We start from the raw sequence: 112,785 nt of genomic DNA, 5'->3' as shown, positions 1-112,785 counted from the left end.
GCAGTCGGAGGAGGCCGGGGTGCTGCGGTTGCTGGTGACCGAGGAACGGCTGCCGAAGAACCCGGTGTACGGCGGCCCGAAGTCGGCCGTGATCCGGGACTGACGTCACGGGCGTCGAACGGCTGAAGCACTCGTGAGCACCGTCCGTCTGACGCGGCGGTGCTCACTGGCCTGTCCGGTGGTGCTCACCGGCCTGTCCGGCGGTGCTCACCGGCCGATACGGCGGTGCTCACCGGGTGGGCGGGGGTGTTCACCGGGCGGGCCGGGGTTTCATCGGGCGGCCCGGACGAAGAGCCGGTGGCGAGCGCGTGAGTCGTGCGAGCTCAAGAACGGGCGCGCGGCCAGCCAGGCCGCCGCCCCGGCCGTGTCACCCGCCGTCGCGACCACCATCCCGCCGCCCGCCATCCCGCCGCCCACCATCCCGCCGCCCGCTGTCGAGGGTGCCGTCACTGTGTCGCCTGCTGTCGGTGCCGCCTTGTTCGACAGCAGCTCGGTGACGGCCTGCCGCACCGGCCCCTCGCTGGTGAGCACGCTCCCGGCCAGCACCACGGGCCCGGCGTCGTGCACGCCACGCAAGGTCGCCACCAGCCGGGCCGCCGCCTCGCGCACGATCCCCACCGCCACCGGATCACCCTCCGCAGCCGCCCGGCTGACCAGCGGCGCCAGCTCGGCGAGCGCGAGTGGCGGGCGCGCGTACACCGCCGCCGCCAGCTCCGCCACCGGATCCCCGCCCAGCCCTTCGGGCGCGAGGCACCGCACCACGAGCCTCGCCAGCTCACCGCCCGCCATCCCGCCGCCCGCCAGCTCACCGCCCGCCAGGCCATCGCCCGCCAGGCCGCCACCCGGTGCCACACCGCCGCCTGCCACGAGGGCGGGAGGCGTCCCACCGCCGGAAGCGGCGGCGGCCAAGACGGAAGGCGTCCCACCGCCCGAAGCCCCGGCGGCCAGGGCGCGGATGGTGGCGCGGGCGGCGGCGCGGCCGAGCCAGAACGCCGACCCCTCGTCCCCGAGCTGCCACCCGAACCCATCGGCGACGGCAACGGCCCGATGCCCGATAATTTTTGCCGCGATGGCCCCCGTCCCCGAGATCAGCACACTCCCCGAAGCCGCCGCCGTACCGGCAGCGAAGGCAGTCACCAGATCACCCACGGACGCGACAGGAACTCCCGGCAGCACCTCGCGGAAGACCTGATCCGCGAGCGCCGCACACGCCTCGGGATTCCCCGCCATACCCACCACCACCTGCACCGGAGGAGCCTCGACCAGGGCGTCCCGCACGGCGGCCGTCAGGTTGGCGGCGGCGAGGTCCCGTCCGAGCGCCCCCGGGTTCGCCCCGCCCGCACTCCCCCGCCGCACGAGAGCGCCCTCCACGGTGAACAGCGCCGCCCGCGACGACGTCCCTCCCGCATCAACCCCAAGAACCATGCGCATGTCAAAAATTATTGCCCAACAGCCTTGACGGCACCACTCCCTGAGCATAATTATCGCCGCGTGGAACTCCTCAACCGCATCAGAGCCGACCAGCACGACATGCCCGACGCTCTGCGCAAGGTGGCCGACGCCATTCTCGAAGGCCCCGCTGAGGCCGCCCGGCTGACCATCGTCGACCTGGCCGAGCGGAGCGGGACGTCCACCGCCACCATCACCCGCTTCTGCCGCGCCCTGGGCTTCGCCGGCTACGCCGAGCTGCGGGTGGCCATCGCCACCGAGACCGGCCGGGTCGCGCAGCAGACCTGGGAGACCGACATCGGCCAGGAGATCCTGCCCGACGACAGCCTCGAACGGGTGCTGGGCGTCGTCTCCGGCAACGACATCCGCCTGATCCAGGAGACCCGCGACCAGCTCGACCTGGCCGTGGTGGAGAAGGTCGCCCAGGCGGTGGCCAGGGCCGGGCGGGTGCTGCTGTTCGGGGTGTCGAGCAGCGCCGCCGTCGCCAGCGAGATGGAGTACCGGCTGCAGCGCATGCGCGTGCCGACGTGGAGCAGGTCCGACGCCCACAGCGCGCTGACCGACGCGGCGCTGCTCGGGCAGGGCGACGTGGCCATCGGGATCTCCCACAGCGGCAGGACCCGCGAGGTCATCGAGGTGCTGGCGGAGTCGGGCAGCCACGGCGCGATCACCGTGGCCGTCACCTCGCAGCCGAAGTCGCCGCTGGCCGAGGTGGCCGAGCTGGTGCTCACCACGGCGAGCCGGGCCACGAGCTTCCGCTCCGAGGGGTTCGCCGCGATCCATTCGCAGTTGCTGGTGCTCGACGTCGTGTACGTGTCGGTCGCCCAACGCACCTACGAACGCACGAAGCAGGCGTTCGACGTCACCGTGAGAGCGGTTGCCGGGCACCGCTTGCCGGAAGGGGATGCATGACCATCAACCCGCAGGACTTCGCCGACCACATCGCCCACCTCGTCCGGACGATCCCGGAAGATCCGGAGATCACCCGCGCCGCCGACCTCTTCACCAAGGCGCTGACCGCCGGCGGCGTCATCCAGGCGTTCGGCTCCGGCCACTCCGAGGCCGTCGCGATGGAGATCGCCGGCCGGGCCGGCGGCCTCGTCCCCACCAACCGTCTCGCGCTCAGGGACATCGTCCTGTACGGCGACGCCCCCCGCTCCGAGCTGGACCGTTACGACCTCGAACGCGACCCCGCGATCGCCCGCACCATCCTCGACCTGGCGCCCGTCCAGCGGCACGACCTGTTCGTCATCATCTCCAACTCCGGCGTGAACGGCGTCGTCGTCGAGCTCGCCACCCTCGTCAAGGAGCGCGGTCACGACCTGATCGCGATCACCTCCCGCACCCACGGCGAAGCCGCCGCGTCCCGCCACCCCTCGGGCCGCAAGCTCGTCGATCTGGCCGACGTCGTGCTGGACAACCACGCCCCGTACGGCGACTCCATCCTGTCCCTGCCCGACGGAGGCGCCACCGGGGCCGTCTCCACGATCTCCTCAGCGCTGCTGGCCCAGCTCGTGGTCACGCAGACCGTACGCAACCTGCTCGAAGCCGGCGAAGTGCCGCCCGTCTACCTCTCGGCGAACGTCCCCGAGGGCGACGCGCACAACCTGCGCCTGGAGGCCCTGTACGCGGGCCGCATCCGCCGCGGCGCCTGACCCCCGCCGGCTCCACCCGCGACCCGCTCCACTAGGCGACCTGCTCCATCCGCCGTCCGTCCCATCCGCCACTCGCTCTCTTCGGCATGCACACATTTCGGGGGCCGCACAACCCGCAAGGAGAACCCCACCCATGTCCCGAAATTTCGGAAAAATACTCGTCTCCTTAGCCCTCCCCGCCATCCTCATCGCGGTGACCCTGATCGCCGCCCCGGCCAGCGCCGCCCAGGCCGTCCGCCTCCAGTACCGCACCAGCGCCCCAGGCGCCACCACCGCCCAGGCCGAGCCCTGGCTGCGCCTGTTCAACGACGGCACCACCACGATCCCGCTCAACCAGGTCAAGATCCGCTACTACCTCACCGGTACGGAGACCTACCGCTTCGCCTGCTCCTGGGCCGTGGTCGGCTGCTCCACGATCACCGGCAGGTTCGCCCCGCAGGAGGGCGGCAAGCAGTACCTGGAGGTGGGCTTCACCTCGGGCAGCCTGAGCCCGGGCCAGAACACCAATGACATGCAGCTGCGCTTCTACCGCGCCGACTGGCAGACCTTCACCCAGGGCGACGACTACTCCTACGGCGCGAACACCGCGTACACCAACTGGGACAAGACCGCCGTCTACGTGAACGGCCAGCTCGCCTGGGGCAACCCCACGGGCACGGACCCCGACCCCGACCCCGATCCGACCGACCCTCCGGGCGGCGGCACCGGCGAGCTCTTCGACGACTTCACCTACTCCGGCCCGAACGACCCGCTGCTCGCCCAGCGCGGCTGGACCGTCCGCTCCAGCTCGGGCGGCCCCGGCGTGCCCGGCGCCACCTGGTCGCCGAACGCCGTCTCGTTCCCGGGCGGCCTGCTGACGCTCGACTCGTCCACGAACGGCACCGCCGCCGGCACCGTACAGACGGAGCTGTCCACCGCGAGCCGCAAGTTCCGCGAGGGCACGTACGCGGCCCGCGTCCGCTTCAGCGACGCCCCCACCAGCGGCCCGGACGGCGAGCACGTCGTGCAGACGTTCTTCACCATCACCCCGCTGCGCTACAACCTGGACCCCGACTACGGCGAGCTGGACTTCGAGTACCTGCCGAACGGCGGCTGGGGCGAGCCGTCGAACATCCTGTACGCGACGAGCTGGGAGACCTACCAGGGCGACCCGTGGCAGGCCGTCAACACCCACACCGAGGAGCGCACGAGCTTCGCCGGCTGGCACGACCTCGTCATCCAGGTCTCGGGTGGCCGGATCAAGTACTACGTGGACGGCCGCCTGTTCGCCGACCACGGTGACATCTACTATCCCGAGACCCCGATGTGGATCATGTTCAACCAGTGGTTCATCGATCTCCAGGCGGCCACGGGCACCCGTACGTACCGGCAGCAGGTCGATTACCTCTACCACAGCAAGAACGAGGCCGTCGCGCCCGCCACCGTCCTCAGCCGTGTCGCCGCGCTGCGCGCCGCCGGCACCGCGTTCAAGGACACCGTCCCCAACCAGTGACAAACACCCCGCGCCCGCCTCGTGCGGGCGCGGGCACCCCCCGTGAAGAGGAACGTCATGAAACACCGCATCCTGGCCCTGGCGGCCGTGCTGGCGCTGAGCGCGTGCGGCACCCCGGCCGAGGAGCCCAAGGCGAGCGGCGGCCCGGCGAAGCTGACCGTCTGGATCATGGACGGCAGCGTCACTGAGGAGCTGCTGAAGAAGTTCGAGACCGAGTACGAGGCGGCGCACCAGGGCATCGACCTCGACATCCAGATCCAGGCCTGGGACGGCATCGGCGAGCGCGTCACCGCCGCCCTGGCCAGCACCGACGCCCCCGACGTGATCGAGGTGGGCAACACCCAGGTCGCCCAGTACTCGGCCAGCGGCGGCGTGACCGACCTGACCGCCAAGGTGGGCGAGCTGCAGGGCGCGGACTGGCTGCCGGGACTGGCCCAGCCGGGCAACATCGACGGCAAGCAGTACGGCATCCCCTGGTACGCCGCCAACCGCGTGGTCGTCTACAACAAGGACCTGTTCGCCGGCGCGGGCATCACGCAGCCCCCGGCCACGCGCGACGAATGGCTAGAAGTCACGAAAAAGCTTAATAAGGGTGGCAATCAGGGCATCTATCTGACCGGCCAGACCTGGTACGCCCTGGCCGGCTTCATCTGGGACGAAGGCGGCGACCTGGCGGTCCAGGAGGGCGGCAAGTGGAAGGGCGCCCTCGACACCCCGCAGGCCCTGGCCGGCATGGAGTACTACAAGCAGCTCCAGGCCCTCGGCAAGGGCCCCAAGGACGCCGACGAGGCGAACCCGCCCCAGCACGAGGTCTTCGCGCAGGGCAAGGTCGCCCAGATCATCGCCGTTCCCGGCATCGCCGCCCGCGTCCTGGAGGTGGACGCCACGCTCAAGGACAAGATGGGCTTCTTCCCCATCCCGGGCAAGACGGCCGACAAGCCGGGCACCGTCTTCACCGGCGGCTCCGACCTGATCATCCCGGCCGCCTCGCAGCGGCAGGAGGAGGCGTACGAGCTGGTCAAGGCCCTCGCCGGGGAGCAGTTCCAGACCGAGCTGGCCAAGGCCATGAGCTTCGTGCCGAACCGCACCTCGCTGGCCGGCGTGCTCGCCGGCGAGGAGGGCACCGCCGCCATGGCCAAGGGCGCCGCCAACGGCCGCGCCACCCCCAACACCCCGAACTGGGCCGCCGTAGAGGCCACGTCCGTCATCAAGCAGTACATGACGGCCGTCCTCACCGGCGCCGACCCGGCGGCGGAGGCGCAGAAGGTCTCGGAGTCGATCACCACGACCCTGAACAGCGGATCCTGATGCGAGGTCGTTCCCCCTGGCCCTACCTGCTCATCGCGCCCACGGTGGCGGGCGGGGCCTTCCTCCTGCTCTACCCGGTGTTCAAGGCGGCGGTGATCTCGTTCCAGCACTTCCGCATGGGCGAGCTGATCAGAGGCGGGGCGGCGTTCGTCGGCCTGGAGAACTACGCCGAGCTGCTGTCCGGCGAGGAGTTCTGGCAGGTGCTGCTGCGCACCCTGGTCTGGACCGCGATCAACGTGGTGCTCATCGTCGGCCTCGCCACCGGGATCGCACTGATGCTGCCCCGCCTGCGCCGCGGCCTGCGGCTCGCCCTGATGAGCGCACTCGCGCTGGCCTGGGCCACCCCGATCATCGCCGCCACCACCGTCTTCCAGTGGCTGTTCCAGTCGGAGCTGGGGGTGGTCAACTGGCTGCTGGTGACGCTCGGCCTCGACTCCTTCCGCGGCTACACCTGGTTCGCGGACGGCACGGCGACGTTCGCCGTCCTCGTCATCCTCGTCGTCTGGCAGTCGGTCCCGTTCGCCGCCCTCACCCTCTACGCCGGCCTCACCACCATCCCGGTGGAGCTGTTCGAGTCGGCCAGGATCGACGGCGGCACCGGCTGGCAGGTGTTCTGGAAGGTCACCTTTCCCATGCTCCGCCAGCTCTTCGCCCTCATCACCTCTCTGGAGGTGATCTGGGTGGCCAAGTGCTTCCCCCAGATCTGGGTGCTCAGCCAGGGCGGCCCGGACGACGCCACGACCACCCTCCCGGTGTACGCGTTCAAGGTCGCCCGCGTCCTGCACCGCTACGACCTCGGCTCCGCGGTCGCCATGCTCACGGTCGTCCTGCTCGCCATCGCCCTGATCAGCAACCTGCGCCGGATGGTCCGCTCATGAAGAGACTCCTCCTGAACGCCTCGGCCATCGTCGTGCTCCTGGTAACGATCTTCCCGGTCTACTGGATGTTCCTGACCGCCTTCAAACCCACCCGCGACATCCAGTCCGACACCCCCACCTTCTGGCCCGCCCACCCCACCTTCGACCACTTCGTCACCGCCGTGAACGCTCCGGGCTTCTGGACCTACTGGCGCAACAGCCTCCTCGTCACCGCGGCCGCCGTCCTCGCCGCCCTGCTGGTGGCCCTCATGGCGTCGTTCGCGGTCGCCCGCATGCGGTGGCGTGGGCGCGGCGCGTTCGTCGTGGCCGTCTTCGCCGCCCAGATGGCGCCCTGGGAGGCGCTGCTGGTGCCGGTCTTCATCATCGCCCGCGACACGGACCTTCTCGACTCGCTCGCCATGCTCAGCGGCGTCTACTTCATGATCACGCTGCCCTTCACCATCGTCACCCTGCGCGGCTTCCTGGCCGCCATCCCGCCCGAACTCGAAGAAGCGGCCCAGGTGGACGGCTGCAGCCGCCTCACCGCCTTCCGCCGCGTCATCTTCCCGCTGCTCGCGCCGGGGCTGATGGCCACCTCGCTGTTCGGGTTCATCACGGCCTGGAACGAGTTCGCGTTCGTCAACGTGCTGATCATCAAGGATCAGGAGCAGCGGACGCTGCCGGTGTGGTTGTCGTCGTTCCGGGACGTGTTCGGGACGGACTGGGGCGCCACAATGGCGGCGGCCAGCCTGTTCGCCTTGCCGGTTCTGCTGTTGTTCCTCTTCTTGCAGCGGCACGTCGGGACGGGGATGACGGCGGGGGCGGTCAAGGGGTGAGCATGCCCTAAGGTGCTCCGCATGGGCGAGTTCCTGGCGGTCTCCGCCTTCATGACCGAGGACGCCGACGCCGTACGGGCCGCCGTCGGCCGCTTCTTCGCGGCCCACGCCTGCCCGGCCGCCACACCCGCCGCCTCACCGGTGACCGACGACGACGTGCTCCTCTTCCCGCCCGCGAACCGATGGACCGTGGTGATGTGGCCGCCCTACTTCGCGGACCTCGCCGCCGTGGAGCCCATCTCGCGCGATCTCGGGCTGGTGGCGAGCACCGTACGCGTCCACGACGGTGACTACTGGAGCCACGCGCTGGTGCGCGACGGCATCACGGTGGATCGGTTCGCCTCCATGCCGGACTACTTCACCGACGACGCTGCGGAGATCGCTCGCCTCGCTGACAAGTACGCCGGGCGGGCCGCGGTGGTCGCCGAAGCGGTCGGCTGTCCCGTTGAGACGATCGCACCCTACTTCGCGGGGGACGGCGGGGCCTTCGCCGAGGATGAGTTCGAGATGGACGACCCATGGGTGTTCGTCGATTTCTGGCGGAGGATCGGCGTCCGCTATCCGGAGGATGTGTCGGCGTATGCGGGGCTGCTTCGGCTGGCGCCTGGATGGCTGGACAAGCTTCCCAGCGGAGATGCCGAGCTCTAGGAGGCTGGTGTCAAGTGGGTCATCCTGGCTGAAGTTCCCCTGGTGAGCTGCTCGGACGGGGCCGTGCGGGGGCGTCGGCTGGGCGCCGGCGTGACCCTCCGTGTGGTGGTGAAGCCGGCAACTCCACTACGCCCGGAGGTCTTCTTCGTGATCCTCAATTGAGCATGTCGTCAGTGGGCTGGCTGGGCTCCGACACGTACGTCCCGCGGTGCGGCACCGTGAAAACCCAGCCGCCGTCTCTGAGGAGTGAGACGACCCTTCGCGCCGTGGTCTTGGCCACCCCGTAGTGGCGCATCAGCGCGTTCTCGCTGAGGATCGCGCGGTTCGGCCGCAGCTCGCCGCGCCTGATCCCCTCGATGATGTCCTCGGCGATGAGGAGGTACTTGGCCTTCGTCGCTTCCGCCCGAGGCGCACCGAGGGGCCCGACGAACGTGCCCTGGCCGTGGACGGTGTGGACGAGCTCGCGTCGGCGCAGCTCTCTGGCCACGTGACGTGCGGTGCTGCGCCCGACGTCGAACTCCGCTGCCAGAGTCGCCTCGCTCGGCACCGCCTCACCGGCCCGGAGCTCTCCCCGGATGATCCGTTCCTGGATCATCTCGGCGATCTGTACGTAAAGGGGGATGGGGCCTTGTCGGTTGAGCATGCTCATAGGTTAGACGTTCAGGTACAACCAGATAAGTAGCTTCACCGACTCGATCGTATTGCCTTCACTCTTGCGGCCACGACTCCTTCTGGCTGACGTAACTGCCGCGCTGGGCGACGGTGTAGATCCAGCCTTGCTCGCGCAGCAGCGCCATGGCACGCCGCACCGTCTCACGCGCCACGCCGTACTGCTTCACCAGTGCCGTCTCGCCGGGGATGGGGCGTCGAGGGGCGTATTTCCCCGCCTTGATCTGCTCGGTGAGGTCCGTGGCGATCTGCTGGTAGAACGGCACCTTGCGCTTCTTGCGTGGCGCTTCGGAGGATGGGCCGACAAATGCGCCTTCACCCTGCACGGTGTAGACGAGCCCTTCCTCCCGCAGTACGTGGACCGCCCGCCTTGCGGTGGTTCTGGCTACCCCGAACTCCTGCTGGATCTCGGCCTCGCTCGGTATGGGGTGGCCGGCGGAAAGCGCGGAGACCCGGTCCCGGAGGATGGCGGCGATCTGGAGGTAGATGTGGGTGTCGCCTTCGTAGTCGAGCACGTAAGAAACATAGGCCAAGGCGGGGCAAGAGCGCTCAAATCGGTTCGTCTGAACAGACCAAGTCATAACTACATGCAGACAAGAAGAGACGACCGGATGTAGGTTGACGCCATGGTTGAGCCCCCTCCTTTGCCGGAGTACGACCGATTCCACTCAGCCCATGTGCCGGAGCTCCGCCCCGACCACATACCGCTTCGTTGGGAACCGTTGCGATACGGCAACCGCGCACGCGTCCGCGACTACACGTGCGACTGCCGGCCGACCTTCTACGAGCTGTGCCACAGCGGCGGTGAGTGCTTCATCCGCAGAACCCGCCGCCTGAACGGGCAGGTGCTGGTGGACGAATGCATGCGCGGCCGGACCGCCAGGACGCTGGAGGCCTGGACCCGGCTCTTGGCGGGCGAGGCGGGATGAGGCCGCGCCGGCCGCCCTTGCGAGGGTTACGCTGCTCGGCATGAGCAGCGCCGAGGACGTGCGCCAAGTAGTCGGCCTGGCCGTCACCACCATGCGCCAGGGCACCGACCCCGAGGCATGGCAGGCCAAGGCGGGCAGCCTCGACTGGACGTGCTGGGAGACGGCCGAGCACGTGGCCAACGTGCTGTTCAGCTACGCCCTGAGGTTCGGGCCGGCGAAGCCGTCGGCGGCCGGCCGGGTGCCGTTCCGGCTGCGTGGTGACAGGGATGATGGGCCGCCGACCATCTTTTCCGCCGATCCGGAAGCGGGGCCCGAAAATCTGCTGACCATTCTGGAGGGATGCGGCGGGCTGCTCGCGTCCGTCCGGCGGACGGCCGATCCGACGGCCGTGGCCTTCCACGGTTACGGCGCGTCGGATCCGGAGGGCTTCGCCGCGATGGGTGTCGTCGAGACTCTCGTGCACACCCACGACGTCGCCCAAGGGCTCGGGCTGGAGTGGTCGCCGCCGAGAGGGCCGTGCGAGAAGGTGCTCGGCAGGCTCTTTCCGCACGTGAACGCGGATGGTGACGCCTGGGAGGTGTGCTGTGGGCGACGGGACGCGCCGCCCTCCAGGATCGTCCGCGGCTCACCGAATGGCGCTGGTACGGCTGATCACGCGAGGGTCGCCAGCTCGCTCTCGAAGCGCCGGCGCAGCGCGTCCTTCTGATCCTGCGGCAACCAGCACGCCTCCACCCCCGCCAGCGCCATCGCACGCAACCGCTCGTCCGGCACGCCGACCTGCTCGGACAAGATCCGATACTCGTCGGCCAGCGACGTCGGAAACATCCCCGGATCGTCAGAAGCCGGAATGACGTTCAGCCCCGCCTCCAGCATGGCCGCGATCGACGCCCGCCGCCACGGCCGCCACGACCGCCGCGAGGTGGTGGAGATCACGGTGAACGGCACCTGCTCGTCCCTGACCCGGGCGACGACCTCGTCGTCCTCCAGCACGAAGTAGCCGTGGTCGATCCGGTCGCAGCCGAGCAGGTCGAGGCAGGTGATGGTGTTGGCGGCGACGGGCGCGTGCTCGGAGGAGTGCGCGGTGCGGCGCAGCCCGGCCTCGCCGGCCAGCCGGAAGGCGGCTTCGAAACGTTCGGGCGGCCCGGAGGTCTCCAAATTGTCCAGGCCGATGCCTGCCACGTAGTCGTGGGGGTGGTCCACGACGGTGCGTACCCAGGAGAGCGCCTGCTCGCCGGTCCCGCTGCGGTCGATGGCCGCGATGAGCCTGCCGGACATGCCGAAGTCGCGTTCCGCCATCCTGATGCCCTCGGCGTAGGCCTCGACGACCGTGGCGTAGCCGAGCTTGTCCTGGTGCGGGGTCAGCGCGTCGAAGGAGACTTCGAGGTGCCTGGTGGCGCTGGTGCGGTGGGCGTCCTCGAACGCCTCGTACGTGATGCGGGTGAGGTCGTCGGCGTCGCGCAGCACCTGGAGCACCCAGGAGGAGACCTGGAACAGCGAGTAGGAGACCTCGGGCTCGTCCGCGCTCCTGCCCTGCGGCACGGGGACGCGGGTGTTCAGGTAGAGCGCCGGGTCGGGCGGCAGCGAGTTGACGTCCGCGTAGATGCGTTCAGGGGTGTCGGGCAGATCGAGCTGCTCGCGTCTGGCCAGCTCGGCGAAGGTGGCGGCGCGCACGGTGCCGATGAGGTGGCAGTGCAGGTCGACCTTGGGCATCAGATCGAGGTTCACTTGCCGGCCACCTCCCGGGTGAAGCGCTCGACCCAGGTGTTGCGGGTGTCCACGAGCTGGGCGGGGTCGAGGGTCTTGTAGCCGGCGGCCACCGGGTCCTTGGCCGCCTCGCCCGTCACCTTGGCGACGTCCGCCGGGATCGTGGCCTTCGGGTTGGTGGGCAGGTCGCCGGCGGCCTCGGCCATGGCGCTCTGCGCCTCGGCCGACAGCATGTAGTCGATGAACTTGGCCGCGCCCTGCTGGTTGCGCGCGCCCTTGGTGATCATCGCCCGGTTGGTGGCCATGTAGCGGCCCTTGGCGGGAGCCGTCCAGGCGATCGGCTCGCCGGAGGTGACGAGGTTGGTAGCGAAGCCGCTCAGCGCGTCGGCGGCGACGATCTCGCCCTGCGTCAGCAGGTTCGTGACCTCGGTGGAGGAGGTGTAGAACTGCAGGACGTTCGGCGCCCAGCCGGCCAGTGTCTTCAGCGAGGCGTCGATGTCGTAGGGGCCGCTGCCGTACGTCTCGCCCACCCCGGAGATCATGAGCTGCCCGGCGGTCACCGAGATGTCGGGCAGCGCGACCTTGCCCTTGTTGGCCGCGTCCGCGAACAGCTTCCAGTCGGCGGCCTGCTCCTGGGTGAGCTCCTTGGTGTTGTAGATGATCCCGTTGAGCTGGTGGGTGTAGGCGGGCCCCTCGTAGGAGCCCTCGGTCGCGAACGGCGCGAGCTCCTTCATGTTGGGCACGTCGACCTTCTGGAAGAGGCCGTCCTTCTGGCCGAGCGCGGCGAAGTAGTCGGAGATCAGCACCACGTCCGCCTCGGGCTCGCCCTTGGCGAGCTTCAGCTTCGACAGGCGGTCGGAGTTGGAGCCGGTGTCCAGCTCGACCTTGATCCCGGTCTGCTTGGTGAACGGGGTGACGACCGCCTGCTCGAACTCCTTGACCCCGAAGGGGAAGGTGCTGACGACGATGGTCTGCTGGTCGGCCTGCTCCTGACCGGAGCCGGAGCACCCTGCTGCGGCGAGCACTGTCAGGGCAGCGGCCAGTACGGCACGGCGCGTGAGCATGGGGATGTTCCTTCTTTCAGCGGGGGAGAGGGATCAGGTGGTCGTCGGGCGCGATCACCGTGACGCGTGATCCGGGCTGCGGGGCCGGTCCGCCGCGTACGTCGGCGAGCAGCCTCACGGTGGCGCCCGACGGGTCGGTCACGTCGAGCGAGACCAGCAGGTCGACGCCGCGGAAGGCGACGTCGGCCACCGTCCCCTCCAGGCCGTCGCCCTGCCCGGCGATGGGGCCGGTGATGCGCAGGTGCTCGGGCCGGATGGTCAGCGGGGTGCCGTCGGCGGCGGTGAGGAAGTTCTCGTAGCCGAGGAACTCGGCGACGAAGCGGTCGGCGGGCCGGGGGAAGACCTGCGCGGGGGAGCCCTGCTGGACGATCCTGCCCTCGTTCATGATGACCATCTCGTCGGACATCTCCAGCGCCTCGTCCTGGTCGTGCGTGACGAGGATGACCGTCAGCTCGGTCTCCGCCTGGATGCGCCTGATCTCGGCCCGCATCTGCACGCGCAGCCGCGCGTCGAGGTTGGACAGCGGCTCGTCGAGCAGGAGTAGCCTGGGCTTGATCGCGATCGCCCGCGCCAGGGCGACGCGCTGCTGCTGCCCGCCGGAGAGCTTCTTCGGCTTGCGGTCGGCCAGATGCGCGAGCCCGACCAGTTCGAGCGTCTCCATGACCCGCGCGCGTCTCTCCGCCGCCGGCACCTTGCGCAGCTTGAGCCCGTACCCGACGTTGTCGGCCACCGACATGTGCGGGAACAGCGCGTACGACTGGAAGACCATCCCCAGGTTCCGCTTCTCCGGCGGCGTGCGCGTGCTGTCGGCCCCGTCGATGCGGATCGTCCCCGACGTCGGGGCGGAGTAACCCGCGATCATCCGCAGCGTGGTGGTCTTGCCGCAGCCGCTCGGCCCCAGCAGCGTCGTCAGCTTCCCGGACGGCACGGCGAGGTCGATCCCGTCCACGGCGGTGAAGGAGCCGAACCTCTGGGTGACGTCGATCAGCTCGGCGGCGGCGGTCATTGGTTGATCCCTCCGAAGATCTTGGCGAATCCGACCGTGCGCTCGGCGATCACGGCGATGACCACGGTGGCGGCCAGAATGAGGGTGGAGGCGGCGGCGACCATCGGGTCGTACGACTGCTGCACGTAGTCGAGCATCGTCACCGGCAGCGTCCGGAAGTCGCGGCCCTGCAGCAGGAGCGACAGCGGCACGTTGTTGAACGACGTGACGAGGCTGAGCAGCCCGGCGGAGAAGATCCCCGGACGCAGGACGGGCAGCGTCACGTTGAAGAACGCGCGCAGCGGCGAGGCGCCGAGCCCCCGGGCGGCCTCCTCCAGCCCTGGGTCGGCCAGCGCGAGCGAGGCGCCGGTCACGCGCACCGCGTACGGCAGCATCAGCGCGGTGTGCCCCACCAGCAGGGTGCTGAAGTTGTCCAGGTCCAGGCCGATCATGAGCTGCTGGAACAGCGCGAGGCCGACGACCAGCTCGGGCACGATGAGCGGCGACAGGAACAGCCCCTCGACCAGGCCCTTGCCGGGCAGCTTGCCCCGGTGGACGGCGAGCGTGGCGGGCACGCCGATCAGCAGCGCCAGCACGGTGGCGAGCAGGGCGAGCTCCAGGCTGGAGAGCGCGGCCTCCATGAACGGCTCGTAGCCGAGCGCCTCGCCGAACCAGCGCACGGAGATCCCGTCGGGCGGGAAGCGCAGCGTGCTGCCCGCGGTGAAGGCGGTGGCGACGACGAAGATGATCGGCACGATCATGATGACGTAGCCGATGACCGCGAGCGCCGCCGTGATCGGCCGCTTCATGAGGTGGCCCCTCTCCGCCCGATCAGCGAGGACAGCCCGGAGACCAGGAAGACCAGGACCGTCATGATGAGCGCCGTCGCCGAGGCGGAGGCCCAGTCGATCGTGGTGCTGGCGTAGTTGAAGAGCTGCGTGGACAACATCCGCTGGCTGGACCCGCCGAGCAGGTAGGGCGTCGTGTACGCGGTGACGGACCCGGCGAAGACCAGGGTGGCGGCCACGACGATGCCCGGCATGGTCAGCGGGATGACGACGTTCCACATCGTCCGGATCCGGCCGGCGCCGAGCCCGCGCGAGGCGTCGTCCAGGCCGGGATCGACCTGGGCGACGGCGGAGTAGCAGGAGATGATGGCCAGCGGCAGGAAGAGCTGGGTGAGACCGAGGACGATCGCCAGCTTGGTGTAGAGCAGTTGTGGCGCCACGTCGACGATCCCGAGCTCGACGAGCAACCGGCCGAGTGCTCCCTTGGAGCCGAGGATGACGAGCCAGCCGAACGTGCGTACGACGTTGCTCAGCATCAGTGGGAAGATCGCCACTGCCAGGAAGACCCCGCTCCAGCGGGACGAGGAGCGGGCGAGCCAGTAGGCGATGGGAAAGCCGAGGACCACACAGATGACCGTGACAGCCAGGGCGAGCCCGACCGTGCGTCCGATCACCTCGAGGTCGTAGGGATCCGTGAGCATCTCGCCCAGCCGCGCGAAGATCTCGCCGGTCCGCACGTCCGGCGGCGCGAAGATCATCGCGGCGGAGGGGATGAGGAAGCCGGCGAGGAGAAGGACGAGACCGGGCACCAGCAGGAGGGCCGATTTGCGGGAGATGTCGGCGTCCTTTCTCGGTGGCGTACGCTGAGTGGAACCGGTTGCGGAACCGGTTGCATCGCCCTGACCATAGATTATGAGAGGCCTGCCGCACAAACCTCTGTGTTAACCGCATGTAACGACTCAAGGAGCACAAGTGCCGACACTGGCGGACGTCGCCGCGCTGGCCGGGGTTTCCAAGGCGACGGCCTCCCGCGCACTCAGCCGGCCGGATCTGGCCGCGCCGGAGACGGTGGCCCGCGTCCGCGCAGCCGCCGAGCAGCTCGGGTTCGTGCCCAACAGGGCCGCCACGCAGCTCGCCGGAGGCAAGACCGGCGTGGTCGCCGTCGTGGTGCCCACGCTCGACAACACCTTCTTCACCCCCATCATCGGCGGCGCCCAGGCGCGCGCGGCCGAGTCGGGCACGCAGCTCACCATCGCGGTGCACTCGCTGGAGCACGCGGCCCAGCTCGCCGCCGTCGAGCAGCTCTCGCGCCAGGTAGACGGGTTCCTGCTCACCGCGCCCCGGGGCTCGGACGAGATCGTGCGGGCCGCGGCGTCGTACAAGCCGACCGTGCTCATCGACCGCGAGATCGACGGCATGACCTCGGTGGTCGCCGACACGGCCACCGCCTTCGGCGCGCTCGTCACCTGGCTCACAGGCAAGGGCCACGAGCGCATCGTCTACCTCGGCGGCCCGGCGGGCTCTTGGCAGGACCGCCAGCGCCAGGCCGCCATCCTGGCCGCGGCCGAGCCGGGCGGGGCGCAGCTCACCATGCTCGGCCCCTTCCCCTCGACGTTCGCCGCCGGGGTCGAGTCGGCGCAGGCCGTGGTGGCGGCCCGCGCGACCGCCGTGGTGCCCTACTCCACCTCGATCGGCCTCGGCCTCATGTTCGCCCTGCTCCACCGGGGGATCCGAGACGTGGTGGTCAGCTCGGAGCGCATGGTGGTCGAGAGCCTCGGGCTGACCGGCGTCCCCTCGATCGACGTGGACGGTGACAAGCTCGGTGCGGTCGCCATGGGGCGGCTGATGACGCTGCTCGGTGAGCGTGGGGAGGCGCCGCCGTCCCCGACGACGAGCCGCCTCGCCGTCCCGATCTCCTAGGCGCCGGTGAAGGTGGCGTGCAGCGCCTTGGCCTCGGCTTCCGTGAGCAGGGCGCGGGCCGACAGCCAGGCTGCGGCGCCCGCCGCGTCCAGCGCGGTCGTGACCGTCTCGCCGGACAGCAGCTCCAGCACGGCCTCCTGTACGGGGCCAGGGGTCGTCAGTACGCTGCCCGCCAGCACCACCGGGCCCGACACGTGCACGCGGCGCAGGCTCGCCACGAGATGCCCGGCGGCTTCGTGGGCGATCTTCATCGCCAGCGGGTCGCCTGCCATGGCGGCCTGGCTGACCAGGGAGGACAGCGCGGCCAGCCGCATGTGGTCGGCCTGGGCGAGGCGGACGATGCGGGAGGCGGCGGCGCGCGGGGTGGCGGGCCGTTCGGCGCCCAGGAAGTGCTGGGCGACCAGGGCGAAAAGCAGTCCGTCCTCGAACAAGGCTGCCACCGGCAGCTCGCGGTCCAGCGCCGCGATCACCGCCTTGGCCGCCCGCCGCCCGATCCAGAACCCGGACCCCACGTCACCGAGCAGCCACCCCAGCGCGTCCCCGACCCGCTCCAGCTCGTACCCCACGACCCGGGCCGCCCCGGCCCCCGTCCCGGACAGCAGCAGTGTGCCGTCGGGTTCCGCGGAGCCGGCGGCGTAGGCGATCGTCAGGTCGCCCTCGTACCGGGGCGGCGCGGCGATCCCGTGCTCGGCCCAGACCCTGGCCAGCTCGGGCACCATCTCGGCGACGTCCCCTGCCATGCCGACCCTGGAGGCGAGCACCCGCGGCCCGCCGCCCGGCGGAAGGGCCACGGACAGGGCCTCGCCGACGGCCGCGGCCGCCTTGCGGAGCCCGTGGGCGGTCGGGTTGCCCGCCCCGGCCCGCGCGTACCCGACCCGGGTGCCGTCCAGCGCGTGCACGGCGACGCGCGTGGAGGTGGCGCCGGCGTCGATGCCGATCACCAGCCCCGGCTCACTCATGACCGGCCGCCCGCGCGCGCCTGGAGAACTGGCGACCGGCCTGGGCTGTGGCGGGCGGGACTAGCGATTGCGTCACGGTCCGAGTCTGGGGGTTGACGCGACCAGGAAGCAAGAATAATTTTCGCCAGAAGACCGAGTATTCGGAAGGAATATTCGTGACTTCAGGAGCGCTCGCGCGCGTCGAAACGGAACTGCCCGGCCTGCCGGAGGCTCTGCGCAGGGTCGGCGAGGTCATCCTCGGAGATCCCGCCGAGGCCGCCCGGTCGACCATCATCGCCCTGGCCGAGCGGGCGGGCAGCTCGCCCGCCACCGTGACCAGGTTCTGCCGGGCCTTCGGGTTCTCCGGGTACGCCGAGCTGCGCGTCGCGCTGGCCACCGAGACGGGCAGGGCGGCGCAGGCCGGGTGGGGCGCCGGCGTCGGGCACGAGATCGGCCCCGACGACCCGCTCGACGCGGCGATCGAGGTCATGGCCGCCGCCGACACCCGGCTCATTCAGGACACCGCCGCCGGGCTCGACCTCGCCGTGCTGACCCAGGTGGCCGACGCCATCGTGGCCGCACCGCGCGTCCTCCTGGTAGGCGTCTCCACCAGCGGGATCGTCGCGAACATGCTGGAGGGCTGGCTGCGCCGCATCGGCATCCCCGGCTGGAGCGCGGGCGACGCGCACGTCGCGCTGTCGGAGGCGGCGCTGATGAAGGCCGGCGACGTGGCCATCGGCATCAGCCACCGGGGACGTACCCGCGAGGTCATGGAGACGCTGGCCGAGGCGAGCAGCCACGGCGCGCTCACCGTCGCCGTCACCTCCTTCGCCCGCTCGCCGCTGGCCGAGCTCGCCGACCTGGTGCTGACCACCGCGAGCAGGGAGACCACGTTCAGGCTCGGCGGGCTGGCCGCCGTGCACTCGCAGCTGTTCGTGCTGGACGCGGTGTACGTGGCGGTCGCCCAGCTCACCTACGAACGTACGAACGAGGCGTTCGAACGCACGATCAGCGCAGTCGAGAGCCATCGGGTGGAGAGGAGCCCATGACGTACGCAACCAAGGTCCTGGATCTGGCGCGCCAGGTCGCGGAGAGCCAGGCCGAGCCGGTGAGCCGGGCGGCGGCGCTGCTCGTCACGTCCATCAGGGCAGGCGGCGTCGTAAACGCTTTCGGTTCGGGGCATTCCGAGGCCATCGCCATGGAGATCGCCGGCCGGGCGGGCGGCCTCGTCCCGAGCAACCGCCTGAGCCCCAGGGACCTCGTGCTGTACGGCGGGCAGCCGCCGGGCGTGCTCACCCCGGAGCTGGAGCGGGACCCGGCGGTCGCCCGGCAGATCTACGACCTGGCGCCGGTCGAGCCGGACGACGTGTTCGTGCTCGTGTCGAGCTCCGGCGTGAACGGCACCGTCGTCGAGCTGGCCAAGATCGTCAAGGACGGCGGCCACCCGCTGATCGCGATCACCTCGGTCGAGCACAGCACCCGCATGACCTCCCGCCACCCGTCGGGCGGCAAGCTGCTCGACCTGGCGGACGTCGTGCTCGACAACGGCGCGCCGTACGGCGACGCCATCCTCGACCTGCCCGGCGGCGGCAGTTACGGTGCGGTATCCACCATCACCTCAGCGTTGCTGGCGCAACTGGTGGTCACCGAGGCGGTGGACGCCCTCGTCGCGCTCGGCGAGACGCCGCCCATCTACCTGTCGGTCAACGTGACCGGCGGAGACGAGCACAACAAGGCCCTGGAAGCCCGCTACGCAGGGCGCATCAGACGCGGAAAATGAAAGGTCAGGAGTAGTCACCATGCCTAACACCCCCCATATCAGCCGGCGCGAACTCCTGCGCGGCGCCGCCCTCGTGCCCGTCGCGGGCGCGCTCGCCGCGTGCGCCACGCCGGCGGCCCCGCCGGCCGCCACGAGCTCGGCGGCCCCGGCCGCGACCAGCGCGGCCAACCCGTTCGGCGTGGACGCCAAGAAGCCGCTGGAGGTCTGGATCTTCGACGGCGGCTTCGGCCAGCAGTACGCCACCGACATTCACCAGCCGCTGTTCAAGAGCAAGTACGCCGGCATCGAGGTCAAGCACAACTCGACCAAGGAGATCACGAAGGTTCTCCAGCCGCGCTTCGCCGGCGGCAACCCGCCCGAGGTCATCGACAACTCCGGCGCCAACAAGATGGACTTCGGCGCCCTCGCCCAGGACGGCCAGCTCGCCGACCTGGGCCCGCTGCTCGACGCCCCCTCCTGGGACGACCCCGGCGTCAAGGTGCGCGACACCATCGACCCGTCCGTCATCGAGATCGGCACCTACGACGGCAAGTTCAGCGTCGTCGGCTACGTCAACTACATCCACGGCATCTGGTACTCGCAGAAGGTCTTCAAGGACAACGGCTGGGAGATCCCCAAGACCTGGGACGAGTTCCTGGCCCTGTGCGAGACCATCAAGAAGTCCGGCAAGATGGCGCCTTTCACCTACGCCGGCAAGCACCCGCAGTACGCCTACGAGCCGCTGCTCACCATGGCCGCGAAGATCGGCGGCAAGGAGGTGCTGGTCAACCTCGACAACCTGGAGGACGGCGCCTGGAAGCAGGAGGCCATCAAGACCGCGGCCGAGAACATGGCCGAGATCGGCTCCAAGTACCTCCTCCAGGGCACCGCCGGCCTCGACCACGTACAGACGCAGACCGCGCAGAACAAGTACCAGGTCGCGATGCTCCCGTGCGGGTCCTGGCTGGAGAACGAGCAGAAGTCGACCACGCCCGAGGGCTTCGACTACGCGATGTTCCCCATCCCGGACATCACCGGCTCCGACGCGATGCCGTACGGCACGCTGCACACCCAGCCGGGCGAGGAGTTCATGGTCTCCGCCAAGAGCGCCCACCCGCAGGCGGGCATGGAGTACCTGCGGGCCATGCTTTCCAAGAAGGCGGCCGGCGAGTTCAGCACCCTGGTCAAGACCGTCACCGTGGTCAAGGGCGCCAGCGACGGCCTGACCATCTCGTCCGGCGTGACCAGCGCCTCCGCGGCGGTCGCGGCGGCGGGCGCCAACACCGTCTACTACCGCGCCTTCGCCTGGTACGGCCCCCTCAACGACGAGGCCAAGGCCGCCACCGGCGAGCTGATGACCGGCGGCCTCACCCCTGACGCCTACCTCGAGCGCATGCAGAAGAAGGCCGACGAGATCAAGAGCGACTCCTCGATCAAGAAATACAAGCGCTGATGCTCTTCAACAGATATCGCCGTGGGCTGTTCATCGCCTCGTTCCTGGCAGCCCCGGTGATTCTCTACGTCATCTACGTGATCTCGCCGAACATCCAGGCGTTCTACATGGCGATGACCGACTGGCGCGGCGTGTCCGCCACGCCCAACTTCATCGGCCTGGACAACTTCCAGCGGGTGCTCGGCGACAGCGTCTTCTGGAAGGCCGTCACCCACAACCTCGGCCTGCTGGTGCTGCTGCCGGCGATCACCATCATCATCGCCCTGTTCTTCGCCTACCTGCTCAATCTGGGCGGCGACAGGGGAGTGTCGGGGATCCGCGGGTCCACCTTCTACCGGGTGGTCTTCTTCTTCCCGCAGGTCCTCGCGGTCACCATCGTGGCCGTCCTGTTCCAGCAGGTGTTCAGGCCCGACGGCAGCGGCATGCTGAACGGGCCGCTGATGGCGCTGGGCCTCGAACCGGTCGGATTCCTGTCCAACTCCGGCATCGCGTTCTGGTCGGTGCTCGGCGTCCTCGTCTGGCAGGCCGTCGGCTTCTACGTCGTGCTCTTCTCGGCCGGACTGGCGGGCATCCCGAGGGACGTGTTCGAGGCCGCGCAGATCGACGGGGCCAGCCGGTTCACCCTGTTCTTCCGCATCACGCTCCCGCTGCTGTGGGACACCGTCCAGGTCGCCTGGGTCTATCTGGGCATCCTGGCCATGGACGCCTTTGCGATCGTCTGGGTGATGACCCTCCAGCAGGGCGGCCCCGACTGGTCGACCACGGTCATGGCGGCCGAGATCTACCGGAACGCCTTCGGGTACTTCCGCTTCGGATACGCCTCCGCCCTCGGCGTGGTGATGTTCCTCTTCACGGTGGGCTTCGCGATCCTTTCGCTGCGCCTGTCGCGGCGCGAACGAATCGAGTACTGAAAGATGGCAACGACAACCCCAGTGGCGCCCGCGGGGACGCCGTCGAGGAGCGCCGCCCGCGCGGAGCGCAAACGGCGGCTCGGTCCGCTGGGTGTGCTGACGCACGCCACGCTGGCGATCTGGACCCTCCTCGTGATGGTGCCGATCATCTGGACGTTCCTGGCCTCGGTCAAGAGCGAGGACGAGATCTTCGGCGCCGCCTGGTCGCTGCCGTCCACGCTGCACTGGGACAACTTCGCCAGGGCCTGGGAGCAGGCGCGCATCGGCCAGTACATGCTCAACAGCGTGATCATCGTCTCGTTCAGCACGTTCGGCACGATGCTGATCGGGTCGATGGCGGCGTACGTGCTGGCGAGGTATCCCTTCCGCGGCAACCGTGTGATCTACATGGTGTTCGTCGCGGGCATGGCCTTCCCGTTCTTCCTGGCGCTGAGCCCGCTGTTCTTCGTGGTGCAGAACATGGGGTCGGTGCCGGTGATCGGGCCGTTCATCGGGCTGAACACGTACGCGGGGACGATTCTGGTCTACATCGCGTACTCGATGCCGTTCACGATCTTCTTCTTGTCGGCCTTCTTCCGTACCTTGCCCACCGGTGTCGCGGAGGCGGCGATGGTGGACGGGGCCTCGCACACCCGGGTGTTCTTCCAGATCATGCTGCCGATGGCGAAGCCGGGCATCATCAGCATCACGATCTTCAACATCCTGGGGCAGTGGAACCAGTACCAGAAACCGCTCATCCTGCTGCAGGACCGCGAGAAATGGGTGCTCACGCAGGGCATCGCCGACATCTCCACCGCGGCCGGGTACGACGCCGACTGGGCGGCCCTGTTCGCCGCCCTGACCCTGGCCATCCTGCCGATGCTGGTCGTCTACACCGTCTTCCAGCGCCAGATCCAGTCCGGGCTCACGGCCGGGGCCCTGAAGTGACTCGTGCGCCGGGGCCGGTCCGGCCTCGCTTCCCTTCGCCCTGCCTCGCCCTGCCTCGCCCCGCCCTGCCTCGCCCCGCCCTGCCTCGCCCCGCCCTGCCTCGCCCCGCCCTGCCTCGCCCCGCCCCGCCCTGCCTCGCCCTGCCTCGCCCTGCCTCGCCCTGCCCCGCCTCGCCTCGCCCCGCCCCGCCTCGCCCCGCCTCGCCCGCGAGAGTGCTGTAGTGGCTTGTGCGCCGGGGCGGGTCTGGCCTCACCTCGCGAGAGAGCCGAAGTGACTCGTGCGCCTGAGCGGGCCCGGCTTCACCCCGCAAGCGCGCCGAAATGGCTCGCATGCCGGACTTCACCGGCTTAGGGTGCGGAGTGTGACTGGCGACATCCGCGCGTTGCTGGCCCGCCACCTACCCGACTACCGGGTCCGTTCCGTCAGCCGGCTCGGCCACGGCCTCGACAACTTCGTGTACGAGGTCAACGACGAGCTGCTCGTACGACGGAGCAGAGTGGCGGACCCCCAGGCCAACCGGCAGGAGGTCGCCCGCCTGGCGGCCGTCAGAGAACTCTCCCCACTCCCGGTCCCCGAAGTCGTCTTCGCCGACGACGAGACCGGCACCATCGCCTACCGCAAACTCCCCGGCACCCCCCTCAACCAGCACCGCAACGGCAACCTCACCCCCGCCGCCCTGGCGGAACCACTGGGCGCCTTCCTCAGCGCCATCCACGGCGCCATCCCCGGCACCATGCGCGACCTGGCCCCCCTCGACGTCTACCCCGCCCCCACGCTCCTCCAGGACGCCGAACTCGACTACCGCGACGTGGAACAACACGTCCCCGAAGCCCAGCGCCCACTGGTGGAGCGCTTCCTGCACGACGACCCACCCGACGAACCCCCCTCCCTGCGCTTCTGCCACAACGACCTCGGCGCCGAACACGTCCTGGTGGACCCCGCCACCAGCACCATCACCGGCATCATCGACTGGACGGACGCCGCCATCACGGACCCAGCCCACGACTTCGCGCTGCTCTACCGCGACCTCGGCCCGCAGGTCTTCGAGCTGACCCTGGAGCACTACGAGTTCACGGTGACGGGGGAGGACCGGGAGCGGATCCTGTTCTACGCACGGTGCGCGCTGATCGAGGACCTGGCGTACGGCCTGAGCACCGGCCCCCGCCACTACGCCGACGCCGCCCTCGCCCACCTGCCCTGGACCTTCGCCCCTTGATTCGCGTAGGTGGCCGGCCGTTGGGATCCGCCCCAAAGGTCCTCGTCCCCTGGGACGCGCCTGCGGCGCGCAAGGTCATCACAAGCCGGCGCTTCGCGCCTCGGGGCTCAGCCGTTTCTCCCAGTCGGGGCCAGCCCCGACCCCTGTAGGTCTTCGCTTCGCTCAGGCGCCCCATACAAACCCGCGCTCGCGCCCGCGCGGATCCATCGACTGGCACGTGGAGATGCCGTTCAGCCTTGGCCGCAAGCCTTGGCCGCAGAAGCCGCTCATGGTTTCCCTGCCTCGAATCCCGCAACCGCCGGTCGTTCCAGCCCGATGCGCTCCGCCAGCTCCGTTTGGCTCAGCCTCGACTGCTCCCGCCGCAGCCTGACGGCCACACCCAGCTCGAACCGGATCCTGGCCGCTTCATACGCCGCTCCGGCCCCCGGACGGCTCATGACCTCGGATCTCTTCTCAGCCCAAGTCCTACGCTCTCCCACTTCGCTCACTCCTCACCAGCAGAGTGTCCCGCTGCACACGCACGATTCGGCCGAGTCGCGCATCCACCGCCTACGGAGGTCAGGGCGCGATGGTTGCGGACCGTCACCAGCTAACGGCCCACAACGCAAGGTAGTCCTACTCGCCGATGCCCGCCGTCCAGTTCCCCCGCCGCAGGCTGATCACCCCCGCCGGGCTGACGGCCACCTTCGCACCGCGAATCGGCAGCTCACCCTCCCTGAGCCACTGCTCCCGCACCCGATCCAGCAGGTCATGAAGCCGGCGCGGCCCACCCTGATGGACGACCACCTTCCCGTCACGCTCCTCGGCCCGAACCCACGACCCGTCCTCATGAGCCATGAGCGCGACCCGATCGGCCTTGTCGTCGTAGGTGATGAACCGATGCTCGATCCCCGGCGCGAGCAGCTCCATCATCGTGTCCACGTCCCAAGCCTCGACCACGTCCATCACCGGGTACGGGCTGGCCTCCACCTGCTCCCCGTCCTCCACGCGAGCCCGGGCGAGGACGGCGAGCAGCTCGCCGCGAGCCGGATAGTCGGCGCCGGACCGGGTGCGCATGAACCCGGCACGATCCCACTCGACCCGGCCGACCGCCCCGCCGTCCTCCTGCTTGTCGGCGGTGATGATCAGGCTCGTGCCGGCGATCGTCGTCACCAGCCGCCCGCCCGTCCGCAGCCCGTGCAGCCAGGACGCGGGGATCGGCTTCACCCCCACGGTGGCGACGATCCGGTCCCCTTCCCAGTCGATCGGGCCGGTGGCGTCCGCCGTCAGAAAGGCCGGGTGGTAGCCCAACTCGTCCAGCCGCCGGTCGGCAGCCTCTGTGAGGTACGGCTCCACGTCGATCGCCGTGACCCGCGCATGCCCGAGGCGGGCGCACAGGAGGGCCGTGCCGTAGCCGGTGCCGGTGCCCACGTCCAGGACGACGGACCGGTCGTCGAGCGAAGCATGCCGGTACATGCTCACGAGCAGGCCGGGCAGTGTGCTCGACGACGTAGGCGATCCATGGAGGAGGGCGCCGGGGCCGGCGTGGTCGGCGTGGACGCCGGAGACCCGGGTGACGAGGGTCCAGTCGCGGTAGGCGGCGGCCAGCCATCGTTCGTGGTCGTCGCTGCCGACGCGTAGCTTCCACCCGTCCGGCGTGCTCGCCCACCAGCGGGGGACGAACGGGTGGCGTGGGGTGCGGGCGACCGGTTCGCGCCATCGCGAGCCGGGCGGGGTCATCGTGCCGGCGAGGTGGCGCGCTCGGTCTCTCCAGGAGTGCATGGGCGAATCTTCGCTCGCCGCGTCCGTGCTGGTCACCGGTTTCCCTCCGAGGGGAGGCGAGGGGCGGGAACGGGCAGCACGAGGGCGTTGCCTTCGCAGGTGGTTTCGGCCGGTTTGCAGTCGTTGCTGTCTGACGACGGTTTGCAGCCGCTGTCTCGTCGGCGAGGCACTCGCGCGAGCAACTCGTGCCAAGCCGGACCGTCGAGGAGGTCGCCCAGCGGGGTGGTGTGGACGTTCCCGGCGGAGGGCAGGAAGCGGGACAGGACGCACATGCGTACGTCGCCGTCCCAGGAGACGGCGGCGCGGCCGTCGCCGCACTGGCCGCACAGCTCACCGACGTCCGGCTCCTTACTTAGGTGACCGGTGGCGCGGCCGACCGCGCGGACCCGGTCCACGGGGCCGACGCGGGGCAGGCCGAGTGCGATCATCTCGGCGCGTGCCTCGTGGGCGCGCTGACCCTTCTCGCCGAGATCGACGACGGCGACCTTGAGCGGGATGGAGCGCTCCAGCGCGGCCACGATGTTGGCGCGAGTCTGGGCGTGGCTGCCCTCGCGGCCAGTGACCTTGTCGTGTTCTGCGGACATGTCGCTGTAGTACGACGTCGCCAGCGTCACGTTCGGGTGCGAGTACAGCTCCCATAGAGGGGTGGTGACGCGGATCAGGTTGGAGTACACCTGCACGCGTAGCCCCACGCCGAGAGCGTGCTCGGCCAGGCGAACGAAGTCCGGGTGCAGGGTCGCCTCGCCGCCGATGAACTGGACCGTCGTGATGCCTGCGGCGGGGGCGGTGTCGATGAGGTGCTCCCAGTCAGCGCGGGTCATCGTGCCGTGGCCCTTGGTGGGGCCGGCGTCGGCGTAGCAGAGGCTGGGGCATCGCATCTGGCATCGCTGGGTGAGTTCCAGTTCGAGGAACCATACGGGGGCCAGGCCGAACCTGGTCGGAATGGCGGGGGCAGCCGTCATGATGGTGATCTTCCGTGAGGGCGGTGTCATTGGCGCGGGCCGGTGCGGTTCCGCAGGGGTAGCGTTGCCTGTACGGTCGGTAACCACCAGGTGTGAAGTGTCCGCTGAGTGTCCGCTGGCGCCGCCGCACACGAGAGGGAGTGCCGCATGGGCAGGGAAGGGTTCGGCGAGGCGCTGCGACGTCTGCGCCTGCGCGCCGGCCTGTCCGTGCGTGAGGTCGCTCGCCGGGCGACCTGCGGCAAGAGCTACGTTTCCGACCTTGAACACGGCCGACGGTGCGCTCCCAGCATGCCTGTGGTCCAGGCACTCGACCAGGCGGTGCACGCGCATGGGGAACTCGTCCTTCGCGCCGGCGGCTCGGTTGCTAACCTCGCGAATGATGCGTGTACCGCCGGTTCCGATGCATTGGGGAAGGACGCGGACGAGGTGCGACGCCGCGGGTTCGTCGGGCTCACCGGGGCTGCGTTGTTCGACGCGGTCCTGGGCGCCTGCGATGACCCGGCCCGAGCCGGTGGCGCGATCGACGCCCTCGCCGGCGTTCTCGTCGATCATTCTCCGTCGTCTGACAGCCCCGTAGACCTTCCGTCCCTGGACCATGCGGTGGGGGCGGCCAAGCGGAACTACCAGGCCTGCCGCTACTTCCAGGTGATCAACGGGCTGCCGGTGCTCTTACGCGATCTACGCGTCGCCTGCACCGTCCTGGAAGGTGACGCCCGGCTGCGCGCGTACGCTCTCTCGGCGGAGGCGTATCACGCCGCCGCCTCGGTCCTGCTCAAGCAGGAGGACAAGGGGCTGGCGTGGCTGGCCGCGGACCGGAGCGTGCGGATGGCGCGAGCCAGTCAGAACCCGCTCGTGATCGGGTCGAGCGCTCGCATCATCACCCACGCCCTCATGGACGGCGGACATCACCGCACCGCCGCCGACGTGGCGCGCAAGGCCGCCCTGCGTATGGACGCCGCACTGGCCGACCCATCCCCGGACGACCTCTCCGTCTACGGGACGCTCCTCCTGCGCGGCGCCATCGCCGCCGCGCACAGCGGCGAACGGCACGTGACCGCCGAACTCCTGGACGAGGCCGCGGACGCCGGCGCCCGGCTCGGGCACGACGGGAACCACATGTGGACGGCGTTCGGGCCCAACAACGTCCTGTGCCATCGCGTGCACATCGCCGTCCGTCTGGGCGACGCCGGTACGGCCATCGAGTACGCCCGCCGAGTCGAGATCGGCAACTTGCCGGCCGACGAGCGCAGGGCCAGTCTCCTGCTCGACACCTCACGGGCGTTCCTCATGAGGGGACAGCACGAGAGTGCTCTCCACAGCCTGCGTGCCGCCGGTGAGCTGGCACCGCAAGAGGTCGTGGGCCGTGGCGCGCCGCTTCGGCTGGCCGGTGACATCCTGGCCGGCGCGCCACCCGGCCTGCGCCGTGAAGCCCGCGAGTACGCCGCGTCCCTCGGAGCCCGCGCGTGAGCGAGCCTGGCAAGATCCTCACCATCGTGGTGTGCGCGGCCGGCCCGGCCGGAGACGTAGGCCGGCTCGTCGCGCTGGCGCAGGGCGAGGGGTGGACCGTCCAGGTCATCGCCACTCCACCGGCGTTGGGCTTCATCGACGTGCCCCGCCTCGAACAGCAGACGGGCCGCCCCGTCCGTAGCCGGTACCGCAACCCTGGTGAGCCGAGATCACCTCGCGCGGACGCGATCATCGTGGCTCCGGCCACCTACAACACGATCAACAAGTTCGCTCAGGGAACCGCGGACACGTACGCCTTGGGCGTCCTCTCCGAGGCTCCAGGGCTCGGCATCCCTGTCGTCGTCCTGCCCTTCGTCAACAGCGCCCTCGCTTCTCGTGCCCCCTTCCTTCGCAGCGTTGAGTCCCTCCGCTCCGAAGGGGTGCGCGTCCTGCTCGGGCCTGGCATGTTCGAGCCGCACCCGCCGAGCACCGGCGGTGATCGCTTTTCTTCCTACCCCTGGGCACTCGCGCTGAGGGAAATCGCTCGAACCGTCTGACGGCATGCCGCCGCAGCTGATCACAATCTTGACCTGGCGGGCTTCGCCGGGTGCAGGTGCCGCATGATGATCGTCATGGATGACGAGGTAGAGCAGATCAAGATCTGGTTCCGGTTCGTTCCTCGGGAGGGATGGTTCCCGCAAGACACCGAGGGCTTGTGGGCTGACAGGCTCAGTGCGGACGCCGCCCAGGTGAAGAACGTTCCCTTCCTCCTGGACGGCGTGGCCGAGGGGGACGTGGTGCGGTTCCAGACCGACTCGGACGGACTGCACTGGGCCGTTGAGCGGGTCAGCGCCTCGGGAAACTGCACGATCCGCGTCGTCCCCATTCCGAGCGGCCCGCTGGGACGCAGTGCCCACGCGGTGCATCAGCGTTTCGCGCAGTTCGAGCTCGGGGGTGAGACGTTCAGCGAGGACTTCCCCATGGTGGCGCTCAATGCACCCGCCGGCGCCGACTTCACCGGCATCAAGGCGCTTCTGACCTGTGGGCAGGAGAACGGATGGTGGCATTACGAACTTGGTTGTGTCACTGACGAGTGGCGAAACGCCTGATGCGGACGGCCGCCTGGAGGCCGGTGCAAGACGCGACGGATTTGAGAAGACAGGCAATTGCGGCCTGTTGGCATTCTGCGATCTTGTAACGAGGATTCGCGGCGTGCAACACGTGACTTGGAGGGGCATCGCCGCGCTGACGCTCGCTCTCGCGGCAGTGTCCTGCGGCTACGGCAATCCGGTGCCAGGCGGTTTGACGGGGCTGATGGTGAACGCCGATGGGCAGCTCACCATGGTGGCGGCCTGGTGCGGGCGGGCGCCGGATGGAGTGGTGGTCTACCGGCGTGCCGCCGACGAACTTCTCGAGCAGGCCGATGTCAGGGCGCCAGTACTGACCGGCGGCATCGCGTCCATGAACCTGGAGGAGAAGCCTTCCGATTGGTCCCTCCAGGAGGGAAGCCTGAGTTTCGACGAAGGGCAGGTGTACAAGGTCCACGCCTATTCTTCTGAAACTCACGTGAAACTGCTCGGAGCTGAATTCACTACCGAGTCGAAGAAGAAGATCTCACGTGGGCAGGTACTGATTCAGAACCATGCGGGTGCCACCAAGGATGTTCTGCTGACAGAGGATGAGTTCAAGGCGCAGGCAAAATATCTCTGCTGAACGGTGTGGTGCTGCTGCGGGCACAGCGTCAGGGCAAGGGACCACGAAAAGCGTTCGCGATGCCTTCGGCTGGTCTGCTTAGCTCCCTGCCATGACATCGTCCGCCTGGGTAGGAGACCGCGTCCGGCTGCGCGCCAGGGAACCCGAGGACTGGGAGGCGTTCCACGCCTTCGACGAGCACTCCGACGCCGTCAGGAACGGCTGGCGCCTGTCGCCGCCGAAGTCGGCCGCCCGGGCGAGGAAGGAGATGGCCGAACGTGCGGAGCAGGAGCTGGATCTCGACGAGTTCTCCCTCGTGATAGCCGCGAAGCAGGACAACGAGCCGGTGGGGTCGATCAACACGCACGAGGTGGACCGGGTGCACGGCACCTTCTGCTACGGGATCGCCGTCGGGACGCCGCACCACCGCAAGGGGTTCGCGAGCGAGGCCGTCGTCCTGCTTCTGCGGTACATGTTCTTCGAGCGGCGGTTCCAGAAGGCCGAGGCGCGGGTGTACAGCTCCAACGAGGCGTCGCTGGCGCTGCATCGGCGGATCGGGTTCGTGGAGGAGGGCCGCCGGCGCAGGTGTCGCTACGCCAACGGCCGCTACGACGACGAGGTCCTCTTCGGGATGACGGTCGAGGAGTACACGGAGCGTTACGCCTGATGGGTCAGCCCGCCTGGGGGCGGGTGCCGACGGTCCAGACGGGGGTGCCGTCGACGTGGGAGACGCGCCAGCCTCCGGGGGTGCGGACCGTCTCGTAGTGGAAGCGTTCGCTCAGCGTGTACTGGGGTGCCGGGGCGCGTTGTCCCTCCGGGGTGAAGGTGACGATGACGTCGGCTCGGACGGTGGCGTGGTCGCCGTCCACCCGCACGATGGGGTTGTGGACGAAGTGCTGGACGCGGTGGCCGGTGGAGTGGCCGCGGGTGGCCTGGGCGACGACGGCGTCGCGGCCTGAGGCGAGGCCGCCCGGGGTGCGGACGCTGATGTCGTCCGTGAAGACGGAGTGCAGGTCGGCGAAGCGGCTCTCGTCCATGCAGGCGTAGAGGCGGTAGATGAGCTCGGTGACGTCCGTGCGCTGGTCTGTGGTCATGATGTCTCCATAATGTTGGCAGAGCCAATGTTCGTCCGGCTAACGATACTCCGGGATTGTTGGATGCGCCAATGGAGTTGGTAGCCTTGATCGGGTGGAGAGAGCTCAGGACCCGATCCCGCATCGGCTGCGTGGCCTGCCGAGCCGGCTCATCAACGGGGTCGCGATGTCCGCCAACCGGCTCGTCGACCAGGCGCTCGGCGGGGCCGGGCTACGCCGGTACCACTACTCGCTGCTGGCCGCGCTGGAGGAGTTCGGGCCCGCCAGCCAGGCCGCGCTGGGACGGCGTACCGGCATCGACCGCAGCGACATCGTCGCGACCGTGAACGAGCTGGCCGGGCGGGGGCTGGTCGAGCGCAGCCCCGATCCCGACGACCGGCGGCGGAACGTCATCACCGTCACGGCGGCGGGGGTGCGGCAGCTTGAGGAGCTTGACGGGTTGCTGGCCGGGGCGCAGGACGCGTTGCTCGCGTCCCTGACGGCGGGCGAGCGCGAGCAGCTCGTCGGGCTGCTCACGCGGGTGATCGACCACCACACCGCCCCGCATTAGCCCGGGGAGACGGGCTTCCACTCGTGGACGAGGAGCCCGAGCAGCACCTCGTCCAGGAACTCGCCCATCACCCAGGCCGAGGAACGCAGCACACCCTCCCGGACGAAGCCGTTGCGCTCGGCGGCGCGCAGCATGGCGAAGTTGTCGGCCAGCGTCTCGATCTGCAGCCGCCGCAGGCCGCGCACCACGAACCCGTACTGGCACATCACCGCGACGATGTCCGTGCCGTAGCCCTTGCCGCGGGCGGACGGCCGCAGCCCCAGCCCGATGTGCGCGGACCGGTTGTGGGTGTCGATGCCCCACAGCACCGCCGTGCCCACCAGCGTGCCGCCCGCCAGCTCCACCACGGAGAACGGCACGTGCCCCTGATCCTTGTCGTCCACCAGGAGCGGCGAGTCCTTGGAGCCGGGCGTGATCGGACGCCACGGTGTGGCCTGGGCCCGGGAGTGGGTGACCGGGTCGTCGTAGAGCTCGGCTTGCAGGATCGGGATGTCGTCCTCGTGCCGGGCCCTGAGCCCGACCTTGTCGCCCCTCAGCATGCAGGCTTCCTATCCGACCGGACCGGCCGGCGGCAACCGCATAAGACGACCATCCTCAGGGCGTCAGGGGCGGGCAAGGCGGGCGGAGGTGGGCAAGGTGGGCAGGGGCGGCAGACCGGCAGACCGGCAGACCGGCAGACCGGCAGACCGGCAGACCGGCAGACCGGCAGACCGGCAGACCGGCAGACCAGCAGGGCGTCAGGGCGTCAGGGCGTCAGGTTGCGAGGGTGGCGCGCAGGCGGCGCGTCGCCGTCACGACGTTGGCGAGCGACGCCTCGACCTCCTCGTACGTGCGCGTCTTCAGCCCGCAGTCCGGGTTGACCCAGACCCGCTCCACCGGCAACGCCCGCAGCGCCCGCCCCAGCAGCGACTCCACCTCATCGGCCGACGGCACCCGGGGCGAGTGGATGTCGTACACGCCGGGCCCGAGCCCGCGCCCGAACGCCGACACCGCCCCCAGGATGCGCGCCCCCGACCTGGCCGACTCGATGGTGGTGACGTCGGCGTCGAGGCCGTCGATGGCGGCGAGGATCTGGTCGGCGTCCGAGTAGCACAGGTGCGTGTGGATCTGGGTGCGGTCGCCCGCCCCGGAGGTGGCTCGCCGGTAGGCCGCCACCGCCCACTCCAGGTAGTCGGCCTGGGCGGCCCGCCGCAGGGGCAGCAGCTCGCGCAGGGCGGGCTCGTCCACCTGGATGATCGACGTCCCGGCCGCCTCCAGGTCGCGCACCTCGTCCCGGATGGCGTCGGCGACCTGGAACACGACGTCCCGCAGCGGCAGGTCGTCGCGTACGAACGACCAGGCGACGATCGTGACGGGGCCGGTGAGCATGCCCTTGACCGGCTGGGTGGCGAGCGACTGCGCGTACGTGGCCCACCGCACGGTGATCGGCGCGGGACGGCTGACGTCGCCGTGCAGGATCGGCGGCCTGGTGCAGCGGGATCCGTACGACTGCACCCAGCCGTTCCTGGTGACCGCGAAGCCGTCGAGGTGCTCGGCGAAGTACTGCACCATGTCGTTGCGCTCCGGCTCCCCGTGGACGAGCACGTCGAGCCCGAGCCGCTCCTGGACCCGGATCACCCGCTCGATCTCCGCCTCGACGCGCCGCTCGTAGTCGGCCTGCGACAGGGTGCCCGAGGCCACGGCGGCGCGGGCCGCGCGCAGCTCGCCGGTCTGCGGGAACGAGCCGATCGTGGTGGTGGGGAGGGGCGGCAGGCGCAGGTGGCCGGCTTGGGCGGCGGCACGGACGGGGTAGGGGGAGCGCTCCTCCACCGGGAGCAGCGCGATGGACGGCCGGTCGTCCGCGAGCAGCGCCACGGACGGATCGTCGCCCGCGAGCGACGCGTCGGCCGCCCAATCGCCCGGATGGGCATCGGCCGCCGCCCCACGCGCGTGAGCATCGGCCAGCGCGACGACCTCGGCCACCTTCTCCTCCGCGAACGCCAGCCGCCCCCGCAGCCCCGCCTCCAGATCGGTCTCATCGGCAAGGGAGTAAGGCACGTGCAGCAGCGAACAGGACGTGCTCACCACCACCCGCGACGCACGCAAGGCACCCAGCGCGGCCAGCGCCCGCCCGGGGGAGGTGCGCCACACGTCCCGCCCTGACACCACACCGGCGACCACGATCTTGCCGCCGAGGCCGGCGACGGGGACGGAGCCCCGTACGAGGTCGAGCCCGATGGCCTCCACCGGCGTCCCCGCCAGCACCGGCAGAGACTCCCCGAGATCGCCGAAGGAGGACGACACGAACAGCCCTGGCCGCTCGGCGACGGCCCCCAGCCGTTCGTAGGCGGCCCGCACGGCAGCCAGCTCCTCCGCCGTCCGGTCGCCCACCAGGGCGGGTTCGTCGAGTTGCACCCACGCGACCCCTTCTGCGGCCAGCGCGCCGAGCAGCTCCTCGTAGCAGCCGAGCACCTCGTCCAGCCGATCGAGGGCCGATCCCAGCAGCAGGAACGTCACGGGCCCGACGACCACGGGCCGCGTCTCGAAGCCGAGGGCCCGCGCCTCCCGCACCTCGCCCAGCGGCTTGCTCGCGTCCAGCTTGAACACGGTGTCGGCGTCGATCTCGGGCACGAGGTAGTGGTAGTTCGTGTCGAACCATTTGGTCATCCGCAGCGGCGCCAGCCCGTCGGTGCCCCTGGCCATCGCGAAGTAGGGGTCGGGGGCGTCGCGGTAGCGGGAGGGCACCGCCCCCAGGAGCACCGCGGTGTCCAGCACGTGGTCGTACAGCGAGAACGTGTTCGACGGCAGCCCGGCGAGCCCCAGCTCGGCCAGCCGGCGCCAGGTCTGCTCCCGCAGCCGCGCGCCCGCCTGGTCGAGGTCCGCGCGGGTCGAGCGCCCGCTCCAGTACGACTCCAGCGCCCGCTTCAACTCCCGCCGCGGCCCGATCCGCGGGTATCCGAGCACGGTGGAGGCGGGAAAGGCAGGCCTGGGGGAGGCGGGCAAGGCAGTAGGAAAGGGCGGCATCTCTTCAGCTCCCTGGATGTGGTTCAAGGTCGCTGGCATCCTGCCGACCGCCCCGGCGATGGTGCACGATGTATTGGTGCTGCTTATGCTCAGGGAGATCCACTGCTTCACCCGGGTCGCGGAACGGCTCAGCTTCTCGACGGCCGCCACCGACCTGGGGATGTCCCAGCCGGCCATGAGTCAGGCCATCACCCGCCTCGAACGCGCCACGGGCGCCAGGTTATTCGAGCGCTCCGCCCGCGAGGTGCGGCTCACGGCCGAGGGCAAGGCGCTGCTCCCGCACGCGGAGCAGGTGATCGAGTCGGTGCGGGCGTTCGAGGCGGAGGCGGCCCGGCTGGCCAGGCCGACCATTCATCTGGCTTATCCACCGCTGGTGGGCACGCTGGCGGCGCGGATCGTCAGGCGGCTGGCCGGCCGCACGCCGGCGATCGGGGTGGAGTTGCGCGCGGCGGGCCGGAGCGCGGCGGCGCGGGCGCTGTCGGACGGCGAGGTGTCGGCGGCGATCCTGGCCACGCCCGCGCCCGCGCGGTTCGTGACGGCGGCCAGGTTCCACGTCACGGTCGATCGGCTGGCCGTGCCGGCCGGGCACCGGATGGAGTCGCGCCCGCGGGTGACGGCGGACGAGCTGGGCGGCCACGTGCTGCTCACCCCGGGCACCCGCCCCTGGCCGGGGCTGCCCGGTCGCTCCCGGCTGGTGGCCGACGACGACTTCGGCGCCGCGCTCGACCTGGTGGCGGCGGGCGCGGGGCTGCTGCCTATCCCGCAGCTCCTGGCCAGGACCGTCAGGCGGGAGGACGTGCGGTTCGTGCCGCTGGAGGCGGGGGATCTGCGCATCACGTACGCGCTGGCGTGGTCGAGGGAGCGCGTCACCCCGGAGCTGATGGCCCTGGTGCAGGCCGTGCAAGAAGCCCTGTGGACTAGATGAGGGGCAGGTTCTTCAGCGCCTCGCGGCGGCTGAGGCCGGAGATGCCCTTCGCCTTGACATAGCGCACCACCTCGCCCGGGTTGGTCTTCGCGTATTCGCGTAAGGCCCACCCGATGGCCTTGCGGGCGAAGAAGTCGTTGTCGGACAGGCTCGGTTCGATGCACGCGTACAGCAGCGCGGTGTCCGTGCGTGACTTGAACCGGTTCTGGCACAGGATGGAGGTGCGCCGCTTCCACAGGTCGCCGTCGTGCGCCCACTCCAGCATGAGCGGCCGCATGGAGTCGGGGAAGGTGGCCAGCAGGCCGCCGACCCGGTGGGTGGCGAGCTCGTCCACCAGGTCCCACCAGGCGCCCGAGACGATCATCTCCTCGTACATCGGCACCGTGTAGAGGGTCTGGAAGTCGCGGTAGAGGTGGTAGCCGGACAGCTCGATGGCGGCGTAGCGCTCCTCGCGGTACTCGGCGTCCCGCCACAGGGTCAGCACCGCGCGCCGCCATTCGGGCGCGCTGTCGAGCCGGTGCTCGGCGAAGACCCGGCGCAGGGCCGTCCGCCTGGGCACGGCCTGCACGCCGAGGAACGGCATCGCCGACTTCATGTAGGCCCGCATGGCCTCGGCCTTGCCCGGCTCGGCCGCCTCCTGCAGTGCCAGCCGCACCGCCTTGCCGAGGCTCATCCCTGCTGGGTGGTGCGCTCGCCCGTCGCGAGCCCGTCGAAGAGCACCGTGATGTAGTGCTCGGCCAGGCCCGTCGTGTTGAGCCTGCCGCCGGGACGGAACCAGCGCACGGCGACCCAGATGGTGTCGCGGATCATCCGGTAGGTGAGCTTCGGGTCGACGTCGGACCTGAACAGCCCGGCGGCCTGCCCGGCCTTGATCTGGGAGACCCAGATCTGCTCGACCTCGTCCTCGGCCTTGACCAGGTAGTTGAAGCGCTCGAACTGGCGCAGGTAGTTCCAGTCGTTCTGCATCACGGTGATGGCGGCGCGGTGCGGCTCCAGCGTGCCGAAGCCGATGCGGACCATCTCCGACAGCACCGTGCGGGCGTCCGCACTGGTGTCGAGGGCGGCGCGGTAGCGGGCGATCAGGTCGTCGAGGAAGGTGGAGAGCACCTCGTCGACGATCGTCTCCTTGGAGTCGAAGTGGTGGTAGAGACTTCCTGAGAGGATGCCCGCCTCGTCGGCGATCTCGCGTACCGTCGTGGCTTGGAAGCCCTTGCGCGCGAAGAGCTCCGCGGCGAGCTTGACGAGGTGGTCACGGCGCTCGGACGCCGACCCCGACGAGGTGGTGCGCTGGCGTTTCGCCGAGGTGGTGGTCGTGCCGGAGTTCTTTCGCGTGGTCACGTTCCCATTATGGGCCCTCAGACAATCGCTTGTTCGCCTAACTGGCCCAGCTCATGCGGCATTCCCGTATAGACCAAGCGCTTGCTACGATGCGTGGATGAGTGAGGCGTACATCGTCGGCGCCGTCCGCACCCCCATCGGGCGCAGGAACGGCGGCCTGGCCGGAGCCCACCCCGCCGACCTCGGGGCGCACGTGCTCAAGGAGCTGATGTTCCGCGCCGACGCCGACCCCTCCGCCGTCGAGGACGTGATCTTCGGCTGCGTGGACACGATCGGCCCGCAGGCGGGGGACGTCGCACGCACCTGCTGGCTGGCCGCCGGGCTGCCGGAGGAGGTGCCGGGTGTGACGATCGACCGCCAGTGCGGCTCCTCCCAGCAGGCGCTGCACTTCGCCGCCCAGGCCGTGCTCTCCGGCACGAACGACCTGGTGGTGGCCGGGGGAGTGCAGAACATGAGCATGATCCCCATCTCCTCGGCGATGCTCGCGGGCCGGCCGCTCGGCCACGACAGCCCCTTCTCGGGCTCCAAGGGCTGGACGGAGCGGTACGGCACGCAAGAGGTCTCCCAGTTCGCCGGCGCCGAGATGATCGCCGCCCGATGGGACATCTCCCGCGAGGAGATGGAGGCGTTCGCGTACGAGTCGCACCGCAGGGCGCTGCACGCCATCGACGCCGGCCACTTCCGCCGCGAGATCGCCCCCTACGAGGGCGCCACCACCGACGAGGGCCCGCGCAGGGACACCACCCGCGAGAAGATGGCCGCGCTCAAGCCGCTCACCGAGGGTGGCACCCTGACCGCCGCCCTGGCCTCCCAGATCTCCGACGGCGCCGCCGCCCTGCTCATCGCCTCGCCCAGGGCCGTACGCGAGCACGGCCTGACCCCGCGCGCCCGCGTGCACCACCTGTCGGTGCGCGGCGACGACCCGATCATGATGCTGTCCGCCCCGATCCCGGCGACCGTGCACGCGCTCGGCATGACCGGCATGTCCATCGACGACTTCGACGCCGTCGAGATCAACGAGGCGTTCGCCCCTGTGGTGCTGGCCTGGCTCAAGGAGACCGGCGCGAACCCGGCCAGGGTCAACCCGAACGGCGGCGCCATCGCGCTCGGCCACCCGCTCGGCGCGACCGGCGCCGTGCTGGCGGTCAAGCTGCTGCACGAACTGGAGCGCACGGGCGGCAGGTACGGCCTGCAGACCATGTGCGAGGGCGGAGGACAGGCGAACGTCACCGTCATCGAGTGCCTGACTCCCGCGCCATGACGACACCATGAAGACATGGCGAACCCGTTCACACTCGGCGTCGCCTCCGGGGAGCCGCTGCCCGACGGCGTGGTGCTCTGGACGCGATTAGCCGTCGACCCGCTCGGCACCGACCCCCGGCGCCCTGGCGGCATGGCCCCCAAGGCGGTCGAGGTGAGCTGGCAGCTCGCCGAGGACGAGCGCTTCACCCAGGGCCTGCGCCGGGGGATCGCGCAGGCGCTGCCGGTGTGGGCGCACAGCGTGCATGCCAGGGTCGCCGGGCTCAAGCCGGGCACGGACTACTTCTACCGGTTCAAGGCCGGCAGCCAGCAGAGCCCGGTGGGCCGCACCAGGACGGCGGACGACCCGGCCTCGACGCGGCCGGTGCGGTTCGCGGTGGCCAACTGCCAGCGCTACGAGCACGGCTTCTACACCGCCTACCGGCATCTCGCGGCTGAGCGGCCCGACGTCGTCTTCCACGTCGGCGACTACATCTACGAGTCGCGGCAGTCTGCCCGCGTGGTGCGCGCGCTGGGGCCGCTGCCGGGCGAGACGAGCCGGCTGCACGAGTACCGCCAGCGGTACGCCCGCTACCGGACCGACCCCGATCTGCAGGCCGCGCACGCCGCCGCGCCCTGGGTGCCGACCTGGGACGACCACGAGGTGCTGGACAACTACCGGGGCCGGGGGGACGGGTCGGCGGCGTTCCTGCGCCGCAGGGGCGCGGCGTACCAGGCGTACTACGAGAACCAGCCGATCAGGGTGCGGCCCGAGGACGGGAACCTGCAGATGTACCGCAGGCGGACGTTCGGGACGGTCGCCGACTTCATGGTGCTCGACGTGCGCCAGTACCGCGACGCCACCACCATGCTGGGGGCGGCGCAGGAGCAGTGGCTGCTGTCGCGGCTGGTCACCAGCCCGGTCAGGTGGCGGGTGCTGGTGCAGCCGCTGTTCTTCGCCCGCCGCTTCGTGCCGGGGCCCGCGCCGAACCTGCGCCCCGACTCCTGGGACGGCCATCCGGTGCAGCGCGCCCGCATCCTGGGGGTGAACGTGCCGGGGCTGGTCGTGTTCAGCGGTGACGTGCACAACGCGTGGGCGGGGGAGCTGAAGGCGGACTTCCTGGATCCGGGGTCGGCCACGGTCGGGGTGGAGTTCGTGGGCAGCTCGATCACCAGCCAGCCGCCGGAGACCGACGGGCCTGCCGTGCTGGCGGCGAATCCGCATCTGAAGTTCTTCGACGACCGGCGCGGTTACCTGTCGTGCACGGCCGGCCCCGAGGAGCTGCGGGTGGCGTTCCGCGCGATGGACTTCGTGGACCGCCAAGGGGCTCCGGTGCGTACCGTGGCGGAGTTCGTCACGAAGGGGAACGGGCTGACATCAGAAAATGCCTCTAGCAAATAGGAAACTTTCCTATTAGATTTCGGGTCATGCCCCTGAGCGGTGACCTGCTTCGCCTTGCCGACGCCGTCCTTTTCCCCGGCTTCCCCGGCCACACGCCGCCCGACTGGCTGCGCCGCCGGCTCGGCGACGGGCTGGCCGGCGTCGCGCTGTTCTCGCGCAACATCGCAGGCCCCGGCCAGGTGGCCGAGCTCACCGCCGCCCTGCGGGCCGAGAACCCGGCGGTCCTGGTCGGCACCGACGAGGAGTCAGGCGAGGTCACCAGGCTGGAAGTGGCGACCGGCAGCAGCCGGCCCGGCGCGTACGCGCTCGGCGTCGTGGACGACGTGGCGCTCACCGAGTCGCTGGCCAGGGACCTCGGGGGCGAGCTGGCCAGGGCCGGCATCACGATCGACTTCGCGCCCTCCGCCGACGTGAACTCCAACCCGGACAACCCGGTCATCGGCCTGCGCGCGTTCGGCTCCGACTCGTCACTGGTCGCCCGGCACACCAGGGCGTTCGTCCGCGGGCTCCAGTCGGCCGGGGTGGCCGCCTGCGCCAAGCACTTCCCCGGGCACGGCGACACCGCGGTGGACTCCCACCACGGCGTGCCCGTCGTCGCCGAGAGCGGGATCGAGGACGCGCTGCTCCCTTTCCGCGAGGCGATCGCGGAGGGCGTCAAGGTCATCATGACGGGGCACCTCCTCGTGCCGTCGTACGACGCGGAGCGGCCCGCCACGCTCAGCCCCAAGGTGCTCACCGGGCTGCTGCGCGAGGAGCTGGGGTTCGGCGGGCTGATCATCACTGACGGCATCGAGATGGCCGCGGTGTCGGGGGCGTACGGGATCGGGGGCGCCTCCGCCCGCGCCATCGCCGCGGGCGCGGACGCGATCTGCGTCGGCGGCGAGCGCGCCGACGAGGCCACCGCCGCCGGGATCCGCGACGCGATCGCGACGGCGGTGACCACCGGACTGCTGCCCGAGGAGCGCCTGGCCGACGCCGCTCGAAGGGTCCGCGAGCTGGCCGCATGGGCCGCCTCCTCGGGCAGCCAGACAGCCGGCGGCGGCCGGATCGGCCTGGACGCGGCCCGCCGGGCGATCCGGGTGACCCGCCGCTCCACCGCGCCCGTCCTGCCCATCGCGGGGGAGCCGTACGTGGTGGAGCTGGTCCCGGTGATGAACCTGGCCATCGACAAGAACACCCCCTGGGGCGTCGGCGAGCCGCTCGCCCGCCTGCTGCCCGGCACGGAGGTCACCCGCCTGGCGGCGGGCGAGGCCACGGGGCCGGAGCTGGAGCGCCTGATCGGCCTGGCGAACGGGCGTCCCCTCGTCGTGGTCGTCAGGGACGTGCACCGCTACGCCTGGCAGTCCGAGGCCCTGCGGAACCTGCTCAGCGCCCGCCCCGACGCCGTGGTGGTGGAGATGGGCCTGCCCGTCCGCTCCGACCTGGGCGCCGTGCACGTCGCCACCCACGGCTCCGCCGTCGTCTGCGGGCAGGCCGCCGCGGAGGTGCTGACCGGTAGGCTCTAGCCCGTGAATTTCGACGGCGAGGATCTGTCCCGCAAGGCCCTGGGCGACCGGCTGCCGCCGGGGGAGATCCACGTGTTCCGCGAGTGCGACCTGACCGAGACCGACCTGTGGGGCGCCTCGCTGGCCGGGGCGCGCTTCGAGTCGTGCGTGCTGGAGCAGACCGACTTCCGCAAGGCCGACCTCGACGGCGCGGTGTTCACCGGCGGGGGCGGGATGCGCACCAGGTTCAACGACGCCGACCTCATCGACGCCGCCTTCACCGACGTGGACCTGTCGTCGGCGCAGTTCGCCGGGGCGCTGCTGACGGACGTCTCGTTCGCGGGCTGCCGCATGATCGGGGCCGCGCTGACCGCGTCGCGCGGCACGGGGTTCAAGCTGAGCCGCTCCAACCTGACGCTGGCCAACCTCGGCGGCTGCTCGCTGCGCAAGGAGCACATCGAGGGCGTGCGCTTCGACGACGCCGACCTGTCGGGCTGCGACTTCACCGAGGCCGTGCTGGACGACTGCCGCCTGCGCGGCACCCGGCTGCTGAACACCAAGTTCACCAAGGCCGACCTGCGCGGGGCCGACCTGGGGGAGCCCGGCGACGACAAGCTTCGCGCGTTCGCGGGGGCGATCATCAACCAGACGCAGGCCAACGCCATCCTCGCGGCGCGCGGCATCACCGTCCTGTGACGCCCAGGCTGGACAGGGCCGCCTCCGCCTCCGCCATCACCCGCTCGATCAGCTCCTGGCAGGACGGCAGGTCGTCCAGCACCGTCACCACCTGACCCGAGGCCATCACGCCCAGATCCACCCGCCCCTCCACCATGGCCGCCCGCAGCAGCACCGGAGTGTTCGCCGCCTGCAGCACCTGCGCCCAGCTCAGCTCCCTGCCCCGCCGCATCCGGCGCCCCTCGCGCAACATCGAGCGCCACGACAGGCCCGACAGGCGCTTGAAGCGGGCCCCGTTCACCACCGCCCTGACCAGCCGCGCACGTTCGAGCGAGGCCACGAACGGCGTGCTCAGCACCCGGTGCGGCACCCCGTCCACGTTCCTGGTCACGACCGTCTCCCGCGCCGCCAGGTAGAACTTCTTCACCTCGTCAGGCACCGGCGAGTCGCTGGTCAGCAGGAAACGGGTGCCCATCGCGATCCCGCACGCCCCGTACGCCAGCGCCGCCACCAGCCCCCGCCCGTCGAAGAACCCGCCCGCCGCGACCACCGGGATGTCCACCGCGTCCACCACCTGCGGCAGCAGCAGCGTGGTCGCCACGGGCCCGGTGTGCCCGCCGCCCTCGCCGCCCTGCACGATGACCGCGTCCGCGCCCCACCCTGCCACCTTCTCCGCGTGCCGCCGCGCCCCCACCGACGGGACGACCAGCACGCCCGCGTCCTTGAGCCGGGCGATCAGCTCACGGCGCGGCGCCATCGCGAACGACGCCACCCGCACACCCTCGGCGACCAGCACCTCCACCCGCTCGGCCGCGTCGTCGGCGTCGGCCCGCAGGTTCACGCCGAACGGGTTGCCCGTCCGCTCCTTGACCCGCCGGATCGCCGCCCGCATCTCGGTCACCGACATGGTGGCCGCGCCGATCACGCCCAGCCCGCCCGCCTGCGAGGTGGCCGCCGCCAGCCGGGCGCCCGCGACGTACCCCATGCCGGTCTGCACGATCGGGTACCGGCAGCCGACGAGCGCGGTCAGCGCGGTCCTCACGCCGCCACCTCCCGGTCGCGCAGCCGGTCGGGGTCGAGGCCGTCCAGGACGCGCAGCTCCTCGCCCGTCGGCTCCCGGGTCTGGGCGACATTTCCCGAAATGTCGTGCAGCTCGAAGCCCGTGGCCGCCACCACGTCGTCCACGCTCACCCCGGGGTGCACCGACACCAGGCGCATCGACCCGTCAGCCGTCCCGAAGTCCAGCACGGCCAGGTCCGTCACCACCCGCCGCAGCTCGAACGCACCCCGATCCGTGCCGAGCCCGCTGACCATGTCCACCTGGGGAACGAACACGCGTTTCGAGTGCCGGGGGATCCAGTAGCTCGTCGGATCGCACCGGGTGTTCCCCGGCGCGCCGCGCACCCCGAGCAGTTGCGCCTTGGGCCGCGCCCAGTCGCCGATGCAGGAGATGTTCGTGTTCCCGTACCGGTCGATCTGGCTGGCCCCGAGCATGACGTGCCGCCGCCCGTTCAGCACCAGCCACAGGTGATCGCGGAACGGCAGCCACCCCTCCACCACCTCAGGCGGCTGCCCGAGCGCCGGCACGTCGCCGGTGAGCAGGCACACGCCGTCGTGGGTGAGCAGGCCGGGCTCGAACGTCAGCCGCGCCAGCCGCGCCGCCAGCACCGTGATCGCCCCGCCGATGCCGGCCGCCAGGATCTCCCCGTCGCCTCTGAACGCCTCCGCGCACGCCACCACACAGATGTCAGCCCTGCTCACGGAAGCCCTCCACGTACCGCCGCTGCGCCGCCTCGTCACGCCCGTAGTCCGGCTCGCACGAGGTGAACCCGGCCCCGCCCGGCGCCTCCACCACGCCCGTCACCATCGACCGGCTGATCAGCAACGACTGCACAGGACCCTCCTTGAGCAGATCCGCCGTGTCCACCAGCCGCTCGCACGAGACGTAACACCGCCCGGCCGCCTTGGCGTACAGGTCGTCGAAGTACGGATCGGGCCCCAGGTACTGGGCGTTGCCACTGGCGTCGGCCCTGTTGAGGTGCACCAGCGCCACGTCCATGGTCAGCGCGGGCACCGCCACCAGTTCCTCCCCGTCCCCGTACGGCGAGCGCACGGTCCGCAGCTCCGGGTTGACCCGCAGCACGTCCGAGCCCAGCCCCGCCCGCGTCGGCAGGAACGGCAGCCGGTGGGCCGCCGCCAGCAGCCCGAACATGAACATGCCCTCGTCGTACTCGGTGAACTCGATCTCCCCCGCCTGCCTGGCCCGCCTGAAGCCGGGCTCCAGGGGGATGGAGTCGAGCGTGACGAACGGGGCCACCACCCTGCGCACCTTTCCCGCCGCGCAGAGCACGCCGACGTCGGGCCCGCCGTACGAGACGATCGTCAGGTCGCTCGCCGGGGACTCGGCCAGGGCCTGGACGAGGGCCATCGGCTTGCGGCGCGAGCCCCAGCCGCCTATCCCGACCGTCATCCCGCTCTCCACCGAGGCGGCCACCTGCGCGGCCGTCATCACCTTCCCCGTCACCTGAAGCGCTCCCTGTGCTCGTCACCGATGCCCATGAGGTTCAGCTCGAAGGTGAAGCCCTGCTCGAAGCGGTAGCTGCGGTGGACGTCGACCGGGTCGATGCCGTTGAGCGACTCCTTGGCCCGGCGGATCACGTACGGGTCCTTGGCCGCGATCTGCCCGGCCACCTGGAGCGCCGCCTCGCGCAGCTTGTCGCGCGGCACCACCTCCAGCACCGAGCCGAACGCGTGCAGCTCGGCGGCGGTGACGTTTCTGCACGTGTAGACCATGGCCCTGACAAGGTGCTGCGGCACCAGCCTGGCCAGGTGGGTGGCCGCGCCCAGCGCGCCCCTGTCCACCTCGGGCAGCCCGAAGTAGGCCTCCTCGGCGGCCACCACGATGTCGGCGTTGCCTGCCAGCCCGATGCCGCCGCCCAGGCAGTAGCCGTGCACGGCCGCGATGACGGGGACCGCGCACTCGTAGACGGCGGCGAAGGCCGCGTGACACGCCCGGTTGGCCCCGACGAGGGCGGTGAACCCCTCGCTCTGCCGCATCTCCTTGATGTCCACCCCGGCGTTGAAGCCGCGCCCCTCGGCCCTCAGCACGACCACCCTGGTCGCGGGGTCGTCGCCGGCCTGACGCACCGCCTGGGCCAGCTCCTCCCAGGCCCGCACCGGCAGGGCGTTCACCGGCGGCACATCCATGATCACTTCGGTGATCGGCCCCGCCCGCAGTGAGATCCCCAATGTACCTCCCTAACGCTTGCTTGGTACGGTAGCAAACGTGACCGTGACTTACGACTACACGGGCAGGTCCGTCCTGGTGACGGGTGGCACCAGAGGGATCGGCGCGGGCATCGCCGCGGCGTTCCAGGCTGCGGGCGCCGAGGTGACCGTCTGCGCCCGCACCGAGCCCGAGCACGCCGCGGCCCGTACCGGGCCCGAACACGCCGCGGCCCGTACCGGGCCCGAGCATGTCGCGGCCCGTACCGGCGGGCCCGGGCGTGCCGCGTACCGGTTCGTGCGGGCCGACGTGCGCGACCCTGACCAGGTCGATCGGCTGATCGGCGGGCTCGGCCGGCTCGACGTGGTGGTCAACAACGCCGGCGGGTCGCCGCCCGCCCCGGTGGACGGCACCTCGCCGCGGCTGCACGCGCGCGTCATCGAGCTCAACCTGACGGCGCCGCTGCTGGTGGCGCAGCGCGCGTACCCGCTGCTCGCCGACTCCGGCGGGGCGGTGGTGATGATCGGCAGCTCCAGTGGCGCGCGGCCGTCGCCCGGCACGTCCGCGTACGGCGCCGCCAAGGCGGGGCTGCACCACCTGGCCCGCTGCCTGGCGGCGGAGTGGGCGCCGCTGGTCCGGGTCAACACGGTCGTCGTCGGCCTGGCCGCCACTCCCGACGCCGCCGCGCACTACAACGGGCGCTCCGAGCTGGACGGCAGGGCGATCCCGGCGGGGCGCATGGCCACGCCTGACGACGTGGCCCAGGCCTGTCTGTGGCTGGCCGCGCCCGGTTATGTGACGGGCGCCGAGGTGCGCGTGGACGGCGGCGGCGAGATCCCCGCCTGGCGGCACTTGATCTCCTGAACGGCCGTCACCGAAACGCCGCGCGGCCCGTCACCGCGGTTCCGTGCGGCCGTCACCGAAACGCCGCGCGGCCCGTCACCGCGGTTCCGTGCGGCCGTCACCGAAACGCCGCGCGGCCCGTCACCGCAGTTCCGTGCGGCCGTCACCGCAGGGCTGAGCGGGCCGTCGGTTGCAGGCGCAGTCGTTCGGTGGGCGCGGTGAAGCGGTGCTCCAGCATCGGCAGGTCCACCTCCCGTTCCTCCTCCGCCGTCTCGAACCGGGCGAACCACACGAAAACCTGCACCCCGGTCCTCACGGGCAGTCGCGGAAAGGTGTTCTCCGCGTCCTCGGTCTCCAGGCAGGCGACCGGCGCGACGCTCGCCTCGGCGAGCGCGGGCCTGGCCTTCCGGTGGAAGAGTTCGGCGAAGTCGTCCCCCTCAACGTGGTAGATGGTCGCTACGTAGAGTGACGACGGCGGGGTGGCCCCGACCGGCGGACGCTCCTGCGAGGGGAAGTCCGGCCCCGCCGGGCGCAGCAGCAGCACGTCATCGGAGTCGATCATGGTGGCGTTGGCCGCGTCGCGGTTGGCCTGCCACACGGGCCCGCCGTAGAAGGCCTCCAGTGCCGCCTTCCTGCTCGCCATGTCGGGGAAGGCGCGCAGCCAGGGGAAGGTGTCCGGCTCGCCGACCTCGCGAAAGCTTCCGGTGACGCGCATCCCGGCGGCTTCCTGCGTCTCGATGAACTCCCGCTCGAACAGCGAGATCAGCGTGTCCCGGCGGCCCGGCAGCAAGGTGTAGCGCCGTAGTTCGTGGATCATGCGGCGACGGTAGGGGCGGGTCACTGACACCTCCTGTCAGCGTAAGCTCCGAACTATGTTCTGACTACTCACTGCTACCAATTGACCACGAGAGGTTATATGCTCGCACTGACCTTGATCCGCTGAGGTCAAAGAAGCCCCAGGGAGCGGTGGTGCGTCAGGGCCCGGCCGCCGCCATCCCGGGGAGCTTCCCCGAAGGCGAAGGAGCAGAAGTGATCAGAAAGGCGTGCGCCGTCGCGGCCGTGCTGGCGGCGGTGGCCGGTGGCGCACTACTTGCGGTTCCCGCTCACGCTGATGACGACTGGGCCGGTCCCCTGACCGGTGACACCTGGTCCGCCAACCAGAGTGGCAACAGCGACTCGTCCCAGTCGGGCAACAACTTCGGTGACGTCCTCGGCCGCAACCACGGCGAGGGTTACTCGACCAACGTCAACAACGTCAACGGCTTCACCACGACCGCCACCAACGGCGGCATCGCGGTGACGTACGTCTTCGACTGACCGGCTGACGTCCGAGCACAGCATTCGGAAAGGACATCGACATGATGAAGAAGCTCTGCATGACCGGTATCGTCGTCGCCGCCGCGGCGGGCGTGACCTTGCTGTCGGCCCCCGCCCACGCCGACACGAACGCCGGCAACTCCAGCTCCAACAGGGACTCCTCGCAGTCGGGCAACAACTTCGGCAACGTGCTAAACGCCAACGTCAACGGCCACGGCGCGACCGGGGTCAACAACGTCAACGGCAACTCCGTGACCGGCACCAACGGCAGTGACGTGGTCGTCGACGACGTGCACGACTAAACGCGTCCCGGTTGACCGGGCGGGCGTGCGGCGCCGCTGAACGCCGGAGTGCGGTGCGCTGCGGCGCCGAATGCCGGAGTGCGGCGGGTTGCGGCACTGCTGAACGCCGGAGTGCGGTGCGCTGCGGCGCCGCTAAACGCCGGCGCGCGGTGCGCTGCGGCACCACTGAACGCCGGCGCGCGGCGCGCCCGTGATCGCGTGCGAGCCGGGTCCGAAACGGCCCGGCTCGCGCCCCATTAACATCTCTATGTGACTTTTTGTGCCTATGTGACCAGTGCTGATGCCGACACCGACGACGAGCGCGAGCCGATGCTCGCCGCCTGGCGGGAGGCCGGCATCGAGGGGTGCGTCGAGCGCTGGGACGACGCGGCCGTCGACTGGAGCTCCTACGACGTCGTGGTCGTCCGCTCCGTCTGGGACTACGTCCTGCGGCGCGCGGAGTTCCTCGCCTGGGCGCGCCGCGTGCAGTCCGTCACGAGGCTGCTGAACCCGTACGCCGTGCTCGAATCCAACACCGACAAGACGTACCTGCGTGACCTGGGCGTGCCGATCGTGCCCACCCACTGGTCCGCGCGGGAGCTGCCCGACTGGCCCGAGTACGTCGTCAAGCCGTCCGTCTCCGGCGGCGCCCGCGACACCACCCGCACCGCCGACCGCGCCGAGGCCGCACGACTGGCGGCGGAGTTGGAGGCCGCGGGTCGCACGCCGATGGTGCAGCCGTACCTCGACATGGTCGAGTCGGAGGGCGAGACCTCGCTGCTGTACTTCGGCGGCCGTCTCAGCCACGCCGTCCGCCGCAGCGCCATGCTCGCCGCGGGGGCGACGGACGCCGACAACGCGCGGGCGCAGCTCCGCACCCCAGCCCCGGACCAGGTCGAACTAGCCGAGAAGGTGCTCACCGCCATACCCCATGTCCTTCTCTACGCCAGGATCGACCTGGTCCGGCTTCCCGGCGGCGAGCCCGCCGTCATCGAGGCGGAGCTGACCGAGCCGTACCTCTTCCTGAACTACGACCCGGCGGCGCCGGCGCGGTTCGCCGCCGCGCTGCGCGAGCTGATCTGATCCGGGCTGATCTGACCCGGGCTGATCTGATCAGCAGGAGATCCCGCCGTCCACCGGGATGACCGTGCCGGTGAGGTACGCCCCCGCCCGCGACGACAGGAAGATCGCGGCGCCCGCCATGTCGTCGGGCCTGCCGATGCGGCCCAGCGGCACGTTGCCCGCGATGACCTCCCGCGTGCCGGGGTCGTCGAGCGCGAAGGCCATCATCTTCGAGTCGAACGGCCCGGGGGCGATGGCGTTGACCGTGATGTGCTCCTTGGCCAGACGCTTGGCCAGGTGCCGGGTGAGCATGTGCACGGCGGACTTCGTCGAGGAGTAGGCGAAGCTCTCCAGTGCGGGCACCTTGATGCCGTCGATCGACCCCACGTTGATCACGCGGGCCGGGTCGTCCGCGCCGGCCGCCTCCCTCAGCCGCGGCAGGAACCGCTGGGTCAGGTAGAAGACGCCCTTGACGTTGATGTTCCACAGCTTGTCGAAGGCGTGCTCCGGATATTCCTCCAGCGGGGCGCCCCAGGTCGCGCCCGCGTTGTTCACCAGCACGTGCACGGGGCCGTCCACCGCCGACACCAGCCGCTCCAGCCCCTCGGGCGTGGACAGGTCGGCGGGAACGGCGAAGCAGCCCAGCTCGGCGGCCGTCTTCTCGACCTCGGCCGTCTTGCGGGCGGAGATGTAGACGGTCGCCCCCGCCTCCACGAACCCGGCGGCGATCATGCGCCCGATGCCGCGCGACCCACCCGTGACGACGACGGTCTTGCCTTCCACTGAGAACAGAGTCATGTTCTGGAAGCATGCCATACCGACTGGTCGGTCGCCATCTCTCAGACGCCCGGCAGCCGCCCGTTGCGGAACAGGTCCACGAAGCGCTGGTGATCGTCCCTGGCCTGCGCCCCGTACCGGTGGGCGAAGTCCACCAGCGTCCCGACGAAGCCCGCCCTGTCCCCGCCGATCACCCCCACGATCGCCTCCTCCGTCGAGAAGTCCACGAGATCGTGGCTGGACTCGTCGTCGGCCACCGAGTGCATCCGCGCCACCGCCCGCCCCAGATCCTGGATGATCGAGCGCAGCTCGTCCGGCTCGTTGACGTCGTCCCAGTCCAGGTCGGCCGAGTACGGCGACACCTCCGCCACGAGCTGCCCCACCCCGTGCAGCGTCGTGTAGCCCAGCCAAGGGTCGGCGTAGGCCTGCAGCGCCCGCTGCGACTCGGCCGTGCGATGCCCCTGGTGCCGGAAGTAGGACGCCACCTTCTCGTCGGTGACGTGCCGCGCCACCGCCGGCACCGCCGCCTGCTTCATGTACAGGACGACGTCGTTCTCCAGCGCCTGCGAACGCCCTTCGAGCAGCAGGTTGTACGACGGCAGCCCCGCCGACCCGATCCCCACGCCCTTGCGCAGCGCCACGTCCTTGATCACGTGCTCGACGGGGCTGACCGTCACGGGCAGCGTGGTCAGGTAGTCGGCGAACGCGTCCAGCACCGACTGCCGCGTCGCCGCGTCCACCGGCTCGCGCCCCTCCATGAGCGCGAAACGCCGGTCGTAGTCGTCGATCACGGTCTCGGCGTCGAGCAGGGCCACCCGGGTGCTCAGCCGGGCGCGCTGGAGCACCCGGTGCAGCGTCCCGCTGGTGGTGGCCAGCGTCAGCGCGCCGATCGCGTCGTCCCCGCCCGCCGCGATCGCGGCCAGCTCCACCAGGTACGCGCCGGCGAAGTCGGTCACGAGCACGCTGATCGAGTCGTCGGACAGCGCCTTGGCGTACCCGATCAGGGCCACGCTGGCCGCGAACCGCTTGAGGTCCCAGACGTACGGCCCCACGTACGCCTCGTCGAAGTCGTTGACGTTGAAGACCAGCTCGCCGGAGGCGTTCATGTACGTGCCGAAGTTCTCCGCGTGCAGGTCGCCGTGGATCCAGACCCTGCTGGTCGGGCCGTCCAGGTAGGACTCGTCGGCGTACGCGCCGACCATGTCCGCGTAGAACAGGCAGGCGCTGCCCCGGTAGAAGGCGAACGGCGAGGCCGCCATCTTCCGGAACTTGCGCCTGAACGCCGCGGGGTCGCGCTTGATCGACTCGCCGAACTCCGTCATCAGGACATCGAGCAGGAATGAGGAGCGTGTGCCCATGTTTCGGACACTAGATCCGGAATCCCCTGTCGCATACCCCGATCTTTCCCTGACAGGTGCGAGTCAGGGTTGGGCCGCGGGGCGGGCGTTCCGCGACAAAGCCCAGGCCCCGGCGCCGGCCAGAGCCACCGAGAGCGTGCCGAGCAGCGCGCACTGGACGACCGCTGTCGCCCACATCACGTCGGGCAGGCTCGTCAGCGTGGGCAACCGGATCGCCAGCAGGACCAGGCCGGCGGCCGACAACGCCAGCGACCAGGCCGGGGAGCCGCCACGCGCCAGGACGACCGCCGAGGCCGCGGCCCACGCGGGGATCGCCGCGCCGTGGTCCAGCCACAGGTAGTAGCCCATCGGCTCGGGCGCGTCCGCCGCGATGAGCAGCATCGTCAGGCCCATCAGCGCCGCGCCCGCCGCCAGCGGCGACAGCGTGAGCGGCCACGAGTGGCGGTGCGGGGTGACGTCGCTGTGGAAGCCGATCAGCAGGGCGAGCGGCGGGGCCAGGAGGAACACCAGGTTGCCCAGGTCGTGCAGTGGCGTGATGGCGGCGGATCCGTTCAGCGCGAGCGAGAGGGCGAAGCTCGTCAGCGAGGGCACGAGGCTGATCAGCGCCGCCACCTTCGCGGTGCGGACGTGGCCGCGCATGATGGTCACGAACGCGACGATCGAGCAGCCGGCCGCCGCCAGCGTGCCGATGAAGGCCAGCCGGGCGGCCGACTCCGGCGCGCCGATGAGCGCGGGCTCGGAACCGAGCAGGGCGGCGCGGACCAGGTCGGCCATGGAGAAGGCGGCCGTCGTGCCCATGCCCAGCAGCGCGAACAGCCGGACCGCTTCGCCGCGTGCCACCTGGCCGGGGGTCGCGCCGGCGGCGCCGAGGCGTACGCGGGCCGACAGGGACAGGATGCTGGCGATCTCACCCCACCTGGGGCGCGGGTCGTCCTCGTCGGGGGCGTCGCCGGACGCCTCCATGAACGCGGCCACCATCTCCTCCTCGCGGCCCGCGCGGTAGGAGGCGGGCAGCAGGCGCAGGGCCGAGCGGTAACGCCGCTCCAGCAGACCCATGCGCTCCGCCTCACCGCCGTCACGCCCGCTCGCGCGCCCGATCTCGCCACCGTCGCGCCCGCTCACGCGTCCCGCCTCGTCGGCGGCGGACCCGCGCCTGCGCTCCGGTTCGCCGCCATGGGACGCGCTCGCGTGGTCAGGCGCGTCTTCGCGGGACGCGCTCGCGTGGTCCGGCGCGTCTTCGCGGGGCGTGTTCGCGTGGCCTGGCTCGCCGTCACGAGGCCCGCTCATGCCGTCTCGCTCGTCCGATTGCTCGCTCATGCGGCGCCTCCCGCCGTCCTGGCCCGCAGGCGGGTGGTGGCCGCGGCGGCGGTGGCGGCCATCCTGGAGGCCTCCTCCTGCAACGCCGCGGCACCCTCGTCCGTCAGCCGGTAGTAGCGCCGCAACCGCCCCTGCTGCGCCTCCTCACGATCCAGCACCACCAGCCCGCCGGCCGACAGCCGGTCGAGCACCCCGTACAGCGTGCCGATCTTGAGCTGGACGCGCCCCTCGGACAGCCGATCGACCTCCTGGACGATCCCGTATCCGTGCCGGGGCTCGTCCACCAGCGCGGTGAGCGCCAGGAACATGGGCTCCGTCATATTCATGAACCCACCATATCTTGCAAGACAAGATATCGTCACGGGTGTTGCGAGGAAACGGAGACGACCTCACCGGTCATGTACGACGCGTACTCGCTCGCCAGAAAGACGATCACGTTCGCCACCTCCCAAGGCTCAGCCGACCGCCCGAACGCCTCCTTGGCCGCCAGCTCCGCCAGTAGCTCCTCACTCGTCACCTTGGCCAGGAACGGATGCACGGCCAGCGAAGGCGCCACCGCGTTCACCCGGATCCCGTGCCCGGCGGCCTCCAGGGCCACGCACCTGGTCAGCGCCATCACCCCCGCCTTGGCCGCCGCGTAGTGCGCCTGCCCGTGCTGGGCTCGCCAGCCGATCACGGAGGCGTTGTTGACGACGGCGCCGGCGCCCCTGGGGATCATCAGCCGCAGCGCCTGCCTGGTGCAGCGCATGGTGCCGTTCAGGGTGACGTCGATGACGGCGTGCCACTGCTCGTCCGTCATCTCGGCGAGCGGCGCCGTACCGCCGAGGCCCGCGTTGTTGACCAGGACGTCCAGCCGCCCGTGCGCCTGCTCCACCGCCTCGAACAGCGACTCCACCTGGGCCTGCGAGGTGACGTCGCACGGGACGGCGAGCGGTTTGACGCCCGTCAGCTCGGCGAGCGACTCGGCGGCGGCGGCCAGGCGGCGCTCGTGCTTGTCCGAGACGACGATCGTGGCGCCCTCCTCGGCGCAGCGCCTGGCCGTGGCGTAGCCGATGCCCGCCCCCGCCGCGGCCGTGACCAGCGTGACCTTGCCGTCGAGGAGGCCGTGGGCCTTGGGGTAGGGCGGTGACATGGGCGACTCCCATCAGCGGGTTCAGGCGGGGGCCGATCGGTGAGGGGCCGGTCAGCGGGGCAGGCCGAGTGTCCGTTCGGCGATGACATTGCGCTGGATCTCGCTGGACCCGGCGTAGATGGTGTCCGCCCGGCTGAACAGGTAGAGCCGCTGCAGGTCGCCGAGCTCCCCGCCGGCGTCCGCGACCAGCCCGGCCTTGCCCTGGACGGCCTGCGCCAGCTCGCCCAGCCTGCGGTGCCACTCCGACCAGTACAGCTTGGCGATCGACACCTCGGCCCCGGCGCCGGGCCGGAGCATCCGCAGCGCGTTGAGCCGCATGACACGCAGCTCCAGCCACGACCGGACGAGCCGGTCGCGCAGCACGGGATCGTCGATGGCGCCGGTTCGCTTCGCCGTGGCGACGACCGCGTCCAGCTCCCGCGCGAACCCGATCTGCTGCCCGAGCGTGGAGACGCCGCGCTCGTACCCGAGCGTGGCCATGGCGACCCGCCACCCGTCGCCGGGGGCGCCGAGGATGTTGCCCGCCGCCGTGCGCGCGCCGTCGAAGAACACCTCGTTGAACTCGGAGGTGCCGGTGAGCTGCACGATCGGCCGGACCTCGACCCCGGGCCCGCGCATGGGGACCAGCAGGTACGACAGCCCGTGATGCCGCCGCGAGCCCTCCTCCGTACGGCACAGCACGAAGCACCAGTCGGCCCACTGCGCGAACGACGTCCACACCTTCTGGCCGGTGATCACCCAGTCGCCGCCGTCGAGGCGAGCCCTGGTCTGGACGTTCGCCAGGTCGGAGCCGGCCTCCGGCTCGGAGTAGCCCTGGCACCACAGCTCCTCGCCACGCCGGATCGGCGGCAGGAAGCGGTCCTTCTGCTCGTCGGTGCCGAAGTCGAGCACGGTGGGGCCGATGAGTCCCTCGCCGATGAGGCCGAGCCGGGCGGGGGCGCCCGCTCTGGCGTACTCCTCGTGGAAGGCGACCTGGTCGTCGAGGGAGGCGGCGCGCCCGCCGTAGCGGCGCGGCCAGCCCAGGCAGGTCCAGCCGTGCGCGCCGAGGTGGCGTTCCCAGGCCCGCCGCAGCTCGTACGCCTCGTGCTCGCGCCCGGGGCCGCCCAGCCCTCTGGCGCCGGCGAACTCGCCGCTCAGGCTCTCCTCCAGCCAGGCCCGCGCCTCCTCACGAAGGCTCAACGAACCCCCCGTAGCCGCCCTGGAAGAACACCAGCGGCCCGCCTTCGGCGTGCGTGTCGAGCTGCAGCACCCGGGCCACCACGATCACGTGGTCGCCCGCCGGGTGCTCGGCCTCGATGGCGCAGTCGAGCCAGGCCAGCGCGCCTTCGAGGACCGGGTTGCCGCCGGGGGAGACCGTCCAGGAGAGGCCGGCGAACTTGTCGCCGCCCTTGGTCGCCATCTGCGCGCACACGGCCTGCTGGCTCTCGGCCAGCACGTTCACGGTGAGCGCCTTGGCACCGCGCAGCCTGGGCCAGCTCGTGCTGGTGTAGGCGACGCAGAACGCCACGAGGGGCGGCTCCAGGGAGACGGAGGTGAAGGAGTTGGCGGCCAGGCCGCACGGTTGCCCGTCCATGGGGTCGACGGCGGTGATCGCCACCACGCCGGTGGCGAACCTGCCGAGCACCTGCCGGAAACGGCGGCTGTCGAGGTGGCCGTTCTGGCTTGGGTGCGGCTGCCCCGTCGGCATGGCGGCTCCGTTGCGAATCCTGCTGCGCTGGTGGGGCGCCGGAAGGCTGCGGCAGCCGTCCGGCGCGATGAGCCGGGCAGCGTGTGTGCTCATGGTCCGCCTCCTCGGTGCGCCGACGAAGTCATCATACCAAGCGCTTGCTTGGACGGTAGGGGGAAGCGGGAAAAGGTGTCAAGTCGTACCACCGGACCTGCGTTGACAGGCCGGAAAGAGCCTGCCTACCGTGACGTATGTGCCCAAGCGCTTGCTTGAATTTCCGGATCGCACCGCCATCGCCGGCATCGGCTGGACGCCCTTCTCCAAGAACTCCGGCGTCAGCACCCTGACCCTGGCCTGCCGCGCCGTGCTCGCCGCGCTGGAGGACGCCGGGCTGACCCCGGACGAGGTGGACGGCCTGGCCACCCACCGCGTCGGCGACTCGGCCCCGCCCACCCTGGTCGCCCCCGCGCTGGGGCTGACCGACCTGTCCTGGCACCTCGACCAGTTCGGCGGCGGCAGCGTCTCCCACGCGGTCGTCGGCCAGGCCGCGCTCGCCGTAGCCGCCGGAATGGCCGAGACCGTCGTCTGCTACCGGGCCATCAACGCCCGCTCGGAGTTCCGCATGGGCGGCACCGGGCGGGGCCTGCCGGTCAGCCCCGAGGTGCAGTACCAGGCCCCCTACGGGTACGTCGCGCCGCCCCAGCAGTTCGCCATGTACGCCCGCGCCCACATGCTGCGCTACGGCACCACGGCCGAGCACTTCGGCGCCCTGGCCGTCACCCAGCGCGCCAACGCCGCCAAGAACCCGCGCGCCCTCATGCGCGACCCCATCACCCTCGACGACTACCTCGCCAGCCGGTGGATCGCCGAGCCGTTCCGCCTCCTGGACTGCTGCCTGGAGACCGACGGGGCCTGCGCCGTGGTGGTCACCACGGCCGAGCGCGCCCGTTCGCTGCGCCGCCACCCGGTGCTCGTCTCGGCCGCGGCCTGGGGCGGCGGCACCTCCCACCTGGCGTGCGACGACCCCACGGTGACGGCCGCCGCCGCCCTCGCCCCCCGTCTGTACGCGCAGGCCGGGCTCGGGCCGCCGGACATCGACGTGGCCGAGCTGTACGACTGCTTCACCTACTCGGTGATCGTGCAACTGGAGGACTACGGCTTCTGTCCCAAGGGCGAGGGCGGCCCGTACGTGGCCTCGGGCGCCACCGCCCCGGACGGCGAGCTGCCGGTCAACACGCACGGCGGCTTCCTGTCGGAGGGCTACGTGCACGGCGTCAACCACATCGCCGAGGCCGTCTCCCAGCTCAGGGGCGAGGCGGGGGACCGCCAGGTGCCGGGCGCCGAGGTGGCGCTGTCCACGGCGCAGCCCGGCTACATCCTGCCCGCCACCTCGGCGCTGATCCTGAGGAGAGCCTGATGCCCGGTTACCGTCCCGAGCCCGACCGCGACTCCGGGGAGTGGTGGGAGCGGGTCGCAAGGCGGGAGTTCGCGGTCCAGGAATGTGACGCGTGCGGCACTCTCCGGTTCCCGCCGCGGGCGTTCTGCGCGGCCTGCCGTACGGAGGGGTGGACCTGGCGGGAGGTGGCCCCGGAGGGAAAGGTTGAGAGTTGGATCGTCAGCCGTCAGCCCTTCGTTCCCGGACTCCGCGATCCATACCTAGTGGTAATGGTTCGTTTGAAGGCCGTTCCCGGCTGTCTGGTGTACGGAAACTGGCGCGCGGCGCGGCAGCCCGAGGCGGGGGAGCGGGTGAGCGGGGTGTTCACGCAGGTGGACGAGGAGTTGACCGTGCTGGACTGGATGCCGGAAAGCTTCAGCCCTCTCCACTCCGGTGAAAATCCGCCCGCTGGTTGACCTTGCTCCGGAAATTGGATTCGTACCGGAAAATCCCACCAGTCCCACCATCACGAAGCTGCCCCCGGGTTGGCCCCGCAGGGTTGATGATGTGTGGCAAGCAGGCGTCGTCGAATGGTGGCAGACGTGAGCGGTACGGAATCGGCGGGCGCGGCGGGAAGGTCGCGCGATCCGCCCCCCGGGCAGAGAAAAAGCCCCCATCGGGACGATGGAGGCGGCGGGCACTCGGCCGGTCCTCGGAGGAAAGCGCGTCCTGGCGGGCGTGGGGGACCCGCCAGGACGCGCTTCCTGCCCCGCGTGCGACGGCGCCAGGACTCCGGCGAGGGATGGAGTCCTAGACCGTTGACTCGCACACGGAGTCGATGGGGGAGCGCGAAGGTCCCTGTTGCCGGCGACGTGCGGCGATGCGTCGAGCTGCACCAACCGGGTCATCGACGCGATGCGCGACGGGGGCGCCACCCTCCTTGTTCCCGACTAAGGATCCGTCGTCGCAGCGCACGGTCAGCTCAGTCAACGCCGATGGCGCGGGCATGCCGTCGCCAAAGCTCTGGTAGGTGTGGGTGAACCCCTGGCGAGTCAACGCGTAACGCAGTAAACGTGTTGCTTCGCGGGGGTCATGCCAGGGCAGGTATGGCGTACCCGTGCGGACCGGCAACACTGGCCTTCACCCCCTCACCGGCCTTTAGATGGATTTGTACCAACGAATGGATGATGGGCCGGTGGAGGCGGTTCGGTCAAGGGGTTGTGGCCTGCTAGAACCAGATCGTCTAAATTGTTGGAACAAAAGGGGTGAAAGTGGCAAGGTCGGTGCTGTATCAGCAGGTGGCTTCGGAGTTGCGACGAGCCATCTACTCGGGTGTCCTCGGCCCCGGGGCACAGCTACCGACCGAGGCGCAGCTCATGGAAGACCATGGGGTGAGCAGGAACACGGTACGACTGGCCCTCGGCGAACTCGTCAACGAGGGTCTGGTCACGCGCACGCCGCGGCGCGGCACCGTGGTCCGGGACCGAAGGCCGCTGCTGATCTATCCGCAGCGGGAGCTGGAGCCGCAACCCAGCGGGGAGTTGCGCGAGGCGTTCGCCTACGCCGTCGCGCAGGAAGGCCGAGCCCCCAGCCAGTACATCGAGGTGCTGACGGTGTCTCCCGTCGAGGAGATCGCCAGCAGGCTGGAATTGGCCGACGGCGAATTGGCGGTGGTGAGACGCCGTCTGCGTTTCGTGGACGGACAGCCGTACAACACCAACGATTCCTACTACCCCCGCGATCTGGTTGCCGACTCCGAGATCGCCAGGCCTGGAGACATCGCGCGAGGGGCGAACCGGGTGCTGGAAGAGCTGGGGCATGCGCAAGTTCGCGTTGTGGACGACATCTGGGCCCGCATGCCCAACCAGGAGGAAGCCGAACGCCTCCAACTTGAACTCGGTACACCAGTAATGGTGTACGTCAGAGTGGGGTACGACGGGGCAGACATGCCAGTGCGTGTCGCCGTGTCGGTTTTGCCAGCCGACAAACATCTGATCAGATACGAGCTCGATCGCCGCTGACGAGCTCGTGGGTGAAGGGGTGATCCCGCCGGCCGGGCGCAGCGAGAAATAGCCGCCTCGCTGGCCTGGGGGAGTCGTGCATACTCCCCTAAATCGCCATTTATCCATATATATCGGATAAAGGCCCCATTTCGCCCCTACGCACCGTGGTGTCATCACGCTGTGCGCAGGAGCGGACACCCAAGGCAATGAAGGGTACGACTATGCACACCAACACCCTCCTGCACCCGCTCTCGCTGCGCAGAGCGGAGCCCGCGGACCTTCCCGGCGTACTGACGCTGCTCGCCGACACCGCCGAGTGGCTGCACACGCAGGGAGTGCGGCAATGGCCTCGCGGCGGGTTCGGCGCCGAGCGGATCGAGCCGCTCATCGAGGAACGCGTGCTGTTCCTCCTGGACGACGAGCTCAGATATCTGGACCCCGACGAGTCGGCTCCGCCGGTGGCCACCATCGCCCTCGACGATCACGCGGACGCGGAGTTCTGGACCCCGGCCGACGATCCGGGGGCGGCGCTCTACATCCACAAACTGGCCGTCGCCCGGCCGTGGTCGGGCTCCGGCCTCGGCGACGCCCTGCTCGACTGGGCCTGCACCGCAGCCTTCTCGGCGGGCCTGCCCTGGCTCCGCCTCGACTGCGCCAAGGCCAACCCGCGGCTGCAGGGCTACTACCGCGACCGCGGCTTCCGGCACGTCCGCACGGTGGACCTGCCGCACAGGTCGTCAGGGGCGCTGTTCCAGCGGCAGTCGGAGGACGTGCCGATCACGGTCTTCCGTGATCTCACGCTCGCCGAGCTGATCAGCGCCTAGATCGGGTGCGGACAAGGCCCGGCCCCACCGCGGGGCCGGGCCTTGTCCCGGCGTGCGCGGGGAAGGTCAACGATGGGCCCGGGTTTCCCCGTGGTTGCACCAGTGATCGTTCCCGTGACCGCCGTCCAGGGCAGGATGCCCAGCGATGCAGGATGTGGCCGGGGAGAAGGCGTTCTCGTGGCGGCAGCGCGCGCTGGCGTACATCGCGGAGCTGCAGAGCCAGCTTGACGGCTACGGCGACGGATCCGCGCAGGCCAGGGGCGCGCAGCGGCACCTCGACGCGGCCCGTGAGGCCGCGGCGGGCCGGGCGAGCCTGCGGGGAGCCTGGTCAGGCCTCGCTGTGGACCGCACCTGGGCGAACATCAACAAGGTGGAGGTCGCCCTGCTCAAGCTGCTGCCCGAGGCGGAGCTTCCCTGGTGGGGCAGCGACGTGCTCGCGCGGGCGTTGCAGCATTTGGGCCCGCAGGACCCGCGCCGGGCCAAGCTGGAGGAGCATCTCGGCGGCCAGGACGGCAAGCTGGCGCCGCAGGACCGCACGCTGGCGGTGATCACGCTGCAGGCGGCCAACATCGCCGCCCAGCAGGAGAAGGTGCGGCTGCGCAGCTTCCGCAACACCATCCTGATCTCCACCTTCGTGCTGGCCCTCGTCGCCGTGTCGCTGCTCGTGGTGGGCGCCTTCCACCCGCATGCGCTCAACCTCTGCTTCGACGATCCCAAGGCCGGGCCCGCGTGCCCCATCGGGTCCGTCCCGACCACCTGGGACGTCGCCATCGTGGAGCTCGTCGGCCTGTCCGCCGCCTCGCTGGTGGGCGCGATCGGCCTGCGCCGCATCCACGGGACCTCGGCCCCCTACACCCTGCCCGTCGTGCTGGCGCTGCTGAAGCTCCCGGCGGGCGCGGTGTCGGCGGTCATCGGCCTGATGCTGATCCAGGCGCGCTTCGTCCCGGGGCTGAGCGATCTCGACACCCGCGCGCAGATCCTCGGCTGGGCGGCGGTCTTCGGGGCCGCGCAGCAGCTCATCACCCGGCTGGTGGACGAGCAGGGCCAGACGGTGCTCAGCAACGTGCGGGACGCCTCGCGCGGCGTGGGCACGGCCGCCGAGCCCCGATGCCCTGACTGACCAGGGAGAATAGCTCTTCTTCCAAGAATGGGCAGCGCTGGGGGAAAGGGGCGCATCGTCCGGTCGGGCGAGGGAATAGCGGCCAGAGATTCCGCGCCGCACCTGCACCGGCCCGGCGCGGCGGCCGCATTCTCGGGGGAGTTCACATGGCCAAGCAGCAGGAAGGCGTCGCCGGCGGCCCACCGGTGGCGCGCGAACCCGCCACGGCCGAGCAGTATGAGCGTTACGCCGGGGGCTCACCCGAGAGGGAACGGGTGATCCTGGAGCGGCTCGCCCACGACCTCATGCGCGTCCAGCTGAAGATCAAGGAGCGCGGCGGCGCGTCCGCGATCGACCGGGCCTTTCACGCCAAGGCGATCCTCGGTGTCGAGAACGCCAGGCTGCGGTTCCACCCCTCGCTGCCCGAGGAGCTGCGGACCGGATTCGCCCAGCCCGGCGCCGAATACCCGGTCATCGTCCGCCTGTCGAACGCGAGCGGCGTACGCCAGCCCGACCACGCCCCCGACCTGCGTGGCGCGGCCCTGCGGATCCAGGTGGGGGAGGGGGAGACCCACGACCTCCTGATGACCAACCATCCGGTCTCCCACGCCCGCAACGCCCGCGAGTTCGTGGTGTTCGCGCAGGTCATGGCGGGTGCGATCACCACATTGCGCAAGGCCGTCGCGCTGTACGTGAAGCTGCCGTGGGCCCTGGGCTGGTCCGTCGCCGCCCGCATGCGGCGCAACGTGCTCGCCGGAACCCGGCGCGAGGTGCTCAGCCTCGCCCTGGAGACGTACTGGAGCCGGGGCTCCATCCTCTGGGGCGAGGCCGGCCCGGTGCGCTACCGCCTGCGGCCCGCCACGGTGTCCCCGGCGGTGCCCGCTCCGCCGCCGGAGGACCCCGACTACCTGGCGCACGAGCTCGCGGCCCGGCTGGCCAGGCAGGACGTCGTCTTCGAGCTGTGCGTCCAGCGCTACGAGGACCCCCGGGTCACTCCCGTCGAGGACGGCGCCGCCGACTGGCCGGACGCGGACGTGCCCGTCGTCCCCGTGGCCACGCTGACGATCCCGCGCCAGGACGTGGGCGCCGCCGGGGCGCGCGCCGCCGCGGCCCGCATCGACCGGCTCGCCTTCGACCCGTGGAACACCACCGACGCCTTCCGCCCCCTCGGCAACCTGAATCGCGCCCGCAAGGCCGCCTACGAGGCCGGCAGCGCTCACCGCCTGGGACGCCGCTTCGTCACGCCGACGCCGAGACGCAACCTCGTCGTCGGCGCGCTGCTGCGCGGCACGTTCGGCGTCGTCAACCGCCACATCCCCTGGCACCGGCTGCCGACCTGGATCGGCCTGCTCAACGTCGCGACCATCCGGCAGGTGCTGCGCCGCGACAACCTGATCGACACCGAGGTGCGGCGGGGCCCGCCCCAGACGCATCCGGTGCCCACGCCGCCCGACGACAGCCTGCTCGTCAGGCGCACCTACGACGGCACCTGCAACGACCTGTCCGCCCCCGCCATGGGGGCGCTCGGCGCGCCCTTCGGCCGCAACCTCCCGCCCGTCTACCGGCCGGACCTGTTCGACGAGCCGAATCCGGTGGTCGTCAGCAGGGAGCTGCTGCACCGCGACACCTTCCTCCCTGCACGGTCGCTGAACGTGATCGCCGCCGCCTGGATCCAGTTCCAGGTGCACGACTGGGTGGACCACAAGCGCTGCCCGCCCGGGGCGGCGAGCGTCGAGGTGCCGCTCCCGTACGGCATGACATGGACCAACACCCCGGGAGGCGCGCCCGAGAGCGTGATGCGCTTCGCCGAGAACGAGGACCTGCGCCCGGCCGGCGGCACGGGGCCGCCGATCCTGTCCGCCAACGCGGCCTCCCACTGGTGGGACGGCTCCGAGGTCTACGGCGGAGACGAGAGCGTCGCGAGATCCCTGCGCGAGCCGGACGGCGGCGCGTCGCTGCGCCTGGAGGACGGCCACCTGGTGCCCGGCCCTGACGGCATCCCGATCACCGGGTTCCGCGACAACTGGTGGCTCGGGCTCAGCGTCATGCACACGCTCTTCGCCCGGGAGCACAACGCCGTGTGCCGGGCGCTGCGCGAGGAGTACCCCGGCATGGCAGAGGAGGCGGTCTACCACACGGCCAGGCTCGTCGTCTCGGCCCTCATCGCCAAGATCCACACTGTGGAGTGGACGCCCGCCATCCTGGCCACCGAGCTGATCGACATCGGGCTGAAGGCCAACTGGCAGGGGCCGCCGAAGAGCTGGCTCACGCACCTCGGGCTGTGGCTGGCCGACGCGCACGCGCTCACCGGCATCCCGGGGACCCTGCCCGACCATCACGGCGCGCCGTACTCGCTCACCGAGGACTTCGTCACCGTCTACCGCATGCACCCGCTGATCCCGGACGACTACCAGCTCGCCGACCACCGCAGCGGACGGCCGCTGGAGACCCTCGGCTTCGCCGGCGTGCAGGGCGCCGCCACCGAGCCGGTCATGCGCCGGACGGGCCTGGCGAACTCGCTGTACTCGCTCGGCATCGCCCATCCAGGGGCCATCACGCTGCGCAACTTCCCGCGGGCGCTGCAGGCGTTCGAGCGGGACGGCGAGATCATCGACCTGTCCGTGGTCGACCTGGTCCGCACCCGCCGCCGCGCCGTGCCGCGTTACAACGACTTCCGCGCGGGCCTGCACCGGCCGCGCCTGCGGCGCTTCGAGGATCTCACCACCGATCCGGACCTGCTGGCCAGGCTGCGGGACGTCTACCGCTCGGTGGACGACATCGACACGATGGTCGGGCTCTTCGCGGAGAACCCGCCCGAACGCTTCGGCTTCAGTGACACGGCGTTCCGCATCTTCATCCTCATGGCCAGCCGGCGGTTGCAGAGCGACCGCTTCCTCACCGTCGACTTCAGGCCCGAGATCTACACCCCGCTGGGGATGGACTGGATCGCCCGCAACGGCATGACGAGCGTCATCCTGCGGCACTGCCCGGAACTGGCGGCGGTCCTGCCCAGGACCACGAGCGCCTTCGCGCCGTGGCACCCGGCCAGGCCCGAGGCGAACACCGGCACCACGCACGACTGAAAGCGAGCCCGATCATGGACGTCAAGCCCGCCACCAGGCAGGAAGGGCTGGAAGCGGTCCTGTCCCGGCCGCTGCTGGAGAGCATCTGGAAACGCCGGACCCACCGCGTCAGCCGCGGCGCGGCCGTGCCGGCGGGGTCGATGAGCTACCGGTCACCGCACCCGCCGATGCCGCTGACGGAGCTGGAGGAGGCGCTGCTCATCGCGCTCACCGGCTGCTCCGGCCTGACCATGCCCGACCGGCCGTTCGAGGACCCGCGGGACGGCGACCCGATCATGGCCAAGCCCAACCTCACCATGGCCGGCCGGACGGCGGGCAGCCCCGACAACGCGCAGGGCACCCACTTCTTCATGATCAACGACACCGGCACGTACTACCTGAGGAAGCTCCCGCCCGCCCCGGACCTGCCCTTCACCGCCGACGCGCTGATCGAGCGGGCCCGCCAGGCCAAGGTGCGCGTACTCGGCCGCCGGCTCGACGTGGCCGAGGGGCGCCGGGACTTCCCCGCCTACCTGGACGCGAACCGGTTCCTGTCCAACCTTCCCGGCACGACGATCTTCCTGCCCGTGGTGGACCTGTCCCACCAGTACATCAACTGCCTGATGTTCCTGCTCACCCAGCCGGAGGGGGCCAGGCCCGCGTTCGTCGACGACCGCAACCTCTACCGCCTGGCGGGCGTGGCCAAGTGGGTCAAGAACGGGTTCCTCAATCCGGACATCAAGGTGCCGCTCGGCGCCATGGGGACGATGCGCGTCCAGATCGAGGCGGACCTGCTCGTGCAGAACCTGATGCTGGCCGCCGACGCGATGGGGCTCGGCGCCTGGATCCACGGCACGATCCATCCGCAGATCATGCTGGGCGACCCGAAGTTCTCCCGCGCCTACGGCCGGATGCTCGGCTTCGACTTCGTCACGCCGCGCTTCCGCCCCGCCGACCTGCTGCGCTGGCACGTGCCGCTGCCGAAGTACGCCACGCTGCGCTCCCACCCGGTGGGCCTGCGGGTGGACGGCGAGCATCTCATCAAGGCCGCCTGCCCGCCCAACTTCCCGTCGATGGAGGCGGCCGTGGACAGCGTCGTGCGGGCGAAGTTCGGCCCCGGCGGGATCTACACCGACGAGAAGACCTTCGGCCACATCTACAAGGGCGACTACGGGCGGCGTTACCTGGCCGAGGCGAGCGCGTACGAGCAGGAGGTGATCGACTGCGCGCGGGACGTCTGCGTCTACATCCACCGGACGCACGGCCGCTTCCCCGCCCACGCCGACGCCATCCACGTGCCCGGCATCTGGCTGCAGGCCCATCACGTCGAGACCGAGTACTACGAGCGGTTCTTCGCGAACGGCACGACCGACGCGCACCAGCGGCACGCCGCCCGCTGGCACGGGGAGGAGGCGCGCCCATGAAGGTCTACGAGGCCATCGTCGCCGGGCTGGAGGACGTCGGGGTGGAGGCCGCCTTCGGCGGAGCGGGCGAGAACGCGGCGGGCCTGATGCTGGCGCTGAAGCACTCGCGACGGATCCGGCCGATCATCACCCGCCACGAGCAGGCCGCCTCCTTCATGGCCTGCGGGTACGCGATGTACAGCGGCAAGCTGGGCTTCTGCTTCGCCACGGCCGGCCCCGGCGCCTTCAACCTGTTCTCCGGCCTGGCCATGGCGATGTCCGACTCCTACCCGGTGCTGGCCGTCTCGGGATACGCGCCCAGGAAGTGGCAGGGCTGGGGCTCGCTGAACGAGACCTCGGGCCTCGGCGGGACACCGGACTCGCGGGCCATGTTCGCCGCCACGACCAAGAAGTCCTACCTGCTGGAGTCGGCGGAGGACACCTTCGCGGTGTTCGAGGAGGCCGTCAACACCGCCTTCGAGGGGCGGCCCGGCCCCGTGCACATCCACGTCCCCCTCGACCTGACCGAACGCGGCATCGAGGTCGAGCGGACGCGGCCCGTCCGGCTCGACGTCGCGCCGGTCCGGCCCGACCCGGCACGCGTCGAGGAGATCGCCTCGGTGCTCGCGGACGCCATGGAGCAGGGCCGGCGGATCGTCGTGCTCGCCGGGTTCGGCGCGGTCCGCAGCGGCGCGGGCCCCGAGCTCAAGCGGCTGGTCGAACGGTTCCAGATCCCGCTGCTGACCACGCTCGACGGCAAGGGCATCGTGCCCGAGACGCATCCGCTCGCGCTGGGGGTCTTCGCCGACAGCGGTCACGCCAGCGCCTGGAAGGCGTTCCGCGAGGCCGACGTCGTCCTGTGCGTCGGCAACTCCCTGAACCAGCACGCCACCTTCAACTACCGCCAGGACCTGTTCGACGGCAAGGTGCTCATCCACGTGAACATCTGCGAGATCGAGTTCCACAAGGCGTACCGGCCCGATCACGCGCTCCTGTCCGACGCGCGCCCGGCGGTGGCGGCCCTGGCCGAGGCGCTGGAGCGGAAGGTCGGCGACGTGCCGGCCGCCGACGTGACCGGCAAGGACTACGAGGCCAGGCACATCATCCACCTGACCGGCAGGATCCACCCGGGGGAGCTGGCGCAGGCGATCGGCCGGCTGCTGCCGGCGCGGGCCGTCCTCCTCGCCGACGCGGGCGCCCACCTGGCGTGGCTCGGCTACTACGTGGACGTCGAGGAGGGCCAGAACTTCCGCAAGGCCGGCTCGTTCGGGCCGATGGCCGGGCACGTCAACGGCGCGATCGGGGTGAAGGTCGCCCAGCCCGATCGCACGGTCGTGGTCGGCTGCGGCGACGGCTGCTACGCGTTGTCGGGCTTCGAGCTGATGACCGCCGTGGAGCACGACATCCCCGTCATCTGGATCGTCTTCGACGACGAGGAGTTCAAGCTGATCAAGCTCTACCAGCTCTCCGAGTACCTGGAGACCGGCCTGGTCGAGTTCCGCAACCCGGACTTCGCCGCCTACGCCAGGGCGTGCGGGGCGGACGGGTACCGGGTGGAGACGCTCGGCGAGTTCGAGGACGCCTTCCGCGCGGCGCTGGGCTCTGGCCGCCCCACGGTGATCGACGCCAGGATCACCCGGTGGGCGATCCCGCACTACAGCCCCTCACCCGATGGGGTGATCGCCGGCCTGGTGGAGACGGTCGAGGACCGCCTGCGCGGCCAGGACGGCATCAGGCGCAGGTGAGCAGCACGCTGGCCGGGCGGTGATCGGTGGCCCGCCGGTCCCGCGCGGATCCGTCGCCGTCGAGCTGTGCCGCCCAGGCTTCGTGCTCGATGCGGCCGGACCCCGGCACCTTGGCCAGCGCCGAGCCGCCGTTCGTCAGGCCGGGCGACAGCAGGATGTGGTCGAGCAGCACGTGCCGGTCCGGCTCCTTGGTGACGAAGTCGTCGAACACGGCGCTGAAGCGCTGCTCCTCCTCGACGTCGGCCTGGGCGTGGCCGAACAGCCGCTCCGGCTCGTACGGCGAGCCGACGAGGATGTCGGTGACGTTGTGCGCGAGATAGAACTCCTCGAAGTAGTCCTGGCCGGGACCGTCGTTGAGGTCGCCCAGCACGACGGTCGCCGACTCCGGCTCGCTCTCCAGGCGCCGCTCCATGGCCCTGCGGATGCGCATGGCCTCGTTGGCGATCCGCCGCCTGTTCCGCAGCGCGGCCTTGACGAACTCCAGGCGCCGCGCCGGGTCCTGCCACATCTGGCGGCCCCGGTTGATGAAGTTCGACTTCAGGTGCGCGACCACCACTCCCAGCCGGTTGCCGTCCACCTCGGCCTCGCAGCACAGCGGGTTCCTGGTGAAGGCGTACTCGTTGAGCGTCCCGTCGCCGTCCACGTCGGCCATCCACGGGTCGATGAGCGGCCCGGCCTCCGACGAGGGCGTCAGTGAGAGCGCCACCCGATCGGGCTTGAACAGCAGGGCCGGCTTCTGGCTCCCGCCGGAGTCGCCGAGCACGAAGTCGTAGGCAGGGCGGCCGTTCACGGACAGGTATTCGTCGATGAACAGCCGTAGCTCGGCCGGTCGGCTCGGCGCCTCCACCAGCGCGACGACGTCCGCGTCGATGGCCGAGATCAGCCCCGCCAGGCGGCCCGCCGCCTCCGCGGTGACCCCGTGCTCGCCGTCCTTGGAGAACTCCGGCACGAAGGCCGCCGTCTCGGCGTCGGCCGTGAACCAGTCGTTCATCCACTCGCCGTTGACCGTCGTGATCTTGAGATTGGTCATGGCCGTGCGCCTCCGTTCCTACGCCACCCGTCCGGCCGGCGCCTGCAGCGCGGCCCCGATCGGGTGGGCCACCTCGGGGTGGGCGAGGTACTCCTCGATGTCGTGGGCCTTGCCCACCGGATTGGCGACGGCGACCTCGTCGGGGCCGTCGCTCCAGCGGTCGATCAGCGGGCACCCGATGGCGACCGGGTCGATGGGACACCAGGCGTTGAACCAGCGCGACACCCGGTCAGGCCGGTGCGGGCCGCCGGCGAGCAGCCGCCGGTGCACGCCGTCGAGCCCCAGCGGGCTTCCTGCGGTGACGAGCAGCTCGACCTCCACCGCCGGGTCGAGCCGGGTGAGCAGGTCCATGGCCACCACCGTGCCGAGGCTGTGGGTGACCAGCACCATGCGGCCGGCGCGCGGCAGATCCTTGAGCACGCAATCCAGTACGGCCTCGCGGACCTGCTGGTCGTCGAGGTAGGCGGCGACGTCCGCGAAGATCGCGGCGATGAGCAGGCGATCGAGGTCGGTGGTGTCGGCGAGCCAGTTCAGCCCACGCCGTACGGAGTCGCCCAGCCCTTCCCTGCTTCCCGGCCCCGGCATGCCCGCTCGCCCCGCCGCCTCGACGATCAGCTCCTCGTACAGCCGCCGCGTGGAGCCGGGCGCCGGCGCCACCGCCTCGACCGCTGTGTGCGGCGAGCGCGGGAGTGCCTCCATCGGGCGCATGGCCTGGAGCAGCCGTTGCGCGTAGTAGGGGAAGCAGACGTCGGCCGGCGCGATCGTGTCCAGCCCCGCCCTGGTGAGCCCGCCGTTCAGCCCGGCGGCCCAGTCCCGGCGCAACACCTCGGGGATTCTCTCCTCCTGACCGCGGCCGTGCAGGAAGACCACGTGCCTGGATCCGCCGAAGGCGCCGGGGGCGGCGGGCAGGCCGGCGCGCTGGGGTGTGCTCCGCGCGTCCGCCTCGACGACCAGCCGCCCGTCCATCGGAGGGGCGGGCACCGGGACGGTGACGGCCGCGAGACCCGACTCCGGCCCCATCTCCGTCAGGAAGGCGCGCATGGCCTCGCCGAGGGGCAGGGCGGCCAGGTGCTTGAGGATGACGCTGATCCGCACGCCCTCGTTCGAGACCCAGTCCACGGCGTCGTCGCCGTCGCCCTCCCGCCACGGCTGCCCGTCGCGGCGCAGGATCCGTCCCTGGTCGTCCGTTCTGGGCACGCCGCTGTGGTGCAGCGCCGTGACCTCCCACTGGTCGTTGAACACCGGCGAACCGGAGCTGCCCGGCTCGGTGTCGGTCTGGTACTGGAGGAAGTCGTCCAGCCGCGCCTCCAGCCGGTTCTCCCGGATGGAGATCTCCTTCAACCGCCCGCTGGGGTGGCCGATGATGTTGACCGGCTCGCCGATGACCAGCTTGCCCGTCTGGACGCTGAGCCGGTTCCAGCCGAACGTCTCCCCGGCCTGGCGGCCGTCGGACCCCGGGCTCACCAGCACGAGGGCGAAGTCGAGTGCGCTGTCGGCGACGAAGAACTCGCCGGGGTCCAGCACGAACCGCCTGGAGATCTCAGGCGTGTTGTCCACGGTGACCTGGGCGTCGAACTCCACGATCACCGAGGCGGCCGCCGCGGCGTCGGGCAGCACGTGATGGTTGGTGAGCAGCAGCCTGGGGGAGACCAGGAAGCCGGTGCCGATCGGGATCTCGCGGCCGTTCTCGGCGACGGAGATCCGGGCGACCGTCCGCGCGGCCCGCGCCCCTCTGGGCAGGAAGCTCCACGACTGCAGGTCCTTGGCCACCCCGAGGATGCGTTCGTACATCTGGGGCTGGTCGAGGGCCTCGGTCCTGGTGGCCTCCAGCGCGGCCTCGACGGGCAGCCCGTTGCGCTGGATGAGGCGGGCGGTGCGGGCGGCCAGCATCTCCGGTGAATCGGGGAACGCCTCTCCCCGCTCGCGCCTGCGCCACGTCTCGTCGCGTTCCGAGCCGCTCCAGCGATACCGCTCGGCGGCGGCCCTGGTCTGCCGCGCCCTGCTTTCGCTGACTTCCGTGGATATTTCCATAACAGTTCGAATGTGTGCGCCGTTTCGCGGGACCGTCCAGATGTCCAGCGGTTTATTGACTGCTGGTTGACTCATCTTTCAGGTCATTAAAATTGTTATGGAGATGGCTTATTGTGCGTTTTCTGGTCTTCCGGTCCGTCGTGGCTACCGTGAGAAGCGAGGAGAGAGGGGACCCGCATGGGTAACGTCGTCGACTACGTCTCCGTCGCCTCCCTGGACAGGCCGGGCCAGCACCTCACCGAGGCCGAGCTCGCCCGCCTGGAGGAGCTGACGGCGGCGGCCGGGGATGACGAAGGGTAGACCCGCCTGTCCGGCGGAGCGGGAGGTGCCGCTCGCCGAGGCCGCACGGCGCTCGGTGGCGGCACTCGCCGCGCTGGGCCTGCGGGCGCAGCTCGTGGACATGGGCGGTGGTCGTGATCCGGCCGCCTGGTGGTGCGGGCTCCTGAGCCGGGCGGGCTCCGCGCCCGTCGCGTGCGGCATGGGCAAGGGCGGCCGGGACGAGGCCCGCCTCGGTGCGCTCTTCGAGGCCATCGAACACCACCTGACGGGGCCCGCCGGATTCGACCCCGGCACCGTGGAGGCCGCCGCTCCCGCCGCGCTCGCCGCGGGGCCGTTGCGGGCCGACGCCTGCGCGCCGCTGCTCGAACCCATGCCCGGACGGCGGATGGCCTGCCGGCGATACCGGGCCCTCGACGGCGGCGGCGACGTGCTCGTGCCGCTGTTCCTGTCCGCGCCCTGGTACCTGGAGGCCGGGGCCGCGCCGCTGCGCGAGCGGGCCTGCGACGACAGCGACTACGCCCAGCTCGCGCGCTACAGCTGCAACAGCGGCTCGGCCGTCGGCGTCACCGCCGCCGAGGCGGTGCTGCACGCGCTCAACGAGGCGATCGAACGCGACGCCCTGTCCCTGCTGCTGGTCCGGGCCTTTCTCTGCGGGCGCGGGTTCCGGCCGAGGCTCATCGACCCGGAGACGCTGCCGCCCGGCGTCGCGCGGGCATATGCGGTGGCGGCGGAGCTGGCCGAATCCCCGGTGCACCTGCTGGACATCACCAGCGATCTCGGGGTGCCGACCATGCTGGCGTACACGGCTCCCACGTCCCGCCGCCCGCACCGGCGTGGCACCGGCACCTCGCTGAGCCCGTCCCATGCCGCCTGGCGCGCCCTCACCGAGCTCGTCCAGACCACGCTGGGAGGGGGCGCTCGCGGTGATCCGGCCGGGCTCGGTGCGCACCCCGCCCTGGCGGCCTGCGGGCGGTTCGAGCTCACCGGCGCCCTGCGCGGGGCGCTCGTGGTGCCCCTTCCCGCCGCTGAGCCGGCGGTGGGGACGCCCGGCGCGCATCTGCGGGTGGTGTCCGCGACGCTGGCGGCGCGCGGCCTCACGGCCTACGTCAGGACGGTGCGCGTCCTGCCTGGAGGCGTGGTGGCCGTGCACGTGATGGTGCCGGGCCTGGAGCGGTTCATGCTCGTCACGGACGGCAACCTCGTCGTCCCCGGACCCAGGGGACGGGACGCGGCGATGGCCTTCCACCGGCGTGGCGAGGTTTCCGGATCGCTTCCGCGCGATTGGCATTCCGCTGGATGACCCGGCCCGGTTTTGCCGCGCGCGTGCATTCAGCGACCCCCTTTCTGTAGGCCATTGCTCGCATACTGGATTTATGTCTGGGCAATATGCGCAGCGGAAATCAAAAGCCGTCGGAGCGCTCGTCTGGGGCGTTCTGCTGCTGGCCGCGGCTGTCGCGATTCTCGCCGTAGTGACGAAGCAGTCCGTCTCTCAGGGAGTGGCGCCGGGAATCACCCAGCTCGTGGCGACGGTCGGCAGCGTGATCGCGCTGGCGGGCGGTCTGCGCGGTCTTCTGTCCTGGTGGCATGAGTGCCGGGCGCCCGCGTGCGCCCCCACCTCCGCCGGCATCGACACCGCGAAGGACATCCTCGCCGGGCTGGTGGCCGAGCAGTGGCGCGAGGAGACGGTCCTGCGCTCGCTGGGCGATCCTGAACCCATGCCGCTGCCCTGGCGGGCGACCGGGCGGCGTGAGCTCGTCGACCACCCTGAGATCATCGCCAAGGGCGCCGTGGCCTTCCCCGGCCTGCCGATGCACATCAGGGACATGGCGTCCGGATTCCGTGCCCTGCCCTGCCGCCGGCTGGTCATCCTGGGTGGGCCGGGAACAGGGAAGACGACCCTGGCCGTCCAACTGGTCCTCGAACTGCTCCGCACGCGCGAGCCGGGCGAACGCGTCCCTGTGCTGGTGTCGGCCGCCCGCTGGGACGAGCGGGCCCATCCGCGCATGCAGGACTGGCTGGCCTCGTTCCTGGCCATGGACTACCCCGCGTTGCGCGCGGACGCGCTCGGCCCCGGCATCCCCGAGGCGCTGGCGGCCCGCGGCGAGCTGCTGCCCGTCATCGACGGGCTCGACGAGCTGCCCGAGCACGCCCGCACCGACATGCTGCGCGCGCTCAACCGCTCGATGTGCGAGAACGACCAGCTCATCCTCACGTGCCGCACCGAGCAGTTCGCCGAGTCGGTGGACGAGCTCGGCGACGTCCTGACGGCGGCGGCGGTCATCGAGCCGCAACCCATCGACGCCGTCGCCGCGGCCGGCTACCTGGCGGCCTGCCTACCACCGGTCCCGCGCCCGGCCTGGTCAGAGGTGCTGGAGTCGCTGCGCACCGGCGCCGCCCCCGCCCTGGCCCAGGTGACCTCGACGTCCCTGGGCCTGTGGCTGGTCCGCGTGACGTACATCGCCACCCGCGCGGATCCGGCGCCGTTGCTGGCGTACGGGCGAGGCAGCGCCGCCGAGTTGCACGACCACCTGTGCGACGAGCTGATCCCCGCCCTGGTGAGCACGCGCCCGCCTGCCAACGGCACCGCGCAACCCTTCCGCCCGCAGCACGCGTGGACGCCGGAGCAGGTCGACCGGTGGCTGACCTATCTGTGCAGGGAACTGTCCGCGAGCGAGGCGGACACGCGGGACCTGGCGTGGTGGCACCTGGCCCGCTACACCCGCAACTGGCCGGTGCGATGGTGGAGCGGCATCGCGGTCGGGGCCGTGGCCTGCGTGGTCTACACCGTCCTGGGCGGCACCCCGGCTGTCGGCGCGGCGTCCGGTGTGCTGGTCATGCTCGTGATCGTGCTCGCGACCGGTTCCTGGTTCAGGGAGACGCCGGGGCACGTGGACTTCCACCTGCGCCGAGGGCTCTTCAACCTGGTCCGGGTGCTGCCCGCGGGGATTCTCGTCGGCGCCCTGGGCGCGGGCATCGGGTGGCTGACGGCCACCCCGTTCCAGGGCCCAGAGATCGGGATGAAGGCCGCGACGGAGGTCGGGCTGCTGTCGGGCATCGGGTTCGTCGTCGTGCAAGGTCTGATCCGGTGGGTGGAGCGGCCGGCCACGGACGCCAGCGCGAGATCCCCCCGCTCCACCTGGCGGGCGGACCGTAACCTGACGGCGATCCGGATCGGAAGCGGGCTCGCCGTCGGGGTCATCGGCGCCTTCATCGCGTGGGGATTCAAGTTCAACCCCGTCGCGAGCCTCGTCGGCGGGCTGGTGGGTCTGCTGTTCGGGCTCATGCTGGGCAGCCACCACGCCTGGCTCGCCTACAACCTGACCGTCCCCCGCCTGGCCACCAGAGGCAGCCTGCCGCTGCGCGCGATGGACTTCCTGGACGACGCGCACCGCCTGGGCCTGCTGCGCACGGAGGGGCCGTACTACCAGTTCCGGCACGTCGAGCTGCAACAGCACCTGGCCCGCGAGCTGGCGGAGAAGAAGAGCAGGCACCGGGAGCCCGTACCGCTTTCTTGAACGAACGGGAAACGAACGGGAGGAGAGGGCCATGGGTGAGAGATACAGCGTGCTGCGCGACATGAGCGGCGTACGCACGGCAAGTCCACTGGAGTCGGCGCGGACGGGCGGTGCGGCGCCGCCGCAGGCGCTCGCCGCCGGCAGCGAACCGCACGTGGAGGTGGTGGAGCTCGGCAAGCACGAGCTGCGTGAGGTGGCACGCGACCCGGAGGTCAGGGCGGTGGCGCCGGTCATGCCCACTGCGCTCATCCAGCCGGTCGAGGACGAGGCAGACGAGCGGGCGGAGGCCGGGGCGAGCGCCGCCACGGCCACGTGGGGCGTCAAGGCCGTGGGCGCCGACGTCACGACGCGGACGGGAGAGGACACCGTCGTGGCCGTCCTCGACACCGGCATCGACGCCGCCCACCCAGCCTTCGCCGGGGTGACCCTCCTTCAGGAGGACTTCAGTGGCTCAGGCGTGGGTGACAAGCAGGGGCACGGCACGCACTGCGCCGGCACGATCTTCGGCCGGGCGGTCGAGGGCACGCGGATCGGCGTCGCTCCTGGGGTGACCAGGGCGCTGATCGGCAAGGTGCTCGCCGACGACGGGAGCGGCGACACGGAGGGGCTGCTGCGCGGCATGGAGTGGGCGCTGAACCAGGGCGCCCAGGTGATCTCCATGTCCCTGGGGTTCGACTTCCCCGGCATGGTGCAGCGGATGGTGGACATGGGGCGGCAGCCGAGGTTCGCCACGTCGCTCGCCCTGGAGGCGTACCGGGCGAACCTGCGGCTCTTCGACGCGCTCATGCGGATGGTGGCCGCCCGCGGGGCGGTCGGTCCCGGCACCGTCGTCGTGGCGGCGGCGGGGAACGAGAGCGAGCGCCAGAACGGGCCCGAGTTCGAGATCGCCGTGTCGCTGCCCGCCGCGGCGGAGGGGGTCATCGCGGTCGGTGCACTGGCGGAGTCGCCCACGGGCAACGGGCTGGTCATCGCGCCGTTCTCCAACACCTTCCCGCAGATCAGCGCCCCGGGGGTGGGCGTGGTGTCCGCGCGGAACGGGGGAGGCCTGCGCTCCCTGAGCGGTACGAGCATGGCCACGCCGCACGTCGCGGGGGTGGCGGCGCTGTGGTGGGAGGACGTGCTGAAGTCGCCGCTTCCTGCGGCCTCGTCCACGGTCGTCGCACGCTTGCTCGCCTGCGCCGCCGTCAGCCCGCTGGCGTCCGGCGTGGACGTGGCAGACAGGGGCGTGGGCCTGGTCAGGGCGCCATAGCGGAGCGGTCCCGCACCAGGTCGTGGGCCTGGTCCGGGCGCCATGGCGGAGCGGGCCCGCACCAGGTCGTGAGCTTGGTGCGGGCCCGTGCGCGCCCGAAGCGCGGGTCAACTCTCTGGCACAAGGGCGCAAAGCGCCATATAACCTCTCCCACATGACCGGATCCCTCCTTGAGGTGATCGCGCTCAACGTGCGCGACGCCGTGGCCGCCGAACAGGGCGGCGCCGACCGGCTTGAGGTCGTGGCCGACATGGCGGCCGACGGGCTGACCCCCGCCCCGGAGACGGTCGCCGCGATCGCCGCCGAGTGCCCGCTCCCGCAGATGGTGATGCTGCGCTGCGACGCGAGCTTCACGGCCGACCCCGACGTCGTCGAGCGGCTCAGCCGCGACGCCAAGGCGCTGAAGCAGGCCGGCGCGGCCGGGTTCGTGTTCGGTTTCCTCGACGGCGCGGGAGCCGTGGACCTGACCGCCACCGAGGCGCTCATCCACGCCGTCTCGCCGCTGCCGTGGACGTTCCACCGCGCCGTCGATCACGCCGCCGACGTGCAGGCCGCCTGGCGGGCCGTGCGGCTGCTGCCGAACCTGGCCACCGTGCTCACCTCGGGCGCGCCCACCGGCGTGGGCGACGGCCTGCCCGTGCTGAAGGCGCGCGCCGACGCGGGTGACGGGTCGATCGTGCTGGCCGGCGGCGGGTTGCGGCCCGCCCACGTGCCCGCCCTGCTCGACTACGGCATCCGCGCCTTCCACGTCGGCTCGGCCGTGCGGGCGAGCTGGTCGGACCCGGTCGAGTGGCGTCTGGTACGCCAGTGGCGGGCCCTGGTGGAGCGCGACTGAGCCGGCCGGGAGTTCAGGGCAGGGCGGCGTCCGCGCGGCGCAGGGCGGCCGCCAGGGTGCGGATCGTGGCGGGCTCGTCCATCACGCCGCCCCCGGCCGACCGGCGCTCCTCCCAGGCCAGCACCCGCTCCCGGTACGACTCGTACCGCGCCAGGTGGAAGGCGTACACGGTGGCGAACCGGCTCACCAGATGCGACGGGTGCATGTCCCACCCCTGGTAGAAGCCGTGCCGCAACGAGTGGCGGACCAGCTCGGCGTGCCGCCGCCACAACCCGTGCACGTCCCCCGCACGGTCGGAGGCGGGCGAGGCGGCCAGGGATCCGTCCGACAGCTCCACCCCCGTCCCCGCGAACGCCGTCTGCATGACGTGCCGCGCGTGGTCGCAGGCGGGATGGTCGAGCCGTTGCTCGTGCGGCGGCAGCCCCAGCGCGGCCGTGTAGTCGAAGACGCCGAAGTGCGCCGCCGCCAGCCGCCCGCCCAGCGACTCGTTCAGATCGCCGCGCAGGAACGGCAGCGTCTGCGGCGCCTCCACCTGCATCTCGAACCGCAGTCGCGTCCCGAGCCCGCGCTCCAGCTCCTCCAGCACGCTCACGAACTGCCCGAGGTAGGCCTCCATCAGCACCTTGGGGAAGGTCACCGTGAACCCGCCGGGCAGCTCACCGACCTGCCCGGCCACCCCGGTGACGAACCCGTGGAGGGTGCGCGCCGACCGCTCGGGGTCGCCGTCGGCGAACGACTTCACCCGGGGCCCCCACCGCCTCGGCAGCGTCCCGGCCGCGTGCATCGCGGCGATCGCCTCGACGGCCTGCGTGACGTGGCCGTCCTCGACGGCGCCCGGCCGCACGCCGTAGCCGTCCTCGAAGTCGACGCGCAGGTCCTCGACCGGCTCGGTGGACAGCTTGCGCAGTAACATCTCGTGCACCACGGCGGCGAGCCCGGACGGCACGCCGAAGACCTCGGCCACCTCGCCGGGCCCGGCCAGGTGGGCCTTGAGCAGCGACAGCGCCTGGTCGCCCCATTCGGTGACGGTGCCGGCGGAGAAGCGGTCGGCCGGCACGTACACGGTGTGCACGGGCTGCCAGCCGGGCCTGGCCTCGGGATAGCGGGCCTGCTGCAGCCGGTACGCCTCGGCGAAACCCTCAGGGACGGCAGGCACGGAGCATGGCCTCCAGTCCGACGAGCTTGACGCGTTCGCCCCGGCTGAGCGACTGGGCGAGCTCCGCCTCGGCCGCCTCGATGGCCTGCCACTCCTCGTAGGTGATCGGCCGGACCCCGCGCTCGGCGAGCAGCACGTCGATGCCGCCGGAGCCGACGCGCTCGCCGCCGTCGAGGTCGGCCAGCAGCGTGCGGACGGTCTCCGCCGCGTCGGACTTGTTGGTGCCGATCACCCCGGTGGGCCCGCGTTTGAGCCAGCCCGCCACGTACTCGCGGTCGCGCACCCGCCCGGCCTCGTTCGGCACGGTCATGGTCCGCTCGGAGAACGGCACCCCGGGCAGCGGCACGCTCTGGTAACCGACCGAGCGCAGCACCATGCCGACCGGCAGCGTCTCGTACTCGCCGGTGCCGACCACGCGGCCCTCCTCCGACAGGCGGGTGCGTTCGAGCTTGAGCCCCTCGACCCGCTCGGCACCGAGTATCTCGACGGGCCGCATCCAGAAGCGCACGTCCAAGCGGCGCGGGCGGCCCACCGGCTCCCGACCGGCCCAGCCCTGCAGCACCTTGATGTTGCCCTGCACCTGGCGCGGGAAGTCACCGCCCGGCACGACGGCCTCGTCGGGGCGCACGCACACGTCGGCGTTGGCCAGCTCGCCCAGCTCGCGCAGCTCCTTGAGGGTGAACTTGGCGTGCTCGGGGCCGCGCCGGCCGACCATGTGGATGGCCTTCACCTCGCTCTCGCCGAGCCGCTGCAGCACCTCGTGCGGCACGTCGGTGGCGCGCAGCTCGTCGGCCGTCTTGGCCAGGACGCGCACGACGTCCACGGCGACGTTGCCGACGCCGATCACCGCGACCTCGGAGGTGTCGAGCGTGAACCGGCCGGGATCGACGTCGGGGTGCCCGCAGTACCAGTTCACGAAGTCGGTCGCGGCGACGCTGCCCGGCAGGTCCTCGCCGGGGATGCCGAGCTTCCTGTCGACCATCGCGCCCGTGCAGTAGACGACCGCGTCGTAGACGCCGAGCAGGTCCTCGACCGACACGTCGGAGCCGAGGCGGACGCCGCCGAGGAAGCGCACCTGGGGCAGCTCCAGCACCTTGCGCAGGTAGTTCGCGATCGACTTGATCGAGGTGTGGTCGGGCGCCACGCCGTACCGGACCAGCCCGTACGGGGTCGGCAGCCGTTCGACGACGTCGACCTCGACCGGCTCCGCCGACTGTTTGACCAGCGCCTCGGCCGTGTAGATCCCGGCGGGGCCCGACCCGATGACCGCCACGTGCAACGTCACGCCGCCTCCCTATGCCGGTCTCCGTGCGACACGTCCCACCAGACGTAACCGGCCAGTGTGATCGATGTATCCCCGGTCGCCGGTGCGGATGAACCCGTCCTTGGCGAATACCGCATGATCGGGGCTCCTGCCAACGTAACCGCTCATGACGGCTTCCGAGCGGAGCAGCACCTCTCCGTGGTCCTCGTCGGGCAGCGCGCGGCCCTCTCCGTCCCTGATGGAGACGTTCACGCCGGTGCGCGGCCTGCCCACGCTGAGCTCCGCGTCCTCGGGCGGGTCGTCGGGCGCGGTGCCGAGCCCGAGCCCGGCTTCCGTGCAGAGGTAGCGGTTGCAGACGGGCACGCCGTATCTGGTGCGCAACGCCCTGATCAGCGCCGGGGTGGCGGGGGCGCCGCCGGCCAGGATGAGGGTCAGCGCCGGCAGGTCCTCGCGCAGGTCGAGAATGCGCGACAACTGGTACGGGGTGCCCTGCAGCACCCCGATCTTGTGGTCGCGCAGCACCCGCAGCGCCGCGTCGGGGCTCCACTGGGGCACGACGTGGCAGGTGCGCCCGGTCTGCAGGACCACCGGCAGCCGGGTGACGAAGCCGAGCTGTCCGAGCGGGTGCGGCACCAGCCTGGCGTCCCCGGTGCCCCACCGGAGCCCGGCCCCGTGGGCGCGGATCGCTTCGAGCTGGCGGTTGCCGAACACGACCCCCTTGGGCGGCCCCGTCCTGCCCCCGGTGAACGTGATCACCACCGGCCGGGCGGGGTCCGGCGGGAACGGCGGCGGAGGCGGTTCGGGCCTGCGCAGGCCGGTGAGCCGGACGGGGTCGTAGGTCAGCGGCGAGCGCCGGCCCCGGTCGGTGGGCAGCGTCACCACGTCCAGCCCGGTCAGCGGCGGCAGCACGCTCGGCGCGGTGATCACGATGGCCGGGTCCAGGCTGGCCAGCAGGCCCAGGCGCTCCACCCCGATCCCGGCGGTGACCGCGCCGATCTTGGCCGCCGCCACGTAACAGATCACGAACTCCGGCCCGTCGGGCAACGCCAGCACCACGACGTCGCCGACGCGGGCGCCACGATGGGCGAGCCCGGCGGCGACCTGGTCGGAGAGCCGGTCGAGGTCGGCGAAGGACAGCAGGGCGGAGCCGGTGACGACGGCCGCGCGCCCCCCGAACCTACGTGCGGCCTCACCGGCGAGCAGGCGCAACATGGCGGCTCCCGGACGAAGGGCGTGCCTCCACGCTACTCCGCTACGTTTCGTGACGGCGCAGAATGACCTTGTCCACCTTGCCGTTGGCGTTGGTCGGCAGCGCGTCCAGCACCACGATCCGCCGGGGCACCTTGTAGCCGGACATGTTGGCGCGCGCCCACACGAGCAGGGACTCGGGGTCGGCCGTCACGCCGGGCCTGGGCACCACGTACGCCAGCCCGGACTCGCCGGAGACCCTGTCGGGCACGCCCACCACCGCGACCTGCGCCAGCGAGCCCTCCCGCAGCAGCAGCGACTCGACCTCGGCGGGGGAGACGTTGAACCCGTTGACGATGTACAGGTCCTTCTTGCGGTCCACGATGGCCAGGTTGCCCGCCTCGTCCAGCACGCCGACGTCGCCGGTGTGCAGCCAGCCGTCCGCGTCGATCACCTCGGCCGTCCGCTCGGGCTCGTCCCAGTAGCCGCGCATCACGCCGTAGCCGCGCTGCAGGATCTCGCCGCGCTCGCCGGGCGCGACAGGCTTGCCGTCGTCGTCCACCACCGCCACCTCGATGCCCGGCACGGGCCTGCCGGTGGTGTTCGCGATCACCTCGATGGGGTCGCCCGCCCTGGTCATGGAGACGACCGTGCCCTCCATCAGCCCGTACGCGTTGATCATGCGTCGCAGCCCGGCCTGCTCGACCAGCCGCCTGATCAGGCCGGCCGGCACGGCGGCCGCGCCGCAGATGGCGACCCGCAGCGACGAGACGTCCCAGGAGCCGCGGTCCAGCTCGTCCAGCATGCGGTGGAACAGCGTGGGCGGCCCGGCCAGCACCGTGACCCGCTCCCCGGAGATCAGCGACATCAGCCCGTCCGGTGTGAAGGCCGCGATCGGGATCATCGTGGCGCGGCGCAGCACGCAGGCGACGAGCCCGGCGTTGAGCCCGAACCCGTGGCTGAACGGCGCGATCACCGGGTAGCGGTCGTGCTCGTCGAGGGCGACGATCTCCGACCAGTCCCAGTAGCCGCGCAGCACCTGGGAGTGGTCGATCATCACGCCCTTGGGCGTGCCGGTGGTGCCGGAGGTGGACATGATCTCGCACAGGTCGCCGGGCCGTACGGCCAGCGCCCGCTCCTCGGCCTCCTGGACGGGCGCCAGAGCGCCGCTCCCGACCTCGGGCACGACGTGCCGCAGGCCGGGCAGCGCGGGCAGCAGCGCAGCCAGGGAGTCCTCCGCGACCAGCACCTCAGCGCCGGTCCTGGTGAGGAGCTGGGCGGCCTCGATGCCCTTGTAGCGGGGCGACAGCGGCACGAGCACCGCTCCCGCGTCCCAGATCCCGAACGCGTGGACCACCCAGTGGGACGAGTTCACCCCCCACAGCGCCACCCGGTCACCCGGCCGCACACCGAGCGCCGCGAGGCCGCGCGCGACCCGCGAGGCCGCCTCGCGCAACCCGGCGAGCGTCAGCCGCGGGCCCGCGGGATCGGCGATCACGACCTGGTCCGGATGGCGTGCGGCCTGGTCGCGCAGCATGCGGGGGAGCGTCCCCCAGCCCGGCATCGATCCCATCGGCTGCCCCCCTTAGGTGATGAGCGCCCGGTCCCTGCCGAGGTGGTGGCCGCGCAGGTCGTGCACGGTGCCGGGCGCGGGCGTCTCGGAGACCTCCTGGGCGATCTCCACGGCGATCGACACGGGGGTCAGCGCCCGCACGGCCTGCTCGATCCGCGACTTCCACATGGGGTTGCCGACCAGGCTCCGCCGGGCGAACGTCACCGTGAGCGCCGCCGTGTCGAGCGTCCCCTGCCGGCTGATCGCCAGCTCCCACCCCGCCACGCCGTCGATACGCGACAGCGCCTTGTCGATGCGCGGCAGTGCCAGCCACACGCCCCTGACCAGCACGTGCTCGCCCACCGTGTGGGCCGGCGCGGGGATGCCCTCGCCGTCCGCGGCCCTGGCCACGAGCCCGGTGCGCAGCACGGCGTCACCGAGCGTCGAGTGCGCCGCCGGGGTGACGACCAGCTCCGCCGGCCCGTCCCCGTCCGGGGGGCCGTCCTTGGCCAGGGCGGCCAGCCCCAGCACGCCGTCCGCCAGCGGCCGCAGCGGCTCCTCCTCCGCGCCGCGCCAGGCCAGCGCGCCGCCGCTGAACGGGCTGGCCAGCACCTCCGTGACCGTCGCGCCGAACTCGCCGGCCAGGTGCCCGAGCGTGCGCTTGGCGGCGATCTCGCCGGTCAGCACGATGTTCCTGAGCCCGAGGTCCAGCGGGTCCAGCAGGAACTCCAGATGCAGGCGGGCCAGGAAGTCCATCGCGCCCGTCGGGGTCGCGACCAGCGTGGTGGCCTTCAGCGCGCTCAGCGCGTGGTGCAGGCGCATCCGGCCGCGCGGATCCACGCGGGCGGCGGCCTCCGCCACGTCCGCCGCCGCCGACGTCCACAGCGCGCCGGCCGGCTCGGCGAGGGCCACCACGACGCGGTCGCGCTCGCCGGCCCCCGCCTCGCGCAGCGCCGCCCCCGTCAGGCCCGCCGCCGCCGTACGGTCGCCGGGGGACAGCGGGAAGACGCTGGACACGTCGGGGGAGACCAGCAGCAGCCCGGTGGCCGAGCCCGCGGCGGCCCCGAGGTCGTCCCGGGTCAGCCAGCGTGCCATCAACGCATCACGTCCTTCATGAACAGGGAGATCGACTCGCACACCCGCTCGTGCGCCAGGCCGCCCACCTGCGCCTGGATGATCAGGTCCGTCGCGCCCGCCTCGGCGATCCTGGCCAGGGCCTTGCGCGAGCCCTCCACGTCGTCCACGACCACCATCAGGTGCTCGCGCAGCGTGGCCATCGCCTCCTCCGGCGGCAGGCCGGCGGCGAGCTGGCCGAGCACGCGGTGGGTGGCGTGGCGGGCGTCGTAGTAGTCGGGCGGGGTGACGAGGTTGACCTGGCGGCGGATGTACCACAGGACGGGGTCGGCGGCCGTGGCGGTGGCCTCGTCGCGGGTGGGGGCGACGTGCCAGGGGATCATCAGCGCGACGCGGCGGGTGGCCGGGTCGTAGCCGTGTTCGGCCAGGCACTCCCGGTATCGCGCGATGTCGGCGGCGACGTCGTCGATGCCCTTGAGCATGGTCATGCCGAGCAGGTTGTAGCCGTGCCTGGCGGCGGCCAGATACCCCTCCAGCGAGGTCGAGGCCACCCAGACGGGTGGGTGGGGCCGCTGGGCCGGACGCGGGTAGACGGCCACGTCGGGGATCTCGAAGAACTCGTTCGACCGGCTGACGGGCTCGCCGTCGGCCTGCCAGATGGCCAGCGTGGCCTCCAGGGAGTCCTCCCAGATCTGCCGCGACTTCTCGAACGGCCGCTGGAAGGCCTGGTACTCCAGCGGGGACGCGCCCCGCCCGGTGCCGAACTCGACCCGGCCGCCGCTCAGGACGTCCAGGGTGGCGACGCGTTCGGCCGTGCGGATCGGTGACTGGAACGGCAGCAGCACCACCCCGAGCCCCAGGCGGATGCGCTCGGTGCGCTGCGAGATGGCGGCCAGGACCAGATCGGGGGCGGAGGAGTGGGAGAAGCCCCTGGTGAAGTGGTGCTCCACGAACCAGGCGGCCTCGCAGCCCAGCCGGTCGCCCAGGACGACCTGATCGATCACGTTCTGGAACGCCTGCTGCTCGACCTCGCGGGTGCGACCGCGTACCTCCAGCTCATACCCCAGGCTGATCCGTAGGGACGACGTCATCGCGCCTCCGGCGAAGTAGGAAACCAAGCGCTCGCTTGGTAGAGCGTATCAGCGGCAAAGACTTGCGGGAAGGGCGCGGCGGCGATCAGAGTGGATGCCTGTGAAGCGAAAGCACGCGTTGCGGCGGCCGAAGAGCGGCACGTCTCCGGACCAAGGCGACGACCTCTCGCTCACCAGCGCCCGCCGGTACGAGGCGTTCGGCCGCGTGATGGCCGCGCTGGCCTCCGAGGCCGAGTTCATCGAGTCGTGCCGCGACCTGACGTGGTGGCGTGGAGCCGACCACAGCTGGCACATCGAGTGGCGCGACGGGCCCTACGCGTCGGAGGTGGCCGACCTGCTGGCCGATCACGTCCGCGACCCCGACTACGACGGCTCCCTCGTCACTCGCGCGGGGCCCTCCGACGGTGCGTCGGCGGTGCTCGACGTGATGGGCGTGCGGTTCGAGCTGCGGGCCGTCGATCCGATGGGGCGGGCGGGGGTTCGCGCGCGGCCGGGCCTCTGGCGGCTGGCCGAGGCCCTCGACACCACTCGCCGCACCAACACCCGCCACCCCTGGGAGGAACTCCTCGGCGGCTGACCCTGTGGTCAGCCCGTGCCGAGGGCGTGCGCGGCCAGCCGGGCACGGTGATTCTGCGGCGGCCCGAAGAGCTGCGCGTCCGAGGTCGCCCGCTTGAGGTACCGATGGGCGGGGTGTTCCCAGGTGATCCCGATTCCCCCGTGCACCTGGATGTTCTCCCCGGCCGCCATCAGATAGGCCTCCGTGCAGTACGACCCCGCGACGGCCGCCGCCACCTCGTCCTCGGCCGCCGCCCCCGCCGCCGACCGGGCCGACTCCACCAGCAGCAGCAGATCGGCCAGCTTGTGCTTGATCGCCTGGAACGACCCGATCGGCCGCCCGAACTGGTGCCGCCGTCCGGCGTGCTCGACCGCCATCTCCAGGCACCGCTGCGCCCCGCCCACCTGCTCGGCCGCCAGCGCCGCGATCCCGAGGTCGCGCACCCGGCTCCACGACGCCCCGTCGCCCAGCCGCCGCACCCGGACGCCCTCGAAGTCGAGCCGCCGCAAGGGCCGGCTCTCGTCCATGGTCACGTGCCGCGTCCGCCGTGTGGGCACGGCCTGCACCAGAGAACCGCCGGCGTAGGCGAGCACCAGCTCACCCTCCAGCGCGTACGGCGCCACCCCCGTGAGCACGTCCCCGTCGAGCCGCAGCTCCCCGTCACCCGGCAGCACCACGGTCGCGCTCGCGCCACCCGCCAGCTCCTCCAGCAGCTCGTCCGCCCCGCAGGCCGCGGCGGCCTCCACCGCCATGACGGCCGACTGCAGGAAGGGGTGGGGTGACAGCACCCGCCCCAGCTCCTCCGCCACGGCCGCCATCTCGGCCGGCCCGCAGCCCGCGCCGCCGTGCTCGGCGGGCACGAGCAGCCCGGCGATCCCCACGTCCCGCGCGAACGCCTGCCAGGGCGCGCCGGGACGGCCGGCCAGATAGTCGCGGACGGCGGCGCGAAGCTCATCGGCGAGTGCCACGCGTCAGATCATAACCAAGCGATTGCTTGTTTTTGAATGGACATGACCGAAATTTGCCTTTTTTGTATGGTCACATAATCTGGATGTGGTCATCCCCAGACGATTCACGGGGAGGGGTTGACCAGGGAAATGGACATGAACAACACCACCATCGACTACGCCGACTTCGCCGAATACGACCGGCGTCAGCGCGCCATCGAACGCCATTTGCTGGCGGCCTTCGCCGGAGGCCTGGCCGTCGGCTTGACCGGCATGCTCATTTCCGGAAACGGCCCCGCCTGGCTCGGCCAGATCTACGACCCCTACGCCTATCTCACCCTCTCGCTGATCGTCGGCGCCACCGCGTCCGGGTTCGGCTGGGCGCTGGTGACGACGTTCCTGGCGGCGGTGTCCACGCTGGTGGCCGCGATGGGCGCGGGCGCGCTGCGCGGCCGCGAGGCCTTCGACGTGATCGGCGGCAGCGCGGCCGGGCTCAACTGGACGCTCGCCCTGCTCGTGGGCCTGGGCCTGCTCGCCTACGCCACCCGCAGGAACGACGGCTGGGGCGACGTGGCGGCGGGTGCGGTCGGCGCGGCACTGATCGCCGACGTGGTGGACCGGGCGACGCCCGGGTTCATCGACAGCGACCAGTCGTTCTGGCCCGGCCCCGCGGTGGCGGTCGGGCTGGCGTCCGTGGTGCTGGTGCTGGGGCTGCGCAGGAACGCGCGGGGACGAGTGCGGGCGCTGGCGGTGTCGGCGGTGTTCGCGGGACTGTTCACGGTCTGCCTGGCCGCCTTCGTCGCCGGTTGGGTCCCCCTGGCCGTCTGAGCCCGCCCGGATAAGCCCGAGCGCGGGGCTCCTCCGACTCGATAGCCTGTAGTCCTCCACATTCGGGTTCGAGCAAGGAGTAGCCGTGTTGCTGCGCATGTCGTCGTTGTTTCTTCGCACCCTGCGGGACGACCCGGCAGACGCGGAAGTGCCGAGCCACAAGCTCCTCGTCCGAGCCGGCTACGTCCGCCGCGTCGCGCCCGGGATCTACTCCTGGCTCCCCCTCGGCAAAATGGTCATGGAGAACGTAGCGAAGATCGTTCGCGAGGAAATGAACCGCATGGGCGGCCAGGAAGTGCTCTTCCCCGCCCTGCTGCCCCGTGAATACTACGAGGCGACCGGCCGCTGGACCGAATACGGCGACACCCTGTTCCGCCTCCAGGACCGCAAGGGCGCCGACTATCTCCTCGGTCCCACCCACGAGGAGCTCTTCACCGACATGGTCAAGGGCGAATACTCCTCATACAAGGACTATCCGGTCACGCTTTACCAGATCCAGACCAAATATCGCGACGAGGCGCGGCCCAGGGCCGGCATCCTGCGGGGCCGTGAGTTCCTGATGAAGGACTCCTACTCCTTCGACCTCGACGACGACGGGCTCAAGCGCTCCTACGAGCAGCACCGCGAGACCTACATCCGCACCTTCGACCGCCTCGGCATCACCTACAAGATCGTCTTCGCGACGTCGGGCGCGATGGGCGGTTCGGCGTCGGAGGAGTTCCTGGCGCCCACCCCCACCGGCGAGGACACGTTCGTCGCCTGCCACTCCTGCGGCTACGCGGCCAACGCCGAGGCCGTCGTCACCACCGCCCCCGCCGCGCGCTCCTTCGACGACCTGCCCGCGCTGCAGGTCATGGACACCCCCGACACCCCGACCATCGAGACGCTGGTGTCGTACGTCAACGAGCACCACGGCCTGTCCGTCACCGCCGCCGACACGCTGAAGAACGTCGTCGTCAAGGTCACCACGCCGGGCTCCGACAAGGTCGAGACGCTCATCATCGGCGTGCCGGGCGACCGCGAGGTCGACTTCAAGCGCCTGGAGGCGTCGCTGGCGCCCGGCGAGCCCGCCATCTTCGAGGCCGCCGACTTCGCCAGGCACCCCGGCCTCGTCCGCGGCTACATCGGTCCGCAGGTGCTGCGTGAGCTGGGCATCCGCTACCTCGTCGACCCCCGCGTCGTCACCGGCACGTCCTGGGTGACGGGCGCCAACGAGCCCGGCAAGCACGCCGCCAACGTGGTCGCGGGCCGCGACTTCACCCCCGACGGCACCATCGAGGCCGCCGAGGTCCGCGCGGACGACCCCTGCCCCCGGTGCGGCTCCGGGCTGTCCATCGACCGCGGCATCGAGATCGGCCACATCTTCCAGCTCGGTCGCAAGTACGCCGACGCCGCCGGCCTCGACGCGCTCGGCCCCGACGGCAAGCCCATCCGCATCACCATGGGCTCCTACGGCATCGGCGTCTCCCGCGCCGTGGCCGTCATCGCCGAGCAGGCCCACGACCAGCTCGGCCTGGTGTGGCCGCGCGAGGTCGCGCCCGCCGACGTGCACATCGTCGGCACCGGCAAGGAGAACCAGGTGGAGGCCGCCCTGGAGCTGGGCGCCGAGCTGGAGTCGCGCGGGCTGCGCGTCCTGGTCGACGACCGGCCGCAGGTCTCGCCCGGCGTCAAGTTCAAGGACGCCGAGCTGCTCGGCCTGCCGACGATCGTGGTCGTCGGGCGCGGGCTGTCGCAGGGGGTCGTGGAGCTGCGTGACCGCGTCTCGGGCGAGAAGTCCGAGATCCCGCTCGCCGAGGCCGCCGACCGCATCCTGGCCGCCGTCAACGCCTGACCCTCCCGTACGGACGGAGCCCTTCCCGCGCGGGGAGGGCTCCTCACCGTCGGGCGAGGATCGCGGCGAAGAAGTCCTTGACCGGCCCGAGCAGGAGCATCGGCTCGTGCCCCACACCCGGCACCACGTCGAACCGCACGCCGATGCCGTGCTCCTCGAAGTTGTCCCGCAACGCCGTCAGCCGCTCCACCCGCGTCACCCCGAACGCGTCGGCGCCCTCCATCCAGTTGGAGTCGCCCGGGTTGTTGATCTCCCACGTCTCCACGTCGGCACCGCCCACGATCATCTGCACGGGAACGTTCCGAAGCTCCGCCACCCCCGGCGCACGCCCGAACTCCTCCTCGAATCCCAGCAGCCCGACCCACCACGGGCTGTCCCGGTCGATGTAGGTGATCCGTCCTGGCGCCCCGATGGACACCCCGGCCAGCCGCTCGGGATGCAGATAGGCGAACCGGTGCACGAACTGCCCGCCGCCAGAGAACCCGTGCAGCAGGAACCGTTCCGTCCGGACGTTGAAACGCTCGCCCACCTCCTCGACCATGGCCAGCAGGGCCAGATCGAAGCGGATGTCGCCGTACCGCAGGAACTTGAAGTTGTGCAGGTCCTCCGGATCCCGCCCGATGCCGGCCGGGAACAGCGGCGCCAGCACCAGACAGCCGTGCTCCTCGGCCCACCTCGCGAAGTTGTCCCGGTACTGCGGGCCGCGCCGCCCCGTCCCGTGCTGCAGGACGACCAGGGGGAGGGGCTCGCCGTCCGGGGCGTGCGCGGACGGCACGTACAGGCAGTAGGAGAACCTCTGGTCGTGTCTGGACGCGAAGACGGTCGTGGCGCCCGCCGAATAGAAGCCGGTCGGATGCCTGACCACGTGCAGTTCCTCAGCCATGAGGCGACAGCCTGCGGGAACGCGGGCAGGTCCACAAGCCGATTGACGCCTACGCGGTAACCTGCAGAGTGGCCGTCACGCTCATCGTCGACACCCCCGGCACCCGAGACCCGTCTGACGCCTCCACGACCGCCGTGCCCATCGCCGTCCAGCAGTCTCCGCTGGCCGAGCTGTGCGCCTGCCTGCACGCCCTCGACGAGCCCGGCCACCACCCCCTCAGCGCGGGCTGGGTGGCCAGGGCCCACGCGCGGCTCGACGCGGGCCTGCTGGCCACCGCCGCCGCCTGGGCGCCGCTCTACGGCGCCTTCCGCGCCCGCTACCTCCTGCCGCTCTCCGCCGGTCGGCGACGCACCCTGGATGACGAGCTGGGCGAGGTGGCCGAGCTGCCCATCGGCGACTTCGTGGCCATGACCGTGCAGGCGCTGATCGGCGTGAACGAGACCGAGCTGGCGCCCCGCCTCAGCGACGAGACCCTGCACAGGCTCCGGCTGATCTCCTCCAGCCGCCAGGAGATCGGCGGCCGGCTGCGCGCCGACCCGCACGCCGTACGGGCGCGGCTGCTGGACTTCCTGGCCGCCTTCGCCCGCGCCGCCTTCGCCGCCGAGTGGCCCGCCCTGCGCCGCACCCTCGACCACGACGGCGCCCTGCGCGAACGTGACCTGCGCAGAAGGGGCGCCCTGACCCTGTCCGGCCTCCCGACCGCTACGGCGGGCACCCCGTCGGGGCGGCGCCTGCACGTCGTCTTCGACAAGCTCTACAACGCCACCGCCCGCGTCACCGCCGCCCGCCCCTGCCTCCTCGTCCCCACCGTCCACGGGCGGCCCCACTTCGTCATCAAGCACTACCCGGGCTATCCGGTCGTCATCCAGTACAGTGCCGACGCCGCAGAGACCCCCAGCCTCGACACCGCCCGGCGCCGCCTGGCCGCCCTCCAGGACCCGACCCGGCTGCGGCTGTGCCACGCCATCCTGCGCAACCCGGTGGCCACGTCCGAGCTGGCCAACCAGCTCGGGATGACGGCGCCGCAGGTCTCCCGCCACCTGCGGCGGCTGCGGGAGGCGGGGCTGGTGCACACGCATCGTCGCGGGCCGGTCGTCTACTACCAGCTCGACGCCGACGCCGTGCAACGCCTCGGCCCGGACCTCCTGTCGATCCTCTACCACTGACCGCCTCACACCAGGCGGAGGCTCAGCCGCCGGCAGAGCCCGCCGACGGCGAAGCAGGTGGAGACGCCGCCACAGGCATGCCGGGAAACGCCGCCGGCGGATCAGGCTTGAAGCTGTACGCCCGGGTCACCGCCTGCTGCATCACCGCCGCCGCATGCTCCCGCACCTTCACGTCCCGCGCGGACACCAGCTCCAGATAGGCCGCCGCCACCCCGTTCTCCAGCTGCACCGCCAGCTTGACGGCCAGCTTGGCGTCGGAGGGAAAGAACGGCAGCGCATAGGACGCGTCAGGCTCGGCGGGCCGCCCGCCACGCGTCGTGATGAGGGTGCGGAGCCGATCGCGCTGCGCCCGGTGCGCGTCGTAGGCCGCGCTCATCCGCCGCCGGACCTCCCCCGAGGTGCGCGCCGCCAGCAGCCCGTACGCGAACACCGCCGCGTGCTCGGCGGCCAGGGCCTTGCGCAGCTTCTCCATGTCGTCGGCAGAGCTCACCGAGAACCTCACAGGGACTTAGGAAGGGCGACGGCATGGGCGGCCTCGCAGGCCCCGATGCTGGCGATGAGCTGGGCCACTCCGGGTGAGACGCCGCCGAGCTGGCGTGGCCGCGCGGCGGCGGCCTTGCGCTCCAGCTCCCGCAACCGCGACAGCGACGCCTTGACGGGCGAAGCGGCAGGGGAGGGCGAGGCGGAGGCGGAGGTGGAGGGGACGTACTTGCGCAGCTCGTCCAGATGCGCCTGGTGCCGGTCGCGGAACGGCCCCAGCTTCTCGGCCCCGCCGCTGATCAGCGACGAGTAGAGCGCGATCGTCCGCTCCTTCTCCGCGATGAGCCCCTTGAGCAGCACGGTCTCGGGCGAGTCGGACGGCGGGGCGGCGGTCGGCCGAGCGGGCCCGGAGTCGCTGCAGCCGGTCAGCGCGGCTGCCCCGCCCGCCAGCAGGGCCCCGCCCGCCAGCAGGGCCCGACGGGAGAGCTGACGCGCGCGCACGGACTCGAACCTCCAGGTGTCACCGGCCCGTTGGGGCCTCGGTAGCATCGTACGGCCAGTGCCCGCGATCGCCGTCCGGCGACGCTCCGCCATTCGACCGCGACGAGTGGCGCTCTTTCCGTGCCCTCATACGGATAGGGTGTCAACTGTCGTCGCTGGCTGAGCGGCCAGACGGCGGAGAGCCAGAGGCGAGGTCCGCCCGGCTGAGACATGACAATAGGGGAGGTCGATATGGGCAGCGCATCACCCCGCGACCACCTGATGAAGCTCCTGGAGCCCGTGGTCAGCGCGGAGGGCCTCGACCTGGAGGACATCACGGTCACCCAGGCAGGCAAGAGACGGCTGTTGCGCGTGATCGTGGATCGTGACGGCGGCGTGAGCCTCGACGACGTGGCCGACGTGAGCCAGGCCGTCTCCACGGCGCTGGACGACGACGACGCGATGGGCCAGGCGGCGTACACGCTGGAGGTGTCCTCGCCGGGCGTCGATCGCCCGCTCACCGAGCCGCGCCATTGGCGCCGTGCCGCCAAGCGGCTGGTGAAGGCGGAGCTGAGAGACGGATCCGTGGTGGAGGGCCGCGTCGTGGCCGCCGACGAGAGCGGCGTCGACCTCGACGTCTCGGGCGCGCCGCGCAGGCTTGGTTTCGAGGACCTGACCCGCGGACGGGTGCAGGTGGAATTCCGCCGAATCGACGACGTCGACGGCGACGAAGGCTAAGGGGGAGCCGTCGTGGACATCGACATGAGCGTCCTGCGCAGCCTGGAGCGGGAGAAGGACATCTCCTTCGACCTGGTCGTCAAGGCGATCGAGGACGCGTTGCTGATCGCGTACTTCCGCACCGACGGCGCCGCGTCCAAGGCGCGGGCGGAGCTCGACCGGGGCAGCGGTCACGTCACGATCTGGGCGGCCGAGCTCGACGATGACGGCGAGGTCGTCAGGGAGTTCGACGACACGCCCAGCAACTTCAGCAGGATCGCCGCGACCACCGCCAAGCAGGTCATCCTGCAGCAGTTGCGCGACGCCGAGGACGAGATCAACTTCGGCGAGTTCGCCAGCCGCGAGGGCGAGCTGGTCTCCGGCGTGATCCAGCAGGGCAAGGACCCTCGCGTGGTGCTGGTCGACCTGGGCAAGATCGAGGCCGTGCTGCCGCACGCCGAGCAGGTGCCCGGCGAGGAGTACGTGCACGGCGAGCGCATCCGCGCTTACGTGGTGCAGGTGAAGAAGGGTCACAAGGGCCCGTCCGTCACCCTGTCGCGCACGCACCCCGGGCTGGTCAAGAAGCTGTTCGCGCTGGAGGTGCCGGAGATCGCCGACGGCACCGTGGAGATCGCGGCGGTGGCGCGCGAGGCGGGTCACCGCACCAAGATCGCCGTCAGGTCGCGCAAGCAGGGCGTGAACGCCAAGGGCGCCTGCATCGGCCCGATGGGTTCGCGGGTCCGCAACGTGATGACGGAGCTGCACGGCGAGAAGATCGACATCATCGACTGGTCCGAGGATCCGGGCGAGTTCGTGGGGAATGCCCTGTCGCCGGCGCGCGTTTCCCACGTCGAGGTTCTCGATCTCGAAGGCCGGGTCGCGCGGGTGACGGTGCCCGACTACCAGCTCTCGCTGGCGATCGGCAAAGAGGGACAGAACGCCCGGCTAGCCGCGAGACTCACGGGATGGCGGATCGACATCCGGCCCGATACACAAGCCGAGGACGCCGCCGGTTCCGTAGATGCGTCAACACGGTAAGCTGGAATATGGTGGCCGAGCGGTCCCACAGCGCACCTGTGTGGGCTGCCGGGCTCGCGAGGCTAAGTCCGAGCTGCTCCGTCTGGTGCGGGTCGAGGGCCAAGTGGTCCCTGACCTGCGCGGACGGCTCCCGGGGCGAGGTGCATCGCTGCACCCGTCCCTGAGCTGTCTGGAGCTTGCCGAGCGGCGCCGAGCGTTCCCGCGCGCGTTCCGCGTGCCGGGGCCGCTTGACAGCTCGCCCGTGCGAGCGCACCTGGAGGGAGACCAAGAAATGTCATGTAGGACGCCGAGTTGATGGGCGGAGTCAGATTGCTATGAGCGCCTGATGAGCACGCGGCGATGAAGACGTCAAGGTAGCGACGGTCCGGACGGCACAGCCAGCCTCCCGGGCCGAGTAAGGGAGTGCAGTGGCGAAGGTCCGGGTATACGAGCTCGCTAAGGAGTTCGGCGTAGAGAGCAAGGTCGTCATGGCCAAGCTCCAAGAGATGGGAGAGTTCGTCCGTTCGGCGTCCTCGACCATCGAAGCGCCGGTGGTCCGCAGGCTCACCGAAGCGCTAGGGGTCTCCAAGGGAGGCTCCTCTAGGGGCGGCGGTCAGCCGTCCAACAAGCCGCAGCCGCCAAGGGCTGCGCCCCGGCCGGCCGAAGGCCAGGCCGGTAACGGTGCCGGGCAGGCACCGGTTCCCGCTCCACCGCGCCCGGGCCCCAAGCCCGGTCCGCGTCCCGGCCCGCAGGGCGGCGGCGGTCAGCCGCGCCCGCCGGTGCCGATGCCGCACCAGCAGCCGCAGCAGGCCCCCGAGGCCGCTCGCGGCGAGACCTCCGGTGCCCCGCAGGCGCGTTTCGAGAGCGGCGCGCCCGCCCGGCCGACCCCTGGTCCGCGTCCCGGCCCCGCCGGTGGCGGCCCGCGTCCCGGTCCCGGCCCCAAGCCCGGCCCGCGTCCCGGAGGCCCCGGTGGGCCCGGTGGTGAGCGCGGCGGCGAGCGTGGTGGTGAGCGCGGCGGCGAGCGTGGTGGTGAGCGCGGCGACCGTGGTGACCGCGCTGAGCGTGGCGACCGCGGCGACCGTGGTGGTGACCGTGGCGGCGACCGCGGCGGTTCGGCGCCCGCGCCGCGTCCCGGCGCGCCCGCCGGTGGCGGCCCGCGTCCCGGCCCCGGCCCGCGGCCTGGTCCGCGTGGCCCGCGTCCGGGCAACAACCCGTTCTCGTCCAACGCCAGCGGCATGGGCCAGTCCCGTCCGCCGCGTCCCGGTGGCAACCGCGAAGGTGGCGGCGGCCCCGGCCAGCGCGAGCGCCGTGACGGCCCGCCGCGCGACGGCGCGATGCCGCGTCCGCCGCAGGGCCGTGGTGGCGACAGGCCCACTCCGGGTCCGCGTCCCGGCCCGCCCTCCGGCGGAGGCCCGCGTCCGGGTCCCGGCGGCGGTGGCGGTGCGGGCGGTCCCCGTCCGGGTGGCCCGCGTCCCAACCCGATGATGATGCCGCAGGGTCGTCCTGCCGGTCCCGGCGGCGGTGGCCGTCCGGGTGGCGGTGGTGGCGGTGGCGGTCGTCCCGGCGGTGGCGGCGGTGGCCGTCCCGGTGGTGGCGGCGGCGGTCGTCCGGGTGGCGGCGGCGGTTTCGCCGGTCGCCCGGGTGGCGGCGGCGCCGGTCCGCGCACCGGCACCGGTGGTCCCGGTGGCGGTGGCGGCGGCGGTGGCTTCGGCGGCCGTCCCGGTGGCGGCGGCCGTGGCCGTGGTGGCGGCACCGCGGGAGCCTTCGGGCGTCCCGGCGGCCGTCCCGCGCGTGGCCGCAAGTCCAAGCGTCAGAGGCGCCAGGAGTTCGACAACATGTCGGCGCCGGCGATCGGCGGTGTGCAGGTCGCCCGTGGCAACGGCGCGACGATCCGCCTGCCGCGCGGCGCGTCGCTGTCCGACTTCGCCGACCGCATCGGCGCGAACCCCGCCTCGCTCGTGCAGATCATGCTGCACCTGGGCGAGATGGTGACCGCGACGCAGTCGGTGAACGAGGAGACGCTGCAGCTTCTCGGTCAGGAGCTCGACTACGACATCCAGGTCGTCAGCCCGGAGGAGGAGGACCGCGAGCTTCTCGAGGCCTTCGACATCGAGTTCGGCGAGGACGAGGGCGACGAGGCCGACCTGGCCGCGCGTCCGCCGGTCGTGACCGTCATGGGTCACGTCGACCACGGTAAGACCAAGCTGCTCGACGCCATCCGCAAGACCAACGTGGTGGCGCGCGAGGCGGGTGGCATCACCCAGCACATCGGTGCTTACCAGGTCGCCGCCGAGCACGAGGGCGAAGAGCGGAAGATCACCTTCATCGACACCCCGGGTCACGAGGCGTTCACCGCCATGCGTGCCCGAGGCGCCAAGTCCACCGACATCGCGGTGCTGGTGGTCGCGGCCGACGACGGTGTGAAGCCGCAGACGATCGAGGCTCTCAACCACGCTCAGGCGGCCGAGGTGCCGATCGTGGTCGCGGTCAACAAGGTCGACAAGGAGGGCGCAGACCCGAACAAGGTCCGTGCCCAGCTCACCGAGTACGGCCTGGTGGCCGAGGAGTACGGCGGCTCGACCCTCTTCGTCGACATCTCGGCGAAGAACGGCACGGGCATCGACAACCTCCTCGAGGCCATCCTGCTGACCGCGGACGCCGAGCTCGACCTGCGGGCCAACCCGACGATGGACGCCCAGGGCATCGCGATCGAGGCGCACCTCGACCGTGGCCGCGGCCCCGTCGCGACCGTCCTGGTCCAGCGCGGCACGCTGCGCGTCGGCGACTCGATCGTGTGTGGCGAGGCCTTCGGCCGCGTCCGCGCGATGCTCGACGACAACGGCGAGCCGGTCGAGGAGGCCACGCCGTCGCGTCCCGTCCTGGTGATGGGTCTGACGGCCGTGCCGAGCGCCGGTGACAACTTCATCGTGGTCACCGACGACCGGATGGCCCGGCAGATCGCCCAGCAGCGCGCGGCGCGCAAGCGCAGCGCCGACATGGCGAAGTCGAGCCGTCGCCGCACCCTCGAAGAGCTGTTCAGCGACCTTGAGAAGGGCCGCGTCGACGAGCTCAAGCTCATCATCAAGGGTGACGTGTCCGGTTCGGTGGAGGCCCTGGAAGACGCCCTGCTCAAGATCGACGTCGGCGACGAGGTCAGGCTCCGTGTCCTGCACCGCGCGGTCGGCGCGATCACCGAGTACGACGTCAACCTGGCCGTCGCCGACGACAACGCGGTCATCATCGGCTTCAACGTCCGCCCCGAGCCCCGGGCGCGCGACCTGGCCGAGCGCGAGGGCGTCGACATCCGCTACTACTCGGTCATCTACCAGGCGATCGAGGAGATCGAAGCGGCGCTCAAGGGCATGCTCAAGCCCGAGTTCGAAGAGGTCCAGATGGGCACCGCCGAAGTCCGCGAGGTCTTCAAGGTGCCGAAGATCGGCAACGTCGCCGGTTCGCTGGTCCGCTCCGGTCTGATCGTCCGCAACAGCAAGGCCAGGGTGATCCGCGACGGCGTCGTCATCGCGGACAACCTGACCGTCTCGTCCCTGCGTCGCTTCAAGGATGACGCGACCGAGGTCCGCGAGGGCTTCGAGTGCGGTATCGGTGTCGGCTACAACGACATCAGGATCGACGACGTGATCGAGACGTTCGAGATGCGGGAGAAGCCGCGCGTGTGACGCGCGGCCGGGCGCCCGGCGGGACATCCGCCGGGCGCCTCTCGCACGCCCGGGCCTGGTCCCCACCGCAGCAGGCCCGGCGTGCTCACACACCCAGCCAAGCGGTGGTGACCAACGATGTATGTGGGTGCTCTGACCCTGGACATCCTGCTCGGCGACGTCAGATCGCTGAAGCAGAAGCGCTCTGTCGTACGGCCGCTGATCGCCGAGTTGCAGCGCCGTTATCCCAGCATCGCGGTGGCTGAGACCGGCCATCTCGACCTGCATCGCAGAGCGGAGGTCGGTGTGGCGGTTGTCTCCGCCTCCGCGGGTAACTGCAAGGAGGTGCTGGACGCCTGCGAGCGCATGGTGGCCTTCCGCCCCGAGATCGAGCTCCTGTCGGCCCGGCACCGGCTCTACAACGATGAAGACTGAACGACTGCACGGCCAGGTCGTGCGTGAGGGGGAGCGAACATGGTGGATGCAGCACGAGCACGCAAGCTCGCCGACCGCATCCAGCAGATCGTCGCCGAGATGCTGGAGCGCCGGATCAAGGATCCGCGTCTGGGCTTCGTCACCGTGACCGACACGCGCATCACCGCTGACCTGCGCGACGCCACGGTGTTCTACACGGTGTTCGGCTCCGATGCCGAGCGGGCCGACAGCGCTGCCGCCCTCGAAAGCGCCAAGGGCATCATCCGCTCCGAGGTGGGCCGCCAGACCGGGGTGCGGTTCGCCCCGACGCTGACGTTCAAGCACGACCCGCTGCCCGACAGCGCGCGGCACCTCGACGATCTGATCAACGCCGCCAGGGCGCGGGACGCCGAGGTGGCGCGGCAGGCCGAGGCCGCCTCCTACGCCGGAGAGGCCGACCCCTACCGCAAGCCCGACGACGAGGAAGACGCCGAGGTGAGCAGGGACGATCAGGCGTGACGCCCGACGTACGCGACAGGACCGACCGCCCGGCGAGCATCGGGCGGCTCCCCGGCGAGGGCGGCTGCCCGATCCCCGAGTCGTCGTGGGATCGGGCGCTGCGGCTGATCGGCCAGGCCGACGAGGTCGCGCTGGCCTGCCACGTGAACCCCGACGGCGACGCGCTCGGGTCGATGCTGGCCGTGGCGTTCGTGCTGCGCTCGATGGGCAAGCGGGTGGTGGCCTCGTTCGGTGACCGGATCTTCGCGGTGCCGAGACTGCTGGGGTTCCTGCCGGGGCAGGAGATGCTGGTGCCGCCGGAGGAGTACCCGGCGGCGCCCGACCTGATGATCGTGTTCGACTGCTCGACGTTCGAGCGGGTGGGTCTGCTGGGCGCCAACGCCGCCTCGGCGCGCGAGGTCATCGTCGTCGACCACCACCCGTCCAACACCGGGTTCGGCACGCTCGACCTCATCGACGCCGACGCGGCGGCCACGGCCATGCTGGCCGAGCAGCTCGTCTACCGGCTCGGCGGCCGGCTCGACCGTGACATCGCCACCTGCCTGTACGCGGGGCTGGTGACCGACACCGGGTCGTTCCGCTACTCCTCGACCACGCCCGCCGTGCACCAGATGGCGGCCAGGCTGGTGGCGACCGGGCTACGCACCGACGAGATCGCCCGCGAGCTGTGGGACCGTTCCCCGTTCGGCTACCTCAAGGTGCTGGCGAACGCGCTGGAGCGGGTGACGCTGGAGGGCCGGCTGGTGTGGACGTACGTGTCGCGGGTCGACCGGGCCGCGTACGGGCTGCCGTACTCCGAGCTGGAAGGCATCATCGACATCGTGCGCCGCGCCGACGAGGCCGAGGTCGCGGTCGTGCTCAAGGAGGATGACCACGGCGACTGGCAGGTCTCGACCCGGTCCAAGGGCACCGTCGACGTGGCCGCGGTGTGCGCGGCCCTCGGCGGCGGCGGCCATCACAACGCGGCGGGCTACACCTCGTACGAGACCGTGGAGGAGACCATGGCGAAGTTCCGGCGCGAGCTGCGGAGGGTTTCCTGAATGGCCGAGAGCGGTCTGATCATCGTCGACAAGCCGGCGGAGTGGACCTCCCACGACGTGGTGGCCAAGATGCGGCGCATCGCGGGCACCCGCCGGGTGGGCCACGCGGGCACGCTCGACCCGATGGCGACGGGCGTGCTGGTGGTCGGCGTGGAGAAGGCGACCAGGCTGCTGGGGCACCTGACGCTGACCGAGAAGGTGTACGAGACCACCATCCGGCTCGGCGTGAGCACCAACACCGACGACGCCGAGGGCGAGGTCATCGCCACGGCCCCGGCGTCGGACGTCACCGGGGCGGAGATCGCCAAGGGCGTCGCCGCGCTCACCGGTGAGATCATGCAGGTCCCGCCGCAGGTCAGCGCGATCAAGGTGAACGGTGAGCGGGCCTACAAGAAGGCCCGCGCGGGCGAGGAGGTCGCGCTGGCGGCCAGGCCCGTCACGGTGCGGCAGTTCGACGTGCTCGACATCAGGCACGGCGGCGACGTCGTGGACGTGGACGCGGTCGTGACCTGCTCCAGCGGCACCTACATCCGCTCCCTGGCCCGCGACCTGGGCGCCGCGCTCGGCGTGGGCGGCCATCTGACGATGCTGCGGCGCACCCGGGTGGGGCCCTACGACCTGTCGCTGGCCAGGAGCATCGAGCAGCTCGCGGGAGAGTGCGTGATCCTGCCCATCGGCGAGGCGGTGGCGGCGGCGTTCCCGCGCCGCGACGTCACGGCCGACGAGGCACGCGTCATCGGGCACGGCGGGCGGCTGCCCTCCGTGGGGCTCGGCAAGGGGCCGATCGGGGTCTTCGGGCCGGAGGGCGAGCTGCTGGCGCTGGTCGAGGAGCAGGGCCGGGTGGCCAAGCCCCTCGCGGTGTTCGTCGGGTAGCGGGTGCGGGCGCGTCACTCGTCCGACGGCTCTGTCGAGGCGAGTGAGCGTGCGTCTAGTCGGCTGCCTGCAGACGCGCCGCCCGTGCCGCGACGAGTGCGATGAGCGCGACGAGGACGATGGAGACGATCTCCCGTAGCTGGCCGGGGCTGTATCCGGCGTGGAACCCGATGACCAGCACGAGAACGATGACGATCACCGGCTGTGGAGCCCGGGACGCCGGTGATGACCGCTGTGTGTTCATGGTGGTGTATCACCCTTTCCGGTAGGTGAGTCGCAGGAGGAGTGTCACCGCCGGGCGCCGCGCGTAAAGGTGGCGGAGGGCTTTTGGCAATTGCCACTTGGCGGTGCCCGGCATCTTCGGCCGGAAGACCGGGGATAAGGGGGGCATCGCCGATCCTCGGGGTGACATGTGCCCACATCGAACCTGACGCTGCGCAGACGTCAGCTTGCGGTTCAGTTACGCAAGATGCGGCAGGAAGCCGGAATGACGATCGAAGAGGTCGCAGGCAGGCTGCCGGCAAGCCCGACAAAGATCAGCCGGATGGAGAACGGGCAGCGTGGTGCCAGCCCGCGCGACATCCGGGATCTCAGCGAGATCTACGGTGTGGACGACGAGCGCGTGGTGAGCAAGCTGATCGCCTTGGCGTCGGAGTCGCGTTATCAGGGGCTCAGGCAGGAGTTCGGAGATCTCGGCCACGCCGCGATGTACACCCACATGGACATCGAGGCAGCCGCCTTTGGGATCACAGAGCTGCAGATCTCCTACCTTCCCGGACTGCTGCAGGTCGAGGAGTACGCCCGTTCGCTCATCCGGGGAACCCTGCCGGGGCTGGCCATGGAGATGCTCGAACGGCGGGTGCAGGCCCGGAAGAAGCGCCAGGCGCGGCTGTGGGAGGAGCCTCCGCTGCCGTACTGCGTCATCGTGGACGAGGCCGCGCTGCGCCGGGAGGTGGGCGGCTCACGCATCATGCGCCGGCAGCTCGATCACTTGCTGTGGGTGGCGGCAGAGGGCCGGGTGACGCTGCAGGTCATGCCGTTCTGCCGCGGCGCTTATACGGGCATGGACGGCCCTTTCATGCTCTACGAGCTCCCCGAGCCGATGCCGACCCCCATCGTTTTCGTCGAGACCATGGACGCGGTGGAGTACCTGGAGAAGCCGACGACGGTGGCCCTCTACCGGACCGCGATCGACCGGCTGAAGAGTACCGCGCTGCCGCCCGCCGCCTCGATCGCGCTCATTGACGAGATTAAAGGAAGCTTTGCCGGATCAAGGCTCTGATGAGATTCCCCTGCTTCGCCCCTAGTGGTAGGGGCGCCGAGTATGCTGTCACGAAGAGTAATTGAATGACTACAGGGGAGCATCATGACCGGCGATTTCTCGAGCCACCAGCCCGCTTGGCAACGAGCATGCAACAGCGGCAACTGCGTTGAAGTGGCGATCGGTGACGGCCGCGTCAGGGTCAGGGACAGCAAGGACGGCGGCGACGGTCCGGTCCTCGACTTCAGTCGTGAGGAGTGGACGGTCTTCGTGGACGCGGTGCGGCGCGACCAGTTCAGCCTGCCCGAATGACCTCGGGCCAAGCTCGCTAGGCGGGCTTGCGGGCCACGATGACGTCGCGCACGATCGCCTGGTCCACCCAGTGCTCGAAGTCCGGGTATTCCAGCACCTCCAGCCCCGCCTCCGCGAGGATCCTGCCCAGCTCCGCGCTCTTGCCGCCGTAGGTGTTCCAGGCGATCCCCATCGCCCCGCCGGGCCGCAGCAGCTCGGCCCAGCCCGGCACGGCCTTGGCCAGCAGTTCCAGGGGGCTGCGCGACAGCCCGGCGCCGCCCTTGCTGCCGTGCTGGACGCCGTAGGGCGCGTCGGTCACCACCAGGTCGAACGAGCGGGGCTTGAAGAACTCGCGGCTGCGCAGCGTGTCGGCGTTCACCACGGCCAGGTGCTGGACGTCGCCCGCCTTGACGGCCTCCTTCGACAGGCCGAAGGCGATGTTGAGCCGCCGCCCGGCCAGCGCCCGGTCGCGGCGCACCGGCACGGTCTCGGCGGTGTGCTTGAGTCGCTTGTTGCGCAGCCAGGTCTTGATGAAGCCGCTGTAGGCCTCGAAGTCCTTGCCGTCCACGTCGATGCCGTAGGCGTCGTAGCCGTACATGAGCGCCTGGTTGAGGGTGGTGCCGCGGCCGCAGAGCGGGTCGAAGACCTGCAGCCCGTCGCTCAGGCCCTTGTCGCCCGCCAGCGCGGTGACGTTGAGGAGCAGCTTGGTGAAGTGCTCGTTGGTCTTGCCGGCGTACTTCTGGATGGTGAGCAGATCGCTGCTCAGCCGGTCGCGCGGGCTCATGGTAAGGGGTCTGAGCAGGTCGCCCTCGACGCCGAACACCGCGTAGACGGACGACAGGTTGGACAGCAGGCGCACGTCGCGCTCGCTCAGCGGGCGCGCGGTCTCGAACACCACGTACGGAACGCCGCCGATCCGTGCCTCCGCGCTGTCGAGCACCTCGCCTTCGAGGGCGCGCGAGCTGAAGACGGCCAGCTCGGCGAGGGTCAGCCGGACGGAGCTCTCGCCGTAGACCCGGTTGAAGGCAGGCAGGATCAGAAGCGCGTAACGAGGCATGATGCCCGATGATAACCCCCTCGATTGGAGGGAAGGGCGCGGCGCATGGCAGGCTTGTACGGGTTGATCCGGGGACGAGCGAATGGGGCCTAGCGTGCAGGGTTCGGAAAGGTCTGTCGTCACCATCGGCGTGTACGACGGGGTCCACCGCGGGCACCAGCGGGTGGTCGAGCGCACGGTCGCCGTCGCCAGGGAGCGCGGGCTGCGGAGTGTGGCCGTGACGTTCGAGCCGCATCCGGAGGAGGTGGTGCGGCCGGGGTCGCATCCGTTCCGGCTGAGCAACGCGCGGCGCAGGAGCGAGCTGCTGGTAGAGCTGGGCGTGGACGGGGTCGAGGTGCTGGAGTTCACGCTGGGGCTGTCGCGCACGCCGCCGGAGGAGTTCGCGCAGAGCGTGCTGGCCGAGCGGTTGCGGGCGGCGGTCGTGGTGGTGGGGGAGAACTTCGCGTTCGGGCAGGGCGCCAAGGGCGATGTCGAGACTTTGCGGACGCTGGGCGAGATGTACGGCTTCGAGGTGGAGGCCGTGCCCCTCCTCGACGGCGTCTCCTCCAGCTCGATCCGTGACCTGCTCGTGGACGGCGACGTGGCGCGGGCCAGGGAGTGGCTCGGCCGGCCGCACCGGGTGGAGGGCGTGGTCGTCCGCGGCTACCAGCGCGGTCGCCAGCTCGGCTTTCCCACCGCGAACGTCGAGACCCCGCAGTACACCGCGATCCCGGCCGACGGCGTCTACGCGGGCTGGATGGAGTGCGTGCCGGTGGCCAACCTGCCCGCCGTGTACGCGGGTGAGCGCTGGCCGGCCGCGATCTCGGTGGGCACGAACCCGACGTTCGAGGGGGTGCCGCGCACGGTCGAGGCGTACGCGCTGGACCGGGACGACCTGGAGCTGTACGGGGTGCACGTGGCGGTGGAGTTCGCGGCGCGGCTGCGCGGGAACACGCGGTTCGAGTCCATCGACGCGCTGATCGCCCAGATCCACGCCGACGTGGACGCCACCCGCCGGGTCACGCGCTGAGAGCGGGCGGGCGACCCCACTTCGAGCGTGAGGGGGCCCGTTCCGCGTGAGTCCGTGCACCGGACATGAGGTGGTAACCTTGCATGTCGGCTCTGTAGCGGTGGCGCTGCGCGCTGCCCATGAAGGCCTTCACGCGGCGACTGTAGGCACGCACGGTCGTTCGCGCTTCCATCTCATTCGCGCGTGTCCGTAGATTGAAGGAGAGCCGTGTCCCTCGACACCGCTGCCAAGAAGACCATCATCAGTGAGTACGCGACGGCCGAAGGCGACACCGGTTCGCCCGAGGTGCAGATCGCGCTGCTCAGCAAGCGCATCAGCGAGCTGACCGAGCACCTGAAGACGCACAAGCACGACCACCACAGCCGTCGTGGTCTGCTGCTGCTCGTGGGTCGCCGGCGCCGCCTGCTGAAGTACCTGCAGAAGGTCGACATCCAGCGCTACCGTTCGCTCATCGAGCGACTCGGTCTGCGCCGATAGCATGAAAGGGAGCGGCGTCCGCGCCGCTCCCTTCTCATATGGGGTAGGACCCCATACGGTCGGACGCGTGGCGGCGTGAATCGCCCCCGCGCCTGACGTACAACTGAAGATCCGAGACACAGCCCCCGCGTCCGTTCAGCACCATGCGACCCGCGACGCCTGCGGGCCGGTCCTCGGTAGTGGCTTCCGGTAAGAACGCACTTGACCGGGCGCTTCGATCGAAGACCGGCGCTGCACCTAACGAGGGTGCCGGTGAGAAGAGGGCGCGGGTGACCGACCACAAGGAGGTCCCCCGTGGAGGGTGTCCACACTGCTGAAGCCGTCATAGACAACGGCTCATTCGGCACGCGTACGATCCGGTTCGAGACCGGTCGTCTCGCGCGCCAGGCGGCGGGCTCCGCCGTCGCCTATCTCGACAACGACACGATGGTGCTCTCGGCGACCACCGCCTCGAAGACGCCGAAGGACCAGTTCGACTTCTTCCCGCTGACGGTGGACGTCGAGGAGCGCATGTACGCCGCGGGCCGCATCCCCGGCTCGTTCTTCCGCCGTGAGGGCCGTCCCTCCGAGGACGCCATCCTCACCTGCCGCCTGATCGACCGGCCGCTGCGCCCGTCGTTCGTCAAGGGCCTGCGCAACGAGGTCCAGGTCGTCGCCACGGTGATGGCGCTCAACCCCGACCACCTCTACGACGTGGTCGCGATCAACGCCGCGTCGCTGTCCACCCAGCTCGCCGGGCTGCCCTTCTCGGGCCCGATCGGCGGCGTGCGGGTGGCGCTGATCGACGGCCAGTGGGTGGCCTTCCCGACGCACCCCGAGCTGGAGCGCGCCACGTTCGACATGGTCGTCGCCGGGCGGGTTCTGGAGGACGGCGACGTCGCGATCATGATGGTCGAGGCCGAGTCCACCAAGGACACGCTGAAGCTGGTCGCCGAGGGCGCCGTCGCGCCCACCGAGGAGACGGTCGCGCAGGGCCTCGACGCCGCCAAGCCGTTCATCAAGGTGCTGTGCGAGGCGCAGTCGCGCATCGCGCGGGTCGCGGCCAAGGAGACGGCCGAGTACCCGGTCTTCCTCGAATACCAGGAGGACGTCTACGCCGCCGTCGAGGCCGCGATCAAGACGGAGCTGGCCGCCGCGCTGACCATCGCCGGCAAGCAGGAGCGCGAGAACGAGCTGGAGAAGGTCAAGGCGCTGGCCGCCGAGAAGCTCCTGCCCGAGTTCGAGGGCCGCGAGAAGGAGATCTCCGCCGCGTTCCGCTCGGTCATGAAGAAGCTCATGCGCGCGCGGGTCGTCAACGAGGGCATCCGCATCGACGGCCGCGGCACCAAGGACATCCGCGCCCTGTCGGCCGAGGTCCACGTGGTGCCCCGGGTGCACGGCTCGGCGCTGTTCGAGCGCGGCGAGACCCAGATCATGGGCATCACCACGCTGAACATGCTGCGCATGGAGCAGGTCATCGACACGCTCAACCCCGAGCGGACCAAGCGCTACATGCACAACTACAACTTCCCGCCCTACTCCACCGGTGAGACCGGCCGGGTGGGCTCGCCCAAGCGCCGCGAGATCGGTCACGGCGCGCTGGCCGAGCGGGCGCTGATCCCGGTGCTGCCCACGCGTGAGGAGTTCCCCTACGCGATCCGGCAGGTCTCCGAGGCCCTCGGCTCCAACGGCTCCACCTCGATGGGCTCGGTCTGCGCCTCCACGATGGCGCTGCTCGACGCCGGTGTGCCGCTCAAGGAGATGGTCGCGGGCATCGCGATGGGCCTGATCGGCGAGGGCGACAGCTACGTCACCCTGACCGACATCCTCGGCGCCGAGGACGCCATGGGCGACATGGACTTCAAGGTCGCCGGCACCAAGGACGTCATCACCGCCCTGCAGCTCGACACCAAGCTCGACGGCATCCCCGCCAGCGTGCTGGCCGCCGCGCTCAAGCAGGCCAAGGGCGCCCGCCTGGCGATCCTCGACGTGATGCAGGAGGCCATCGACTCCCCGGCGGAGATGAACCCGACGGCGCCGCGCATCATCACCATCAAGGTCCCCGTCGACAAGATCGGCGAGGTCATCGGCCCCAAGGGCAAGATGATCAACCAGATCCAGGACGACACGGGCGCCGAGATCACCATCGAGGACGACGGCACGATCTACATCGGCGCCACCGACGGGCCCTCCGCCGAGGCCGCCCGTTCGGCGATCAACGCGATCGCCAACCCGCACATGCCGGAGGTCGGCGAGCGTTACCTGGGCACGGTCGTCAAGATCGCCGCCTTCGGCGCGTTCATCTCGCTGATGCCCGGCAAGGACGGCCTGCTGCACGTCTCCCAGATCCGCAAGCTGCACGGCGGCAAGCGGATCGAGAACGTCGAGGACGTCATGAGCGTCGGCGAGAAGATCCAGGTCGAGATCGCCGAGATCGACGGCCGCGGCAAGCTCTCGCTGGTGCCGGTCGAGGTCATCGAGAAGGAGGCCGCCGAGAAGGCCGCTTCCGGCGACGCGGCTCCGGACGAGTCCGCCGACCAGCCGGAGTCCGCCGCCCCCGCCGGCGAGGACAAGGGCGATCGGCCCCGCCGTACCCGCACCCGCGTGCGCACCCGCGGCTCCGCCGAGGGAGACGACCGGAACTCGTGACGACGACCACGCTGCACCCCGGCAAGGACGGAGCCGGGGTGGTAAGGCGCACCGTCCTCCCGGGTGGGCTGCGCGTGGTGACCGAGACCATGCCGACCGTGCGAAGCGTCGCGGTCGGCATGTGGGTCGGCATCGGCTCGCGTGACGAGGCCCCCGAGCACATGGGGGCCACCCATTTCCTCGAACACCTGCTGTTCAAGGGCACGCCCACACGCGACGCGATGGAGATCTCCGCCTCGATCGAGGGCATCGGCGGTGAGATCAACGCCTTCACCGCCAAGGAGTACACCTGCTACTACGCGCGGGTCCTCGACGAGGACCTGCCGATCGCGGTGGACGTCCTCGCCGACGTCGTGACCAGCTCGCTGGTGACCGAGCAGGACGTCGAGTCCGAGCGGGGCGTGATCCTGGAAGAGATCGCCATGCACGACGACGACCCGTCGGACGTGGTGCACGAGCAGTTCGCGGCGGCGCTGTACGGCGACTCGCCGATCGGCCGGCCCATCCTGGGCACGGTCGACTCGATCAACGCCCTGGCGCGGGAGCGGATCGCCGAGTACTACCGGTCTTACTACCGGCCTCGCACCACGGTCGTGTCCGTCGCGGGCAACGTCCGGCATGAAGAGGTCGTCGAGCTGGTGACCAGGGCGTACGAACGGGCGGGCGTGCTGAGCGGCCCCGCCGAGTTCGCGCCGCCGCGCACCAGCGGCCCCGGCGCCGCGACGCGTTCCGGCGTCACGGTGCTCGACCGGCCGACCGAGCAGGCCAACCTGGTGCTCGGCACGACCGGCCTGGCCCGTACCGACGACCGCAGGTTCGCGCTCGGCGTGCTCAATGCGGCGCTGGGCGGCGGCATGTCGTCCAGGCTCTTCCAGGAGATCAGGGAGAAGCGCGGCCTGGCCTACTCGGCCTACAGCTACACCTCGGCCTACGCCGACACCGGGCAGTTCGGCATCTACGTGGGCTGCCTGCCGTCGAAGATCGACGACGTGCTCAAGATCTGCCGGGACGAGGTGTCCAGGGTGGTGGCCGAAGGGCTGAGCGCCGACGAGATCATGCGCGGCAAGGGGCAGATGCGCGGCGGGCTCGTGCTGGGCCTGGAGGACACCGGCTCGCGCATGTCCCGCATCGGCAAGAACGAGCTGGTCTACGACGAGCTCATGTCGGTGGACGAGGTGCTGGCCCGCATCGAGGCCGTCACGCCTGACGAGATCTCCGAGGTGGCGTACGACGTGCTCAACCGGCCGCTCACGCTGGCCGTGATCGGCCCGTACGGCGACAAGGACTTCTCCGACGCCGTTCGATAGGGTTCCCCTGTGATCAGGGTAGGTGTGCTCGGCGCCCAGGGGCGCGTGGGCGTCGAGGTGTGCAAGGCGGTCGAGGCGGCCACCGACATGGAGTTGGTGGCCGCGCTCGACAAGGACGACCCCATCGAGGGGCTCGAAGGCGCCGAGGTGGTGGTCGATTTCACCCATCCCGATGTGGTGATGGGCAACCTCGAATGGATGATCGGCCACGGCATTCATCCGGTGGTCGGCACGACGGGGTTCGACGAGGGGCGCCTGGAGAGGGTGCGCGGCTGGCTGGCGGCCAACCCGGGCACGAGCTGCCTGATCGCGCCCAACTTCGGCATCGCGGCCGTGCTCATGATGCACTTCGCGCAGCAGGCGGCCCGTCACTTCGAGTCCGTCGAGATCGTGGAGCTGCACCACCCCAACAAGGCCGACGCGCCGTCCGGCACGGCCCGGCGCACGGCGGAGCTGGTGTCCGAGGCCCGCGCCAAGGCGGGCCTGGCCGCGATGCCCGACGCGACGAGCACCGCGCTCGACGGCGCCCGCGGCGCCGACGTGGGCGGCGTGCACGTGCACGCGGTGCGCCTGTCCGGGCTGATCGCGCACCAGGAGGTGCTGCTCGGCGGCGACGGCGAGACCCTCACGATCAGGCACGACACGATGAGCAGGGCGGCGTTCACCCCGGGCGTGCTGCTCGGCGTGCGCAGGGTGCGCGAGCTGCCCGGCCTCACGGTCGGCCTGGAGCCGCTGCTCGACCTGTGAGAACGCACACGACGTGCCCACACCCTCGGGCGTGGGCACGTCGTGAGGAGAGGGTCCCGGCTCCGCACAGCCGGGCCTACGATCATCAACCCTAATACGAGCGGCGAGATCAGCCCGAACCATGAGATCGTGTCGCCATGGTGCGATGGGCGAGGAAGAGCGAGCTGCCGGGACTGGTCGCGATCGAGCTGGCCGCCGACGGGCTCTTCGAGCAGGTGGGCATCGTCTTCCCGCCGGGCACGACGCAGATCGAGGAGGTCGGCGACCCTGACGTGGTGCTCGTCGAGGGCGAGCCGCCGGCCGGGTTCGCGCTGATCGGCTGGGTGGACGGCAACCTGCACCTCGAACAGCTCGCCGTGCGTCCTGACGACATGCGCCAGGGCATCGGCGGGCGGCTGATGGCCGCCGTGCTCGACCACGCGCGGGCCGCGGGCGCTTCCCGGGTGACGCTGACGACCTTCCGCGACGTGCCCTGGAACGCGCCGTGGTACGAGCGGCACGGCTTCTTCGTGATGCCGGAGGCGCAGTGGGGGCCGCAGTTGCGCGACCTCGTGCGGCAGGAGCGCGACCTGGGCATCGAGGTCGCACCCCGCGTCGTCATGCACCGCGTTCCCTGACCTATTTCCCCTCCGACGGGTGGGTTTGACCGGCGATGCCACCAGCGAATACTCTCATGAGCCAGTTGGATTATTCCGGTAGACACTGCAGTTAGGCGGGTTGCCGGTTGGCGTGAAATGAGGATCCCCGGTGGCCGAACTGCCCCTCTCACGGCGTTCACTCCTGCGGGCCGCCGCGCTCGTCGCGGCGCTCCCCGCACTCGCGACCGCCTGCGGCTCCGACGACCCCGCCACGCCCACCGCCCAGGGCGGCGGCACCCTGGACACGCTGCGGGTCGCCCTGCCGTCCTCCATCGGCTCGCTCGACGCGGCCAAGGAGGCGGGCATCATGAACTACGTCGTCGCCCTCCTCGTCCAGGAGGCCCTGGTCGGCGTCGGGCAGGACGGCAGCCTCCAGCCCTCCCTGGCCGAGTCGTGGGCCAGGAAGGACGCGACCACCTACGTCTACAAGCTCCGCTCCGGCGTGACCTTCTCCGACGGCGCCCCGCTGACCGCCGCCGACGTCGTCGCCAGCCTGAACCTGCACGCCAAGAAGGGCTCCACCACCGCGTTCGCCTATGCCTACGCCAACGTCAAGAGCATCGAGGCCACCGCCGACGCCGAGGTCACGATCGTGCTCAAGGAGCCCGACGCGTCCTTCGCCTGGACGCCCTCCCCCGGCACGCTGCTGGTCACCAGCGAGAAGTTCATCGAGGCCACCGGCGAGCGCATCGGCACGCCGGAGGGCAAGCTGCTGGGGACCGGGCCGTACACGGTGACGGAGTTCGCCCCCGACTCGCACGTCACGCTGCGGCGCAACGACGCCTGGTGGGGCGGCAAGGCGCCGTTCGCGCAGATCAGGATCGACTTCATCCCCGAGGAGTCCACCCGGCTGCTGGCCATGCGCGGCGACTCCGTGGACGTCGCGCTCAACGTGCCCGCCGAGCAGCTCGACCAGTGGCAGGCCATCCCCGACGTGCAGGTCAAGACCGCGGGCGACCGGTCGCTCGTCACGCTCGCGTTCAACACGGCCAAGAAGCCGTGGGACGACGTGCACGTCCGCAAGGCCGTCGCGCACGCCGTCGACAGGGAGGGCATCGTCAAGAGCATCCTGCGCGGGCACGGCAAGGTCGCCGCCACCATCCCCGACCCGGCGCAGTGGGGCGGCGTGCTCGACTCCGCCGCCGTCACCGACCTGTACTCGGCCATCCCCCAGTACCGCTTCGACCTGGCCGAGGCCAAGGCCGAGCTGGCGCAGTCGGCCACCCCGCAGGGCTTCTCCGACGTGCTCACCTACCCCGGCAGCGGCCCCCAGCTCGGCCGCGCCGCCCTCACCCTGGCCGAGAACCTCAAGGGCATCGGCATCAACCTGGAGGTCAAGGAGGTCCCGCTGGAGCAGTGGATCGCCGGCCTCGGCAAGCACGCGTCCGGGATCTACCTGGGCTGGTACTTCGCCACCACCGGCGACCCCGCCGAGTACACCCAGCAACTCCTGCACGGCGGCGCCACCGGCGAGAACGGCACGAACATCGCCGAGTACGACAACGCCGAGGTCACCCGGCTGCTCGACGAGGCGAAGGCGAGCACCGACGAGGCCGCCAGGGGCGAGCTGCTGGGCCAGGCCCTGGTCAAGGCGGCGGCCGACGTGCCGTACCAGCCGCTGTGGTGGGGCGAGGCGGCCACCGCGTTCGGCAAGGCCGTCACCGCCGACGGCTTCGGGCCCTACTTCTTCGTCGGCCCGTGGGCCGCGAAGACCACCACCCGATGACGCGCGACCCCCTGGAGGTGCACGCGGCGCTGGCCGGGCTGCGGTACCCCGAGTCCGTGGCGCTGCATCCGGACGGCGATCGCGTGGCCTGCGTGATCGAGGGCGTGGCGCACGTGGCCGCCCTGGACGGCACGCTCACAGCGGTCGAGGGCGGCGAGCACGCCCTGACCCGATGGTCGCCCGACGGGCGGCTGCTGCTCGCGTCCGGGTCGAACGAGGTGCGGGTGCTGGACGCCGACCTGCGGCCCGTCTGGCGCGCCGAGGTGGACGGCGAGATCGAGGACCTGATCCCGGCGTCCGACGGCACGCTGCTCATCCGCCACGCCGACTACGGCAGCGAACGCGACGGCAGCCACCTCGGCCTGCGCGTGCACGACCCCAGTGACCCCTTCGTCAGGACCCCCGGCGGCCGCCTGCGCCGCCTGTCCTGGACGCACGTCGGCGACGACCGGCTCCGGGAGATCGCGCTGCCCGGCCTGACCGTGTGGGACGCCGACTGGCGCGACGGCCGCGCGCTCGCCGTCACCTCCGCCGACGAGACCCCCGCCGGCTTCTACCGCCCCCGTCTCGACCTCGCCGACGCTCGCACCGGCGAGGTCAGATCGCTCTACCAGACCCCCTGGCAGCTCAGCCGCCCCCGCCTCGCGCCCGGCGGCGGGGCCGCGGTCGTGGTCGAGGGCCTGTCCATCGTCTCCGGCCGCGTCATGCACGCCGACCTCGTGACGGGCGACGTCCGCCCGATCCCCGACCTGGACGACGTCACCGACCTGGGCTGGCTGGACGAGCGCACCCTGTGGTTCACCGGCTGGTCGGGCACCGGCGTGCACGGCGGCGTCATCGAGGACGGCCGCGTGACGAGCCGCTGGACCGCGTGGGGCACGCTGGGCGGGCGCGACGGCCAGCCCTCGCTGTCCGTCGCGGGACGGCTGGCCGCCGCCACCTGGGAGACGGCCGGGCAGCCGCCCGAGATCGCCGTCGCCTCGCTGGACGCCGGCGACTGGCGCCCCATCACCACGCTCAACACCGAACTGGCGCCGCTGGCCGTGCATCAGGAGGAGATCACCTGGTCGGGACACGACGGCCTGCCCGTCTCCGGCCTCCTCCTGCGCGCAGACCCGAACCGTACGGGACCGCTGGTGGTCATCGCGCACGGCGGCCCCACCTGGCTGTGGTCCAGCTCGTTCGCGCCCGCCGAGTCCAACCAGCTCGCCCTGCCGCTCGCGCACGCGGGCGCCACCGTGCTGCTGCCCAACCCGCGCGGCAGCAGCGGGCGCGGCCAGGCGTACGCGCGGGCCGTCATCGGCCTGGTCGGCGACGCCGACCTCACCGACGTCCTGCGGGGAGTGGACCACCTGGTCGCGACCGGCGTCGCCGACCCCGCACACCTGTCGATCATGGGCCTCAGCTACGGCGGGTTCCTGACCGCCTGGGCCGTCACCCGCACCGACCGCTTCCGCGCCGCCGTCGTCATGTCGGGCGTGAGCGACTGGCTGAGCTTCGCCACCGCCAGCAACCTGGCGGGCGGCTTCGACCCGCTCTACCACGCGGGCGCCGACCCCGCGACGCCCGAGGGCAGGGAGGCCCTGGCCGCCCGCTCACCGGTCTACCACGCCGGCCAGGCCGCCACGCCGACCCTCATCCTGCACGGCGACCAGGACAGGACCACCCCGCTCGGCCAGGCGGAACAGCTCTACCGCGCCTGGTCCGCCGCCGGCGTACGCACTGAGCTGGTCGTCTACCCTCGGGAGGGGCACGAGCTCGTCGAGCCCGCGCACCGGGCCGACGCCGCGCGGCGGGTGATCCACTGGCTGGGGGTGTCGTGAGGTTCCTGCTGCGCAGGCTCGCGGGCACCGCCGTCGTCGTGCTGCTGCTGTCGATCGGCGTGTTCTGCCTGCTGTACCTCGCTCCGGGATCCATCCAGCAGACCCTGCTCGGCACCCGCCCCGCCACCGCCGAGACCATCGCCGCCATCCAGGCCCGCTACCACCTCGACGACCCCGTCGCCGTCCAGTACCTGCGCTGGCTCGGCGGCGTGCTCGGCGGCGACCTGGGCACCTCCATCAGGACCGGCGCGCCCGTCACCGACATGCTGGGCCAGCGGCTGCCGCTCACGCTCGGCCTGGTCGGCTACGGCACCCTGCTGGCCGCGCTGGCCGGGCTGCCGCTCGGCGTGCTCGGGGCGCTGCGGCGCGGCCGGATCGCCGACCGGCTCGCCGTCACCGCCGGCGTCGTCGGGCTGAGCGCGCCGCCGTTCGCGGTCGGGCTGCTGCTGCTCGTGGTGTTCGCGCTGTGGCTCGGCTGGTTCCCCGTCTACGGCACCGGCGGGCTGTGGCACCTCACGCTGCCCGCCGCCGCGCTGGCGGCCGGCGCGGTGGGCATGCTCGTCAGGTTCAGCAGGGCCGCGCTGGTGCGCGAGCTGGAGCAGGACTACGTCGTCTTCGCCCGCGCCCGAGGCCTCAGCGGGCCGCTCGTGCTCTACTACGCCGCCCGCAACTCGCTGGTGCCCGTGCTCACCGCCACCGGGCTGGTCGTGACCGGGATGCTGGCCGGGACCGTGCTGGTGGAGGTCACGTTCGCGCTGCCGGGCATGGGGTCGCTGCTGGTCGACTCGGTGACGTTCAAGGACGTGCCCGTCGTGCAGGCGCTCGCGCTGCTGCTCACCCTGCTCATCGCCGCCGTCAACCTGCTGGTGGACGTCGGCTACTCGCTCGTCGATCCCCGGGTACGGCTATGAGATGGCCACCGTACGCCGCGCTGGCCGTGCTCGCGATCGTCGGCGTCGCGGCGGCGTTCTCGCCCTGGATCGTGCCCGGCGCCACCGCCCAGGACCTCATGACCGGCATCACCGGGCCGGGCCCCGGGCACCCGCTCGGCACCGACGACCTCGGCCGCGACGTGCTGCAACTGCTCGTCGCCGGGGCCCGCACCGCCGTTCCGGGCGCGCTCGCCGTGGCCGCCGGCTCGATGCTCATCGGGAACCTCGTCGGGCTCGCCGCCGGATACTTCGGCGGCTGGGTCGACACCCTGGCCATGCGCTGGGCCGACCTGATGTTCTCGCTGCCCGCGCTGCTCGTCGCGATCGTCGTGGCGGGCGTGCTCGGCGGCGGGTACGCGCTGGCCGTCGCCGTCCTGGTGGTGCTGTTCGCGCCCACGGACACGCGGGCCGTGCGCGGCGCCGTCCTGGAGCAGCGCCACCGCCCCTACGTCGAGGCCGCCCTGCTCAAGAACCTCTCCTCCTGGCGGATCATGACCAGGCACATCTGGCCCAACATCGCCTCCGTCAGCCTCGCCGGAGCGTTCGTGAACTTCGCGTACGCGCTGGTCTCGCTGGCCTCCCTGTCGTTCCTCGGCCTCGGCGTGCCCGCCGGGTCGCCGGACTGGGGGCGGACGCTGGCCGACAACCGCACACAACTGCTGGCCAACCCGTGGGCCGTCATCGCCCCCGGCCTGGCCGTGATCGCCACCGCCGTCGCGCTCAACGTCGTGGGCGACTGGCTGCACGAGCGCGTCGAGCGGCGCGGAAGGGCACGCTGACATGCTGAGCGCCAACGGCCTGACCGTCCGGCAGCCCGCGACCGGGCGCACCCTGCTGTCCGGCGTGTCCTTCGAGGCCGCGCCGGGGGAGTCGGTGGCCATCGTGGGCGAGTCCGGCTCGGGCAAGTCGCTGACCGTCCGGGCGCTGCTCGGGCTGCTGCCCGCCGGGCTGGAGTCGTCCGGCGAGGTACGCGTGGACGGCCACCGCGTGGACGACGACCCCCGGACCCTGCGCGGGCTGCGCGGCGGCACCGTGTCCCTCCTCATGCAGGACCCGTTCACGCTGCTCAACCCGCTGCGCAAGGCGGGCAGGCAGATCGCCGACGGCCTGCCGCGCGGGGCCGGCCGCACGGCCGAGGTGACCAGGCTGCTCGCCGAAGTCGGGCTCGGGGCCGAGGTGGCGGAGCGGTACCCGTTCCAGCTCTCCGGCGGCATGCGGCAGCGCGTCGGGCTCGCGGCGGCGCTCGCGGCCGGGCCCCGCGTCCTCGTCGCCGACGAGCCCACCACCGCGCTGGACGCCACCACCCAGCGCGAGGTGCTGGCGCTCATCCGGCGCGTGCAGCGGGACAGGGACATGACGTTCCTGCTGATCACGCACGATCTGCGGGTGGCGTTCTCGATGTGCGACCGGGTCGTGGTGATGTACGCGGGGCGGGTGGTGGAGGACGGCACGGCGGCGGAGCTGCGGGCCCGGCCGCGGCACCCGTACACGCGGGCGCTGCTGGCCGCCGAGCCGCCCGCCGACCGGCGCCTGGCGGTGCTGCCCTCGGTGCCGGGGTCCGTGCCGGCGCACGACGCGGTGGCGGGGCGGTGCGGGTTCGCCGACCGGTGCGCGCACGCGATCGACGCCTGCTGGACAGCGACCCCCGA

Annotated in this window: 113 protein-coding genes (1 of these 113 only partly in view); 70 read left to right on the top strand and 43 right to left on the bottom strand. The window is 71.2% G+C overall.

The window, feature by feature from the left end; translation table 11 throughout:
- A protein-coding gene (locus FXF51_RS28625; protein ID WP_148437774.1) for a hypothetical protein crosses the window boundary here: on the top strand, positions 1-103 show its final stretch. The gene continues 806 nt to the left of window position 1, outside the view; only the last 103 of its 909 coding nucleotides appear in the window; the start codon falls outside the window, past its left edge; the stop codon is at positions 101-103.
- 167 nt (positions 104-270) lie between these two features.
- Here FXF51_RS28625 and FXF51_RS28620 read toward each other — a convergent pair whose 3' ends face one another.
- The gene (locus FXF51_RS28620) at positions 271-1,431 is read right to left on the bottom strand and encodes an N-acetylglucosamine kinase (RefSeq protein WP_187414615.1); all 1,161 of its coding nucleotides are present in this window, start codon (positions 1,429-1,431) and stop codon (positions 271-273) included.
- A gap of 60 nt (positions 1,432-1,491) precedes the next feature.
- Here FXF51_RS28620 and FXF51_RS28615 point away from each other — a divergent pair, with 60 nt between their 5' ends.
- From FXF51_RS28615 to FXF51_RS28585, 7 genes are all read left to right on the top strand, one after another.
- The gene (locus FXF51_RS28615) at positions 1,492-2,361 is read left to right on the top strand and encodes a MurR/RpiR family transcriptional regulator (RefSeq protein WP_262379901.1); all 870 of its coding nucleotides are present in this window, start codon (positions 1,492-1,494) and stop codon (positions 2,359-2,361) included.
- A complete protein-coding gene (locus FXF51_RS28610; protein WP_148437772.1) occupies positions 2,358-3,104 on the top strand; it encodes a sugar isomerase domain-containing protein in 747 nt (248 codons plus the stop codon). Before FXF51_RS28615 ends, FXF51_RS28610 begins: the two co-directional genes overlap by 4 nt.
- Positions 3,105-3,237: 133 nt before the next feature.
- On the top strand, positions 3,238-4,596 hold the full coding sequence (locus FXF51_RS28605) for a cellulose binding domain-containing protein (protein ID WP_148437771.1): 1,359 nt from the start codon (positions 3,238-3,240) through the stop codon (positions 4,594-4,596).
- Between the two features lie 57 nt (positions 4,597-4,653).
- Positions 4,654-5,904 (top strand): extracellular solute-binding protein, encoded by a 1,251-nt coding sequence (locus tag FXF51_RS28600; protein WP_148437770.1) that lies wholly within the window; start codon positions 4,654-4,656, stop codon positions 5,902-5,904.
- On the top strand, positions 5,904-6,782 hold the full coding sequence (locus FXF51_RS28595) for a carbohydrate ABC transporter permease (RefSeq protein ID WP_148437769.1): 879 nt from the start codon (positions 5,904-5,906) through the stop codon (positions 6,780-6,782). Before FXF51_RS28600 ends, FXF51_RS28595 begins: the two co-directional genes overlap by 1 nt.
- Positions 6,779-7,597, top strand: a complete 819-nt coding sequence (locus tag FXF51_RS28590; protein WP_148437768.1) for a carbohydrate ABC transporter permease — start codon at positions 6,779-6,781, stop codon at positions 7,595-7,597. The genes FXF51_RS28595 and FXF51_RS28590 overlap by 4 nt, the downstream gene beginning before the upstream one ends.
- 21 nt (positions 7,598-7,618) lie before the next feature.
- Complete coding sequence (locus FXF51_RS28585; RefSeq protein ID WP_148437767.1) at positions 7,619-8,245, top strand: hypothetical protein; 627 nt, start codon at positions 7,619-7,621, stop codon at positions 8,243-8,245.
- Positions 8,246-8,399: 154 nt separating this feature from the next.
- On the opposite strand, the gene FXF51_RS28580 is transcribed toward FXF51_RS28585, so the two are convergent.
- Together FXF51_RS28580 and FXF51_RS28575 are read right to left on the bottom strand one after the other, a co-directional pair.
- The gene (locus tag FXF51_RS28580) at positions 8,400-8,888 is read right to left on the bottom strand and encodes a GntR family transcriptional regulator (protein WP_148437766.1); all 489 of its coding nucleotides are present in this window, start codon (positions 8,886-8,888) and stop codon (positions 8,400-8,402) included.
- Positions 8,889-8,952: 64 nt separating this feature from the next.
- On the bottom strand, positions 8,953-9,429 hold the full coding sequence (locus FXF51_RS28575) for a GntR family transcriptional regulator (protein ID WP_262379900.1): 477 nt from the start codon (positions 9,427-9,429) through the stop codon (positions 8,953-8,955).
- A gap of 207 nt (positions 9,430-9,636) precedes the next feature.
- On the opposite strand from FXF51_RS28575, the gene FXF51_RS28570 reads away from it, so the two are divergent.
- Positions 9,637-9,843, top strand: coding sequence for a hypothetical protein (locus FXF51_RS28570; protein ID WP_148437764.1), 207 nt, complete (start codon positions 9,637-9,639; stop codon positions 9,841-9,843).
- A gap of 40 nt (positions 9,844-9,883) precedes the next feature.
- A complete protein-coding gene (locus tag FXF51_RS28565) occupies positions 9,884-10,549 on the top strand; it encodes a hypothetical protein (RefSeq protein WP_262379899.1) in 666 nt (221 codons plus the stop codon).
- Here FXF51_RS28565 and FXF51_RS28560 read toward each other — a convergent pair.
- Genes FXF51_RS28560 through FXF51_RS28540 form a run of 5 tightly spaced genes read right to left on the bottom strand, consistent with a single transcriptional unit; the run spans position 10,495 to position 15,193 of the window.
- Positions 10,495-11,568 carry an adenosine deaminase family protein gene (locus FXF51_RS28560; RefSeq protein ID WP_222871510.1) on the bottom strand — a complete coding sequence of 358 codons (1,074 nt, stop codon included), beginning with the start codon at positions 11,566-11,568 and terminating at the stop codon, positions 10,495-10,497. The two genes, FXF51_RS28565 and FXF51_RS28560, sit on opposite strands and share 55 nt — an antisense overlap.
- A complete protein-coding gene (locus FXF51_RS28555) occupies positions 11,565-12,611 on the bottom strand; it encodes an ABC transporter substrate-binding protein (protein WP_148437763.1) in 1,047 nt (348 codons plus the stop codon). The genes FXF51_RS28560 and FXF51_RS28555 overlap by 4 nt, the downstream gene beginning before the upstream one ends.
- A 16-nt stretch (positions 12,612-12,627) precedes the next feature.
- A complete protein-coding gene (locus FXF51_RS28550; RefSeq protein WP_148437762.1) occupies positions 12,628-13,617 on the bottom strand; it encodes an ABC transporter ATP-binding protein in 990 nt (329 codons plus the stop codon).
- Positions 13,614-14,405, bottom strand: a complete 792-nt coding sequence (locus tag FXF51_RS28545) for an ABC transporter permease (RefSeq protein WP_148437761.1) — start codon at positions 14,403-14,405, stop codon at positions 13,614-13,616. Before FXF51_RS28545 ends, FXF51_RS28550 begins: the two co-directional genes overlap by 4 nt.
- Positions 14,402-15,193 (bottom strand): ABC transporter permease, encoded by a 792-nt coding sequence (locus FXF51_RS28540; protein WP_262379898.1) that lies wholly within the window; start codon positions 15,191-15,193, stop codon positions 14,402-14,404. The genes FXF51_RS28545 and FXF51_RS28540 overlap by 4 nt, the downstream gene beginning before the upstream one ends.
- A 163-nt stretch (positions 15,194-15,356) precedes the next feature.
- Between FXF51_RS28540 and FXF51_RS28535 the strand changes: the two genes are divergently transcribed.
- Complete coding sequence (locus FXF51_RS28535) at positions 15,357-16,304, top strand: LacI family DNA-binding transcriptional regulator (RefSeq protein ID WP_148437760.1); 948 nt, start codon at positions 15,357-15,359, stop codon at positions 16,302-16,304.
- On the opposite strand, the gene FXF51_RS28530 is transcribed toward FXF51_RS28535, so the two are convergent.
- Entirely contained in the window at positions 16,301-17,263 is a 963-nt protein-coding gene (locus FXF51_RS28530) for an N-acetylglucosamine kinase (protein WP_148437759.1), read from the bottom strand. The genes FXF51_RS28535 and FXF51_RS28530 overlap by 4 nt on opposite strands.
- 155 nt (positions 17,264-17,418) lie before the next feature.
- Here FXF51_RS28530 and FXF51_RS28525 point away from each other — a divergent pair, with 155 nt between their 5' ends.
- The 6 genes from FXF51_RS28525 to FXF51_RS28500 all read left to right on the top strand — a co-directional run bounded on the left by FXF51_RS28525 (position 17,419) and on the right by FXF51_RS28500 (position 23,508).
- Positions 17,419-18,291: a MurR/RpiR family transcriptional regulator gene (locus FXF51_RS28525; RefSeq protein ID WP_148437758.1), complete on the top strand. Its 873-nt coding sequence runs from the start codon at positions 17,419-17,421 to the stop codon at positions 18,289-18,291.
- Complete coding sequence (locus FXF51_RS28520) at positions 18,288-19,022, top strand: sugar isomerase domain-containing protein (RefSeq protein ID WP_148437757.1); 735 nt, start codon at positions 18,288-18,290, stop codon at positions 19,020-19,022. Before FXF51_RS28525 ends, FXF51_RS28520 begins: the two co-directional genes overlap by 4 nt.
- 19 nt (positions 19,023-19,041) lie before the next feature.
- Positions 19,042-20,454: an N-acetylglucosamine/diacetylchitobiose ABC transporter substrate-binding protein gene (ngcE, locus tag FXF51_RS28515; protein ID WP_148437756.1), complete on the top strand. Its 1,413-nt coding sequence runs from the start codon at positions 19,042-19,044 to the stop codon at positions 20,452-20,454.
- The gene (locus tag FXF51_RS28510) at positions 20,454-21,365 is read left to right on the top strand and encodes a carbohydrate ABC transporter permease (RefSeq protein ID WP_148437755.1); all 912 of its coding nucleotides are present in this window, start codon (positions 20,454-20,456) and stop codon (positions 21,363-21,365) included. The genes ngcE and FXF51_RS28510 overlap by 1 nt, the downstream gene beginning before the upstream one ends.
- 3 nt (positions 21,366-21,368) lie before the next feature.
- Complete coding sequence (locus tag FXF51_RS28505) at positions 21,369-22,292, top strand: carbohydrate ABC transporter permease (RefSeq protein WP_148437754.1); 924 nt, start codon at positions 21,369-21,371, stop codon at positions 22,290-22,292.
- A gap of 361 nt (positions 22,293-22,653) precedes the next feature.
- Entirely contained in the window at positions 22,654-23,508 is an 855-nt protein-coding gene (locus FXF51_RS28500; RefSeq protein WP_187414614.1) for a phosphotransferase family protein, read from the top strand.
- Positions 23,509-23,774: 266 nt separating this feature from the next.
- On the opposite strand, the gene FXF51_RS28495 is transcribed toward FXF51_RS28500, so the two are convergent.
- The 3 genes from FXF51_RS28495 to FXF51_RS28485 form a co-directional block, all read right to left on the bottom strand.
- The gene (locus tag FXF51_RS28495; RefSeq protein ID WP_262379897.1) at positions 23,775-23,945 is read right to left on the bottom strand and encodes a helix-turn-helix domain-containing protein; all 171 of its coding nucleotides are present in this window, start codon (positions 23,943-23,945) and stop codon (positions 23,775-23,777) included.
- 178 nt (positions 23,946-24,123) lie between these two features.
- A complete protein-coding gene (locus FXF51_RS28490; RefSeq protein WP_148437751.1) occupies positions 24,124-25,269 on the bottom strand; it encodes a methyltransferase domain-containing protein in 1,146 nt (381 codons plus the stop codon).
- A gap of 32 nt (positions 25,270-25,301) precedes the next feature.
- Complete coding sequence (locus tag FXF51_RS28485; RefSeq protein ID WP_148437750.1) at positions 25,302-26,231, bottom strand: radical SAM protein; 930 nt, start codon at positions 26,229-26,231, stop codon at positions 25,302-25,304.
- Between the two features lie 147 nt (positions 26,232-26,378).
- Between FXF51_RS28485 and FXF51_RS28480 the strand changes: the two genes are divergently transcribed.
- The 5 genes from FXF51_RS28480 (at position 26,379) to FXF51_RS28460 (ending at position 30,036) form a co-directional block, all read left to right on the top strand.
- Complete coding sequence (locus tag FXF51_RS28480) at positions 26,379-27,698, top strand: helix-turn-helix domain-containing protein (RefSeq protein ID WP_148437749.1); 1,320 nt, start codon at positions 26,379-26,381, stop codon at positions 27,696-27,698.
- Complete coding sequence (locus FXF51_RS28475) at positions 27,695-28,234, top strand: flavoprotein (RefSeq protein WP_148437748.1); 540 nt, start codon at positions 27,695-27,697, stop codon at positions 28,232-28,234. Before FXF51_RS28480 ends, FXF51_RS28475 begins: the two co-directional genes overlap by 4 nt.
- A 63-nt stretch (positions 28,235-28,297) precedes the next feature.
- On the top strand, positions 28,298-28,786 hold the full coding sequence (locus FXF51_RS28470; RefSeq protein WP_148437747.1) for a DUF4265 domain-containing protein: 489 nt from the start codon (positions 28,298-28,300) through the stop codon (positions 28,784-28,786).
- Entirely contained in the window at positions 28,758-29,390 is a 633-nt protein-coding gene (locus FXF51_RS28465) for a hypothetical protein (RefSeq protein WP_148437746.1), read from the top strand. Before FXF51_RS28470 ends, FXF51_RS28465 begins: the two co-directional genes overlap by 29 nt.
- Positions 29,391-29,481: 91 nt before the next feature.
- Positions 29,482-30,036: a GNAT family N-acetyltransferase gene (locus FXF51_RS28460; protein ID WP_148437745.1), complete on the top strand. Its 555-nt coding sequence runs from the start codon at positions 29,482-29,484 to the stop codon at positions 30,034-30,036.
- A gap of 4 nt (positions 30,037-30,040) precedes the next feature.
- On the opposite strand, the gene FXF51_RS28455 is transcribed toward FXF51_RS28460, so the two are convergent.
- Complete coding sequence (locus tag FXF51_RS28455; protein WP_148437744.1) at positions 30,041-30,463, bottom strand: nuclear transport factor 2 family protein; 423 nt, start codon at positions 30,461-30,463, stop codon at positions 30,041-30,043.
- A gap of 94 nt (positions 30,464-30,557) precedes the next feature.
- Here FXF51_RS28455 and FXF51_RS28450 point away from each other — a divergent pair, with 94 nt between their 5' ends.
- Complete coding sequence (locus tag FXF51_RS28450; protein WP_222871509.1) at positions 30,558-31,013, top strand: MarR family winged helix-turn-helix transcriptional regulator; 456 nt, start codon at positions 30,558-30,560, stop codon at positions 31,011-31,013.
- On the opposite strand, the gene FXF51_RS28445 is transcribed toward FXF51_RS28450, so the two are convergent.
- Positions 31,010-31,552 carry a GNAT family N-acetyltransferase gene (locus FXF51_RS28445; protein ID WP_148437743.1) on the bottom strand — a complete coding sequence of 181 codons (543 nt, stop codon included), beginning with the start codon at positions 31,550-31,552 and terminating at the stop codon, positions 31,010-31,012. The two genes, FXF51_RS28450 and FXF51_RS28445, sit on opposite strands and share 4 nt — an antisense overlap.
- A gap of 214 nt (positions 31,553-31,766) precedes the next feature.
- A complete protein-coding gene (metE, locus tag FXF51_RS28440) occupies positions 31,767-34,016 on the bottom strand; it encodes a 5-methyltetrahydropteroyltriglutamate--homocysteine S-methyltransferase (protein ID WP_148437742.1) in 2,250 nt (749 codons plus the stop codon).
- A gap of 85 nt (positions 34,017-34,101) precedes the next feature.
- Between metE and FXF51_RS28435 the strand changes: the two genes are divergently transcribed.
- On the top strand, positions 34,102-34,941 hold the full coding sequence (locus tag FXF51_RS28435) for a LysR family transcriptional regulator (protein WP_262379911.1): 840 nt from the start codon (positions 34,102-34,104) through the stop codon (positions 34,939-34,941).
- Here the strand turns inward: FXF51_RS28435 and FXF51_RS28430 are convergent.
- A complete protein-coding gene (locus FXF51_RS28430; RefSeq protein ID WP_148437740.1) occupies positions 34,934-35,614 on the bottom strand; it encodes a DNA alkylation repair protein in 681 nt (226 codons plus the stop codon). The two genes, FXF51_RS28435 and FXF51_RS28430, sit on opposite strands and share 8 nt — an antisense overlap.
- Positions 35,611-36,279, bottom strand: coding sequence for a TetR/AcrR family transcriptional regulator (locus FXF51_RS28425; protein WP_148437739.1), 669 nt, complete (start codon positions 36,277-36,279; stop codon positions 35,611-35,613). Before FXF51_RS28425 ends, FXF51_RS28430 begins: the two co-directional genes overlap by 4 nt.
- Positions 36,280-36,376: 97 nt before the next feature.
- On the opposite strand from FXF51_RS28425, the gene FXF51_RS28420 reads away from it, so the two are divergent.
- The 4 genes from FXF51_RS28420 to FXF51_RS28405 are packed head-to-tail and all read left to right on the top strand — an operon-like array spanning position 36,377 to position 41,100.
- Positions 36,377-37,540 (top strand): acetyl-CoA C-acetyltransferase, encoded by a 1,164-nt coding sequence (locus FXF51_RS28420; protein ID WP_148437738.1) that lies wholly within the window; start codon positions 36,377-36,379, stop codon positions 37,538-37,540.
- Positions 37,541-37,555: 15 nt separating this feature from the next.
- On the top strand, positions 37,556-38,920 hold the full coding sequence (locus FXF51_RS28415) for an alkaline phosphatase D family protein (protein ID WP_148437737.1): 1,365 nt from the start codon (positions 37,556-37,558) through the stop codon (positions 38,918-38,920).
- A gap of 26 nt (positions 38,921-38,946) precedes the next feature.
- Positions 38,947-40,425 carry a glycoside hydrolase family 3 protein gene (locus tag FXF51_RS28410; protein ID WP_148437736.1) on the top strand — a complete coding sequence of 493 codons (1,479 nt, stop codon included), beginning with the start codon at positions 38,947-38,949 and terminating at the stop codon, positions 40,423-40,425.
- A 3-nt stretch (positions 40,426-40,428) separates the two neighbouring features.
- On the top strand, positions 40,429-41,100 hold the full coding sequence (locus FXF51_RS28405) for a pentapeptide repeat-containing protein (RefSeq protein ID WP_148437735.1): 672 nt from the start codon (positions 40,429-40,431) through the stop codon (positions 41,098-41,100).
- Here the strand turns inward: FXF51_RS28405 and FXF51_RS28400 are convergent.
- The 4 genes from FXF51_RS28400 to FXF51_RS28385 are packed head-to-tail and all read right to left on the bottom strand — an operon-like array spanning position 41,087 to position 44,328.
- Positions 41,087-42,121 carry an NAD(P)H-dependent flavin oxidoreductase gene (locus FXF51_RS28400; protein WP_148437734.1) on the bottom strand — a complete coding sequence of 345 codons (1,035 nt, stop codon included), beginning with the start codon at positions 42,119-42,121 and terminating at the stop codon, positions 41,087-41,089. The two genes, FXF51_RS28405 and FXF51_RS28400, sit on opposite strands and share 14 nt — an antisense overlap.
- A complete protein-coding gene (locus tag FXF51_RS28395; RefSeq protein ID WP_222871508.1) occupies positions 42,118-42,840 on the bottom strand; it encodes a CoA-transferase subunit beta in 723 nt (240 codons plus the stop codon). Before FXF51_RS28395 ends, FXF51_RS28400 begins: the two co-directional genes overlap by 4 nt.
- Positions 42,827-43,588 carry a CoA transferase subunit A gene (locus tag FXF51_RS28390; RefSeq protein ID WP_148437877.1) on the bottom strand — a complete coding sequence of 254 codons (762 nt, stop codon included), beginning with the start codon at positions 43,586-43,588 and terminating at the stop codon, positions 42,827-42,829. Before FXF51_RS28390 ends, FXF51_RS28395 begins: the two co-directional genes overlap by 14 nt.
- An 11-nt stretch (positions 43,589-43,599) precedes the next feature.
- Positions 43,600-44,328 carry an enoyl-CoA hydratase family protein gene (locus FXF51_RS28385; RefSeq protein ID WP_148437732.1) on the bottom strand — a complete coding sequence of 243 codons (729 nt, stop codon included), beginning with the start codon at positions 44,326-44,328 and terminating at the stop codon, positions 43,600-43,602.
- A 37-nt stretch (positions 44,329-44,365) separates the two neighbouring features.
- Between FXF51_RS28385 and FXF51_RS28380 the strand changes: the two genes are divergently transcribed.
- Complete coding sequence (locus FXF51_RS28380) at positions 44,366-45,169, top strand: SDR family oxidoreductase (RefSeq protein ID WP_148437731.1); 804 nt, start codon at positions 44,366-44,368, stop codon at positions 45,167-45,169.
- Positions 45,170-45,311: 142 nt separating this feature from the next.
- On the opposite strand, the gene FXF51_RS28375 is transcribed toward FXF51_RS28380, so the two are convergent.
- Positions 45,312-45,965: an NIPSNAP family protein gene (locus tag FXF51_RS28375; RefSeq protein WP_148437730.1), complete on the bottom strand. Its 654-nt coding sequence runs from the start codon at positions 45,963-45,965 to the stop codon at positions 45,312-45,314.
- A gap of 212 nt (positions 45,966-46,177) precedes the next feature.
- Here FXF51_RS28375 and FXF51_RS28370 point away from each other — a divergent pair, with 212 nt between their 5' ends.
- The 3 genes from FXF51_RS28370 to FXF51_RS28355 all read left to right on the top strand — a co-directional run bounded on the left by FXF51_RS28370 (position 46,178) and on the right by FXF51_RS28355 (position 47,829).
- Positions 46,178-46,465 carry a hypothetical protein gene (locus tag FXF51_RS28370; RefSeq protein ID WP_148437729.1) on the top strand — a complete coding sequence of 96 codons (288 nt, stop codon included), beginning with the start codon at positions 46,178-46,180 and terminating at the stop codon, positions 46,463-46,465.
- 59 nt (positions 46,466-46,524) lie between these two features.
- Entirely contained in the window at positions 46,525-46,767 is a 243-nt protein-coding gene (locus FXF51_RS28365) for a hypothetical protein (RefSeq protein WP_148437728.1), read from the top strand.
- A 267-nt stretch (positions 46,768-47,034) separates the two neighbouring features.
- Entirely contained in the window at positions 47,035-47,829 is a 795-nt protein-coding gene (locus FXF51_RS28355; protein ID WP_262379896.1) for a RimK family alpha-L-glutamate ligase, read from the top strand.
- A gap of 30 nt (positions 47,830-47,859) precedes the next feature.
- Here FXF51_RS28355 and FXF51_RS28350 read toward each other — a convergent pair whose 3' ends face one another.
- The 7 genes from FXF51_RS28350 to FXF51_RS28320 form a co-directional block, all read right to left on the bottom strand.
- Positions 47,860-48,606: an SDR family oxidoreductase gene (locus tag FXF51_RS28350; protein WP_148437726.1), complete on the bottom strand. Its 747-nt coding sequence runs from the start codon at positions 48,604-48,606 to the stop codon at positions 47,860-47,862.
- Between the two features lie 41 nt (positions 48,607-48,647).
- Entirely contained in the window at positions 48,648-49,943 is a 1,296-nt protein-coding gene (locus FXF51_RS28345; RefSeq protein ID WP_148437725.1) for a DUF2252 domain-containing protein, read from the bottom strand.
- 63 nt (positions 49,944-50,006) lie between these two features.
- On the bottom strand, positions 50,007-51,260 hold the full coding sequence (locus FXF51_RS28340) for a hypothetical protein (RefSeq protein WP_148437724.1): 1,254 nt from the start codon (positions 51,258-51,260) through the stop codon (positions 50,007-50,009).
- Positions 51,257-51,586 carry a PadR family transcriptional regulator gene (locus FXF51_RS28335; RefSeq protein WP_262379895.1) on the bottom strand — a complete coding sequence of 110 codons (330 nt, stop codon included), beginning with the start codon at positions 51,584-51,586 and terminating at the stop codon, positions 51,257-51,259. The genes FXF51_RS28340 and FXF51_RS28335 overlap by 4 nt, the downstream gene beginning before the upstream one ends.
- Positions 51,587-51,618: 32 nt before the next feature.
- Entirely contained in the window at positions 51,619-52,392 is a 774-nt protein-coding gene (locus FXF51_RS28330) for an SDR family oxidoreductase (protein WP_148437723.1), read from the bottom strand.
- Between the two features lie 51 nt (positions 52,393-52,443).
- On the bottom strand, positions 52,444-53,571 hold the full coding sequence (locus tag FXF51_RS28325) for an acyl-CoA dehydrogenase family protein (protein ID WP_148437722.1): 1,128 nt from the start codon (positions 53,569-53,571) through the stop codon (positions 52,444-52,446).
- The gene (locus FXF51_RS28320; protein ID WP_411268385.1) at positions 53,558-54,172 is read right to left on the bottom strand and encodes a flavin reductase family protein; all 615 of its coding nucleotides are present in this window, start codon (positions 54,170-54,172) and stop codon (positions 53,558-53,560) included. Before FXF51_RS28320 ends, FXF51_RS28325 begins: the two co-directional genes overlap by 14 nt.
- A gap of 139 nt (positions 54,173-54,311) precedes the next feature.
- On the opposite strand from FXF51_RS28320, the gene FXF51_RS28315 reads away from it, so the two are divergent.
- The 8 genes from FXF51_RS28315 (at position 54,312) to FXF51_RS28280 (ending at position 65,569) form a co-directional block, all read left to right on the top strand.
- A complete protein-coding gene (locus FXF51_RS28315) occupies positions 54,312-55,475 on the top strand; it encodes a thiolase C-terminal domain-containing protein (protein ID WP_262379894.1) in 1,164 nt (387 codons plus the stop codon).
- Positions 55,475-55,909 carry a Zn-ribbon domain-containing OB-fold protein gene (locus tag FXF51_RS28310; RefSeq protein ID WP_148437721.1) on the top strand — a complete coding sequence of 145 codons (435 nt, stop codon included), beginning with the start codon at positions 55,475-55,477 and terminating at the stop codon, positions 55,907-55,909. The genes FXF51_RS28315 and FXF51_RS28310 overlap by 1 nt, the downstream gene beginning before the upstream one ends.
- An 807-nt stretch (positions 55,910-56,716) precedes the next feature.
- Positions 56,717-57,454 (top strand): GntR family transcriptional regulator, encoded by a 738-nt coding sequence (locus tag FXF51_RS28305; protein WP_148437720.1) that lies wholly within the window; start codon positions 56,717-56,719, stop codon positions 57,452-57,454.
- 203 nt (positions 57,455-57,657) lie between these two features.
- On the top strand, positions 57,658-58,260 hold the full coding sequence (locus tag FXF51_RS28300; protein ID WP_148437719.1) for a GNAT family N-acetyltransferase: 603 nt from the start codon (positions 57,658-57,660) through the stop codon (positions 58,258-58,260).
- A gap of 145 nt (positions 58,261-58,405) precedes the next feature.
- Positions 58,406-59,380 (top strand): hypothetical protein, encoded by a 975-nt coding sequence (locus FXF51_RS28295; protein WP_148437718.1) that lies wholly within the window; start codon positions 58,406-58,408, stop codon positions 59,378-59,380.
- Positions 59,381-59,526: 146 nt separating this feature from the next.
- Positions 59,527-62,442 carry a peroxidase family protein gene (locus FXF51_RS28290; protein ID WP_148437717.1) on the top strand — a complete coding sequence of 972 codons (2,916 nt, stop codon included), beginning with the start codon at positions 59,527-59,529 and terminating at the stop codon, positions 62,440-62,442.
- A 14-nt stretch (positions 62,443-62,456) separates the two neighbouring features.
- Positions 62,457-63,845 (top strand): hypothetical protein, encoded by a 1,389-nt coding sequence (locus FXF51_RS28285; protein ID WP_148437716.1) that lies wholly within the window; start codon positions 62,457-62,459, stop codon positions 63,843-63,845.
- A complete protein-coding gene (locus FXF51_RS28280) occupies positions 63,842-65,569 on the top strand; it encodes a thiamine pyrophosphate-binding protein (protein WP_148437715.1) in 1,728 nt (575 codons plus the stop codon). Before FXF51_RS28285 ends, FXF51_RS28280 begins: the two co-directional genes overlap by 4 nt.
- Here FXF51_RS28280 and FXF51_RS28275 read toward each other — a convergent pair.
- Together FXF51_RS28275 and FXF51_RS28270 are read right to left on the bottom strand one after the other, a co-directional pair.
- Positions 65,556-66,599 carry an endonuclease/exonuclease/phosphatase family protein gene (locus FXF51_RS28275; RefSeq protein ID WP_148437714.1) on the bottom strand — a complete coding sequence of 348 codons (1,044 nt, stop codon included), beginning with the start codon at positions 66,597-66,599 and terminating at the stop codon, positions 65,556-65,558. The genes FXF51_RS28280 and FXF51_RS28275 overlap by 14 nt on opposite strands.
- Positions 66,600-66,617: 18 nt before the next feature.
- Positions 66,618-68,630: a trypsin-like serine peptidase gene (locus FXF51_RS28270; RefSeq protein WP_148437713.1), complete on the bottom strand. Its 2,013-nt coding sequence runs from the start codon at positions 68,628-68,630 to the stop codon at positions 66,618-66,620.
- 177 nt (positions 68,631-68,807) lie between these two features.
- On the opposite strand from FXF51_RS28270, the gene FXF51_RS62805 reads away from it, so the two are divergent.
- The 5 genes from FXF51_RS62805 to FXF51_RS28250 all read left to right on the top strand — a co-directional run bounded on the left by FXF51_RS62805 (position 68,808) and on the right by FXF51_RS28250 (position 74,508).
- Positions 68,808-68,930 carry a hypothetical protein gene (locus FXF51_RS62805; protein ID WP_262379893.1) on the top strand — a complete coding sequence of 41 codons (123 nt, stop codon included), beginning with the start codon at positions 68,808-68,810 and terminating at the stop codon, positions 68,928-68,930.
- Positions 68,917-70,209 (top strand): YcaO-like family protein, encoded by a 1,293-nt coding sequence (locus tag FXF51_RS28265; protein WP_148437712.1) that lies wholly within the window; start codon positions 68,917-68,919, stop codon positions 70,207-70,209. Before FXF51_RS62805 ends, FXF51_RS28265 begins: the two co-directional genes overlap by 14 nt.
- Positions 70,210-70,378: 169 nt before the next feature.
- Positions 70,379-72,424: an NACHT domain-containing protein gene (locus FXF51_RS28260; protein WP_148437711.1), complete on the top strand. Its 2,046-nt coding sequence runs from the start codon at positions 70,379-70,381 to the stop codon at positions 72,422-72,424.
- Between the two features lie 31 nt (positions 72,425-72,455).
- Positions 72,456-73,673 (top strand): S8 family peptidase, encoded by a 1,218-nt coding sequence (locus FXF51_RS28255; RefSeq protein WP_148437710.1) that lies wholly within the window; start codon positions 72,456-72,458, stop codon positions 73,671-73,673.
- Positions 73,674-73,827: 154 nt separating this feature from the next.
- A complete protein-coding gene (locus FXF51_RS28250) occupies positions 73,828-74,508 on the top strand; it encodes a copper homeostasis protein CutC (protein WP_148437709.1) in 681 nt (226 codons plus the stop codon).
- A gap of 13 nt (positions 74,509-74,521) precedes the next feature.
- Here FXF51_RS28250 and FXF51_RS28245 read toward each other — a convergent pair whose 3' ends face one another.
- From FXF51_RS28245 to FXF51_RS28220, 6 genes are read right to left on the bottom strand one after another with little or no spacing between them, the layout of a single operon-like run.
- On the bottom strand, positions 74,522-75,664 hold the full coding sequence (locus FXF51_RS28245; RefSeq protein ID WP_148437708.1) for a DUF6986 family protein: 1,143 nt from the start codon (positions 75,662-75,664) through the stop codon (positions 74,522-74,524).
- A complete protein-coding gene (locus FXF51_RS28240; protein ID WP_262379892.1) occupies positions 75,648-76,949 on the bottom strand; it encodes an FAD-dependent oxidoreductase in 1,302 nt (433 codons plus the stop codon). Before FXF51_RS28240 ends, FXF51_RS28245 begins: the two co-directional genes overlap by 17 nt.
- A gap of 9 nt (positions 76,950-76,958) precedes the next feature.
- Entirely contained in the window at positions 76,959-78,140 is a 1,182-nt protein-coding gene (locus FXF51_RS28235; RefSeq protein WP_148437707.1) for a class I adenylate-forming enzyme family protein, read from the bottom strand.
- A gap of 40 nt (positions 78,141-78,180) precedes the next feature.
- Entirely contained in the window at positions 78,181-79,689 is a 1,509-nt protein-coding gene (locus tag FXF51_RS28230; RefSeq protein WP_262379891.1) for an AMP-binding protein, read from the bottom strand.
- A 12-nt stretch (positions 79,690-79,701) separates the two neighbouring features.
- Positions 79,702-80,763, bottom strand: coding sequence for a hypothetical protein (locus tag FXF51_RS28225; RefSeq protein WP_148437706.1), 1,062 nt, complete (start codon positions 80,761-80,763; stop codon positions 79,702-79,704).
- Positions 80,763-81,833 (bottom strand): LLM class flavin-dependent oxidoreductase, encoded by a 1,071-nt coding sequence (locus FXF51_RS28220; protein ID WP_148437705.1) that lies wholly within the window; start codon positions 81,831-81,833, stop codon positions 80,763-80,765. Before FXF51_RS28220 ends, FXF51_RS28225 begins: the two co-directional genes overlap by 1 nt.
- Positions 81,834-81,927: 94 nt before the next feature.
- Here FXF51_RS28220 and FXF51_RS28215 point away from each other — a divergent pair, with 94 nt between their 5' ends.
- A complete protein-coding gene (locus FXF51_RS28215; RefSeq protein ID WP_148437704.1) occupies positions 81,928-82,410 on the top strand; it encodes a hypothetical protein in 483 nt (160 codons plus the stop codon).
- A gap of 8 nt (positions 82,411-82,418) precedes the next feature.
- On the opposite strand, the gene FXF51_RS28210 is transcribed toward FXF51_RS28215, so the two are convergent.
- A complete protein-coding gene (locus tag FXF51_RS28210; RefSeq protein ID WP_148437703.1) occupies positions 82,419-83,357 on the bottom strand; it encodes an acyl-CoA dehydrogenase family protein in 939 nt (312 codons plus the stop codon).
- Between the two features lie 135 nt (positions 83,358-83,492).
- On the opposite strand from FXF51_RS28210, the gene FXF51_RS28205 reads away from it, so the two are divergent.
- Together FXF51_RS28205 and FXF51_RS28200 are read left to right on the top strand one after the other, a co-directional pair.
- Positions 83,493-84,164: a hypothetical protein gene (locus tag FXF51_RS28205; RefSeq protein WP_148437702.1), complete on the top strand. Its 672-nt coding sequence runs from the start codon at positions 83,493-83,495 to the stop codon at positions 84,162-84,164.
- Between the two features lie 85 nt (positions 84,165-84,249).
- Positions 84,250-85,995 carry a proline--tRNA ligase gene (locus FXF51_RS28200; protein WP_187414611.1) on the top strand — a complete coding sequence of 582 codons (1,746 nt, stop codon included), beginning with the start codon at positions 84,250-84,252 and terminating at the stop codon, positions 85,993-85,995.
- A gap of 43 nt (positions 85,996-86,038) precedes the next feature.
- Here the strand turns inward: FXF51_RS28200 and FXF51_RS28195 are convergent, their stop codons facing one another.
- Positions 86,039-86,878: an alpha/beta hydrolase gene (locus FXF51_RS28195; RefSeq protein ID WP_148437701.1), complete on the bottom strand. Its 840-nt coding sequence runs from the start codon at positions 86,876-86,878 to the stop codon at positions 86,039-86,041.
- A gap of 68 nt (positions 86,879-86,946) precedes the next feature.
- Between FXF51_RS28195 and FXF51_RS28190 the strand changes: the two genes are divergently transcribed.
- Entirely contained in the window at positions 86,947-88,044 is a 1,098-nt protein-coding gene (locus FXF51_RS28190; protein ID WP_222871507.1) for an ArsR/SmtB family transcription factor, read from the top strand.
- Between the two features lie 22 nt (positions 88,045-88,066).
- On the opposite strand, the gene FXF51_RS28185 is transcribed toward FXF51_RS28190, so the two are convergent.
- Positions 88,067-88,534: a ferritin-like domain-containing protein gene (locus FXF51_RS28185; protein WP_262379890.1), complete on the bottom strand. Its 468-nt coding sequence runs from the start codon at positions 88,532-88,534 to the stop codon at positions 88,067-88,069.
- 8 nt (positions 88,535-88,542) lie between these two features.
- Positions 88,543-89,025: a hypothetical protein gene (locus FXF51_RS28180; protein ID WP_148437700.1), complete on the bottom strand. Its 483-nt coding sequence runs from the start codon at positions 89,023-89,025 to the stop codon at positions 88,543-88,545.
- A gap of 231 nt (positions 89,026-89,256) precedes the next feature.
- On the opposite strand from FXF51_RS28180, the gene rimP reads away from it, so the two are divergent.
- From rimP to truB, 8 genes are all read left to right on the top strand, one after another.
- Positions 89,257-89,742: a ribosome maturation factor RimP gene (gene rimP / locus FXF51_RS28175; RefSeq protein ID WP_148437699.1), complete on the top strand. Its 486-nt coding sequence runs from the start codon at positions 89,257-89,259 to the stop codon at positions 89,740-89,742.
- 12 nt (positions 89,743-89,754) lie between these two features.
- Positions 89,755-90,759, top strand: a complete 1,005-nt coding sequence (gene nusA, locus FXF51_RS28170; protein ID WP_148437698.1) for a transcription termination factor NusA — start codon at positions 89,755-89,757, stop codon at positions 90,757-90,759.
- On the top strand, positions 90,743-91,054 hold the full coding sequence (locus tag FXF51_RS28165; RefSeq protein WP_148437697.1) for a YlxR family protein: 312 nt from the start codon (positions 90,743-90,745) through the stop codon (positions 91,052-91,054). Before nusA ends, FXF51_RS28165 begins: the two co-directional genes overlap by 17 nt.
- A gap of 112 nt (positions 91,055-91,166) precedes the next feature.
- Positions 91,167-94,415 carry a translation initiation factor IF-2 gene (gene infB, locus FXF51_RS28160; protein WP_148437696.1) on the top strand — a complete coding sequence of 1,083 codons (3,249 nt, stop codon included), beginning with the start codon at positions 91,167-91,169 and terminating at the stop codon, positions 94,413-94,415.
- Between the two features lie 117 nt (positions 94,416-94,532).
- Positions 94,533-94,829, top strand: a complete 297-nt coding sequence (locus FXF51_RS28155; protein WP_080042097.1) for a DUF503 domain-containing protein — start codon at positions 94,533-94,535, stop codon at positions 94,827-94,829.
- Between the two features lie 39 nt (positions 94,830-94,868).
- The gene (gene rbfA, locus FXF51_RS28150; protein WP_148437695.1) at positions 94,869-95,327 is read left to right on the top strand and encodes a 30S ribosome-binding factor RbfA; all 459 of its coding nucleotides are present in this window, start codon (positions 94,869-94,871) and stop codon (positions 95,325-95,327) included.
- Complete coding sequence (locus FXF51_RS28145; RefSeq protein WP_148437694.1) at positions 95,324-96,367, top strand: DHH family phosphoesterase; 1,044 nt, start codon at positions 95,324-95,326, stop codon at positions 96,365-96,367. Before rbfA ends, FXF51_RS28145 begins: the two co-directional genes overlap by 4 nt.
- Entirely contained in the window at positions 96,368-97,240 is an 873-nt protein-coding gene (gene truB / locus FXF51_RS28140; protein WP_148437693.1) for a tRNA pseudouridine(55) synthase TruB, read from the top strand. It abuts the gene before it with no gap.
- Between the two features lie 55 nt (positions 97,241-97,295).
- On the opposite strand, the gene FXF51_RS28135 is transcribed toward truB, so the two are convergent.
- Positions 97,296-97,484: a hypothetical protein gene (locus tag FXF51_RS28135; protein ID WP_148437692.1), complete on the bottom strand. Its 189-nt coding sequence runs from the start codon at positions 97,482-97,484 to the stop codon at positions 97,296-97,298.
- A gap of 168 nt (positions 97,485-97,652) precedes the next feature.
- Here FXF51_RS28135 and FXF51_RS28130 point away from each other — a divergent pair, with 168 nt between their 5' ends.
- Positions 97,653-98,522: a helix-turn-helix domain-containing protein gene (locus tag FXF51_RS28130; protein ID WP_148437691.1), complete on the top strand. Its 870-nt coding sequence runs from the start codon at positions 97,653-97,655 to the stop codon at positions 98,520-98,522.
- Positions 98,523-98,606: 84 nt separating this feature from the next.
- The gene (locus tag FXF51_RS28125) at positions 98,607-98,813 is read left to right on the top strand and encodes a DUF397 domain-containing protein (RefSeq protein WP_148437690.1); all 207 of its coding nucleotides are present in this window, start codon (positions 98,607-98,609) and stop codon (positions 98,811-98,813) included.
- Between the two features lie 16 nt (positions 98,814-98,829).
- On the opposite strand, the gene FXF51_RS28120 is transcribed toward FXF51_RS28125, so the two are convergent.
- Positions 98,830-99,849 (bottom strand): TRM11 family SAM-dependent methyltransferase, encoded by a 1,020-nt coding sequence (locus tag FXF51_RS28120; protein ID WP_148437689.1) that lies wholly within the window; start codon positions 99,847-99,849, stop codon positions 98,830-98,832.
- Between the two features lie 82 nt (positions 99,850-99,931).
- On the opposite strand from FXF51_RS28120, the gene FXF51_RS28115 reads away from it, so the two are divergent.
- The 11 genes from FXF51_RS28115 to FXF51_RS28065 all read left to right on the top strand — a co-directional run.
- Entirely contained in the window at positions 99,932-100,858 is a 927-nt protein-coding gene (locus FXF51_RS28115) for a bifunctional riboflavin kinase/FAD synthetase (protein WP_148437688.1), read from the top strand.
- A gap of 207 nt (positions 100,859-101,065) precedes the next feature.
- On the top strand, positions 101,066-101,335 hold the full coding sequence (gene rpsO / locus FXF51_RS28110) for a 30S ribosomal protein S15 (protein ID WP_090945762.1): 270 nt from the start codon (positions 101,066-101,068) through the stop codon (positions 101,333-101,335).
- A gap of 294 nt (positions 101,336-101,629) precedes the next feature.
- Positions 101,630-103,963: a polyribonucleotide nucleotidyltransferase gene (locus FXF51_RS28105; RefSeq protein ID WP_148437687.1), complete on the top strand. Its 2,334-nt coding sequence runs from the start codon at positions 101,630-101,632 to the stop codon at positions 103,961-103,963.
- Positions 103,960-105,270 (top strand): M16 family metallopeptidase, encoded by a 1,311-nt coding sequence (locus FXF51_RS28100; RefSeq protein WP_148437686.1) that lies wholly within the window; start codon positions 103,960-103,962, stop codon positions 105,268-105,270. Before FXF51_RS28105 ends, FXF51_RS28100 begins: the two co-directional genes overlap by 4 nt.
- Positions 105,271-105,279: 9 nt before the next feature.
- On the top strand, positions 105,280-106,017 hold the full coding sequence (gene dapB / locus FXF51_RS28095; RefSeq protein WP_148437685.1) for a 4-hydroxy-tetrahydrodipicolinate reductase: 738 nt from the start codon (positions 105,280-105,282) through the stop codon (positions 106,015-106,017).
- Positions 106,018-106,154: 137 nt separating this feature from the next.
- Positions 106,155-106,634, top strand: coding sequence for a GNAT family N-acetyltransferase (locus FXF51_RS28090; protein WP_148437684.1), 480 nt, complete (start codon positions 106,155-106,157; stop codon positions 106,632-106,634).
- A gap of 130 nt (positions 106,635-106,764) precedes the next feature.
- Entirely contained in the window at positions 106,765-108,381 is a 1,617-nt protein-coding gene (locus FXF51_RS28085) for an ABC transporter substrate-binding protein (RefSeq protein ID WP_148437683.1), read from the top strand.
- A complete protein-coding gene (locus tag FXF51_RS28080) occupies positions 108,378-110,204 on the top strand; it encodes an alpha/beta hydrolase family protein (RefSeq protein ID WP_148437682.1) in 1,827 nt (608 codons plus the stop codon). Before FXF51_RS28085 ends, FXF51_RS28080 begins: the two co-directional genes overlap by 4 nt.
- Positions 110,201-111,115, top strand: coding sequence for an ABC transporter permease (locus FXF51_RS28075; protein WP_262379889.1), 915 nt, complete (start codon positions 110,201-110,203; stop codon positions 111,113-111,115). The genes FXF51_RS28080 and FXF51_RS28075 overlap by 4 nt, the downstream gene beginning before the upstream one ends.
- Positions 111,112-111,915: an ABC transporter permease gene (locus FXF51_RS28070; protein WP_148437680.1), complete on the top strand. Its 804-nt coding sequence runs from the start codon at positions 111,112-111,114 to the stop codon at positions 111,913-111,915. Before FXF51_RS28075 ends, FXF51_RS28070 begins: the two co-directional genes overlap by 4 nt.
- Before the next feature lies 1 nt (position 111,916).
- On the top strand, positions 111,917-112,785 hold an 869-nt coding region (locus tag FXF51_RS28065; RefSeq protein ID WP_148437679.1), incomplete at its 3' end, for an ABC transporter ATP-binding protein.

This window comes from Nonomuraea sp. PA05, from assembly GCF_008086045.1.
In the GTDB taxonomy this organism is placed as follows: Bacteria; Actinomycetota; Actinomycetes; order Streptosporangiales; family Streptosporangiaceae; genus Nonomuraea; species Nonomuraea monospora.
This window is presented reverse-complemented; position numbering and strand designations above follow the sequence as displayed.

Coding starts and splice junctions, on each gene's coding strand:
- FXF51_RS28550 (WP_148437762.1), bottom strand. CDS start 13,617: ATGACCGCCGCCGCCGAGCTGATCGACGTCACCCAGAGGTTCGGCTCC.
- FXF51_RS28220 (WP_148437705.1), bottom strand. CDS start 81,833: ATGACGTCGTCCCTACGGATCAGCCTGGGGTATGAGCTGGAGGTACGC.
- FXF51_RS28195 (WP_148437701.1), bottom strand. CDS start 86,878: ATGGCTGAGGAACTGCACGTGGTCAGGCATCCGACCGGCTTCTATTCG.
- FXF51_RS28590 (WP_148437768.1), top strand. CDS start 6,779: ATGAAGAGACTCCTCCTGAACGCCTCGGCCATCGTCGTGCTCCTGGTA.
- FXF51_RS28365 (WP_148437728.1), top strand. CDS start 46,525: ATGACCGGTATCGTCGTCGCCGCCGCGGCGGGCGTGACCTTGCTGTCG.
- FXF51_RS28435 (WP_262379911.1), top strand. CDS start 34,102: ATGCTCAGGGAGATCCACTGCTTCACCCGGGTCGCGGAACGGCTCAGC.
- FXF51_RS28410 (WP_148437736.1), top strand. CDS start 38,947: ATGCCCCTGAGCGGTGACCTGCTTCGCCTTGCCGACGCCGTCCTTTTC.
- FXF51_RS28070 (WP_148437680.1), top strand. CDS start 111,112: ATGAGATGGCCACCGTACGCCGCGCTGGCCGTGCTCGCGATCGTCGGC.
- truB (WP_148437693.1), top strand. CDS start 96,368: ATGGCCGAGAGCGGTCTGATCATCGTCGACAAGCCGGCGGAGTGGACC.
- FXF51_RS28280 (WP_148437715.1), top strand. CDS start 63,842: ATGAAGGTCTACGAGGCCATCGTCGCCGGGCTGGAGGACGTCGGGGTG.
- FXF51_RS28480 (WP_148437749.1), top strand. CDS start 26,379: ATGGGCAGGGAAGGGTTCGGCGAGGCGCTGCGACGTCTGCGCCTGCGC.
- FXF51_RS28300 (WP_148437719.1), top strand. CDS start 57,658: ATGCACACCAACACCCTCCTGCACCCGCTCTCGCTGCGCAGAGCGGAG.
- FXF51_RS28430 (WP_148437740.1), bottom strand. CDS start 35,614: ATGAGCCTCGGCAAGGCGGTGCGGCTGGCACTGCAGGAGGCGGCCGAG.
- FXF51_RS62805 (WP_262379893.1), top strand. CDS start 68,808: ATGGGTAACGTCGTCGACTACGTCTCCGTCGCCTCCCTGGACAGGCCG.
- FXF51_RS28415 (WP_148437737.1), top strand. CDS start 37,556: ATGGCGAACCCGTTCACACTCGGCGTCGCCTCCGGGGAGCCGCTGCCC.
- ngcE (WP_148437756.1), top strand. CDS start 19,042: ATGCCTAACACCCCCCATATCAGCCGGCGCGAACTCCTGCGCGGCGCC.
- FXF51_RS28580 (WP_148437766.1), bottom strand. CDS start 8,888: ATGCTCAACCGACAAGGCCCCATCCCCCTTTACGTACAGATCGCCGAG.
- FXF51_RS28080 (WP_148437682.1), top strand. CDS start 108,378: ATGACGCGCGACCCCCTGGAGGTGCACGCGGCGCTGGCCGGGCTGCGG.
- FXF51_RS28600 (WP_148437770.1), top strand. CDS start 4,654: ATGAAACACCGCATCCTGGCCCTGGCGGCCGTGCTGGCGCTGAGCGCG.
- FXF51_RS28155 (WP_080042097.1), top strand. CDS start 94,533: ATGTATGTGGGTGCTCTGACCCTGGACATCCTGCTCGGCGACGTCAGA.
- FXF51_RS28530 (WP_148437759.1), bottom strand. CDS start 17,263: ATGAGTGAGCCGGGGCTGGTGATCGGCATCGACGCCGGCGCCACCTCC.
- FXF51_RS28330 (WP_148437723.1), bottom strand. CDS start 52,392: ATGTCACCGCCCTACCCCAAGGCCCACGGCCTCCTCGACGGCAAGGTC.
- FXF51_RS28250 (WP_148437709.1), top strand. CDS start 73,828: ATGACCGGATCCCTCCTTGAGGTGATCGCGCTCAACGTGCGCGACGCC.
- FXF51_RS28505 (WP_148437754.1), top strand. CDS start 21,369: ATGGCAACGACAACCCCAGTGGCGCCCGCGGGGACGCCGTCGAGGAGC.
- FXF51_RS28345 (WP_148437725.1), bottom strand. CDS start 49,943: ATGGGCACACGCTCCTCATTCCTGCTCGATGTCCTGATGACGGAGTTC.
- FXF51_RS28520 (WP_148437757.1), top strand. CDS start 18,288: ATGACGTACGCAACCAAGGTCCTGGATCTGGCGCGCCAGGTCGCGGAG.
- metE (WP_148437742.1), bottom strand. CDS start 34,016: ATGCCGCCCTTTCCTACTGCCTTGCCCGCCTCCCCCAGGCCTGCCTTT.
- FXF51_RS28510 (WP_148437755.1), top strand. CDS start 20,454: ATGCTCTTCAACAGATATCGCCGTGGGCTGTTCATCGCCTCGTTCCTG.
- FXF51_RS28320 (WP_411268385.1), bottom strand. CDS start 54,172: ATGAGCACACACGCTGCCCGGCTCATCGCGCCGGACGGCTGCCGCAGC.
- FXF51_RS28285 (WP_148437716.1), top strand. CDS start 62,457: ATGGACGTCAAGCCCGCCACCAGGCAGGAAGGGCTGGAAGCGGTCCTG.
- FXF51_RS28275 (WP_148437714.1), bottom strand. CDS start 66,599: ATGACCAATCTCAAGATCACGACGGTCAACGGCGAGTGGATGAACGAC.
- FXF51_RS28470 (WP_148437747.1), top strand. CDS start 28,298: ATGATGATCGTCATGGATGACGAGGTAGAGCAGATCAAGATCTGGTTC.
- FXF51_RS28485 (WP_148437750.1), bottom strand. CDS start 26,231: ATGACGGCTGCCCCCGCCATTCCGACCAGGTTCGGCCTGGCCCCCGTA.
- FXF51_RS28165 (WP_148437697.1), top strand. CDS start 90,743: ATGCGTCAACACGGTAAGCTGGAATATGGTGGCCGAGCGGTCCCACAG.
- FXF51_RS28545 (WP_148437761.1), bottom strand. CDS start 14,405: ATGAAGCGGCCGATCACGGCGGCGCTCGCGGTCATCGGCTACGTCATC.
- FXF51_RS28420 (WP_148437738.1), top strand. CDS start 36,377: ATGAGTGAGGCGTACATCGTCGGCGCCGTCCGCACCCCCATCGGGCGC.
- FXF51_RS28620 (WP_187414615.1), bottom strand. CDS start 1,431: ATGCGCATGGTTCTTGGGGTTGATGCGGGAGGGACGTCGTCGCGGGCG.
- rimP (WP_148437699.1), top strand. CDS start 89,257: ATGGGCAGCGCATCACCCCGCGACCACCTGATGAAGCTCCTGGAGCCC.
- FXF51_RS28610 (WP_148437772.1), top strand. CDS start 2,358: ATGACCATCAACCCGCAGGACTTCGCCGACCACATCGCCCACCTCGTC.
- FXF51_RS28565 (WP_262379899.1), top strand. CDS start 9,884: ATGAGCAGCGCCGAGGACGTGCGCCAAGTAGTCGGCCTGGCCGTCACC.
- FXF51_RS28230 (WP_262379891.1), bottom strand. CDS start 79,689: ATGGGATCGATGCCGGGCTGGGGGACGCTCCCCCGCATGCTGCGCGAC.
- rbfA (WP_148437695.1), top strand. CDS start 94,869: ATGGTGGATGCAGCACGAGCACGCAAGCTCGCCGACCGCATCCAGCAG.
- FXF51_RS28445 (WP_148437743.1), bottom strand. CDS start 31,552: ATGCTGAGGGGCGACAAGGTCGGGCTCAGGGCCCGGCACGAGGACGAC.
- FXF51_RS28120 (WP_148437689.1), bottom strand. CDS start 99,849: ATGCCTCGTTACGCGCTTCTGATCCTGCCTGCCTTCAACCGGGTCTAC.
- FXF51_RS28090 (WP_148437684.1), top strand. CDS start 106,155: ATGGTGCGATGGGCGAGGAAGAGCGAGCTGCCGGGACTGGTCGCGATC.
- FXF51_RS28135 (WP_148437692.1), bottom strand. CDS start 97,484: ATGAACACACAGCGGTCATCACCGGCGTCCCGGGCTCCACAGCCGGTG.
- FXF51_RS28215 (WP_148437704.1), top strand. CDS start 81,928: ATGCCTGTGAAGCGAAAGCACGCGTTGCGGCGGCCGAAGAGCGGCACG.
- FXF51_RS28205 (WP_148437702.1), top strand. CDS start 83,493: ATGAACAACACCACCATCGACTACGCCGACTTCGCCGAATACGACCGG.
- FXF51_RS28350 (WP_148437726.1), bottom strand. CDS start 48,606: ATGACTCTGTTCTCAGTGGAAGGCAAGACCGTCGTCGTCACGGGTGGG.
- FXF51_RS28490 (WP_148437751.1), bottom strand. CDS start 25,269: ATGCACTCCTGGAGAGACCGAGCGCGCCACCTCGCCGGCACGATGACC.
- FXF51_RS28310 (WP_148437721.1), top strand. CDS start 55,475: ATGCCCGGTTACCGTCCCGAGCCCGACCGCGACTCCGGGGAGTGGTGG.
- FXF51_RS28375 (WP_148437730.1), bottom strand. CDS start 45,965: ATGATCCACGAACTACGGCGCTACACCTTGCTGCCGGGCCGCCGGGAC.
- FXF51_RS28270 (WP_148437713.1), bottom strand. CDS start 68,630: ATGGAAATATCCACGGAAGTCAGCGAAAGCAGGGCGCGGCAGACCAGG.
- FXF51_RS28605 (WP_148437771.1), top strand. CDS start 3,238: ATGTCCCGAAATTTCGGAAAAATACTCGTCTCCTTAGCCCTCCCCGCC.
- FXF51_RS28255 (WP_148437710.1), top strand. CDS start 72,456: ATGGGTGAGAGATACAGCGTGCTGCGCGACATGAGCGGCGTACGCACG.
- FXF51_RS28460 (WP_148437745.1), top strand. CDS start 29,482: ATGACATCGTCCGCCTGGGTAGGAGACCGCGTCCGGCTGCGCGCCAGG.
- FXF51_RS28595 (WP_148437769.1), top strand. CDS start 5,904: ATGCGAGGTCGTTCCCCCTGGCCCTACCTGCTCATCGCGCCCACGGTG.
- FXF51_RS28555 (WP_148437763.1), bottom strand. CDS start 12,611: ATGCTCACGCGCCGTGCCGTACTGGCCGCTGCCCTGACAGTGCTCGCC.
- FXF51_RS28265 (WP_148437712.1), top strand. CDS start 68,917: ATGACGAAGGGTAGACCCGCCTGTCCGGCGGAGCGGGAGGTGCCGCTC.
- FXF51_RS28125 (WP_148437690.1), top strand. CDS start 98,607: ATGACCGGCGATTTCTCGAGCCACCAGCCCGCTTGGCAACGAGCATGC.
- FXF51_RS28225 (WP_148437706.1), bottom strand. CDS start 80,763: ATGGCACGCTGGCTGACCCGGGACGACCTCGGGGCCGCCGCGGGCTCG.
- FXF51_RS28585 (WP_148437767.1), top strand. CDS start 7,619: ATGGGCGAGTTCCTGGCGGTCTCCGCCTTCATGACCGAGGACGCCGAC.
- FXF51_RS28455 (WP_148437744.1), bottom strand. CDS start 30,463: ATGACCACAGACCAGCGCACGGACGTCACCGAGCTCATCTACCGCCTC.
- FXF51_RS28235 (WP_148437707.1), bottom strand. CDS start 78,140: ATGTTGCGCCTGCTCGCCGGTGAGGCCGCACGTAGGTTCGGGGGGCGC.
- FXF51_RS28390 (WP_148437877.1), bottom strand. CDS start 43,588: ATGACGGCCGCGCAGGTGGCCGCCTCGGTGGAGAGCGGGATGACGGTC.
- FXF51_RS28295 (WP_148437718.1), top strand. CDS start 58,406: ATGCAGGATGTGGCCGGGGAGAAGGCGTTCTCGTGGCGGCAGCGCGCG.
- FXF51_RS28290 (WP_148437717.1), top strand. CDS start 59,527: ATGGCCAAGCAGCAGGAAGGCGTCGCCGGCGGCCCACCGGTGGCGCGC.
- FXF51_RS28340 (WP_148437724.1), bottom strand. CDS start 51,260: ATGAGCGAGCAATCGGACGAGCGAGACGGCATGAGCGGGCCTCGTGAC.
- FXF51_RS28495 (WP_262379897.1), bottom strand. CDS start 23,945: ATGAGCCGTCCGGGGGCCGGAGCGGCGTATGAAGCGGCCAGGATCCGG.
- FXF51_RS28335 (WP_262379895.1), bottom strand. CDS start 51,586: ATGAATATGACGGAGCCCATGTTCCTGGCGCTCACCGCGCTGGTGGAC.
- FXF51_RS28115 (WP_148437688.1), top strand. CDS start 99,932: ATGGGGCCTAGCGTGCAGGGTTCGGAAAGGTCTGTCGTCACCATCGGC.